At 72.3% G+C, this 113,923-nt stretch carries 103 protein-coding genes, 2 tRNA genes and 1 riboswitch (2 of these 106 running past the window's edge); of the genes, 65 read left to right on the top strand and 40 right to left on the bottom strand.

The window, feature by feature from the left end:
• On the top strand, nt 1-550 hold the final stretch of the coding sequence (locus IEZ25_RS11785) for a site-specific DNA-methyltransferase (protein WP_318152191.1). Its footprint begins 662 nt before the window's first position; only the last 550 of its 1,212 coding nucleotides appear in the window; its start codon lies off the left edge, out of view; its stop codon occupies nt 548-550.
• Between the two features lie 112 nt (nt 551-662).
• Here the strand turns inward: IEZ25_RS11785 and IEZ25_RS11780 are convergent, their stop codons facing one another.
• Both IEZ25_RS11780 and IEZ25_RS11775 read right to left on the bottom strand, forming a co-directional pair.
• Complete coding sequence (locus IEZ25_RS11780; RefSeq protein WP_224748854.1) at nt 663-2,108, bottom strand: WS/DGAT/MGAT family O-acyltransferase; 1,446 nt, start codon at nt 2,106-2,108, stop codon at nt 663-665.
• A gap of 49 nt (nt 2,109-2,157) precedes the next feature.
• Complete coding sequence (locus IEZ25_RS11775; RefSeq protein WP_191199607.1) at nt 2,158-3,291, bottom strand: glutamate--cysteine ligase; 1,134 nt, start codon at nt 3,289-3,291, stop codon at nt 2,158-2,160.
• A gap of 93 nt (nt 3,292-3,384) precedes the next feature.
• On the opposite strand from IEZ25_RS11775, the gene IEZ25_RS11770 reads away from it, so the two are divergent.
• Nucleotides 3,385-4,779 carry a threonine/serine exporter family protein gene (locus tag IEZ25_RS11770; protein ID WP_318152190.1) on the top strand — a complete coding sequence of 465 codons (1,395 nt, stop codon included), beginning with the start codon at nt 3,385-3,387 and terminating at the stop codon, nt 4,777-4,779.
• On the opposite strand, the gene IEZ25_RS11765 is transcribed toward IEZ25_RS11770, so the two are convergent.
• The 6 genes from IEZ25_RS11765 to IEZ25_RS11740 all read right to left on the bottom strand — a co-directional run bounded on the left by IEZ25_RS11765 (nt 4,757) and on the right by IEZ25_RS11740 (nt 10,076).
• Nucleotides 4,757-5,335 carry a DUF402 domain-containing protein gene (locus tag IEZ25_RS11765; protein ID WP_191199606.1) on the bottom strand — a complete coding sequence of 193 codons (579 nt, stop codon included), beginning with the start codon at nt 5,333-5,335 and terminating at the stop codon, nt 4,757-4,759. The two genes, IEZ25_RS11770 and IEZ25_RS11765, sit on opposite strands and share 23 nt — an antisense overlap.
• Nucleotides 5,336-5,401: 66 nt before the next feature.
• Nucleotides 5,402-6,235: an SDR family NAD(P)-dependent oxidoreductase gene (locus IEZ25_RS11760; protein WP_191199605.1), complete on the bottom strand. Its 834-nt coding sequence runs from the start codon at nt 6,233-6,235 to the stop codon at nt 5,402-5,404.
• Entirely contained in the window at nt 6,232-7,716 is a 1,485-nt protein-coding gene (locus IEZ25_RS11755; RefSeq protein WP_318152189.1) for a sensor histidine kinase, read from the bottom strand. The genes IEZ25_RS11760 and IEZ25_RS11755 overlap by 4 nt, the downstream gene beginning before the upstream one ends.
• Nucleotides 7,713-8,429, bottom strand: coding sequence for a response regulator transcription factor (locus IEZ25_RS11750; protein ID WP_191199604.1), 717 nt, complete (start codon nt 8,427-8,429; stop codon nt 7,713-7,715). The genes IEZ25_RS11755 and IEZ25_RS11750 overlap by 4 nt, the downstream gene beginning before the upstream one ends.
• 62 nt (nt 8,430-8,491) lie before the next feature.
• The gene (locus tag IEZ25_RS11745; RefSeq protein ID WP_191199603.1) at nt 8,492-9,661 is read right to left on the bottom strand and encodes an RNA polymerase sigma factor; all 1,170 of its coding nucleotides are present in this window, start codon (nt 9,659-9,661) and stop codon (nt 8,492-8,494) included.
• 7 nt (nt 9,662-9,668) lie between these two features.
• Nucleotides 9,669-10,076 (bottom strand): YciI family protein, encoded by a 408-nt coding sequence (locus tag IEZ25_RS11740; RefSeq protein WP_191199602.1) that lies wholly within the window; start codon nt 10,074-10,076, stop codon nt 9,669-9,671.
• Between the two features lie 165 nt (nt 10,077-10,241).
• Here IEZ25_RS11740 and IEZ25_RS11735 point away from each other — a divergent pair, with 165 nt between their 5' ends.
• From IEZ25_RS11735 to IEZ25_RS11720, 4 genes are all read left to right on the top strand, one after another.
• On the top strand, nt 10,242-10,811 hold the full coding sequence (locus tag IEZ25_RS11735) for a hypothetical protein (RefSeq protein ID WP_191199601.1): 570 nt from the start codon (nt 10,242-10,244) through the stop codon (nt 10,809-10,811).
• Nucleotides 10,812-10,997: 186 nt separating this feature from the next.
• Nucleotides 10,998-14,882, top strand: a complete 3,885-nt coding sequence (gene hrpA, locus IEZ25_RS11730) for an ATP-dependent RNA helicase HrpA (protein ID WP_224748852.1) — start codon at nt 10,998-11,000, stop codon at nt 14,880-14,882.
• 46 nt (nt 14,883-14,928) lie between these two features.
• Nucleotides 14,929-15,522 (top strand): hypothetical protein, encoded by a 594-nt coding sequence (locus tag IEZ25_RS11725; RefSeq protein ID WP_318152188.1) that lies wholly within the window; start codon nt 14,929-14,931, stop codon nt 15,520-15,522.
• Between the two features lie 201 nt (nt 15,523-15,723).
• Nucleotides 15,724-17,169: an ABC transporter substrate-binding protein gene (locus IEZ25_RS11720; RefSeq protein ID WP_191199600.1), complete on the top strand. Its 1,446-nt coding sequence runs from the start codon at nt 15,724-15,726 to the stop codon at nt 17,167-17,169.
• Nucleotides 17,170-17,178: 9 nt separating this feature from the next.
• Here IEZ25_RS11720 and IEZ25_RS11715 read toward each other — a convergent pair whose 3' ends face one another.
• The gene (locus tag IEZ25_RS11715) at nt 17,179-18,489 is read right to left on the bottom strand and encodes an HRDC domain-containing protein (RefSeq protein ID WP_191199599.1); all 1,311 of its coding nucleotides are present in this window, start codon (nt 18,487-18,489) and stop codon (nt 17,179-17,181) included.
• 3 nt (nt 18,490-18,492) lie between these two features.
• The gene (locus IEZ25_RS11710) at nt 18,493-19,113 is read right to left on the bottom strand and encodes a DUF3000 domain-containing protein (protein ID WP_191199598.1); all 621 of its coding nucleotides are present in this window, start codon (nt 19,111-19,113) and stop codon (nt 18,493-18,495) included.
• 71 nt (nt 19,114-19,184) lie between these two features.
• On the opposite strand from IEZ25_RS11710, the gene hemE reads away from it, so the two are divergent.
• Entirely contained in the window at nt 19,185-20,240 is a 1,056-nt protein-coding gene (hemE, locus tag IEZ25_RS11705) for a uroporphyrinogen decarboxylase (protein WP_318152187.1), read from the top strand.
• Here hemE and IEZ25_RS11700 read toward each other — a convergent pair.
• Nucleotides 20,197-21,216, bottom strand: coding sequence for a LysR family transcriptional regulator (locus IEZ25_RS11700; protein ID WP_191199596.1), 1,020 nt, complete (start codon nt 21,214-21,216; stop codon nt 20,197-20,199). The two genes, hemE and IEZ25_RS11700, sit on opposite strands and share 44 nt — an antisense overlap.
• A 119-nt stretch (nt 21,217-21,335) precedes the next feature.
• On the opposite strand from IEZ25_RS11700, the gene IEZ25_RS11695 reads away from it, so the two are divergent.
• From IEZ25_RS11695 to IEZ25_RS11680, 4 genes are all read left to right on the top strand, one after another.
• A complete protein-coding gene (locus IEZ25_RS11695; protein ID WP_191199595.1) occupies nt 21,336-22,646 on the top strand; it encodes an acyl-CoA dehydrogenase family protein in 1,311 nt (436 codons plus the stop codon).
• Nucleotides 22,647-22,734: 88 nt separating this feature from the next.
• Nucleotides 22,735-23,859, top strand: coding sequence for a dimethylsulfone monooxygenase SfnG (gene sfnG / locus IEZ25_RS11690; RefSeq protein WP_191199594.1), 1,125 nt, complete (start codon nt 22,735-22,737; stop codon nt 23,857-23,859).
• The gene (locus tag IEZ25_RS11685; RefSeq protein ID WP_191199593.1) at nt 23,856-25,091 is read left to right on the top strand and encodes an SfnB family sulfur acquisition oxidoreductase; all 1,236 of its coding nucleotides are present in this window, start codon (nt 23,856-23,858) and stop codon (nt 25,089-25,091) included. The genes sfnG and IEZ25_RS11685 overlap by 4 nt, the downstream gene beginning before the upstream one ends.
• 71 nt (nt 25,092-25,162) lie before the next feature.
• The gene (locus IEZ25_RS11680) at nt 25,163-26,305 is read left to right on the top strand and encodes an LLM class flavin-dependent oxidoreductase (RefSeq protein WP_191199592.1); all 1,143 of its coding nucleotides are present in this window, start codon (nt 25,163-25,165) and stop codon (nt 26,303-26,305) included.
• Nucleotides 26,306-26,640: 335 nt separating this feature from the next.
• On the opposite strand, the gene IEZ25_RS11675 is transcribed toward IEZ25_RS11680, so the two are convergent.
• Nucleotides 26,641-27,612, bottom strand: a complete 972-nt coding sequence (locus tag IEZ25_RS11675; protein ID WP_191199591.1) for a DUF4349 domain-containing protein — start codon at nt 27,610-27,612, stop codon at nt 26,641-26,643.
• A gap of 68 nt (nt 27,613-27,680) precedes the next feature.
• On the bottom strand, nt 27,681-28,490 hold the full coding sequence (locus IEZ25_RS11670) for an NYN domain-containing protein (protein ID WP_191199590.1): 810 nt from the start codon (nt 28,488-28,490) through the stop codon (nt 27,681-27,683).
• Between the two features lie 22 nt (nt 28,491-28,512).
• Between IEZ25_RS11670 and hemG the strand changes: the two genes are divergently transcribed.
• Nucleotides 28,513-29,868: a protoporphyrinogen oxidase gene (hemG, locus tag IEZ25_RS11665; RefSeq protein WP_191199589.1), complete on the top strand. Its 1,356-nt coding sequence runs from the start codon at nt 28,513-28,515 to the stop codon at nt 29,866-29,868.
• A gap of 17 nt (nt 29,869-29,885) precedes the next feature.
• Here hemG and IEZ25_RS11660 read toward each other — a convergent pair whose 3' ends face one another.
• Nucleotides 29,886-30,503, bottom strand: coding sequence for a hypothetical protein (locus IEZ25_RS11660; protein WP_191199588.1), 618 nt, complete (start codon nt 30,501-30,503; stop codon nt 29,886-29,888).
• A 99-nt stretch (nt 30,504-30,602) separates the two neighbouring features.
• Between IEZ25_RS11660 and hemQ the strand changes: the two genes are divergently transcribed.
• The 4 genes from hemQ (at nt 30,603) to IEZ25_RS11640 (ending at nt 33,241) form a co-directional block, all read left to right on the top strand.
• Nucleotides 30,603-31,322, top strand: a complete 720-nt coding sequence (gene hemQ / locus IEZ25_RS11655) for a hydrogen peroxide-dependent heme synthase (protein ID WP_191199587.1) — start codon at nt 30,603-30,605, stop codon at nt 31,320-31,322.
• A gap of 97 nt (nt 31,323-31,419) precedes the next feature.
• Entirely contained in the window at nt 31,420-31,911 is a 492-nt protein-coding gene (locus IEZ25_RS11650; protein WP_191199586.1) for a cysteine dioxygenase, read from the top strand.
• Complete coding sequence (locus tag IEZ25_RS11645) at nt 31,908-32,351, top strand: rhodanese-like domain-containing protein (RefSeq protein WP_318152186.1); 444 nt, start codon at nt 31,908-31,910, stop codon at nt 32,349-32,351. The genes IEZ25_RS11650 and IEZ25_RS11645 overlap by 4 nt, the downstream gene beginning before the upstream one ends.
• Nucleotides 32,352-32,389: 38 nt before the next feature.
• Nucleotides 32,390-33,241, top strand: a complete 852-nt coding sequence (locus IEZ25_RS11640; protein ID WP_191199585.1) for a hypothetical protein — start codon at nt 32,390-32,392, stop codon at nt 33,239-33,241.
• Between the two features lie 74 nt (nt 33,242-33,315).
• Here IEZ25_RS11640 and msrB read toward each other — a convergent pair whose 3' ends face one another.
• Nucleotides 33,316-33,714, bottom strand: coding sequence for a peptide-methionine (R)-S-oxide reductase MsrB (gene msrB / locus IEZ25_RS11635; protein WP_191199584.1), 399 nt, complete (start codon nt 33,712-33,714; stop codon nt 33,316-33,318).
• A gap of 51 nt (nt 33,715-33,765) precedes the next feature.
• Between msrB and IEZ25_RS11630 the strand changes: the two genes are divergently transcribed.
• Entirely contained in the window at nt 33,766-34,848 is a 1,083-nt protein-coding gene (locus IEZ25_RS11630) for a DNA polymerase domain-containing protein (RefSeq protein ID WP_191199583.1), read from the top strand.
• A gap of 30 nt (nt 34,849-34,878) precedes the next feature.
• On the opposite strand, the gene IEZ25_RS11625 is transcribed toward IEZ25_RS11630, so the two are convergent.
• Nucleotides 34,879-37,635, bottom strand: a complete 2,757-nt coding sequence (locus IEZ25_RS11625) for a stealth conserved region 3 domain-containing protein (RefSeq protein WP_191199582.1) — start codon at nt 37,633-37,635, stop codon at nt 34,879-34,881.
• A gap of 88 nt (nt 37,636-37,723) precedes the next feature.
• Between IEZ25_RS11625 and IEZ25_RS11620 the strand changes: the two genes are divergently transcribed.
• Nucleotides 37,724-38,812 (top strand): hypothetical protein, encoded by a 1,089-nt coding sequence (locus tag IEZ25_RS11620; protein WP_191199581.1) that lies wholly within the window; start codon nt 37,724-37,726, stop codon nt 38,810-38,812.
• A 55-nt stretch (nt 38,813-38,867) separates the two neighbouring features.
• On the opposite strand, the gene IEZ25_RS11615 is transcribed toward IEZ25_RS11620, so the two are convergent.
• Both IEZ25_RS11615 and IEZ25_RS11610 read right to left on the bottom strand, forming a co-directional pair.
• The gene (locus tag IEZ25_RS11615) at nt 38,868-39,440 is read right to left on the bottom strand and encodes a hypothetical protein (RefSeq protein WP_191199580.1); all 573 of its coding nucleotides are present in this window, start codon (nt 39,438-39,440) and stop codon (nt 38,868-38,870) included.
• The gene (locus IEZ25_RS11610) at nt 39,437-40,558 is read right to left on the bottom strand and encodes an ATP-dependent DNA ligase (protein WP_191199579.1); all 1,122 of its coding nucleotides are present in this window, start codon (nt 40,556-40,558) and stop codon (nt 39,437-39,439) included. Before IEZ25_RS11610 ends, IEZ25_RS11615 begins: the two co-directional genes overlap by 4 nt.
• 39 nt (nt 40,559-40,597) lie before the next feature.
• Here IEZ25_RS11610 and IEZ25_RS11605 point away from each other — a divergent pair, with 39 nt between their 5' ends.
• The 5 genes from IEZ25_RS11605 to IEZ25_RS11585 are packed head-to-tail and all read left to right on the top strand — an operon-like array spanning nt 40,598 to nt 43,673.
• The gene (locus tag IEZ25_RS11605; protein ID WP_191199578.1) at nt 40,598-41,377 is read left to right on the top strand and encodes a hypothetical protein; all 780 of its coding nucleotides are present in this window, start codon (nt 40,598-40,600) and stop codon (nt 41,375-41,377) included.
• A gap of 28 nt (nt 41,378-41,405) precedes the next feature.
• Nucleotides 41,406-41,735, top strand: a complete 330-nt coding sequence (locus IEZ25_RS11600) for an SAV_915 family protein (RefSeq protein WP_191199577.1) — start codon at nt 41,406-41,408, stop codon at nt 41,733-41,735.
• Entirely contained in the window at nt 41,732-42,025 is a 294-nt protein-coding gene (locus tag IEZ25_RS11595) for a hypothetical protein (protein ID WP_191199576.1), read from the top strand. The genes IEZ25_RS11600 and IEZ25_RS11595 overlap by 4 nt, the downstream gene beginning before the upstream one ends.
• The gene (locus tag IEZ25_RS11590) at nt 42,022-43,290 is read left to right on the top strand and encodes a hypothetical protein (RefSeq protein WP_191199575.1); all 1,269 of its coding nucleotides are present in this window, start codon (nt 42,022-42,024) and stop codon (nt 43,288-43,290) included. Before IEZ25_RS11595 ends, IEZ25_RS11590 begins: the two co-directional genes overlap by 4 nt.
• Nucleotides 43,278-43,673, top strand: a complete 396-nt coding sequence (locus IEZ25_RS11585; RefSeq protein ID WP_191199574.1) for a hypothetical protein — start codon at nt 43,278-43,280, stop codon at nt 43,671-43,673. Before IEZ25_RS11590 ends, IEZ25_RS11585 begins: the two co-directional genes overlap by 13 nt.
• Before the next feature lie 25 nt (nt 43,674-43,698).
• Here IEZ25_RS11585 and IEZ25_RS11580 read toward each other — a convergent pair whose 3' ends face one another.
• The 5 genes from IEZ25_RS11580 to IEZ25_RS11560 are packed head-to-tail and all read right to left on the bottom strand — an operon-like array spanning nt 43,699 to nt 48,002.
• Nucleotides 43,699-44,529 (bottom strand): glycosyl hydrolase, encoded by an 831-nt coding sequence (locus IEZ25_RS11580; protein ID WP_191199573.1) that lies wholly within the window; start codon nt 44,527-44,529, stop codon nt 43,699-43,701.
• 18 nt (nt 44,530-44,547) lie between these two features.
• A complete protein-coding gene (locus tag IEZ25_RS11575) occupies nt 44,548-45,246 on the bottom strand; it encodes an ABC transporter permease (protein ID WP_191199572.1) in 699 nt (232 codons plus the stop codon).
• On the bottom strand, nt 45,246-46,157 hold the full coding sequence (locus tag IEZ25_RS11570; RefSeq protein ID WP_191199571.1) for an ABC transporter ATP-binding protein: 912 nt from the start codon (nt 46,155-46,157) through the stop codon (nt 45,246-45,248). The genes IEZ25_RS11575 and IEZ25_RS11570 overlap by 1 nt, the downstream gene beginning before the upstream one ends.
• A complete protein-coding gene (locus tag IEZ25_RS11565; protein ID WP_191199570.1) occupies nt 46,154-47,050 on the bottom strand; it encodes an ABC transporter permease in 897 nt (298 codons plus the stop codon). The genes IEZ25_RS11570 and IEZ25_RS11565 overlap by 4 nt, the downstream gene beginning before the upstream one ends.
• Nucleotides 47,043-48,002: an ABC transporter ATP-binding protein gene (locus tag IEZ25_RS11560; protein ID WP_318152185.1), complete on the bottom strand. Its 960-nt coding sequence runs from the start codon at nt 48,000-48,002 to the stop codon at nt 47,043-47,045. Before IEZ25_RS11560 ends, IEZ25_RS11565 begins: the two co-directional genes overlap by 8 nt.
• A 198-nt stretch (nt 48,003-48,200) precedes the next feature.
• Between IEZ25_RS11560 and IEZ25_RS11555 the strand changes: the two genes are divergently transcribed.
• Nucleotides 48,201-48,279: transfer RNA gene (locus IEZ25_RS11555), tRNA-Gln, on the top strand.
• Here IEZ25_RS11555 and IEZ25_RS11550 read toward each other — a convergent pair.
• Complete coding sequence (locus tag IEZ25_RS11550; RefSeq protein ID WP_191199569.1) at nt 48,268-49,005, bottom strand: hypothetical protein; 738 nt, start codon at nt 49,003-49,005, stop codon at nt 48,268-48,270. The genes IEZ25_RS11555 and IEZ25_RS11550 overlap by 12 nt on opposite strands.
• 121 nt (nt 49,006-49,126) lie before the next feature.
• On the opposite strand from IEZ25_RS11550, the gene glmU reads away from it, so the two are divergent.
• Complete coding sequence (glmU, locus tag IEZ25_RS11545) at nt 49,127-50,563, top strand: bifunctional UDP-N-acetylglucosamine diphosphorylase/glucosamine-1-phosphate N-acetyltransferase GlmU (RefSeq protein ID WP_191199568.1); 1,437 nt, start codon at nt 49,127-49,129, stop codon at nt 50,561-50,563.
• A gap of 93 nt (nt 50,564-50,656) precedes the next feature.
• Complete coding sequence (locus tag IEZ25_RS11540; RefSeq protein WP_191199567.1) at nt 50,657-51,628, top strand: ribose-phosphate diphosphokinase; 972 nt, start codon at nt 50,657-50,659, stop codon at nt 51,626-51,628.
• A gap of 182 nt (nt 51,629-51,810) precedes the next feature.
• Here IEZ25_RS11540 and pepN read toward each other — a convergent pair whose 3' ends face one another.
• Nucleotides 51,811-54,231 carry an aminopeptidase N gene (pepN, locus tag IEZ25_RS11535; RefSeq protein WP_191199566.1) on the bottom strand — a complete coding sequence of 807 codons (2,421 nt, stop codon included), beginning with the start codon at nt 54,229-54,231 and terminating at the stop codon, nt 51,811-51,813.
• Between the two features lie 262 nt (nt 54,232-54,493).
• Here pepN and IEZ25_RS11530 point away from each other — a divergent pair, with 262 nt between their 5' ends.
• The 18 genes from IEZ25_RS11530 (at nt 54,494) to IEZ25_RS11445 (ending at nt 76,592) form a co-directional block, all read left to right on the top strand.
• Nucleotides 54,494-55,177 (top strand): 50S ribosomal protein L25/general stress protein Ctc, encoded by a 684-nt coding sequence (locus IEZ25_RS11530; protein WP_191199565.1) that lies wholly within the window; start codon nt 54,494-54,496, stop codon nt 55,175-55,177.
• Nucleotides 55,178-55,331: 154 nt separating this feature from the next.
• The gene (gene pth, locus IEZ25_RS11525; RefSeq protein WP_318152184.1) at nt 55,332-55,931 is read left to right on the top strand and encodes an aminoacyl-tRNA hydrolase; all 600 of its coding nucleotides are present in this window, start codon (nt 55,332-55,334) and stop codon (nt 55,929-55,931) included.
• 88 nt (nt 55,932-56,019) lie between these two features.
• Nucleotides 56,020-56,823 carry a hypothetical protein gene (locus IEZ25_RS11520; RefSeq protein WP_191199563.1) on the top strand — a complete coding sequence of 268 codons (804 nt, stop codon included), beginning with the start codon at nt 56,020-56,022 and terminating at the stop codon, nt 56,821-56,823.
• A 120-nt stretch (nt 56,824-56,943) separates the two neighbouring features.
• Nucleotides 56,944-57,786, top strand: a complete 843-nt coding sequence (locus tag IEZ25_RS11515) for a glycosyltransferase (RefSeq protein WP_191199562.1) — start codon at nt 56,944-56,946, stop codon at nt 57,784-57,786.
• Nucleotides 57,783-58,409, top strand: coding sequence for an acyltransferase (locus IEZ25_RS11510; protein WP_191199561.1), 627 nt, complete (start codon nt 57,783-57,785; stop codon nt 58,407-58,409). The genes IEZ25_RS11515 and IEZ25_RS11510 overlap by 4 nt, the downstream gene beginning before the upstream one ends.
• Nucleotides 58,406-59,530: a Gfo/Idh/MocA family protein gene (locus IEZ25_RS11505; protein WP_191199560.1), complete on the top strand. Its 1,125-nt coding sequence runs from the start codon at nt 58,406-58,408 to the stop codon at nt 59,528-59,530. The genes IEZ25_RS11510 and IEZ25_RS11505 overlap by 4 nt, the downstream gene beginning before the upstream one ends.
• Complete coding sequence (locus IEZ25_RS11500; RefSeq protein ID WP_191199559.1) at nt 59,527-60,537, top strand: NAD-dependent epimerase/dehydratase family protein; 1,011 nt, start codon at nt 59,527-59,529, stop codon at nt 60,535-60,537. Before IEZ25_RS11505 ends, IEZ25_RS11500 begins: the two co-directional genes overlap by 4 nt.
• A complete protein-coding gene (locus IEZ25_RS11495) occupies nt 60,534-61,685 on the top strand; it encodes a DegT/DnrJ/EryC1/StrS family aminotransferase (protein WP_191199558.1) in 1,152 nt (383 codons plus the stop codon). The genes IEZ25_RS11500 and IEZ25_RS11495 overlap by 4 nt, the downstream gene beginning before the upstream one ends.
• Nucleotides 61,682-62,326, top strand: a complete 645-nt coding sequence (locus IEZ25_RS11490; RefSeq protein WP_191199557.1) for a NeuD/PglB/VioB family sugar acetyltransferase — start codon at nt 61,682-61,684, stop codon at nt 62,324-62,326. The genes IEZ25_RS11495 and IEZ25_RS11490 overlap by 4 nt, the downstream gene beginning before the upstream one ends.
• Nucleotides 62,323-63,441, top strand: a complete 1,119-nt coding sequence (locus IEZ25_RS11485; protein WP_191199556.1) for a DegT/DnrJ/EryC1/StrS family aminotransferase — start codon at nt 62,323-62,325, stop codon at nt 63,439-63,441. Before IEZ25_RS11490 ends, IEZ25_RS11485 begins: the two co-directional genes overlap by 4 nt.
• Nucleotides 63,438-64,457, top strand: a complete 1,020-nt coding sequence (locus IEZ25_RS11480) for a glycosyltransferase (RefSeq protein ID WP_191199555.1) — start codon at nt 63,438-63,440, stop codon at nt 64,455-64,457. The genes IEZ25_RS11485 and IEZ25_RS11480 overlap by 4 nt, the downstream gene beginning before the upstream one ends.
• A gap of 118 nt (nt 64,458-64,575) precedes the next feature.
• The gene (locus IEZ25_RS11475) at nt 64,576-69,327 is read left to right on the top strand and encodes a DUF4082 domain-containing protein (protein WP_191199554.1); all 4,752 of its coding nucleotides are present in this window, start codon (nt 64,576-64,578) and stop codon (nt 69,325-69,327) included.
• 125 nt (nt 69,328-69,452) lie between these two features.
• Complete coding sequence (locus tag IEZ25_RS11470) at nt 69,453-70,505, top strand: glycosyltransferase family 2 protein (RefSeq protein WP_191199553.1); 1,053 nt, start codon at nt 69,453-69,455, stop codon at nt 70,503-70,505.
• 77 nt (nt 70,506-70,582) lie between these two features.
• A complete protein-coding gene (locus tag IEZ25_RS11465; protein WP_191199552.1) occupies nt 70,583-72,025 on the top strand; it encodes an oligosaccharide flippase family protein in 1,443 nt (480 codons plus the stop codon).
• Nucleotides 72,012-73,325 carry a rhamnosyltransferase WsaF family glycosyltransferase gene (locus IEZ25_RS11460; RefSeq protein WP_191199551.1) on the top strand — a complete coding sequence of 438 codons (1,314 nt, stop codon included), beginning with the start codon at nt 72,012-72,014 and terminating at the stop codon, nt 73,323-73,325. The genes IEZ25_RS11465 and IEZ25_RS11460 overlap by 14 nt, the downstream gene beginning before the upstream one ends.
• Nucleotides 73,316-74,209, top strand: a complete 894-nt coding sequence (locus IEZ25_RS11455; protein ID WP_191199550.1) for a YveK family protein — start codon at nt 73,316-73,318, stop codon at nt 74,207-74,209. Before IEZ25_RS11460 ends, IEZ25_RS11455 begins: the two co-directional genes overlap by 10 nt.
• On the top strand, nt 74,206-75,663 hold the full coding sequence (locus IEZ25_RS22255) for an O-antigen ligase family protein (protein WP_191199549.1): 1,458 nt from the start codon (nt 74,206-74,208) through the stop codon (nt 75,661-75,663). Before IEZ25_RS11455 ends, IEZ25_RS22255 begins: the two co-directional genes overlap by 4 nt.
• Entirely contained in the window at nt 75,660-76,592 is a 933-nt protein-coding gene (locus IEZ25_RS11445; protein ID WP_191199548.1) for a glycosyltransferase family 2 protein, read from the top strand. The genes IEZ25_RS22255 and IEZ25_RS11445 overlap by 4 nt, the downstream gene beginning before the upstream one ends.
• On the opposite strand, the gene IEZ25_RS11440 is transcribed toward IEZ25_RS11445, so the two are convergent.
• Complete coding sequence (locus IEZ25_RS11440) at nt 76,576-77,250, bottom strand: polysaccharide deacetylase family protein (RefSeq protein WP_191199547.1); 675 nt, start codon at nt 77,248-77,250, stop codon at nt 76,576-76,578. The genes IEZ25_RS11445 and IEZ25_RS11440 overlap by 17 nt on opposite strands.
• 118 nt (nt 77,251-77,368) lie before the next feature.
• On the opposite strand from IEZ25_RS11440, the gene IEZ25_RS11435 reads away from it, so the two are divergent.
• From IEZ25_RS11435 to IEZ25_RS11410, 6 genes are all read left to right on the top strand, one after another.
• Nucleotides 77,369-78,226, top strand: coding sequence for a hypothetical protein (locus IEZ25_RS11435; protein ID WP_224748851.1), 858 nt, complete (start codon nt 77,369-77,371; stop codon nt 78,224-78,226).
• A 34-nt stretch (nt 78,227-78,260) separates the two neighbouring features.
• Nucleotides 78,261-79,844 carry an acyl-CoA ligase (AMP-forming), exosortase A system-associated gene (locus IEZ25_RS11430; protein WP_191199546.1) on the top strand — a complete coding sequence of 528 codons (1,584 nt, stop codon included), beginning with the start codon at nt 78,261-78,263 and terminating at the stop codon, nt 79,842-79,844.
• The gene (locus IEZ25_RS11425) at nt 79,841-81,061 is read left to right on the top strand and encodes a pyridoxal-dependent decarboxylase, exosortase A system-associated (protein WP_191199545.1); all 1,221 of its coding nucleotides are present in this window, start codon (nt 79,841-79,843) and stop codon (nt 81,059-81,061) included. The genes IEZ25_RS11430 and IEZ25_RS11425 overlap by 4 nt, the downstream gene beginning before the upstream one ends.
• A 71-nt stretch (nt 81,062-81,132) precedes the next feature.
• On the top strand, nt 81,133-81,393 hold the full coding sequence (locus tag IEZ25_RS11420) for an acyl carrier protein (RefSeq protein WP_191199544.1): 261 nt from the start codon (nt 81,133-81,135) through the stop codon (nt 81,391-81,393).
• A 187-nt stretch (nt 81,394-81,580) separates the two neighbouring features.
• On the top strand, nt 81,581-83,062 hold the full coding sequence (locus tag IEZ25_RS11415; RefSeq protein ID WP_191199543.1) for a DUF4082 domain-containing protein: 1,482 nt from the start codon (nt 81,581-81,583) through the stop codon (nt 83,060-83,062).
• Entirely contained in the window at nt 83,059-83,997 is a 939-nt protein-coding gene (locus IEZ25_RS11410) for a hypothetical protein (protein WP_191199542.1), read from the top strand. Before IEZ25_RS11415 ends, IEZ25_RS11410 begins: the two co-directional genes overlap by 4 nt.
• A gap of 29 nt (nt 83,998-84,026) precedes the next feature.
• Here IEZ25_RS11410 and IEZ25_RS11405 read toward each other — a convergent pair whose 3' ends face one another.
• The 7 genes from IEZ25_RS11405 to IEZ25_RS11375 all read right to left on the bottom strand — a co-directional run bounded on the left by IEZ25_RS11405 (nt 84,027) and on the right by IEZ25_RS11375 (nt 93,112).
• Entirely contained in the window at nt 84,027-85,046 is a 1,020-nt protein-coding gene (locus IEZ25_RS11405) for a TolB-like translocation protein (protein WP_191199541.1), read from the bottom strand.
• Between the two features lie 7 nt (nt 85,047-85,053).
• Nucleotides 85,054-86,319 carry an MFS transporter gene (locus IEZ25_RS11400; protein ID WP_191199540.1) on the bottom strand — a complete coding sequence of 422 codons (1,266 nt, stop codon included), beginning with the start codon at nt 86,317-86,319 and terminating at the stop codon, nt 85,054-85,056.
• Nucleotides 86,320-86,324: 5 nt separating this feature from the next.
• A complete protein-coding gene (locus tag IEZ25_RS11395; protein WP_191199539.1) occupies nt 86,325-87,110 on the bottom strand; it encodes a hypothetical protein in 786 nt (261 codons plus the stop codon).
• Between the two features lie 113 nt (nt 87,111-87,223).
• Nucleotides 87,224-88,732, bottom strand: coding sequence for an exopolysaccharide biosynthesis polyprenyl glycosylphosphotransferase (locus IEZ25_RS11390; RefSeq protein ID WP_191199538.1), 1,509 nt, complete (start codon nt 88,730-88,732; stop codon nt 87,224-87,226).
• A 373-nt stretch (nt 88,733-89,105) separates the two neighbouring features.
• On the bottom strand, nt 89,106-90,932 hold the full coding sequence (gene asnB / locus IEZ25_RS11385; RefSeq protein ID WP_224748850.1) for an asparagine synthase (glutamine-hydrolyzing): 1,827 nt from the start codon (nt 90,930-90,932) through the stop codon (nt 89,106-89,108).
• A 28-nt stretch (nt 90,933-90,960) separates the two neighbouring features.
• Nucleotides 90,961-91,647 (bottom strand): response regulator transcription factor, encoded by a 687-nt coding sequence (locus IEZ25_RS11380; protein WP_191199537.1) that lies wholly within the window; start codon nt 91,645-91,647, stop codon nt 90,961-90,963.
• Nucleotides 91,622-93,112 carry a sensor histidine kinase gene (locus IEZ25_RS11375; RefSeq protein WP_191199536.1) on the bottom strand — a complete coding sequence of 497 codons (1,491 nt, stop codon included), beginning with the start codon at nt 93,110-93,112 and terminating at the stop codon, nt 91,622-91,624. Before IEZ25_RS11375 ends, IEZ25_RS11380 begins: the two co-directional genes overlap by 26 nt.
• Nucleotides 93,113-93,483: 371 nt before the next feature.
• Between IEZ25_RS11375 and IEZ25_RS11370 the strand changes: the two genes are divergently transcribed.
• Together IEZ25_RS11370 and IEZ25_RS11365 are read left to right on the top strand one after the other, a co-directional pair.
• A complete protein-coding gene (locus IEZ25_RS11370; protein WP_191199535.1) occupies nt 93,484-94,212 on the top strand; it encodes a helix-turn-helix transcriptional regulator in 729 nt (242 codons plus the stop codon).
• A 9-nt stretch (nt 94,213-94,221) separates the two neighbouring features.
• Entirely contained in the window at nt 94,222-94,992 is a 771-nt protein-coding gene (locus tag IEZ25_RS11365) for a 3'(2'),5'-bisphosphate nucleotidase CysQ (RefSeq protein ID WP_191199534.1), read from the top strand.
• Nucleotides 94,993-95,007: 15 nt separating this feature from the next.
• On the opposite strand, the gene IEZ25_RS11360 is transcribed toward IEZ25_RS11365, so the two are convergent.
• A complete protein-coding gene (locus tag IEZ25_RS11360; protein WP_191199533.1) occupies nt 95,008-95,322 on the bottom strand; it encodes a DMT family transporter in 315 nt (104 codons plus the stop codon).
• A gap of 12 nt (nt 95,323-95,334) precedes the next feature.
• Nucleotides 95,335-95,399, bottom strand: a riboswitch (guanidine-III (ykkC-III) riboswitch).
• A gap of 48 nt (nt 95,400-95,447) precedes the next feature.
• Here IEZ25_RS11360 and IEZ25_RS11355 point away from each other — a divergent pair.
• Nucleotides 95,448-95,864 (top strand): VOC family protein, encoded by a 417-nt coding sequence (locus IEZ25_RS11355; RefSeq protein ID WP_191199532.1) that lies wholly within the window; start codon nt 95,448-95,450, stop codon nt 95,862-95,864.
• A 12-nt stretch (nt 95,865-95,876) separates the two neighbouring features.
• On the opposite strand, the gene IEZ25_RS11350 is transcribed toward IEZ25_RS11355, so the two are convergent.
• From IEZ25_RS11350 to IEZ25_RS11335, 4 genes are all read right to left on the bottom strand, one after another.
• Nucleotides 95,877-97,394, bottom strand: a complete 1,518-nt coding sequence (locus IEZ25_RS11350) for a M20/M25/M40 family metallo-hydrolase (RefSeq protein WP_191199531.1) — start codon at nt 97,392-97,394, stop codon at nt 95,877-95,879.
• A gap of 65 nt (nt 97,395-97,459) precedes the next feature.
• Complete coding sequence (locus tag IEZ25_RS11345) at nt 97,460-98,410, bottom strand: lytic transglycosylase domain-containing protein (RefSeq protein WP_191199530.1); 951 nt, start codon at nt 98,408-98,410, stop codon at nt 97,460-97,462.
• A 24-nt stretch (nt 98,411-98,434) separates the two neighbouring features.
• Nucleotides 98,435-99,148, bottom strand: a complete 714-nt coding sequence (locus IEZ25_RS11340) for a hypothetical protein (RefSeq protein ID WP_191199529.1) — start codon at nt 99,146-99,148, stop codon at nt 98,435-98,437.
• 114 nt (nt 99,149-99,262) lie between these two features.
• Entirely contained in the window at nt 99,263-99,964 is a 702-nt protein-coding gene (locus IEZ25_RS11335; protein WP_191199528.1) for a hypothetical protein, read from the bottom strand.
• A gap of 226 nt (nt 99,965-100,190) precedes the next feature.
• Between IEZ25_RS11335 and mfd the strand changes: the two genes are divergently transcribed.
• The 4 genes from mfd to IEZ25_RS11315 are packed head-to-tail and all read left to right on the top strand — an operon-like array spanning nt 100,191 to nt 106,261.
• On the top strand, nt 100,191-103,772 hold the full coding sequence (mfd, locus tag IEZ25_RS11330) for a transcription-repair coupling factor (protein WP_397183734.1): 3,582 nt from the start codon (nt 100,191-100,193) through the stop codon (nt 103,770-103,772).
• Between the two features lie 2 nt (nt 103,773-103,774).
• Entirely contained in the window at nt 103,775-104,470 is a 696-nt protein-coding gene (locus IEZ25_RS11325) for a SurA N-terminal domain-containing protein (RefSeq protein WP_191199527.1), read from the top strand.
• Nucleotides 104,471-104,483: 13 nt separating this feature from the next.
• Complete coding sequence (locus IEZ25_RS11320; protein WP_191199526.1) at nt 104,484-104,900, top strand: MazG nucleotide pyrophosphohydrolase domain-containing protein; 417 nt, start codon at nt 104,484-104,486, stop codon at nt 104,898-104,900.
• 53 nt (nt 104,901-104,953) lie between these two features.
• Nucleotides 104,954-106,261 (top strand): M12 family metallo-peptidase, encoded by a 1,308-nt coding sequence (locus IEZ25_RS11315; RefSeq protein WP_191199525.1) that lies wholly within the window; start codon nt 104,954-104,956, stop codon nt 106,259-106,261.
• 6 nt (nt 106,262-106,267) lie between these two features.
• Here IEZ25_RS11315 and IEZ25_RS11310 read toward each other — a convergent pair whose 3' ends face one another.
• Complete coding sequence (locus IEZ25_RS11310; protein WP_191199524.1) at nt 106,268-106,705, bottom strand: MarR family winged helix-turn-helix transcriptional regulator; 438 nt, start codon at nt 106,703-106,705, stop codon at nt 106,268-106,270.
• A gap of 53 nt (nt 106,706-106,758) precedes the next feature.
• Here IEZ25_RS11310 and IEZ25_RS11305 point away from each other — a divergent pair, with 53 nt between their 5' ends.
• Nucleotides 106,759-107,127, top strand: a complete 369-nt coding sequence (locus IEZ25_RS11305; protein ID WP_191199523.1) for a VOC family protein — start codon at nt 106,759-106,761, stop codon at nt 107,125-107,127.
• A 19-nt stretch (nt 107,128-107,146) separates the two neighbouring features.
• Here IEZ25_RS11305 and IEZ25_RS11300 read toward each other — a convergent pair whose 3' ends face one another.
• Nucleotides 107,147-107,923, bottom strand: coding sequence for a helix-turn-helix domain-containing protein (locus IEZ25_RS11300; RefSeq protein WP_191199522.1), 777 nt, complete (start codon nt 107,921-107,923; stop codon nt 107,147-107,149).
• 137 nt (nt 107,924-108,060) lie between these two features.
• On the opposite strand from IEZ25_RS11300, the gene eno reads away from it, so the two are divergent.
• From eno to IEZ25_RS11265, 7 genes are all read left to right on the top strand, one after another.
• The gene (gene eno / locus IEZ25_RS11295; RefSeq protein ID WP_191199521.1) at nt 108,061-109,338 is read left to right on the top strand and encodes a phosphopyruvate hydratase; all 1,278 of its coding nucleotides are present in this window, start codon (nt 108,061-108,063) and stop codon (nt 109,336-109,338) included.
• A 69-nt stretch (nt 109,339-109,407) separates the two neighbouring features.
• On the top strand, nt 109,408-110,091 hold the full coding sequence (locus IEZ25_RS11290; protein ID WP_191199520.1) for an FtsB family cell division protein: 684 nt from the start codon (nt 109,408-109,410) through the stop codon (nt 110,089-110,091).
• A gap of 47 nt (nt 110,092-110,138) precedes the next feature.
• Complete coding sequence (locus IEZ25_RS11285; RefSeq protein WP_191199766.1) at nt 110,139-110,660, top strand: DUF501 domain-containing protein; 522 nt, start codon at nt 110,139-110,141, stop codon at nt 110,658-110,660.
• Nucleotides 110,661-110,670: 10 nt separating this feature from the next.
• Entirely contained in the window at nt 110,671-111,582 is a 912-nt protein-coding gene (locus IEZ25_RS11280; protein WP_191199519.1) for a Ppx/GppA phosphatase family protein, read from the top strand.
• Nucleotides 111,583-111,593: 11 nt separating this feature from the next.
• Nucleotides 111,594-112,415 (top strand): uracil-DNA glycosylase, encoded by an 822-nt coding sequence (locus IEZ25_RS11275; RefSeq protein WP_191199518.1) that lies wholly within the window; start codon nt 111,594-111,596, stop codon nt 112,413-112,415.
• Between the two features lie 24 nt (nt 112,416-112,439).
• A tRNA-Leu gene (locus IEZ25_RS11270) sits at nt 112,440-112,516 on the top strand.
• Nucleotides 112,517-112,671: 155 nt separating this feature from the next.
• A protein-coding gene (locus IEZ25_RS11265) for a lamin tail domain-containing protein (RefSeq protein ID WP_191199517.1) crosses the window boundary here: on the top strand, nt 112,672-113,923 show its 5' end (the start). It continues 1,358 nt past the right edge of the window; only the first 1,252 of its 2,610 coding nucleotides appear in the window; it begins with the start codon at nt 112,672-112,674; its stop codon lies off the right edge, out of view.

The following is a 113,923-nucleotide window of genomic DNA, read 5'->3' as shown; positions in this document are numbered from 1 at the left end:
CTTCGGCGACGGGCGGCCGGCCGTGTGGCGCTGGTCCCGGCCGCGCGTGGACGAGCGGCCCGACGACCTGGTGTGCCGGGTGATCCGTGGCCGCACCGGCGAGCGAGCCGACATCTTCCAGCGCGACTGGCTGGTCCGGGAGGGCGGGCGTCGCAAGAAGCTGCGCACGATCTGGCTGGCCGAGGAGATCGGCTCGACCGACTCGGCCGTCGCCGAGCTGAAGGCCCTCGTGGGGCACGTCTTCGAGTCGCCGAAGCCCACCGGGCTGGTCCGCCGGATCCTCGCGACCCTCCCCGACGACGTCGTCGTGCTGGACCCCTTCGCCGGCAGCGGCACGACCGGCCACGCGGTCGCCCTCGCCAACGCCGCCGACGGCGGCACCCGCCACTGCATCAGCATCAACTCCACCGAGCCGACCCGTCCGGGGTCCAACGCCCACCTCGCCGGCCTCGCCACCGTCGCCGACATCACCCGCGCCAGGCTGTCGGCGGTCGCCGACCAGGTCGGCGGCGGCCTCGAGGTGGTTCTGGAGTCTCCGGATATCCGGTGACCACCCCGCTTGTCACACCAGATCTCGGGTGCAAAGCGGGAGTCTCGCCGGATATCCGGTGACTCCAGCGCGGGCGCCCGGCGCTCCTCGCACCTCAACCAGCGGCGGGGTCTCAGAGGCCGGCGGCCCTCTCCAGCGCCGCCAGCTCGTCGTCGAGGTGCTGGAGGAGCACCTGGAGGTGGGGGACGGTGCGGCGGCAGCCGGTGAGGCCGAAGCACATCTTGCCGTCGCAGGACGTGCAGGTGATGTTGAGCGCCATGCCGTTGATCGGGATGGACAGCGGGTAGGTGCCGGTGAGGCGGGCGCCGTTCCAGTAGTGCGGGGTGCGGGGACCGGGGACGTTGCTGACGATCAGGTTGTAGGGCGGGCGCACGATGCCCTGCATCCGGAGGATCGGGCCGAGGATGGCCGGCGCCTGGCCGAGCGCGCTCATCGCGAGGATCTGGGCCGGCGTCATCGCCGAGAGGCTCTCCTTGCCGTCCTTCATCGACCGGTGGATGGCGGAGAGGCGGTCGGCGGGGTCGGCGAGGTGGGTGCCGAGCTGCACCATCACCGCGCCGACGGCGTTGCCGCCGTCGGCGGAGGCGAGGTGGGACTGCTTGGCGTTGAGGCCGACCGGCACCATCGAGATCAGCGAGGTCTCGGGCAGCGCGTCGAGGTCGGCGAGGTAGGTGCGCATCGCGCCGCTGACCATCGCCAGCACGACGTCGTTGATCGTCGTCCCGGTGGCCTTGCCGACCCCGCGCAGCCGCTCGACCGGCCAGTCCTGGGCGGCGAAGCGCCGCGAGCCGGTGATGCTCTGGTTGAGCATCGTGCGCGGGGCGTAGAGCGAGAGCGCGGAGGTCTCGTTGCGCACCGACTTGTTGAGGGTGCGGATCAGCGCGCCGGGCATCCCGGCGGCCTCGGAGGCCAGCGCGAGCGCCGTACGCACCGTGGTGGCCGACACGTCGGCCAGCGAGGCGCCGCCGTCGCTGACCGGCTCCTCGCGCCGTCTGCTCGGCTGCTTGCCCCAGAAGGCCGGCATGTCCCGCTCGTCGGGGTCGGTGGACAGCACGTCGGCGAGCAGCCGCATCGCGGAGACGCCGTCGACGAGGGCGTGGTGGGTCTTGGTGTACATCGCGACCCGCCCGTCGCGGAGGCCCTCGATGATCGTCGCCTCCCACAGGGGCCGCTCCCAGGCGAGGCGGGTGCTGTGCAGCCGCGAGCACAGCTCGAGGAGCTCGCGGACCCGCCCTGGCTTGGGCAGCGCGCTGTGCCGGACGTGGTGCTCGACGTCGAACTCCTCGTCGGGCAGCCAGACGAGCTGTCCGGCGGTGCGCGCCGAGCGGTGCGGGTGCTTGAGGAAGAGCGGCGCGATCTGCTCGACGTCGCGCATCTGCTCGTACATCTCGCGGGCGAAGCCGCGTCCCGCGCCCTCGGGCTTCTCGAAGAGCTGGAGCCCGCCGACGTGCATCGGCATGTTGCGGTTCTCGGCGAGCAGGAAGCCGGTCGCGGTCGGGTCGATCGGGTTGACCACGTCGTCCTCCTCCGGCCCCGTCGGCGAGGGCAGTTCGCGCATCCTGCCCTCCCGGTGAGGACCGCCACAAGGGCGGCGGCCGGGAAACGACTCAGGACTCCAGCGAGTCGGCCAGCTCCGCGACGAGCGCGTCGACCACCGCGACCAGGTCGCCGCCGGACTCCCGGGCGACCGCACGCTGGCGCTGGTACGACGCCCCGCGCCGCGGGATGTCGACGACGGTGCGCAGCTCGTCCTCGCACCCGAGGCGCTTGGCCACCGGGGTCAGCCGCTCCAGCAGGTCGTCGAGGTCGTCGGTGACCAGCCGCTCGCGGTTGCGGTCGTCGACGATCACGATCGCGTCGAGGCCGTAGCGCGCGGCTCGCCACTTGTTCTCCTGCACCTGCCACGGCGGCATCGTCGGGAGCTCCTCGCCGGCAGCGAGCCGGGTGTCGAGGTCGACGACGAGGCAGTGCACGAGGGCGGTCATGGCGGCGAGCTCGCGGACGTCGGACATGCCGTCGCAGACCCGGTGCTCGAGCGTGCCCAGGTGCGGGGCGGGTCGCAGGTCCCAGCGGACGTCCGACATCGAGTCGATGATCCCGGTGGTGGTCTGGTCGGCGATGCACTTCTCGAACTCGGCCCACGTGTCGAAGGCGAACGGCAGCCCGGCGGTCGGCAGCTGCTGGAACATCAGCGCCCGGTTCGAGGCGTAGCCGGTGTCCTGCCCGGCCCAGATCGGCGAGCTCGCCGAGAGGGCCAGCAGGTGGGGGTAGGTCGTCAGCATCGAGGCCAGCACCGGCATCACCCGGTCACGCTCGGGCATCCCGACGTGGACGTGCACGCCCCAGATGAGCATCTGGCGGCCCCACCACTGGGTGCGGTTGATCAGCTCGGCGTAGCGGTGGCCGTCGGTGAGCTGCTGCATCGACCAGTCGGCGAACGGGTGCGAGCCGGCGCCGAGCAGGTCGACTCCCACCTCCTGCGCCGCCGGCACGACCACCGACAGGGTGTCGCGGAGGTCGGCCACCGCCTCGCCGACGGTGTCGCAGATCCCGGTGACGACCTCGACCGTGTTGCGCAGCAGCTCCTTGTGCAACCGCTGCGGATCGTCGAGCCGACCGCCCGCGAGGTCGTGCACCTCGGAGGCGACGCTGACGAGGTCGCGGCTGACCCGGTCGACGAGAGCGAACTCCCACTCCACCCCGAGCGTCGGCTGCGGCGACGCGTGGAAGTCGATGCGCATGCGACCACTCTGTCAGCAACCCCTCCTCGGCGGCACGCCCGCAGGTGTCACCCCTTCCGACCCCGATGCCCGGTCCGGTGCCACCATGGCCCGGTGGAGGAGCGCGAGGAGCAGTCGGAGGAGCAGCGGGCGGCTGCGGAGGCGGCCCGCGAGGTCCACCTGACGATCGACCTCTGCCTGCGCATCGGCGAGATGCTGCTCTCGTCCGGGGCCGGCGCGGCCGACGTGACCGCGACGATGCGCTCGGTCGCCGACCACCTCGGCCTGCGTGCCGCCGAGCTCGACGTGACCTTCACGGCGCTGTCGATGAGCCACCAGCGCGCGCCCGACGACGTACCCGTGCTGATGATGCGTCACGTGCAGCATCGCGACATCGACTACGAGGACCTGACCGCCGTGGACCACCTGGTGCGCGACATCCTCACCGACCGGGCCGACCTCTACCTCGCCCGCTCCCGCATGGCCACCATCGTCTCCCTCGGTCACGCCCTGCCGCGGTGGGGGGTGACGGTCGCGTGGGCCGTGATGGCGGCCGCGGTCGGCGTGTTCCTCGGCGGTGGTGTGATCGTCTCGGCAGTGGCGGCCGTCGCGGCCGCGCTGATCGACCGGGTGCAGATGGTGCTGGCCCGGCGACGGCTGCCCTTCTTCTACCTCCAGGTCGCCGGCGGCGCGATCGCCACGCTCCTCGCGGCCGGCGTGGCCGCGACGCCGATCGACGTCGACCCGTCCCTGGTCGTGACGGCCAACATCATCATGCTGCTCGCCGGCATCGGGTTGATGGGAGCCGTGCAGGACGCGCTGACCGGCTTCTACCTCACCTCCAGCGCCCGCCTCATCGAGGCGATGATGGCCACGGCGGGGATCATCGCCGGGGTCGCGCTCGGCATCTCGGTGGCAGACGGGGTCGGGCTGGAGCTCGGCACGCTCGTGCCCGGCCAGGTGGGCCGCCAGTACTCCGACCTGCCCACCATCCTGCTCGGCGCCGCGGTGTCGGCCGCGGCCTTCAGCGTGGCGTCGTACGCGCCGCGACGGGCCGTGCTGCCCGTCGCCGCGACCACCGCGGCCGCCGCCCTGATCGGTCAGCTGGTGGCGTTCGCCGGCTTCGGCCGGGTCGCCGCGGCCGGTGCGGCGGCGTTCTTCATCGGCCTCGTGGCCTACGCCGTCTCCGGCCGGGTCCGTGTGCCGCCGCTCGTGGTGGCGGTGCCGGCGATCGTGCCGTTCCTGCCGGGCCTGTCGATCTATCGCGGCCTCACCTGGCTGGCCGACGGCGGCTACCTGATCTCGCAGGGCATCTTGGCGCTGATGACGGCGATGTCGGTCGCCATCGCGCTGGCCTCCGGCGTGATCCTGGGCGAGTACGTCGCCCAGCCGCTGAAGCGGGAGGCCCGCAAGCTCGAGAACCGGCTCGCCGGACCCCGGCTGGTCGGGCCCTTCCGGGCGATGACCCGCGCCGAGCGGCGGGCGATCAGGAAGCTGTCCGGCGACTGAGCTCGTCCAGCCAGCGCCGGTGGGAGGCGTCGTACGGCGCCAGGCCGGCGCGGACCGTCGCCAGGACCTCGTCGCAGCTCGACCGCGCCGCGGCGATCACGTCGGCGGGATAGCCCAGCGTCACCTGGTGCTCGGCGAACTCGTCCTCGTCGTCGACGTAGATCGCGCCGGCGACGTGGCCTCGGCGGGCCGCCTCCTCGCGCACGTCCTCGGGCAGCGGGTCGGCCAGCCGGACGACGTCGAGGTCGAGGTCGACCATCCGCAGCACGTCCCCGTCCCACACGCCCGGGGTCGTGATGTCGACGTAGACGTCCACCCACGACCCGGGGGCGTGCAGCGTGGCGGCGTACCACCCACCACGCGGCACGAGGGTCACCGCGGCGACCTGCGAGTGGAACTCCGCACCCGGGCGGTGGTGGTGGGTGCCTGCGGGTACGCCGAGCCACTCGCCGTGCTCGTCGGCGCCGAGGTGGATGCCGTCGAACTCCCAGTGCGGCCGCTCGCCCCACTTGCTCATCTCGACGCGGATCGGGGTCCCGGGCGCGTACGTGCTCACGCGTCCGACACTAGGCCGTCCTCTCGTGCCCACTACCCCGCGGGGGCGGCGGGGGTGGGTGCCCGGTCAGCGCAGGGGCATCCGGGACGTGACCCGGGCGACGACGTCCTGGTAGCGGGCGCCGGCGAGCCGGGCGAAGTGGTGGATCAGGTGGGCGTCGAGGCCGACGAGCACGCGAGGCTTCCCCTTCAGCGCGCCGTCGAGGATGACCTGCGCGGCCCGGTCGGGAGACATCTTCGCCAGCTTCTTCTCGAAGAGCGCGTCGATCGCGCCGCCGTCGAGCCCGGCGGCCTTGCGGCCGTTGCGGCTGATGCCGGTGCGGATGCCGCCCGGGTGCACGCACGTCACGGTGACCGGGTGGCCCGCGACGAGCATCTCCTCGCGGATCGCCTCGGTGAGCCCGCGCACGGCGTACTTCGTGGCGTTGTAGGCCGACTGCCCGGGCACCGACATCAGCCCGAAGAGCGAGGAGATGTTGACCAGCGCGCCGTCGCCGCTGGCGACGAGGTGGGGCAGGAACTCCTTGGAGCCGTGGACGACACCGAGGAAGTTGACGCCGACGATCCAGTCGAGGTCGTCGTAGGTGAGGTCGGTGAAGTCGCCGGTGAGCGTCACGCCGGCGTTGTTGACGACCAGGTCCACCCGGCCGAGCTCCTCCACCACGCCGGCCGCCCAGGTCGCGACGGCCGCGCGGTCGGAGACGTCGACCACGTCGTGGCGCACCTTCGCGGCGCCGGCGTGCTCCACCAGTCGTACGGTCTCGGCGAGGCCGTCAGCGTCCCAGTCGGACAGCGCGAGGAGCGCGCCTCCCCGGGCCGCGCGGAGGGCGAGGGCACGGCCGATGCCGGAACCGGCGCCGGTGATGACGACGACCTTGTCGGTGACGCTGCCGAGACTCATGCCTCGGACTGTAACTCGGAGTTGCGTACGCCGGGCGGCTCGGGCAGGCGGACGGTGATCAGGGTGTCGCCGGGCGTGCTGCGCAGCGTCACCGAGCCGCCGTGCGCGGCGACGATCGCCTCGACCATCGAGAGCCCGAGACCGGCACCGCCCGCGCGGTTGCGCGAGACGTCCCCGCGCACGAACCGCTCGAACGCGCGTGGCGCGAGGTCGGGGGAGAAGCCCGGGCCGTCGTCGTGGACGGTGAACCCCTGCGCGGCCCCGGTGACCGTGATCGTGCTCCCGACGGGGGTGTACTTCCGACCGTTGGTCAGCAGGTTGCTCACGACCTGGTGCAGGCGCACCTCGTCGCCCGCGACGATCACCGGCGCGTCAGGGAGCGCGAGGCGCCACGAGCGCTCGGGGTCGACGACCCGCGCATCGTCGACCGCCTCGATCAGCAGGCGCGAGAGGTCGACCGGCTCGCGCACCAGCGGGCGCCCGGAGTCGAGACGGGCGAGCAGCAGCAGGTCCTCGACGAGCGCGGTCATCCGCGCCGACTCGGTCTCGACCTTGTCCAGCGCGGTGCCGGTCGCCTCGGGCCGCTTGCGCGCGAGCTCGGTGTAGCCGGCGATGGTCGCCAGCGGTGTACGCAGCTCGTGCGAGGCGTCGGCGACGAACTGGCGCACCTGCTGCTCGCTGCGGTGGCGCTGGGCGAGGGAGCTCTCGACGTGGTCGAGCATGGTGTTGAGCGCCGAGCCGACCTGGCCGATCTCGGTGCGCTCGTCGGTGAGGCGCTGTGGCACCCGCTCGGCCATCTCGATCTCGCCCGAGCCCAGGGGGAGCTCGGAGACGCGGTGGGCGGTGCCCGAGACCTCGCGCAGCGGCGCCAGCTGGCGGCGTACGACCCAGGTCCCGACGCCGGCCGCGGCGAGCACGCCGAGCAGGGTGGCCAGCAGCTCCAGGCGCACCAGCTCGGCGATGGTGGCGTCCACGCCGTTGCAGGGGAGGCCCACGACGACCAGCTCGCCCGGGCTCTGGTGGGTCACGACCCGGTAGCTCCCACCTCCGGGCAGCGTGAGGTCCTTCGGCTGGTACTCGGCGGCGGGGAGCTGCTCGGAGATGCTGCGCAGCTGTGTGGTGGACAGCTCGCTCGGGGCGCTCCAGCCGCCGTCCTCGTCGTCCTCCTTGATCACCCCCCATGCCGTGCCGCTGACGGGGATCGACGCCACGAAGGCGCCCTCCTCCTGGCGCAGGATGTCGCGCGTCGGGTCGAAGCCGGGGCCGTCGTCGCGCCCACCGGGTCCGCCCGGCTGGCGGGGCGAGTCGACGGTCTTCGTCAGCGAGTCGAGCGCGCGGGCGTCGAGCTGGGCGTCGAGGTCGCGCTTCATCGCCAGCGTGATCGCGGTGCCGATGGCCGCCGCCGTCACCGCGACCAGCAGCACCGCGACCGCCACGAGGCGGGCGGTCAGGGTGCGGGGGAGGTGGCGGGCCGACCTCACGGCGCCGGCTTCAGCACGTAGCCCGCGCCACGCATGGTGTGGATCATCGGCTCCCGGCCGGCGTCGACCTTCTTGCGGAGGTAGGAGATGTAGAGCTCGACGACGTTGGCCTGCCCACCGAAGTCGTACTGCCAGACCCGGTCGAGGATCTGCGCCTTGCTGAGGACACGGCGCGGGTTGCGCATGAGGAAGCGCAGCAGCTCGAACTCGGTGGCGGTCAGGTTGAGCGCCTCGCCCGAGCGGTGCACCTCGTGGCTGTCCTCGTCGAGGGTGAGGTCGCCAACGACCAGCAGGTTGCCCGCCTCGGCCTGGGCGGCGGTGCCGCCGCGGCGGATCAGCCCGCGCAGCCGCGCCACCACCTCCTCCAGGGAGAACGGCTTGGTGACGTAGTCGTCGCCGCCCGCCGTGAGGCCCGAGATGCGGTCCTCGACGGCGTCCTTCGCGGTGAGGAAGAGCACGGGCACGTCGCTGCCGTCGGCGCGCATCCGCCGCAGCACCTCGAGGCCGTCGAAGTCCGGCAGCATGATGTCGAGCACCACCGCGTCGGGGCGGAAGTCGCGCGCCGCCGCCACCGCGTCGGTGCCCGTGTGCGCCATCCGCAGGTCCCAGCCCTCGTAGCGCAGGGCCATCGCGAGCAGCTCGGCGATGTTGACCTCGTCGTCCACGACGAGCACCCGCACGGGCGAGCCGTCGGGTCGGGCGAGCTGCTGCATGGGCAGCATCTTGCCGTGGATTCCTGTGCGGCTCCTGTGTCGGGCCTGTCCGCCCGCCGCGCTCAGCCGGAGAGCCCTTGGTTCGACCGGGCCGCCTGGCGGACGAGGTGGGTCCTCTCGGCGACGTTGGTGGCGAGCCCGGCAGCCTCGGCATAGAGGCGCGCGGCCGTCGCGAGGTCACCGTCCTTCTCGTGGAGGTACGCCGACGCGGCCCGGTGACGTGGCAGTCCGGGGTCGACCTCGGCGAGCGCGGCGAGCCCGGCCCGGGCGCCGTCGGCCTCGCCGAGCGCGACTGCCCGGTTGAGTCGGACGACCGGGCTCCCGGTCAGCGCCAGCAGCTCGTCGTACCACGCGACGATCTGCCTCCAGTCGGTCTCGCCGGCCGTCCGGGCGTCGGCGTGGAGCGCGGCGATGGCCGCCTGCAGCTGGAGCTCACCGCGCTGCTCCTTGGCCAGTGCGGCCTGGAGGACGGCGACGCCCTCGGCGATCAGGTCGGTGTCCCAGTGCGAGCGGTCCTGCTCGGCGAGGGGGACCAGCGTCCCGTCGTCCTCGGTGCGGGCAGGGCGGCGGGCGTGGTGGAGCAGCATCAGGGCCAGCAGTCCGCTCGTCTCGGGGTCGTCGGCGAGCGTGGCGAGCTGGCGGGTCAGACGGATCGCCTCGGCGGCGAGGTCGACGTCGCCGGTGTAGCCCTCGTTGAAGACGAGGTAGAGCACCCGGCGGACGGTCGCCAGGTCACCCGGCCGGTCGAGCGCCGCCGTCGACAAGGTCCTCTTCGCCCGACTGATCCGCTGCGCCATGGTGGCCTCGGGCACGAGGTAGGCCTCGGCGACCTGTCTCGTGGTGAGGCCACCGACGGCCCGGAGGGTCAGCGCGACCGCGGACGTCGGGCTGAGCGCCGGGTGCGCGCAGAGGAAGAACACGTGCAGGGTGTCGTCGACGGCCTCGGTCAGGCCCTGCTCCGGCTCGGCGTCGACGGCGACCTCCCGCCGCGACCGCGCGGACTCGGCGCGTACGACGTCGAGGAACCGCCGCCACGCCGCCGTGACCAGCCAGGCCTTGAGGTCGCGTGGCGCGTGGCCGGCGCCGTCGCCGTCGCCGAAGGTCCGCCAGGCATCGACGAGCGCCTCCTGCACGGCGTCCTCGGCCGCCGCGAAGTCGGCTCCGCGGCGGACGAGGACACCGATGACCTGCGGCACCAGCGGCCGCAGCGTGGCCTCGTCGAACCACACCATGGCCAGGTCAGTCCCCGGTGCTGGTCGGCGAGCCGTAGAAGGGGCGCACCTCGAGCCACTCGTGGATCGGCCTGCCGTCCTTGCCGGGCGCCATCGAGAGCTCGGTGGCGAGCTCGACCGCGCGGTCCCAGCCGTCGACGTCGATGACGTACCAGCCGGCGATGAGGTCCTTGGTCTCGGCGAACGGCCCGTCGGTGACCGGCGCGGTTCCGGCGTCGTCGGCCCTGACCCAGGCGCCGTCGGGGGCGAGCGCCTGGGCGTCGACGTACTCCCCGCTGGCCTCCATCCGCTTGCCGAAGTCGTCCATGAACCTCATGTGGGCGTCGATCTCCTCGGGCGTCCACCGGTCCATCGGAACGTCGTTCACCGCGGTCGGGGCGCCGCGGTAGTGCTTGAGGAGCAGGTACTTCGGCATGTCGATCTCCTTGTGTCGTGCGGCCCATTGTGGCCGCGTCCATCCCGGGGACGGAGCCGCGCGGCGCTTCTCGACAGGGTGCGTCGAGATCTCGGCCGACGAGTCTGGGCCGGCTCAGAAGTCCCGCACAGGTCCTGCACAGCCTCGCGGCGCACTGTCCGAGGCATGACCAACGACAAGCCCCAGAGCGGCCAGCCCGCCGACGAGACCCAGCCGGTGCGTCCCGGGGGCGCGCCGCTCGAGCAGCCCGCGGCCGCCACCCCGGCCACCCCGCCCGCCGGGTCCCCCTCGCGTCCGACGGGACAGGCGGCGGACGACACGACAGTGATCTCGCCCGCGTACGCCGCCTCGACGGCCGAATCGCCTGCCAGGCGTGGCTTCCGCGAGCGGTTCCGCCGCGCCCGCAGCGCCGACGGCAGCCGCGCCTTCAGCCTCGGCGCCGTGCTCGCCTCGGCCCTCGCCGGGGTCATCGTCGGCGGCCTCGGTGTGACAGCGGTGCACGCCGTCACGCACGACGGTCCGGGCGATCGGGGCGGACCGGGCTTCAGCGACGGCCGCGGTCCGATGGGCGGACCGGGTGTCGGTCCGGGCGGCGAGCAGGGTGGCCAGCGCGGCGGTCCGGGCGGCGGTCCGGGCGGCCCCGGCCTCGGACCCGGCGGCGTACCCGGCCAGGTGCAGCCCACCACGCCGCCCGAGGACGACGGCTCGGGCTCAGGCTCGGGCTCCAGCTCCTGACGTCCCTGCGGGTGGCGGCAGATCGCGCTCCGGAGCCCCCGTCCCGGGCGATCTGCCGCCACCCGCGGAGGCGGCCGCCCGAAGGTGGCGGCACCGCGCGTGCCGTGGTCGCCCGCGACGGCGATGTGCCGCCACCGGCGACAGGCGGGGCGGGCGCGGGTAATCCGGTTGCCGTCGTGGGCGAGAATGGCGCCCGTTGTGAAGATCACCTATCCGGCCGAGCTTCCGGTCTCCGCGCGCCGCGACGACATCGCCGCGGCCATCCGCGACCACCAGGTCGTGATCGTGGCGGGGGAGACGGGCTCGGGCAAGACCACCCAGCTGCCGAAGATCTGCCTCGAGCTCGGCCGGGGCCTCGGCTCGGCCGACGGCGGCAAGCTGATCGGCCACACCCAGCCGCGCCGGATCGCCGCGCGCTCGGTCGCCGAGCGGATCGCCGAGGAGCTCGACACCGAGCTCGGTGACGTCGTCGGCTACCAGGTCCGGTTCACCGACCGCACCAGCCGCGCGAGCCGGGTCAAGCTGATGACCGACGGCATCCTGCTCGCCGAGCTGCAGCGCGACCGCGACCTGCGCAAGTACGACACGATCATCATCGACGAGGCCCACGAGCGCAGCCTCAACATCGACTTCCTGCTCGGCTACCTCAAGCGCCTGCTCCCGCGCCGCCCCGACCTCAAGGTGATCATCACCAGCGCGACGATCGACGTCGACCGCTTCGCCGAGCACTTCGACGCCCCGGTGGTCGAGGTGTCGGGGCGTACGTATCCCGTCGAGGTCCGCTACCGACCCCTGCTCGAGCTGCCGGAGGACGACGAGGAGGGCGAGCCGGTCCAGCGCGACCAGACCGAGGCCATCCTCGACGCGGTCAGGGAGCTGTCGGCCGAGGGTCCCGGAGACGTCCTGGTCTTCCTGCCCGGCGAGCGGGAGATCCGCGACACCGCCGACGCGTTCGACGCCCTCAAGAGCGACCGGTTGGAGATCGTCCCGCTCTACTCCCGCCTCAGCGCGGCCGACCAGCACAGGGTCTTCTCCAGCCACTCCTCGATCGTGCGCCGGGTGGTGCTGGCCACCAACGTCGCCGAGACGTCGTTGACCGTCCCCGGCATCCGGTACGTCGTCGACACGGGCGTCGCGCGGATCAGTCGCTACTCGGTGCGCACCAAGGTGCAGCGGCTGCCCATCGAGCCGATCAGCCAGGCCTCGGCCAACCAGCGCTCCGGTCGCTGCGGGCGGGTGTCGGAGGGCATCGCGATCCGGCTCTACTCCGAGGAGGACTTCGAGGCGCGCCCGGAGTTCACCGATCCCGAGATCCTGCGGACCAACCTGGCCAGCGTCATCCTCCAGATGGCCTCGCTCCGCCTCGGCGACATCGCGCGCTTCCCGTTCGTCGAGCCGCCCGACGGGCGCAACATCAAGGCCGGCACGGACCTCCTCGAGGAGCTCGGCGCGCTCTCCACCGCCCCCGAGCCGCAGCGTCATGAGAATTCCCGGTCCGGACCGGGACGGCCCATGACGTCCCGTCCGGGCGTCCGGCTGACCGCGGTCGGCAAGCGCCTCGCCCGCCTCCCGATCGACCCGCGGCTGGGCCGGATGATCCTCGAGGCCGAGCGCCTGGGCTGCCTGCGCGACGTGCTCGTCATCGCCGCCGCGCTCTCCATCCAGGACCCGCGCGAGCGGCCGGAGGAGCAGCGCGCCCAGGCCGACCAGCTGCACGCCCGCTTCAAGCACGAGTCCAGCGACTTCCTGACCTGGCTCAACCTCTGGCGCCACCTCAAGCAGCAGCAGAAGGAGCTCTCGTCGAGCGCCTTCCGCCGGATGTGCAAGCGCGAGCACCTCAACTACCTGCGTATCCGCGAGTGGCAGGACTACGAGTCCCAGCTCCGCACGGTCGCGAAGGAGATGAAGCTCGCGGTCGGCCACCCCTCCGACACCCCGGACGAGGACGGCATCCACCAGGCGCTGCTGTCCGGCCTGCTCAGCCACATCGGCGCTCTCGAGGAGCGGGAGAAGGTCTCGCCGGGCGCGTCCGGCGGGAAGCGGGAGCGGCGCCCGATGCGGGAGTACCTCGGCGCCCGCAACGCCCGCTTCGCGATCTTCCCCGGCAGCGTGCTCAAGGGCAGCAACCCGGGCTTCCTGATGAGTGCCGAGCTCGTCGAGACCTCGCGCCTGTGGGCCCGGCAGAACGCCGCGATCAAGCCCGAGTGGGCCGAGACCCTGGGCGCGCACCTGGTCAAGCGGACCTACTCCGAGCCGCACTGGTCCCGCAAGCGTGCTGCGGTGATGGCGCGCGAGCGCGTCACGCTGTACGGCGTCCCACTGGTCGCCGACCGGCTCGTGCAGTACGGCCGGATCGACGTGGCCCTGGCCCGGGAGCTGTTCATCCGCCACGCGCTGGTGCAGCGCGAGTGGGACTCCCGCCACCGCTTCCTCGCCGAGAACACCCGCCTCCTCGAGGAGGCCGAGGAGCTCGAGCACCGCGCCCGGCGCCGCGACATCGTCGTCGACGAGGAGACGCTCTTCGAGTTCTACGACGCCCGGGTCGGCGCGGACGTGGTCAGCGGGCAGCACTTCGACCAGTGGTGGAAGCGCGCCCGGCAGAAGCGGGCCGACCTGCTCACCTTCGACCCGGAGATGCTCACCCACGACACCGCCGGCGAGGTGCGCGCCCAGGACTTCCCGACGCAGTGGCTCTCGGAAGGTCCCGACAGCGCCGAGGCCGGGCTGACCTTCCCGATCAGCTATCACTTCGAGCCCGGCGCGAGCGACGACGGCCTCACGATCGACGTCCCCGTCGCCACCCTCAACCGCATCGAGGCCGACGACTTCTCCTGGCTCGTGCCGGGCCTGCGCGAGGAGCTGGTCACCGAGCTGATCCGCTCGCTGCCCAAGAGCCTGCGGGTCGCGATGGTCCCCGCCCCCAACACCGCGCGGGAGTTCCTCGCCGCGACGCCGCCCGGCGCCGAGCCGCTGCTCGACGCGCTCGAGCGCTTCGCCCGCAGCACGCGCAGCCTGGTGATCGACCGCGAGGCGTGGGACTGGTCCAAGGTGCCCGCGCACCTGCGTCCGACCTACCGCGTGGTCACCGAGGAGGGCGCCGAGGCCGGTCGTGGCAAGGACCTCGACGCACTCAAGGAGCCGCTGCGCCCGACCTTCCAGAAGGCGATGGCCGACGTCGCCGCCGACTCCGGGATCACCGCCACCGGTCAGACCGCGTGGGTGTTCGGCACCGTCGAGGAGTCCTTCGTCCAGCGTCGCGCCGGCCACGAGGTGCGCGGCTTCCCGGCCCTGGTCGACGAGGGGAGGACCGTCGGCCTCCAGGTGCTCGCCACCGCCGAGGAGGCCGACGCCCACCACCGGCTCGGCGTACGCCGCCTCGTGCTGCTCGCGCTCGGTGCGCCCGCGCCGGTCGACGAGGTGCTCGCCGCGGCCGGCCTCGACCAGCGGGCCAAGCTCGCCCTCGTCGGGTCGCCGTACCGCTCGGTCGGCGACCTCCTCGCCGACGTGCGCGCGGGGATCGTCGGCGAGGTCGTCGACGCCCGGCCCGCGGTCCGCGACGAGGCGGCGTACGACGACCTGGTGACGGCCGCGCGCGAGGCCGTGACCGCAGGGCTCAGCGCCGCGGTGCACGACGTGATGCGGGTGCTCGAGTCGTGGCGCACGACCGACAGGGCGATCTCCGGGCGCGCCGAGCTGGTGACGCTCCCTGCGATGACCGACATGCGTGCCCAGGTCGCCCGGCTGATGACCGAGGGCTTCGTCGGCGACGCCGGCGTGCGTCGGCTCCGTGACTATCCCCGCTACCTCGCCGCGGTCACCCACCGCCGCGAACGGCTCGACCAGCAGGTCTCCCGCGACCGTCAGCAGATGGACCAGGTCTCCGGCCTGCAGGAGGCGTGGCTGCACGCCGTCGCCGCCCTGCCCGACGGCCAGCCGATGCCGCGCCACCTGCGCGAGGCCCGGTGGCTCATCGAGGAGTACCGCGTCTCGCTCTTCGCGCAGACCCTCGGCACCGGCACGAAGGTCAGCGACCAACGCATCCGCAAGGTGATGGCGAGGACCGGCGGGTGAGCAGGCGCGCCGGGGCCGTGTCGGGACCAGGACCTAACCTGTCGTGGTGAGCGACCGCATCCACCACCGCCCGATGACTCCCGGCGCCGGATTCTTCGCCGACATCGTCGGTGGTGCCGATCCCGCCCAGGTGCGGGAGGCTGGTGACCTCGCCGCGACCGTGCTGGTGCGCGGGGCGCGCGAGTCGCAGGACCCGGCGATGGCCGAGCGGATCGTCCACCTCGCCGAGACCGAGGGCCTCGAGACGCTGGCCGAGGTGTGGTCGGGCGCGCCCGCGGACACGCTGGCGGGCAGCCTGTGGCGGCTCTTCCTCCTCCGCTCCTGGGTCCACGCCGATCCCGACCGGGTCGCCGCCGAGTACGACGCCGGCCACCGCCGCGTCGACGTGGCCCGGGTCGTCGCGGGCGTCGCGGACCCGCCCGGGCCCGACGAGCTGCGCAGCATGGTCGACGACGTGCTGCGCGGGATCGGCCGGGGAGACTTCGCCGTGACGCTCTTCCGGGCGGCGGCGTTCGCCCGGATCGTCGCTGCCGGCCGCGCCAGCCTGGAGGCCTCGCACGACGACATCTCCCGGATGCTGGCGCTCTCCGAGCAGCTCGAGGCCGCCGGACACGGCGAAATCGCGGACACGCTGGCGTGACGGACTAAAATGATCGTGAGTGCGCCGGGCTGTGGCAGCCCCGGGTCCCAAAATAAGCCGCTACGAGCGGCCACGCGCCGTGAGGCGCTCCCAGCCCGGTGCACTCGCTACCCGTCCCACGCCCGGTCGGCAGGCGTGCAGCGGATCACCTCCGGCGTCGCGGGCGAGGGCGCACATGGACCGGGCCGTTAGAGTCACGCCGTGGTTCGTCGCCCTGCCCTTCGCCTGACCCTGCGCCGCAACGCGCTCGTCGCCTGTGCCCTCATGGTCACGCTGGCCACCGCCGCCTGCACCGGTGACGCCGAGCCGGAGCCGCAGCCGACGAGGTCGCCGAGCCCGTCGGGCGAGCCGACCGAGAAGCCCCGCAAGATCGTCTTCGGCGCCTACGGCACCGATGAGGAGGTCGCGGCGTTCCAGAGCGTCGTCGACTCCTTCAACGCGACCTCGACGGCCCGCAAGGTGGTCCTCAAGTCGTGGCCCGACCACGAGGCGGCGCTCCAGGACGTCCTCGCCGGCGAGGGCCCCGATGTCTTCCTGACCTCGCGCATCGACCTCGACCAGCTGGTCGACGCCGAGGCGCTGCGACCGGTGAGCCTGCTCCTCGACGAGCGGGGCGTCGACTTCGGCGACCGGTTCTCGCGCGACGCCGTCGACGCCTTCGCGATGAACGACGACCTCCAGTGCATGGCGTACTCGATCTCGCCGATGGTCATCTACTACAACACCCAGCTCGTCGACTTCGACAAGATGGAGCGCCGCGACCTCGACGTCCCGACGCCCAACTCCAGCGGCGTGCGCGACCGCTGGACGCTGGCGCAGTTCGGCGCCGCCGCCGAGTTCGCGTCGCGTCGCGGCGACCGGCGGGGCGTCTGGATCGACCCGACGCTCCAGGGGCTGGCCCCCTTCATCTACTCGGGGGGCGGCCAGGTCTTCGACGACGACCGCGAGCCCACCTCGCTCGCCTTCTCCGACGACTCGACGCGTGAGGCGCTGAGCCAGACGCTGGCGATCCTGCGCAACGCCGCGCTGACCCCGACCAACGCCCAGCTGGCCCGTGCCACCCCGGTGCAGCTCTTCAAGCGCGGCGAGCTCGCGATGATCGCCGGCTTCCGCAACCTCGTGCCCCAGCTGCGTGCCGCGGACAACCTCGAGTTCGACGTGATGCCGATGCCGGTCATCCAGGACCGCGCCACCGTCGGCGACATCGCCGGCCTGTGCCTGTCGGCGGCCTCGCAGAACGTCGGCGACGCCGCGGACTTCATCGCCTACGCCGTCTCCGACGCCGCGATCGCCACCGTCGCCTCCACCGGCTACATCGTGCCCGCCAACACCGAGGTCGCCGCGTCGGAGGAGTTCCTCGCGCCCGAGGAGATGCCGTCGGACTCGGCGGTGTTCAACGCGAGCATCCGCTACATGGTCGTGCCGCCGTTCATCGACGACCGCCTCGCCCTCGTGGAGGCGGTCACGCCGCTGCTCGAACGCCTCGTGACCGCGCCCGGCGTGCTCGACCTCGACCTGGTCACCGAGCAGATCGACACCGCGTCGCGCGCGATCCTCGCGCCCGACGAGGAGCCCGAGGACCCCAGCGACTCGCCCAGCGACGAGCCGACGGACGAGCCGACGGACGGCGAGTCCTCGAGCGAGTAGGCCTCGCGGCTAGTCGTCGGACTCGGGGTCGGTGTCGGCGCCGAGGATCGCGCCGACCAGCGCGCCGGTGACCAGCTGGGCCTGCCAGGGCCGGGCGCCGTACGACGCCAGCTGCTCGCGCACGCCCTCGGCGAGGGCGGCCGGCTCCCGGGTCGTCGGCGGCGACCACATGAGGCGTCGCAGGAAGTCGGGGGTCAGCAGGTTCTCCACCGGCAGGTGGTGCACCTCGGCGAGGTTGAGCATCGACTCGCGCGCCGCCCGGAAGCGACGGTCGGCTGCCGGCTCCCGCTCCGCCCAGGTGCGCGGGTGCGGCGGCCCGTCACCGCGGGGCGCACGGCTGGGGAGGTCGTCCTCGGACATCTCGCGCGCCCGCTGGAGAGCGTCGACCCAGGCCGCGGAGTAGCGGCTCGCGCCGCGGCCGTGGAAGCCCTGGGTGGACAGCAGTGCGCGCCGGTCGGTCGGCATCGCCGTGGCCGCCACGACGATGGCGGAGTCGGGCAGGATCCGACCGGGCGTGACGTCGCGCTCGGCGGCGATCTCGTCGCGTGCCTCCCAGAGCGCCTTGGCCGCACCCAGCGACCGGCGTCCGCGCAGCCGGTGCACCCCGGACGTGCGACGCCACGCGTCGACGCGCACCGCAGGCTCGAAGCCGAGCAGGTGGTCGAACTCCTGGCGTGCCCACTCGGTCTTCCCGGCCTCGGCGAGCTCGCCGATCATGTGCTCGCGCAGCTCGATCAGCACCTCGACGTCGAGGGCGGCGTAGTCGAGCCACGGCGTGGGCAGCGGCCGCGTGGACCAGTCGGCGGCCGAGTGCTCCTTGCGCATCCGCTGGCCCAGGATCGTCTCGACCAGGGTGGCCAGACCGACGCGGGGATAGCCGAGCAGCCGGCCGGCGAGCTCGGTGTCGAACAGGCTGGTGGGGACGAGGCCGACCTCGCGCAGGCAGGGAAGGTCCTGGGTGGCGGCGTGGAGGATCCACTCCGAGCCCTCGAGGGCCTCCTGCAGGGGCGCCAGCGTGGTCATCGGGATCGGGTCGATGAGCCAGGTGCCGGCGCCCTCGCGGCGCAGCTGGATCAGGTAGGCGCGGTTGGAGTAGCGGTAGCCGGAGGCCCGCTCCGCGTCGATCGCCACCGGCCCGGTGGCGGCGGCCAGCGCCGCGCACGCCTCGGCCAGGCCCGCGTCGGTGTCGACGATGTCGGGCAGGCCGTCACGGAGCTCCAGCAGCGGTGCCGGTGGGGCCTCGACGCCCGGCTGGGTCGCCGCCTCGGTGCCGGGCTGCTGGGCAGGCTCGGTGTCAGGGGTCTCGGGAGTCTCGGTCATGCCTCAGGTGCCGCGCTGTCCGCGTCGGCTCGGGATGGCCGTGACCCCCTCGGGGACCGGGGGCAGGCCGACGGCGGTGCACATCAGCTCGCCCCAGGCCTCCACGTGCGGGGTCATGTCGAGCGCACCGGCCTCGTCGACGCCGGGCGTCCACGACGCGCGGATCTCGACCTGCGCGGTGCCGTCCTCGTCCGCCATCCCGCCGAAGCTCTCGGTGGTCACGCAGGTCACGGTGCCCGAGGCCGCGTGGACCTCCGCGCCGTGCGCCTCCAGAGCCTCCACCAGCCACGACCAGCCGACCGCGGCGAGCATCGGGTCGGCGCCCAGCTCGGGGTCGATCTCGGCGCGGGCGTAGGCCACGCAGCGGAAGGTGCCGTCCCAGGCGTCGTTGCCGGCCGGGTCGTGCAGGAGGATCAGCCGGCCGGTGCCGAGGTCCTCCTCGTCGACGGTGACGTCACCGCTCAACGCGGCCGACCACGGGGCGATGCGCTGTGGTGCGGGCATCTCCTCGCAGAAGACCTCCGGGCGCAGCGCAGCCCGACGCATCGACTCCACAGCCGCGCGGAACTCCGCGGGTCCAGCCGCGGCAGCGCTGCCCGGGTGGGTCTCGTGACGGGCCACCATGTGGCCAGAGTAGGCCAGCCCTCGCCATCGCCGATGTGCCGCCACGCCGCCTGACCTGCGAAGATTCGCAGGTGACCGCCGCCGTTCCCACGCCCCACCCCGGGCTCGCGCAGAGCCCCTTCCTCGCCGCGGCACGCGGGGACGAGCCGTCGCACACGCCGGTCTGGTTCATGCGGCAGGCGGGCCGCTCGCTGCCGGAGTACCTGAAGGTCCGCGAGGGCGTCGGGATGCTCGAGTCCTGCATGGACCCCGACCTGGTCACCGAGATCACGCTGCAGCCCGTACGCCGCTACGGGGTCGACGCGGCGATCTTCTTCTCCGACATCGTGCTCCCGCTCAAGGCGGTCGGGGTCGACCTCGACATCAAGCCCGGCGTGGGGCCGGTCGTCGCCTCACCGGTGCGCACGCTCGCCGACGTCGAGGCCATCCCCGACCTGGTCGACGAGCACGTCCCGTTCATCTCCCGGGCGGTGCGCCAGCTGGTCGCCGAGCTCGGCGCCACTCCGCTCATCGGCTTCGCAGGTGCTCCGTTCACCGTCGCGTCCTACCTCGTCGAGGGTGGTCCGTCGAAGGAGCACGCCCTGACCAAGGCGATGATGTTCGGCGCCCCCGACGTGTGGGACGCCCTCATGCGCAAGATCGCCGGCATCGCCTCGGCCTACCTCCGCGTCCAGGTCGAGGCCGGCGCCTCTGCCGTGCAGCTCTTCGACTCGTGGGCGGGCGCGCTCACCCCGGCCGACTACCGCGCCTCGGTGATGCCGCACTCGCAGCGCGTGCTGGCCGACGCCGGCACGCTGGGCGTGCCGCGCATCCACTTCGGGGTCGGCACCTCCAACCTCCTCGGCCTGATGGGCGAGGCCGGCGCCGACGTGGTCGGCGTCGACTGGCGTACGCCGCTGGAGCACGCGATCCCGCTCGTGGGCGACCGGGCGGTGCAGGGCAACCTCGACCCCACCCTCGTCTTCGCCCCGACCGAGGTGATGACGCAGCGCGCGGCCGAGATCATCGACGCCGGGCGCGCGGCCGCGGGCCACATCTTCAACCTCGGCCACGGCGTGATCCCCTCGACGAACCCCGATCAGCTCACGGCGCTGACCGAGTTCGTGCACGGCTACCAGCCGCGCTGATCGGCGTCACGGGCGTCACCGGGCTCAGGTCCGGGGCCGGCGCCGGGCCCGAGGCGGTCGGCGGCAGCTCCAGCGACGCGAGGTAGGTCCTGGCCTGCCGCACCAGCGCGGTCTGCAGGTCGCGCAGGGGCTCGGGCACCCGCTCGGCGTGCCGACGCAGCATCACCAGCGTCACCGTCGTCCGCTCGGCCCGGATCGGGCGGGTGGTGAGCACGCCTGCGCGCACCAGCGGGTCGGCGGCGATCGAGAAGTCGGGCAGGATCGAGATGCCCAGCCCGGCTGCGACCATCGCCTTGCCCATCTCCGCGCCGTCGGTGGCGTACGTCGTCTCCGGCAGCGTCCCGGCGAAGAGCCGGTGGGCGTAGCGGTGCATCAGGAAGCCCGGCCGCATCAAGACGTGCGGCTCGCCCCGGAGGTCGTCGACGGTGAGCCGCTCCTGCGAGGCGAGCGGGTGGTCCGCGCGCAGGCAGGCGACCGGCGTGCCCTCGAGCAGGGCGTCGGCCACCAGCGTCGGTGGCACCTCGTCGCCCGGCAGCACGTTGACCAGTCCCAGGTCGAGCGATCCCTCGGCCAGGCTCTGCTGGAGGTCGGTCTTGCGACCCGTGACGACCTCGATCGCCCCGGAGCCGTGCCGGGCGCGCAGGTCGCGCAGCGCAGGGGCCAGCAGGCTCGACGAGGCGGTGTTGGCGGTGCCGATGCGCAGGTCCCGGCGACGCGTGGACTGCTGACCGGCCGCCTCGCGCAGCCGGTCGACCGCCTCGAGCACGTCGGTCATGCTCTGCAGCAGGTCAAGGCCCTGGCGGCTGATCCGCGACCCGGTGCGCCGCCGGTCCAGCAGCGTCGTGCCGAGCTCCTTCTCCAGCTTGGTGACCGCCTCGCTCAGCGCGGGCTGGGAGATGTGCATCGCCTCGCTCGCACGGCGCAGCGAGCCGTGCTCGGTGACCGCCGCGAGGTATTCCAGTTGTTCGATCCGCACCCGTTGCTCCTGCTCTCTGGCGTGGTGGTCGGCAAAACCTGCTGCCGAGGTGTCGTGGTCGGCGACGGCGACTGCCTAAAGTCTACTAAGTAACTATACAAAACGGGAGGAATCCACCCATGACCACCCTGCGTGTCCGGCCCACCCGCAGCCGCGACGGACGACCGAGCAGCCCGACGACCGACCGCACGACCGGCGGCACCGTCACCGACTGGGACGCGGTCCTCGCCTCGATCGGCGAGGGCGCGCTCCAGCGCGAGCTCGACGGAGTCCTCCCCGTCGACGCCGTGGCGCGGCTGAAGTCCGAGGGCTTCGGCGCGCTGCGCGTGCCCACTGCCTTCGGGGGCGGCGGGTTCGACGTGGTGGCGCTGGCCGGCCTGTGGATCGATCTCGCGGCCGTCGACGCCAACCTCCCGCAGGTCTTCCGCGGTCACTTCGCGCTCGTGGAGGACCGGCTGTGGCACCACGCACGCTCGAGCGACCAGCGGGTGTGGTTCGACCGGTTCGCCGCCGGCGAGATCGCCGGCAACGCCTGGTCGGAGGTCGGCTCCGACATCGACCTGCCCCGCACCGTCCTCCGGCCGCGCGCCGACGGGTCCTGGCGCCTCGACGGCACGAAGTACTACACGACGGGCACGATCTTCGCCGAGTGGGCCGACGTGCACGCCCGGCTCGCCCTGCCGGGTCACCCCGACGAGGTCGAGGACCCCACGGCGATCGCGCTGGTCGACACGCGCGACCGCGGCGTCGCGACCACCGACGACTGGTTCGGCTTCGGCCAGAGGGGCACGGGCAGCGGCACGACGACGTTCGACAACGTCGGCGTCCCGGCCGACCACGTGCTGCCCTTCGAGGACCGCTTCCCCTACCAGACCGCCTTCTACCAGCTGAACCTCCTCGCGACGCTGACCGGCATCGCCCAGGCGGCGCTGCACGACGTCGTCGACGCCGTCCAGCGCCGGACCCGCAACTTCTCCCACGCCAACGCGCCCCGGGTCCGCGACGACGCCCAGGTGCTCGCGCGCGTCGGCGAGATCGCCGCCTCTGTCTACGCCGCCGAGGCCGCGACGCTGCGCGTGGCCGCGAGCGTCCAGGCGGTCGCCGACGCGGCGCGGGCCGGCGACGAGGAGATCGGCGAGCTCGTCGAGGCCAGCGAGATCGAGGCCTCGACGGCCCAGGTCGTGGTCTCGGAGCTGGTCCTGCGTGCCACCTCGGACATCTTCGACGCCCTCGGCGCCTCCGCCACCGCGCGGCCGCTGGCCCTGGACCGCCACTGGCGCAACGCGCGGACCGTGGCGTCGCACAACCCGCGCATCCTCAAGGCCCGCGTCGTCGGCGCCCACGCCGTCAACGGGACGCCGCCGCCGTACGCCTGGTCGATCGGCGGCACCCGCCGACGCCAGGACTGGGTGAGCGACCCCACCGAGTGACCGGTCACGCACCGGGGCGCCCGCGCCCAGCACACCTGTTCCGACGAGATCCCTGGAGAAGGACGATGCACGTCCCGAGGAGACCACGATGAGCACGAGACCCGCCCGCGCGAGCGAGCCCGCTGCACCCCTCCAGTTCGCCTACTGGGTGCCCAACGTGTCCGGAGGCCTGGTGATCTCCGACATCGAGCAGCGCACCGGCTGGGACTACGACTACAACAAGCGCCTCGCGCAGACGGCCGAGAACAACGGCTTCGACTACGCGCTCACGCAGGTCCGCTACACCGCGTCCTACGGCGCCGCCCACCAGCACGAGGCGACCAGCTTCAGCCTGGCGCTGCTGCTGGCCACCGAGCGGCTCAAGGTCATCTCGGCGGTCCACCCCTACATGTGGCATCCCGGCGTGCTCGCGAAGTTCATCGCCACCGCCGACCACCTCAGCAACGGTCGCGCCGCGATCAACGTCGTCTCCGGCTGGTTCAAGGACGAGGCGACCAGCATGGGCGTGCGCTGGCTCGAGCACGGCGAGCGCTACCGGATGGCCGAGGAGTTCATCTCCTACATCCGCGAGATCTGGACCGAGGACGCTGCGGAGTTCCGCGGCGACTTCTTCCAGCTCCACGACTTCGACCTCAAGCCCAAGCCGCTCGACCTCCCGGGCCGGTCCCTGCCGGAGATCTTCCAGGGCGGCAACTCGAGCGTCGCGCAGGCGATGGCCGGGCGGGTGAGCGACTGGTACCTCGCCAACGGCAACACCCCCGAGGGCATCGCCGAGCAGGTCGAGGGCGTCAGGCACAGCGCCCGCGCCGCCGGACGTACGGTCCGGGTCGGGGTCAACGGCTTCATGGTCGCCCGCGACACCGAGGCGGAGGCCCACGCGACGCTGCAGGAGATCATCGCCAAGGCCAACCCCGAGGCGGTCAAGGGCTTCGGCGACGCCGTGAAGCAGGCCGGCCAGTCGACCGGTGACCGGACGGGCATGTGGCAGGACAGCGACTTCTCCGACCTCGTCCAGTACAACGACGGCTTCCGCACCGGCCTGGTCGGCACGCCCGAGCAGGTCGCGCACCGGATGATGGAGTTCAAGCGTCGCGGCGTCGACCTGTTCCTCCTCGGCTTCCTGCACTTCCAGGAGGAGGTCGAGCACTTCGGCCGCGAGGTCCTGCCGATCGTGCGCGAGCTCGAGGCCGCCGAGCAGGAGCGTGTGGCATGAGTGCGGCGCCGATCCTCGAGGAGCTCGAGCTCGAGCGCGTCCCCGTCCTCACCGCGGACGGGGCGATCGCGGTCGCGACCGAGCTCGCCGCCGAGCTCGCGGCGACGTCGAGCGAGCGCGACGTCGAGCGGATCCTGCCCGCCCGCGAGGTCGGGCGGCTCTCCGCCTCCGGCCTGCTCGCCGTCACCGTCCCGGCGGAGCACGGCGGCGCCGACCTTCCCGTCGCGGTCCTGGCCGAGGTCTTCCGGATCCTCGCCGCAGGCGACCCGAGCGTGGCGCAGGTGCCGCACAGCCACTTCGTCTACGTCAACGCGATGCGGCACCAGGGCACGCCCGAGCAGCAGCGCTTCTTCTTCGGCGAGGTGCTGGTCGGCAGGCGATTCGGCAACGCGCAGTCGGAGACCGGCACCCGCCACGTCCGCGACATCCGTACGACCCTCACCCCTGCCGGGCAGGGACGCTGGGTGCTCAACGGCACCAAGGGCTACAGCACCGGCGCGCTCTTCGCCGACTGGATCCCCGTGCTCGCGCACCGCGACACCCTGGCCGACCCCGGGGCCGGACCGCTGCACGTGGCCTGGGTCGAGCGGCACGCACCGGGCGTGACGGTGAGCGACGACTGGGCCGGCATGGGCCAGCGCACCACCGCCAGCGGCACCGTCGAGCTGGTGGACGTCGACGTCCACGACGACCGCATCACGCCCTACCACCTGACCTTCACCGGTCCGCAGACCTACGGTGCGTTCGCCCAGGTGCTGCACGCAGCGATCGACGTCGGCATCGCCCGCGCCGCGCTCGAGGAGTCGGCCGCCTTCGTCCGGACGACGTCACGGCCCTACCCCGACGCGCAGGTCGAGCGGGCGACCGACGACCCGCTCGTCGTCCAGGGGCTGGGGCAGATGGAGCTCGCCGTCCGGGCCTCCGAGGCGCTGCTGCGCGAGGCGGGACTCGCCGTCGACGCGGCCGACGCCGACCTGACCGCGGAGAGTGCAGCGGCCGCGAGCCTCGCGGTCGCCGCCGTACGCGCGCACTCGGCCGCCACGGCGGTCGACGTCTCCAGCCGGCTCTTCGAGGTCGCGGGCACCCGATCGGCCCTCGACCAGCTCAACCTCAACCGGCACTGGCGCAACGCGCGCACGCACACGCTGCACGACCCGGCCGCCTGGAAGGTCCAGCACCTCGGGCGGTGGGCCGTCGACGGCACGCCACCGCCCAACCACGGCCAGCTCTGATGCCTGGCCCCGGTCTCGACACGCTCGACAGCGCTCGCTGCTCCACCAGCGGGCCGGACGAAAGGACTGCGATGAAGTTCCACTGGTTCCTGCCCACCAACGGAGGCGATGGCCGCCAGGTCGTGAGCGGCGGCCACGGCGTCGAGCACGGCGTCGCCGGCCGACCGGCGAGCGTGCCCTACCTGGGGCAGATCGCGCGCAGCGCCGAGCAGCTCGGCTTCGAGGCCGCGCTCACGCCCACCGGCGCCTGGTGCGAGGACGCGTGGCTGACGACCGCGATGCTCGCGCCGCTCTCGGAGCGGCTGAAGTTCCTCGTCGCCTTCCGGCCGGGCCTGACCTCGCCGACGCTCGCCGCGCAGATGGCGGCGACCTTCCAGAACCTCTCCGGCGGCCGGCTGCTGCTCAACGTCGTCACCGGCGGGGAGTCGCACGAGCAGCGCGCCTACGGAGACTTCCTCGACAAGGACGGCCGCTACGAGCGGTGCGGGGAGTTCCTCTCGATCGTGCGGCGGCTCTGGGCGGGGGAGGAGGTGACCTACGCCGGCCAGCACCTGCGCGTCGATCGCGCCACGCTGCAGCACCTGCCCGACCCGATCCCGGAGATCTACTTCGGCGGGTCCTCGCCGGCCGCCGGACAGGTCGCCGCCGAGCACGCCGACGTCTACCTGACCTGGGGCGAGCCGCCCGCCGCGGTCGCGAGGAAGGTCGCGTGGATCCGGGAGCTCGCCGCCGAGCGGGGCCGTGAGCTGCGCTTCGGCCTCCGCGTCCACGTGATCACCCGCGACACCTCCGAGGAGGCGTGGGCCGAGGCAGACCGGCTGCTCGCCGGCATCTCCGACGAGGACATCGCCCGCGTCCAGGAGGGCCTCAAGCGCTCCGAGTCGGTCGGCCAGCAGAACATGCTGGCCCTCAACCGCGGCAGTCGCGACGCTCTCGAGATCCACCCGAACCTCTGGGCCGGCGTGGGGCTCGTCCGCGGCGGTGCCGGCACCGCCCTCGTCGGCAGCCACGAGGAGGTCGCCGACCTCATCGAGGAGTACCGCTCGGTCGGCATCGAGGAGCTCGTGCTGTCGGCGTACCCCCACCTCGAGGGCGCCTACCAGTTCGGTGAGGGCGTGCTGCCCGTGCTCGAACGGCGCGGCCTCTGGACCCACCCGGCCCCGGCCGCGACGCACGCGTCGGTCCCGTTCGGCTCCCGGGCGGCTGCTTCGTGAGGGTGGCGGCGCACGACATCGTGAGCCGCTGATCGGATGTCGCGCGCCGCCACCCCGGCGGCTCAGGCGTCGGTCGCGGGCCACAGCCGGCACACGTGTCCGAGATGTCGCCCTCGATCCGGTGGTTGAGGGGCGACAACTGGCACACGTGTCCGAGATGTCGCCCTCGATCCGGTGGTTGAGGGGCGACAGCTGGCACACGTGTCCGAGATGTCGCCCCGCGATCGTCGTACGAGCCCGTCGCGGGGCGATGGTCAGGGCGAACACCACGAGGGTGGCGGCGTACGACATCGTGGACCGCGGATCGGATGTCGTACGCCGCCACCCTGGGCGGCTCAGGCGTCGGCCGCGGGGACGGACGCAGAGGCTGCGCGGCGCCGGCGCACGACGAGCCAGGCCGGCAGGCCGAGCACGAGGGCCACCACGGCGAAGGGGAGCAGCGCCCCGAGGACGGTGGTCACGGCCACAAACGTCGCGTCCATCGCCCTCATCCCGCCGTCGAGGCCGGAGAGGAAGCCCGCGGGCTCGTCGTGGCCGCCGGGCTCGTCCTCGACCACCTCCCGGCGCGAGATGTCGACGGTGATCGTCGACAGCGAGGTCTGGTCGGCGAGCCACGACTGCTGGGACTTCAGCGAGTCGAGCTCGGCCTGCCGGCCGGTGAGCTGGGACTCGATCCAGATGACGTCCTTGAGCGACCTCGCCTCCGCGAGCAGCAGCTCGACCCGCTTGAGGCTGGCCTGCTGCGCACGCACCCGCACGCCGGTGTCGAGGACCTGGGTCGTCACGTCCTCCGAGCCGCGGGAGGACGAGCGCAGCACGCCCGCGGCCTCCAGCGCCTCCATGGTCGCCCCGAACTTCGCGCTCGGCACCCGCACCACGAGCCGGGAGTACGACGCCTCGCCGCTCGTCTCGGTCTCGGTGGACTCCTCGGCGATCTCGCCACCCTGCTCGTCGACGATCCGCTGCACGTCGCGCCGGGTCCCGGAGACGTCGTCACTGGCGAGGGACACCGTGCCGCTGGAGATCACCGACCGCTCCATCTCCGGGGTCGTCGGGCCCTTCGCGGACGAGGTGCCGGCATCTGCCGGCGCGTCGCCGAGCTCGCGTGAGGTCGCGCTGGGCGCCTCGGCCCTCCCGCCTGCCGACGAGCCGCCGGAGCCGTCGGACACACCCTCGGACTCCGACATGTCCGCCGAGGACGCCTGGTGGTCGTCGGTCCCGGCGGAGCAGGCGGCCAGGAGGGCCGTCATGGTGATCGCGGTGAGGACGCCTGCGGTGCGCAGGCGCGGCGTGCGGAGGATGCTCATGGCCCTCCGACGCCGGGCGCGACGACGCCGGTTCCGGTCGTGACGGTCCCGTGACCCAACCGTGACCGTCAGGACTTCTTGGCGGCAGCCTTTTTGGTCGGCGCCTTCTGCTGCTTGGCGTTGCCGTGGCCCTTGACCCGCACGGTCGTCCTGCCGTTCTCACCGCCGCTCTCGAGGAACGGCTGGTCGCGCAGCAGCGCCTCGAGACCGCGATGGCCGTAGGTGCGCGGGTCGAGCGAGGGGTGCGTGCGGCGCAGGTGGTTGCCGACCGCACCCGGAGTGGCCCAGCCGTCGTCGTCGGCGACCGCGTTGACCGCCTTGGTCAGCGCGCTCTGGAGATTGATCTCGGGTGCGTGGCTGGGCTCGCGGTCGGCGTTCTCTGCCGGCTCCTGACCCGCCCCGGGGTCCGACTCCGGGTCCGCCTCGCCGTCGTCGTCGCCGAGGAGCTCGAGCCGGATGAACTTGTCGCACGCGTTCTGCAGCGACGCCGGGGTCTTCGCACCGCCCAGGCCGTAGACGACCTTGCCGGACTCGCGCAGGCGCAGGGCCAGGCTGGTGAAGTCGCTGTCGCTCGTGACGAGTGCGAAGGCCTCGACGTTGCCGTCGTAGAGCAGGTCCATCGCATCGATGATCAGCGCCGAGTCGGTGGAGTTCTTGCCGCTGGTGAACGCCCCCTGGTGCATGCCGCGGATCGCTCGGGCGTTGAGCTCCTTGCTCCAGCCGCTCAGCCGCGCGTTGGTCCAGTCGCCGTAGGCCCGCTTGATGGTGGGGTTGCCGTACTTCGCGATCTCGTCCAGCAGCGCCTCGGCATAGCGGTGCGAGGTGTTGTCGGCATCGATCAGCACGGCGATCCGGTCGGCGCCACCACTCGTCTCCATGTCCGCAGCCTAGGCTGGCGACGTGAAGCGGGACGTGGTCGTGGTCGGCGGCGGGATCGCCGGCCTGGTCGCCGCCCGCGAGCTGGCCGGTGCCGGACGCGACGTGCTGCTGCTGGAGGGAGCGCCCCAGGTCGGCGGCAAGCTGCGCAGCGCGGAGGTCGCCGGGCTCACCGTCGACGTCGGTGCCGAGGCGATGTTGGCCCGCCGTCCCGAGGGGCTCGCCCTGGCTGCGCAGATCGGTGCGGACGTCGTCCACCCGACCGCAGCGACCTCGGCGGTCTGGTCGCGCGGCGCGCTGCGCGCGATGCCCCGCTCGCTGATGGGCGTGCCGTTCGACCTCGGACAGCTCGCCACGAGCGGGGTGCTCAGCGCCGAGGGCGTGGCCCGTGCCTCCGTCGAGACTGTCGACACCGACCTCGCCGACGACGTGTCGGTCGGCGACCTGGTCGCTGCGCGGCTCGGCGACGAGGTCGTCGACCGGTTGGTCGAGCCCCTGCTCGGCGGGGTCTACGCCGGCAACGCCCGACGGATCTCCGCTGCCGCAGCCGTGCCGCAGCTGCTCGCCATGGCCCGGCGGGGGAGCGTCCTCGAGCAGGCGGCCGCGCTGCCGACGTCCGCCGCACCGGTCTTCGCCTCCCTGCCCGGCGGCATGGGTCGCCTGCCCGGTCTCGTCGTGGACGGCGGTGGCTTCGAGGTGCGCACCTCGGCCACGGTGCGAGCGCTGCGTCGTACGTCGTCGGGCTGGGCGCTGACGGTCGGCCCGACCACGCACCCCGAGACCGTCGAGGCCGACGCGGTCGTGCTGGCCACCCCGGCCGCCCCCACCGCGCGCCTGCTCGGCGAGGTGGCCCCCACTGCGGCTGACGAGCTCGGGGGTGTCGAGGCGGCGAGCGTCGCGGTGGTCACGCTCGCCTTCCGCGCCGCTGACGTGCCGGACGCGATCTTCGAGCGCTCCGGCTTCCTCGTGCCTCCGCTCGAGCAGCTCGCGATCAAGGCCTCCACCTTCTCCTTCGCCAAGTGGGGCTGGGTGCGCGACCTCGACCCGGACGTCGTCGTGCTGCGCACCTCGCTCGGCCGGCACGGCGAGGTGGTGACGCTCCAGGCGAGCGACGAGGGGCTGGTGCGGGCCTCGCTCGCCGACCTCGCCGCGACGGCCGGCATCACCGCGCGTCCGGTCGACACCCAGGTGCAGCGGTGGGGCGGCGCGCTGCCTCAGTACGCCGTGGGCCACCTCGACCGAGTCGCCCGCGTCCGCGCCTCGGTCGCCGACGTGCCGGGGCTCGCGCTGTGCGGGGCGGCGTACGACGGTGTGGGCATCCCCGCGGTCATCGGTTCGGCCCGCCGGGCTGTGCAGGAGCTGGTCGAGCGCTCTCGGTGAGGGTGGCAGCGCGGGCCTCACATGTAGCCGGTGCTCCTGCTCTCCTCCACGAGGCCCCTGAGCCAGGCGACGTCGTCGCCCTCGTCACGCCAGGCCAGGACCCACTCCTCCGGCTCGACCTCGTGCTGCCCGTGCCGCGTCGTGCCGAGGATGCGGTCCACGTAGGGCGCGCTGTTCCAGGTGGCGCGGCCCCGGGCCAGAGCCGTCGCACGCGTGGGGTGCAGGCCGACCATCCGCAGGGTCGGCACGCCGGGCACCTCGCGGAAGCGCGGGTTGCGGCTGTCCTTCCAGGTGCCGTTCGAGCGGTGGTAGCCGGCCATGCGCAGCGAGGCGGGGTCGACGGAGTAGAACGGGATGATCCGCCGGGGGTAGGGCCAGGCCGACTCGCTGACGAGGCCGTGCTCGTGCACGTGGTGGCGCAGCAGCAGGAGCTCGCTCAGGATGCCGGCGACCAGCAGCCAGGTGGCGGCGAGCATCAGCAGCGGGACCCACCACCACTGGGGACCCAGTGCGAGCGCGGGCAGCGAGACCACCAGGGCCGGGAGGAGGGGCAGCCCGATCTGGACCCATCGCGGGACGGGGTGCCGGGTCGCGAGACGCGGCCCGAGCTCGGTGGGGAGCGTGCGCCTGGACATCAGACCTCCGGTGGCGGGTGAGCGTCGAGGCTATCCGCAGGGAGCCCGAGCGCTCGGCCCGCCGGGCTGTGAGCCAGCTCGCACGGGCAGAATGAACCCATGACCAGCGAGACGACGCCGGAGAAGACGAACGCCGCGCGCACCCGGGAGCTCAACGACACGATCCGCTACACGATGTGGTCGGTCTTCAGGCTCCGCGACGTCCTCGGCGACGCCGACCGGAGCGCCGAGGCGACCGACCTCGAGGCGCTCCTCGAGGTGCTCGCCGAGGAGGACGTGGTCGTCCGTGGGCTCTACGACGTCAGCGGCCTGCGTGCCGACGCCGACCTCATGGTGTGGTGGCACGCCGCCGACTCCCAGCAGCTCCAGGCGGCCTACAACGCGTTCCGGCGCACCGACTTCGGCCGGCGGCTCGACCCGGTCTGGTCACAGATGGCGCTGCACCGCCCGGCCGAGTTCAACAAGTCGCACATCCCGGCCTTCCTCGCCGACGAAGAGCCCCGCGCGCACATCTGCGTCTACCCGTTCGTCCGGTCCTACGAGTGGTACCTCCTCGACGACGGCGAGCGCCGACGCATGCTCGCCCAGCACGGCCAGCAGGCGCGCGGCTACGCGGACGTCCGTGCCAACACCGTCGCGTCGTTCGCGCTCGGCGACTACGAGTGGATGCTCGCCTTCGAGGCCGACGAGCTGCACCGCATCGTCGACCTGATGCGCGACCTGCGAGCCTCCGACGCGCGTCGCCACGTGCGCGAGGAGGTGCCGTTCTACACCGGTGCCCGGGTCACTCCGGCGGAGCTGCTCGACCGCCTGCCGTAGCCGGCGACGCGCCGCGAGGCCATCTCGTGGGACGTGAGGGGTCGTGGCGTCCTCACAATGTAGAGTAAGTCACTCAACATTGTTCCTAGGAGTAGTCATGACCCTCTTCCCCACCACGTACCGCACCCTCGCGCCCTCGGACGACGATCCTCGCGACCAGGTCGCCCGTGACGCCCTCGCCGCATATCTCGCCGAGCACGACCCGCTGGACTCGGTCGACCTGACCTTCCCCGAGCGCACCTGGGCGCGCATCGGGGCCGTCGCAGGTGCCGACATCTGGCTGATCACCTGGCCCGCCGGGTCCAGCACCGGCTGGCACGACCACGGCTCGGCGAGCGGTGCCTTCGTCACGCTGACCGGCCAGCTGACCGAGTACGTGTGGACCGGCGTCGCGACGGCGTCCACCCTCGCCGAGCAGACGGTCCGCGAGTTCGACGGCAGCCACATCCACGACGTGGTCAACCACGGCACCCGCACCGCGGTGTCGCTGCACGCCTACGCGCCGTCGCTCGCCGCGATGACGCGCTACGAGCTGGTCCGCGGCCGGCTGCAGGTGACCAGCGTCGAGCAGCGCGGGGAGGCCTGGTGAGCACCGGGGTGGCGACCACCGGGGTGGCGACCGCCGGGCTGCGCCACGGCGGGATCGAGGCGATGCTGGCCGACGCGCGCTCGCGACTCGAGCGCATCGACGTCGAGACGGCCTACCGCGAGGCGCTGGACGGTGCCGTGCTCGTCGACATCAGGCCCGCGGCCCAGCGGGCGGCCGAGGGTGAGGTGCACCCCGCCCTGGGCCCGATGGTCGTCGAGCGCAACGTGCTCGAGTGGCGGTTCGACCCGCGCTCGGACGCGCGCGTGCCCGAGGCGTCGTACGACGCCCGCATCCTGGTGCTGTGCCAGGAGGGCTTCACCTCCAGCCTGGCCGCCGACTCCCTGCGCAGCCTCGGCCTCGACGCGACCGACGTCGTCGGCGGGTTCAAGGCCTGGCGCGAGGCTCGGCTGCCGCTCGCCTGTCCCGCGGCTCCCGCCTGAGGTGGAACGGCGCGCGGCGCAGTAGCGTCGTACCCACCATGACGCACTCACGCCTCGCCTCAGCCGCCGCCCTGGTCCTGTCCGTCGCCGTGCTCTCTGCCTGTTCGTCCGGTGACGACACCACAGCCACCGACCCCGCCGGCTCCGGTGAGCCGTCCGGCCCCGCCTCGTCGTCGGGCGTGCCGACGCCCGTCCCGGACGGCGAGGTCCGCACCAGCGGCCTGGTCACGGTGCTCGACGACGGCGACGGTCCCGAGCTGTGCCTGGGTGCCGTCGCCGAGTCGTTCCCGCCGCAGTGCGGTGGCCCGAAGGTCGCCGACTTCGAGTGGGGCGACGTCGGTGCCGAGAAGGCCGCCGGCGTGACCTGGGGGTCCTACGCCCTCACCGGGACCTACGACGGCACCACCTTCACGGTGACCGACGCGATCCCGGCCGCGCTCTACGACGCCATGGCCGAGCCCGAGGACAGCCCGCTCGAGGCCGCCTGCGACGAGCCGACGTCGACCGACAACACGATGGCCAGCCCCGAGGACATGGACGCGACGCTGGCCGCCGCGTCCGCGCTCCCGGGCTACGCCACGGCGTGGCTGACCGGGAACACGATCAACGTGGCCGTCACCGAGGACGCCGCCGGCGCGGAGACCGCGCTCCGCAAGACCTGGGGTGGCTCCCTGTGCGTGACGACGGTCGAGCGCACCGACGCCGACCTCAACGAGATCAACCAGGAGCTCCAGACCACGCTCGGCGCGCAGCTGCTGACCAGCGGCTCGTTCACGCCGGACTCGCTCGACGCGACCGTGGTCTTCGACGACGGCTCGATCCAGGACTGGGCCGACCAGACCTACGGCGACGGTCTGGTGACCATCGAGTCCGCGCTCGTCCCCGCCTGAGCCACCCGTCGGTTCCTCGGTCTCGACACGCGCGTCCCTCTCTGCTCGACCGGCGGAGGAGGGCCGAACAGGCGCTACTTCTTCGCGTCGAGCGTGATGCTGATCGAGTTGATGCAGTAGCGGTCGCCGGTGGGGGTGCCGAACCCATCGGGGAAGACGTGGCCGAGGTGCGAGCCGCACGTCGCGCAGCGCACCTCGACGCGCTTCATGCCGTGCGAGCTGTCCTCGATGTACTCCACCGTGTCGGTCATCGGCTGGTAGAAGCTGGGCCAGCCACAGCCGGAGTGGAACTTGGTGTCGCTGGTGAACAGCTCCGACCCGCACGCCTTGCAGGAGTAGGTGCCTTCGGTCTCGGTGTCGGTGTACTCACCGGTGAAGGCGCGTTCGGTGCCCGCCTGCCGCAGCACGGCGTACTCCTCGGGGGTCAGCTCCTCGCGCCACTGCTCGTCGGTCTTCTGCACGTCGTAGGCCATGCCTCCAGCGTACGGCGGCGCGCCAGCGCGTCGGGCGGCTAGGTTGGGTGAATGGCAGCTGCGAAGCCGGTGATGGTGCAGGCCGGTGACCGCGAGGTCCGCGTCTCCTCGCCCGACCGCGTCATCTACGAGGCGACCGACACCACCGCCGAGGTCACCAAGCTGATGGTCGCGGAGTACTTCGCGAGCGTCGAGGACGGCCTGATGCGGGCGCTGCGCGAGCGCCCGACGGCGCTGGAGCGGTGGACGAGCGGCGTACGCCCGGGCTTCAAGCTGGCGACGGGGCCGCAGGATCGCAACGCGGACGCGTTCTACCAGAAGCGGGTGCCCAAGGGGGCTCCCGACTATCTCGAGACGGCCACGATCACCTTCCCGTCCGGTCGCACGGCCGACGAGATCTGTCCGACCGAGATCGCGGTGCCGGTGTGGTGTGCCCACATGGGCACGCTGACGTTCCACCCCTGGCCCGTGCGTCGTGCCGACGTGGACCACCCCGACGAGCTGCGCATCGACCTCGACCCCCAGCCCGGGACGACGTTCGCCGACGCCGTGCGCGTCGCCGGGGTCGCGCGCGAGCTGCTCGCCGACCTCGGCATGACCGGCTTCGCCAAGACGTCGGGCAACCGCGGCATCCACGTCTACGTCCGGATCAGGCCCGAGTGGGACTTCGCGGCCGTGCGGCACGCGGCGATCGCGTTCGGGCGGGAGCTGGAGAAGCGCGACGACGGCGTGACCACCGCGTGGTGGAAGGAGGAGCGGGGGACGAGGATCTTCGTCGACTTCAACCAGAACACCCGCGACCGCACGATCGCGTCGGCGTACTCCCTGCGTCCGATCGCCGGCGCCCCGGTCTCCACGCCGGTGACGTGGGACGAGCTGGCCTCCCTCGACTCGCCGGCCGGCTTCAACCTCTTCACCGTCCCCGGGCGCCTCGCCTCCGACGGTGACCCCTGGGCGACGATCGACGACGAGCACCACTCGCTCCAGCCGCTCCTCGACCTCTGGGAGGAGCACCCCGTCGAGCTCAACTTCCCGCCCGACCACCCCAAGATGCCCGGCGAGCCGCCCCGCGTGCAGCCGTCGAAGAAGGTCGAGTCCCACTGGGACGCCGACGGCAACCGGATCGAGGCCTGAGGACTCCGGTCACGCTGCCGACACCACCGCTCAGCCGAGCTCCCAGGGAGCGGCGATCGGGAAGTACTCCTCGAGGAAGTCGTGCAGCAGCCCGTCGGCGCGCTCCTCGTCGTAGGCGGCGACCATGTTGTCGGCGATGCAGAAGAAGTCGCGGTCGCGCTTGAGCATCTGCCGGAGCTGCACCGGCAGCTGCTGGTGGCCGAGGTCGACGTAGCCGTGGTGGGCGCCGGCGCGGAAGGCCTGGCCGGTGATCAGTCCGTAGCTCTGCGCGAAGGACGACAGCATCGAGAGGTCCGTCGAGGAGCGGAACGGCGCGTCCGTGGTGCGCGCGACCTCGTCCGGGAAGCGGGCGGCGATCTCCTCGAGCGTGGTGCGTCGCTGCGGGTGCGGGCTGTGCATCATCGTGTTGGTCAGCGCGACGCCGAAGGCCCCGGCGAGCACGCGCCGGTTGTTCTGTGCGGCAGTGAGGTAGGGCCGGTCGTCGGTCCCGGGGAGGCCGACGGCGCGGTGGTCGGCGACGAACGCGGCGTACTGCCCACCAGGGGAGAAGAAGTGCTCCGGTCGTCGCGGGCGCCCGAGGAACACGTCGTCGTTGACGTAGACGAAGTGGTCGGCGAGGTCGGGCACCGCGTGCAGGCGGGTCTCGATCGCGTGCGAGCTGAAGGTCGGCAGCGCGGAGGCCGGAAGGATCTCGCGGTGGTCGACGACCCGCACCTTCGGGTGCGACGTGTCGAGCCACGACGGCACCTGTCCGGCGGTGACCAGGTGGATCCGGCGCACCCACGGGGCGAACAGGTGCAGGCTGCGCATCGAGTAGCGCAGCTCGTCGCGGCTCCGGTAGCGCTGGGCGCCGCCGGCGCGGGCGTCCGGGGTGCCGCCGAGCGCGGTGACCCGCTCGTCGCGGGCGGTCAGCCATGCCTCGTCGTCGCCGTCGACCCAGGTGTAGACCACGTCGACGTCGAAGCGGCAGTCGTCGACGGTGGGCAGCGCCATCACCTCGAGGGTGGGCACGTCGACGCCCTCGACGCTGATCGTGGTGCGGGGCGTCCCGGCAGGGGCACGGTCGCCGTAGCGGTTGAGGCCCGGTGCGAGCAGGTCGCCCTCGGGCGACTCCTCCCAGAACTGCACGCCGACCTCGACGCCCTCGCCCAGCACCCCGTCGTGGCCGCCGCGCATGGGCCACGGCTCGAGGAAGAGGTACGCCGTCCGCGTCCGCGCCAGCTCGGCCGTCATCGCCGCGACGGTGCCGCGCCGCTCCGGCCAGCCGCGCTCGGCGGGGTCGCGCACCGAGAGCCAGTCCGGCACGTCGCCCGCGGCCAGCGCCGTCAGGAACGCCGCCCGTCGTGAGGACGGCACGACGACCACCGGGTGCGGGTCGAGCCCGCGGGCCGGCATCACGAACCAGCCGTCCCCGGCCGCCGCGGCGGCCGAGGTCAGCGCCCGCAGGGTCGTCGTACGGCACTCGGCGGGGGTGACGCCGCGCGCGCCCGTGGTCTCGGGCAGCTCGCCGAGCGGCCCCGGCCGCAGGCCGTGCAGGACGCGGCGCGGGGCGAGGGGGTCGGCCCGGCGGGCGACCGCGCGACGGAACACGTCGACCCACTGGGTGGCGAGCGTGGGCCCGTCCCACCGCCGCGACCGCTCGAGCGCGGCGGCGCCGAGGCGCGAGCGGAGGTCGTCGTCGGTGGCGATCCGCAGCATCGCGGCGGCCAGCGCGGCCTTCGAGCCGGGCGGCACGAGCAGGCCGTCGACGTCGGGGGTGATGATCTCGCGCGGGCCGGACGGGCAGTCGTACGACACGGCCGGCACACCGGCGGACATCGCCTCCTGCAGCACCAGTGGGTAGCCCTCGCCACGGGAAGCGAGCACGGCGACGCTCGTCCGCGCCCACTCGGCGGCGAGGTCGTCGGTGGAGCCGGGCAGCTCGACCCGGTCCTCGATCCCGAGCTTGCGCACCTGCGCGGCCAGGTTGTCCGCACGCGGGCCGTCGCCCCAGATCCGCAGCGTCCAGCCCGGGACCTCCTCGTGGATGCGCCAGAACGCGTCGACGACGTGCTCGAACTGCTTCTCCGGCGCGAGCCGCCCCGCGGTCACGAACGTCTTCTGGTCGAGCGGCGAGCGCCGCTGCGGGTGGGCGGGGAGCGGGTTCGGGATCACCAGCAGCTCGGGCGCCGCGCCACCGAGGCGGCCGGCGAGCCAGCGCGACATCGACTCGGTCAGCGACACCACGATGTCGGCACGCGGGGCGAACTCCAGCAGAGCACCCAGGTCGTTGACCCGGCTGGACGACGCGCGGTGCTCCTGGTGGACGAGCGCGACGTCGGCGGGTGCGAGCTGCGTGACGACGGCCAGCAGCTCGGGGGTCGTCGTGACGAGCACGTCGGCGTCGAGGCTGCCGAGCGCCTGGCGCAGGGTCGCGTCGGTGAGCCCGTTGAAGAGGGCGTCCCAGCTGCGCGGCACGATCACGGACTCGCGCTCGGCCAGCTCGGCCGGGTGGGTGCCGTCGACCGCGGCGGGACGAGGACCGCGTACGTCGACGAGGTAGGTGACCTCGACCCCGTCGGCCAGGCGGTAGTGGGTCGACGGCCCGCTCCGCGTGACGCTGAGGATGCGGACACGGTGACCCTCGCCGAGCCCGACCAGCGCGTTGGCCTGCTCGATCCCGGAGCGGGCGGTGCCGCCCATGCCGTCGGCGTTGAAGAGCACGAGCACCACGTCGAGCGGGCCGTCGCGGCGGACCCGGCGCACGGCCGAACGCACCTTGCCACCGAGCCTGTCGGAGAGTGCCACGTGGTCCCCAGTCATGTGTCGCGGAGCGGTCTCTGATCGGACCGCCACGATCCTAGGGGGAGCGAGTCTGGCCGATAGGGTGAGCGGCATGCCGACGTCCCCCACCCCGCTGGTCCTGGTCTCCGGTTCCGGCCGCAGTGGCACCAGCTCGCTGGCCGGCACGCTGAAGCGGCTCGGCCTGCACGTCCCGCAGCCCGAGGTCGAGGCGTCGGAGACCAACCCGCGCGGGTTCTACGAGCCGCAGTGGGTCATCGACTTCCACAAGCGCCACCTCAAGGAGCTCGCGCTCTTCAACATCGACAGCCGGCCCGGCGCGGTCCAGCTCGTCTCCGACTACGTCGCCCGAGGGCTGCCGGCGTCCGAGCTCCGCGAGTGGCTCGCCGGCCAGCTCACGACCGACGAGCTTGCCGGCGCGACCCAGGTCGTGGTCAAGGACCCGCACGCCTTCTGGTTCGCCCAGGTGTGGGAGGAGGTCTCCGCCGAGCTCGGCGCCGACCTGCGCTGGCTCACCGCGCTGCGGCACCCCGCCGAGGTGGTCGGCTCGCGCGACATCGCCTACCTCTCCAGCCAGTCCGACGACCTCCGCCTGACCAAGGAGACCTCCAACGTCGCGGGCTGGGTGCACGCCGCGCTGCTCACCGAGCGGGCCGGCCGTGGCGGTCGGCGCGCGTTCGTGAAGTACGGCGACCTGCTGGCCGACTGGCGTGCCGCCCTGGCGCCGGTGCAGGACCAGCTCGCGCTCGAGCTCGACACGGACCTGTCCTCTGCGGAGCACCACCCGGTCGACGACTTCATCGAGCCCTCGATGCGCAAGTCGCAGCTCACCTGGGACGACGTCCGCACCCCCGAGTGGCTCAAGGCGATGGCCGAGCAGGTCTGGCAGCTGCTCGGCACCCTGACCGCGACCCCGCACGACGAGGCCACCCTCGCCCGGCTCGACGAGATCCACGCCGACTACGTCGAGCGCTACGCCGACGCGGTGGCGCTCACCTTCGACCACACCAAGGCCGAGGCCACCCTCGCCGGACGAGAGGCCCGCGACGCCCAGCGGGCGACGGTCCAGCAGCTGCGACGCGACCTCGAGCAGGCCCGTCGTCGCCAGGCCCCCGCCGTCGGTGGGCGCGAGGCGGCCTCGATCCTGCGCCGCGCCGTCGTACGCCGCATCGCCCGCCGCTGACCCCGCTCGTCAGCGAGAGCCTGACAACCCTCGAGCCGGGCCGACCCGTCTCGGCTCAGAGGCCGCTGACGCCCTCGCCGGAGCCGGAGGCCTGCTCGTCGAAGTTCTCGTGCTCGATCAGGTGGAGCACGGGCACGCCGAGCTTGCGGCGCGCGCGCGAGGACCAGTCGACGTGGAAGAACTCCGCGACGACGTGGGGTCGCGTGAGGATGATCGCCTCGCGGGCGTCGACCCGGGCGACCAGCGCGGCGAGTGCGTCGACCGGGGGCTCGGAGGTGACCTGCCCGGTCGCCCGCCCGCCGGCGGTGTCGATCGCCCGCAGCGTCGTCTCGAGGTCGGCCGACGAGGTCTCCTCGCACTCGCGGCGGACCGCCTCGATGTCGACGTCGTTCATCGCGAGCGCCGGCGCAGCCATCAGGTCGCCGGTGCCGATGGTGCCCATCGACGCCTCGATCCGCGCCGCGGCGTCCTCGAGCGGCAGCAGCACGTGGTAGACGACCTGGTCCTCGATCTCGGTGTGCAGCGAGCGCACCTGCTGCGCGTCGGCGGCGGTGAGGGCCTGCTCGACGAGCAGGACCACGTCATAGGTGCCCACGCCGTCGTGGATGCTCTCGCTGGTCTCGGTCATGACTCGCCTCCGGTGTCGGTGCTGAGGATCCTGGTCAGGTCGTAGCCCGCGGGCTCGTCGAGCTGGGCGTAGCCGCAGCTCTCGGGGTCGCGGTCGGTGCGCCACCGCTTGAAGTGCGCGGTGTGGCGGAAGCGGCGGCCCTCCATGTGGTCGTACTTCACCTCCAGCACCCGCTCGGGGCGCAGCGCGGTGAAGCCGAGGTCCTTGCCGGCACTCCAGCGGCTCTGGGTGCCGGGGACGCGGTCGGGGTTGGCGGTGAGGAACTCGTTCCAGCGGCCCCACGGGTGGTCGGCGATGCTGCAGACGAGCGGCTGCAGCTCGTGCCACAGCTCGGCGCGCCGGGCGGCGGTGAAGCTGGCCGAGACACCGATGTGCTGCAGCTCGCCGTCGTCGTCGTACAGCCCGAGGAGGAGCGAGCCGATCAACGGCTCCTCCGGCGTCGAGGTCTTGTGCTCGCGATAGCCGGCGAGCACCACGTCGGCGGTGCGCTCGTGCTTGATCTTGAGCATCGTGCGCTTGTGGGGCTCGTAGACCGATCCGAGGGGCTTGGCGACGACGCCGTCGAGGCCGGCACCCTCGAACTCCTCGAACCACCGCTCGGCCTCGACCGGGTCCTCGGTGGTGCGGGTGAGGAAGCAGGGTCCGCTGCCGTCGAGGTGGCCGAGTGCCTCGACGAGGGCCGTACGCCGCTCGGCGAGGGGCCGGTCCATGAACGACTCGTCGCCCAGGGCGAGCAGGTCGAAGGCGACGAAGCCGGCGGGCGTCTCGACGGCCAACTTGTCGACGCGGCTGGCGGCGGGGTGGATCCGCTCCTGAAGGGTCTCGAACTCCAGGCGCCACCCGTCCGGCCCCTGCAGGCCGACGAAGATCTCGCCGTCGAGCACGATCCGATCGGGCAGCTGGGTGCGACAGGCCTCGACGACCTCGGGGAAGTAGCGGGTCAGCGGCTTGGTGTTGCGGCTGGCGAGCTCGACCTCGTCGCCGTCCTTGAAGACCAGGCAGCGAAACCCGTCCCACTTGGGCTCGAACGACAGCCCGCCGTGCTTGGCCGGGTCCGGCACGCCGCTGACGCTCTTGGCGAGCATCGGCTGCACGGGCGGCATCACGGGGAGGTCCACGATCCGAGTTTAGTGCTGTGGGGTTCCTAGACTGGCGAGGTGACGCCCCCACCTGCCGCCAGCGTCCCGCTGCGCGGGAGGCTCGCCGAGGTAATGGTGAACCTCGTGCTCGCAGCCGGCGGGGTGCTGCTGCTCGCGGTCGCGATCCCGGAGCTGTCCGGGGCACGGCCCGTGGGGCTGTTCCTGCCGGTGCTCTACACCGGTTTCGCCGTGGTCATCACGGTGGTGCTGGCCGTCGCCGTGGCCGTCACGGGGCGCATGCCGACGCTCCGGCAGGGCACCGTGGACGGCAGTCCGGCACTCGGGGTGTCCAGCTGGGCGGCCCCGTGGATCCATGCGCTGGCGCTCGACGCCGGCCTGGCCGTCCTGGGGCTGGCCCTGACCGTCGCCGGCATCGCGGCGGGCTCCGAGTGGGCCGTGGTGTCGCTGGTGCCCGGCGCGATCGGTCTCTGGTTCGGCGTGCGGGTCGGCCTGACGGCGGCGGGGCGTCGCCGGCGGCCGGCGATGTGGCTGACGGAGACCCATGTCGTCGTGGACTCGCCGGCGGGTCGCGCCCGCTCGCCGCGGAGCGACGTACGCCGGGTGCGCCCGCGCGGTCGTCGCGTGGTCGTCGAGCTGGAGCGCGATGCCGACTGGCTGTGTGCTCCCCGCCCCTGGCGGCGGGCCGGCGGACCCCGCGACACCCTCGTCCTCGACTGCTCGGAGACCGGACACCGGGCGGCGGACCTGGCCACCTGGCTCACCGAGGAGCTCGTGGCCCCGGTCACGTCGAGCGCCCGCAGAGGTTTGACCGAGCGCCGACGGGGCACCACAGGGTGACCCCGCGACCACAACGGAGGGACCGCCTGTGACCGACGATCCGACGAGCGCCGACGACGCCTCGGCAGCCGCCGCGCCGGCGCGGCCGCAGCTGCCGCCGGTCGTCTACGTGCCCACGACCGACGAGCCGGACACGGCAGCCCGACGCGTGCTGATGCATCGCGTCGAGGACGGTCGCACGGCGCTCTACACCTACTCGGCCATCGACCGCCTGCACACCTGGTACCTCCCGGACGCCTCGTGGCTGCTGGTCGACGTGGCCGCCCTGCAGCGCATCCACGACCAGACCCCCTACGACCTGCTCTTCCTCGACGTCGACCCGGGCCTGCGTGACGACGACGGCGAGAGGACGGCATGAGCGGGATCGACGTCGACCTCGGTGTGCTCGACACCATCGCGGGCGACCTCGAGACCGCGGCGAGCGGGCTCGACGCACTGGCCGGCAGCGTCCCGCGGGGCGTCGACGGCGGTCCGATGACCGCCGTCATCGCCAGCATGCTGAGCCAGGTGGTGACCAGTGCCGGAAACGTCTCCACCGCGCTGGCCGGCTCGGCGGAGTCCGTGCGTCTCGCGCGCAGCTACTACCAGCGCGCGGACGCCGACTCCTCGGCCGACATGAGCCAGATCCGCCTGGCGATGCAGCCGTGAGCATCGAGACGGAGATCCAGGGCTCGCCCAGCGGGATCGAGGGCGCCGCCTCGTGGCTGCGCAGCAGCCTGGAGCCGAAGGTCACCGACGCCGCGGACGCCGCGAACGACTCGCGTCGGAACGCGGAGATGTCGTGGGACTCGACCGCGGGGGGCGAGTTCGTCGACATGGTCAAGCAGGCTCGCGACAAGATCGACGGCCTGGCCTCCGCCACCACGACCATGGCCGGCGACCTCGACGACTTCGCCGGCAAGCTCAGGCGGTCGCAGGAGCAGATGGGCGACGTCCGCACGACTGCGCGCAACGAGGGGCTGAGCGTCGTCGGCTTCGTCGTCCAGCATCCCGGCGACGGTCCGGCGCGCCCGCCCGCGACGTTCGAGGGCACGCCCGAGGAGGTGGCCCGCTACGAGGACCGGGTCACGGCGTACAACGCCCACCAGGAGCTCCTCGACGCCTACAACGCCGCCGAGACCGAAGCCGCACGGATCGACCGCTACTACGCGACTGCGTGCCGTGACCTGCAGGGCAAGTACCAGCCGGGCACCCACGCCGCGTGGATCCTCACGTTGGGCGACATCGTGGGGGACACCGCCGCGGGCGCCATCGGTGCGAGCATCGCGGTGCGCCAGTCGAGGCTGGCACAGTCGGCACAGGACCTGGTCGACGAGGCGACTCGGGCGATCGACGACCTGCAGGCCAACCCTGACCGCTACATGAAGCGCAAGTGGTTCTTCTTCCAGACCCTCGACGAGGCCCGGCTCGAGGCGGACCGCCTCGCGATCCAGGGCCGTCTCGACGAGGCCGAGGACCTGCTGCGTCGGGCCGACGAGCTCGCCGAGTCGCGCGCGCTGCGCTACCTCGGCCGCGCCGGCAAGGTGCTCGGACCGCTCGGCTTCGGCCTCGGTGTCTACAACGACTGGCAGGAGGGCGAGACGAACACCCAGATCGCTGTCAGCCAGGGGGTGTCGACCGGGCTCGGCGCGGCGGCCGGCTTCGGTGCCAGCGTCGGCACCGCCGCCCTGATCGGAGCGACGGCCGGGTCGGTCGTCCCAGGCGTCGGCACCGCGGTCGGCGCCGTGGTGGGCACGGTCATCGGCGCGGGCGTGGCGATCTTCGCCGACGGCGCGATCGACTCGCTCTTCGAGAACGGCCCGGACGTCGGCAAGGCGTGGGACGAAGGGGTCGACGCCCTCGCCGACACGGGGGAGGCGATCGCCGACGGAGTCTCGAGCATCGGCAGCACGATCGGCGGGTGGTTCGACTGACCGCGCGCCGCAGGATCGGGAAGGTGTCCGCCGGCTTCGGCGTCGTCACGGGTGTACTGGCCTGCGCGCTCGGCGTCGGCCTGGTGCTCGAGGCGGAGAGTGCCTTCGGCCGGGTCTGGGCGTCGGCGTTCATCGTCTTCGGCGTGGTCGCCGCCTTCAGCGCCGTCGTGGCGGCCCGTCCGCTGGAGGACCGGTCGCCGGCCGCTCGGGCCGCCGGTGCGACGGTGCTGCTGCTCCTCGCCGCGTGGGCTGCCGTCGCCGCTGTGATCGGCGCGATCGAGGAGAGCTGGCTCTGGGGCGTCCTGCTCGGCGTCCCGGCTCTGTACCTGCTGTGGGCCGTGACGAGGCTCGCACGCGGACCCGGGCGCACGACCACGTCCTGAGCCCTCGGGGAGACGACGACGGGCGTCAGGGGAGAGCTGCGTACGCCTTGCCGACCGCGGTCGGTCGCGCGCCCGGGCGGTAGAGGCCGCTGCTGGGCCCCTTCGCGGGTGCGGGGAGCCCGAACCACGCCCACCGGCTGACCCACGGCCGCCTCGCGAGCGCGCGCCCGGCGAGCTTGACGAAGCGAGCCTGCACCCTCGCCGACGGCACCCGCGCCCCGCCGTCGAAGCGCATCAGCGCCACCTCGGTCAGCCACACCGGCTTCGCGTAGCGCTCGTGCACGGCATCGAGGTAGTCGGTCAGCTGCGCGACGGCCCGCCTCGGGCGCCAGTCGCCGCCGTACCAGTGGAGCGCGACCGCGTCGACCTGCAGGTCGCGCTGCTCGGCGCCGGTCATGAACCGGTCGAGCCAGCCGCCGGCGTCGGCGCCGCCGAAGGCCACCGCGGGGCTGACCAGGCGCAGGCCGGTCGACTCCAGGCGCGGCCACAGGGCGAGCGCCTCGTCGACGCTCATGTCGGCCTGCTCGGCGAGGTCGGGCTCGTTGAAGCCGAGCAGCCACGGACCGTGCTGCGCCGCCGCCGCGAGCACGTCGTCGGTGACCGAACCGGCCCCCCACACCATCGGCACGAAGGCCGCGCGGGTGCGTCCGACGTACGCCGGCGGCTCGGCCGTCCACGCGTGGTACCAGCCGGCCCGCGACTTCCGCAGCGCCTTCGTCACACCGCGCATCTCCCACACGCCGACGCCCCGCACGTCGCGCGCCTGGACGCGCTCGGGTGCCGGAGCGGCGTGCGCCGGAGTGACCAGCAGCGCTGCCAGGAGGGGGATGACGAGCAGTGCTCCGAGCCGCTTCACCCGCTCACCCTAGGGCGATCAGTCCTCGCCGCGCAGCGTGAACGACCGCAGCCGGTCACCCGCGAAGAACACGCCTGCCACCGTGACGACGACGCTGGCGGCGATCGCCCAGGGCAGGTTGGCAGGGTCGGGGAGCTCGGAGGAGATCTCGTGGCCGATCCGCAGGCCCCACTGCCCGACGCTGAGCCAGGCGACGCCGGAGAAGAGGTTGCCGAGCAGTCCCTCCCAGATCAGCACGAACATCAGCGACGCGATGACCGCGTGCCGGGTGACGGCGGAGACGGCGAGGAAGAGCGCGGAGTACGTCGTCCCCGCGACGGCAGCACCCACGAAGAGCGCGAACGCCCGGGTGGTGTCGCCGGTGACGAGGGCCGCCACGAGGATCGGCAGCGCCCCGGCCACCAGGGTCGCCCCGAGCGCCACGACCCACTTGCTGGTGGCGATGCCGTGGCGGCTGACCGGCTTGGACAGCAGGTAGACGATCGAGCCGTCGTCGACCTCGGGGCCGAGCACGGACGACGCCGCGAGGATCGCGACGAGCGGCAGCACGAGCGGGTAGCCCAGTCCGGGAAGGATCTGGAAGGCGGCGTCGCCGTCGGTGAGCGCAGCCACCAGGGCGACCAGCCCGATCAGCAGGACGGGGAAGGCCAGCAGCAGGATGAAGCGCCGGCGGCCCAGCAGGGCCTGTGCGGCGAGCTTCGCGATCGTTGCGTTCATCATCGGGCCACCAGGTAGGCGAACACGCTCTCCAGCGACTCGTCGCTGGGGGAGAGCTCGAAGAGGGTCACGTCGTGCTGTCGGGCCAGGCCGGGCAGCTCGACGGCGAAGCTGCCCAGGTCGTCGACCTGGACGTCGAGGTGGTCGCCGTTGAGGCTGACCGCGCGCACCGAGTCCTGCGACATCAGGAGCGAGGCGAGCGTGCGGTTGTCGCTGGACTGGAGGGCGTACTGCACCGGGCGGTCCGTCATGAGCCGTCGGATGGCCCCGAAGTCGCCGGACGCGGCGTGTCGCCCGGACACCACGACCTCGATGTGGCGGGCGAGCCGCTCCACCTCCTCGAGGATGTGGGAGCTGAACAGCACTGTGCGGCCCTCGTCGCCGAGGCGGCGCAGCAGGTCCATCAGGTGCATCCGCTGGCGGGGGTCGACCCCGTTGAACGGCTCGTCGAGCAGCAGCACCGACGGGCCGTGGACCAGCGCCGCGGCGATCTTCACCCGCTGGCGCATGCCCTTGGAGTAGGTGTCGAGGCGACGCTGGGCGGGCTCGACCATGTCGACCACCTCGAGGATCCGCTCGGTCGCCCCAGCGGCGTCGGGCAACCGGTGGAGGTCGGCGTTGGCGCGGACGAACTGGCGCCCGGTGAGGTAGCCGAAGCTCAGCTCGCGCTCGGGGACCAGCCCGACCTGGCGGTAGATCTCGGTGTTGCGCCACACCGGCTGGCCGTCGAGAGTGACCGTGCCCGACGACGGCGCCAGGAACCCCGACATCATCGCCATCAGGGTGGTCTTGCCGGCGCCGTTGGGGCCGAGGAGACCGGTCACGCCCGGACCGATCGTGAGCGTCACGTCGTTGACGGCGACGACGTTGCCGAACCAGCGCGACGCCGACTCGAGGACCAGGGTGCTCATCGCGAACCCACCTTCCGGAAGCGGGCGACCAGCCCCAGGACGCAGCCGGCGGCGACGAGGAGGAGGACCAGGACGTACGCCGGCACCCAGGCACCGTCGACGGACACGGGGACGCGGGTCCCGGCGTCCCAGGCGTTGCCCAGACCGCTGTAGAGCGACCACGGGGAGAACAGACCGGCACCGACCGAGACCGAGTCCGAGCCCTGGCTCTGGGCGATGTTCTGGACCGCGGTCACGACGCCCGTCAGCACGATCAGCACCATCACCGAGCCGACCACGGCGAAGCCGCGGCGGAGCGAGACCGACGAGACCAGGCCGGTGATGCCGGCGACCAGGGCGGCCAGGAAGACCTGGAGCACGACGGCCTTGTAGAGGTCGCTGAGCTGGTCGCTCTTGTCGAGCCCGGCGAGGAGCGCACCGACGAACATCAGCAGCGTCGGGATGACCATGAAGGCGAGGAGCGCGACGCTCATCGACAGCCAGCGCACGAAGCCGAAGGCCGCCGACGACAGCGGTCGGGCGGCGTAGAGGACGATCGAGCGGTGGCGCAGGTCGCGCGAGAACAGCACGGGGGCCTGGGCCGCCGCGAAGAGGCTGACCAGGAGCTGGGTCTGGCTGGTGTAGCCGGCGTACGTCACGGGCAGCGACCGCAGTCCGGTGAGGACGACGACGCCGACGATGATCGCCGCCGGCAGCAGGGACATGCCCAGCAGCAGGAACGGCATGACCTTCGACTTGCCGGAGCGCTCGAGCCCGTAGGCGTGGCGCAGTCCGGTCAGGAACAGGGTGCGCGCGATGGCGCCGGTGCCCTCGCGCGGGCCGTCGTACCTGCGGTAGCCCAGGTCGTGGATGACCCCGGAGCGCCCGGTGCCGGGTGTCGTTGACTCAGACATGTGCGCCCCCTTCGAGGAAGACGTCCTCGAGGTGTCCGCGATCGGGCTCGAGGCGCATCAGGCCGAGGCCGAGGTCGGCGGCGACGTCGCGGATCAGGTCGTGCGCGACACCCTCGGTGGCGAGCTCGGGCGCCGGCGGGTCGATCGCGACCATCGTGCCCCGCGGGCGGCACACCAGTCCCCGCTGGGCGAGCGCCTCGCCGAGCCGGTCGCGCTCGGTCTCGGTGCCCACGACCTCGACCAGCAGCCCGCCCGTGCGGCGGAGGAAGTCGCCGGTCGCGCTCGAGCGGAGCAGGCGGCCGCCGTCGAGGACGATGACGTGGTCGCTGACCTGCTCCAGCTCGCCGAGCAGGTGCGAGGTGACCAGGACGGCGATGCCGAACTCGCTGCCGATGCGGCCGACCAGCCGCAGCATGTCGTTGCGGGCGGCCGGGTCGAGACCGTTGGTCGGCTCGTCGAGGAAGACCAGGCGCGGGTCGTGGGCCAGCGCCTGGGCGAGCTTGGCGCGCTGCTTCATGCCGGTGGAGTAGCCCCCCATCGGTCGGTAGCGCTCCTCGTCGAGGCCCACGTGGCGCAGCACGTCGGCGGCGCGCTCGCGGGCCGCGGCGTGGCCGAGCCCGGACATCCGGGCCATGTGGACCACGAAGTCGCTGGCGCTGACGTCGGGCGGCAGGCAGTCGTGCTCCGGCATGTAGCCGACGAGCCGCCGGATCTCCTGGCTGGCCGCGTCGATGTCGTGTCCGAGGACCTGGGCCCGTCCGCCGGTGGGCTCGATCAGCCCGAGCAGGATCTTGATCAGCGTCGACTTCCCGGCGCCGTTCGCGCCGACGAGACCGGTCACGCCCGGACCCACGTCGACGGTGAGGTCGGTCAGCGCGTGGACGTTGCCGTAGTGCTTGGTCAGGCCCGCGGTCGAGATGACCGGCGGCGCGCCCATGAGTTCCCCCGTCACATCGCTCACGCTAGCGCTCCGGCGTACGCCCCGGCATCAGGGATCGCCCGGATGGACGTGGAGGTCTGGTGGAGGCCTGCGGACGTCATGACGCGTGGTCGCGGGGGCAGCCGCTCGCCATGACGTACGTTGACAGCGTCATGGTCTGCCGGGTCTCGGCAGCCCCGCCCGGGGCGGGCCCTAGGCTTGTCACCACATTCCCCGGTTGGTCTGCCGGCAGGGCCCGCCTGACTTTGAATCAGGACTAGCGACGTAGGTTCGACTCCTACCCGGGGAGCTCGTCGTCCTCGAGCGGCCTGTAGGCGAACCATCCGTCGCCGGGTCCGAGGCGGGGCTGGCCCGCGGCGCGCATGGCGAGAAGCGCCCGGAGCGCCCCGCTGACCGGAGGCAGCTCGCTCCGAACCGACCGCTCGAGGTGCCCCTCCCAGAAGACGAGGAAGCGGTCGTCGCGGTGCCTCGAGCCGTCGAGCTCGCTGACGTCTTCGTCGAGCCATGCGCGTCGCCCGTGGTGGCTGCGTACGACCTGTTCCCACTCATCGGGCGTCGCGACGATGCCGACGCCGGCGTGGTCGCGCTCGAGCTCACGGAGCCACGTCGCCTGCGTGGCCCGGTCGGGGAGATCGGGCTCAGGTTCAGGTGGCCGTGCACCACGCTCGATGTGTCGGCCGGCAGCGCGCTCCACCTGGGCTGCCACCTGCGGTGCGTACAGGGCGGGCGTGACGCAGCCCTGCGCCTCGCGCCACGCGGCCGCGAACGGGAGCAATGTCGAGCCCTCGGGCGGCACGTCCGTGAGGTCGGCGACGTCGAATGCGAAGCCCACCTCGATCTGGGCGCCGTGCTGCCCCGGCACGACGTCGATCGACGTCACCCAGACCTCCGTGCCGAAGCCCTGGTAGCGGTCGATGCCGTCAGGCCCCGTGCCGTAGGCGTCCACGGCCTCCCCCAGATCGAGCGGTCGCGTCAGGATCCGGAACAGCTCGCGCGCATAGGCCTCGTCGTCCACCGCCCCATGGTCTCCGACTCGACCGCTCCTCGCGATGGAATTCCACGCGCTCGGGTGGGACTTCACTGGACCGGGTGAGCACTGAGTTCGCCCCGCCACCAGGCGATGCAAGACTGCGGGCATGGAGAACCTCACCGTCATCGTCCTGGCCGCAGGTGGCGGCACCCGCATGAAGTCCAAGACCATGAAGGTGCTGCACCCCATCGCCGGACGCTCCATGATCGGGCACGTGCTGAGCGCCGTGCAGGCCGTCGAGCCGACCAGCGTCGTCGCCGTCGTCGGCCACCAGCGCGAGCAGGTCGGCCCGCACATCACCGACCTCATGCCGAGCGCGGTGCTGGCCGTCCAGGAGACGCAGGACGGCACCGGGCACGCCGTACGCATCGCGATGGAGGCCTCCGGCACCACCACCGGCACCGTGATCGTGGCAGCCGGCGACACCCCGCTGCTGGAGGGGGAGTCGCTGCGCGCGTTCGCCGCCGAGCACGAGGCGGCGCAGCGCGCGGTGAGCATCCTGAGCGGACGGGTGGCGCGACCGTTCGGCTACGGCCGCATCATCCGCAACCACGAGGGCGACGTCGAGGCCATCGTGGAGGAGAAGGACGCGACACCCGAGCAGCGCGAGATCGACGAGATCAGCTCGGGGATCCTCGCCTTCGACGCGGAGTTCCTCGTCTCGGCGCTGCCGCGGATCAGCAACGACAACGCCAAGGGCGAGTACTACCTGACCGACGCCGTCGGGCTGGCCCGCGAGGACGGCCTCACTGTCGGCGCGCACCTCATCGAGGACGTCGCGCAGACCGAGGGCGCCAACGACCGCGCCCAGCTCGCCGAGCTCGGCAAGGAGCTCAACCGCCGCATCGTCACCCGCTGGATGAAGGACGGGGTGACCGTCATGGACCCGGCCACGACCTGGATCGAGGCCGATGTCGTCATCGAGCCCGACGCGACGATCCTGCCCGGCACCCAGCTGCTCGGCGCGACCGTCGTGCGCGAGGACGCCGTGGTCGGCCCCGACACCACGCTGAAGGACTGCGAGATCGGCGCCGGCGCCCGCGTCGTACGCACGCACGGCGAGCTCGCCGTCATCGGCGACCGGGCCACCGTCGGTCCGTTCGCCTACCTCCGCCCCGGCACCCAGCTCGGCATCGCCGGCAAGATCGGCACCTTCGTGGAGACCAAGAACTCGACGATCGGCGACGGCGCCAAGGTGCCGCACCTGTCGTACGTCGGTGACGCGGAGATCGGCGAGGGCACCAACATCGGCGCCGGCACGATCTTCGCCAACTACGACGGGGTGGCCAAGCACCGCACCGTCATCGGTCGTCACGCGAAGACCGGCTCCAACAACACCTTCGTCGCACCGGTCGAGGTCGGCGACGGCGCGGGGACCGCGGGCGGCACGACCGTACGCCGCAACGTGCCCGCCGGCGCGCTCGCCGTGAGCAGCGCGCCGCAGCGCAACCTCGAGGGCTGGAGCGAGTCGAAGCGGCCCGGCACGGCGCAGGCCGAGGCCGCCCGAACGGCGCGTGAACACCAGGAGAAGACCGAGCAGTGACCCCGCCCTTGGGGATGGCCGCCACGTGGTCCAGAATCGTTCCCAGCACCTCCTGAACACCCCCCGATCGAGGAGTCGCGTCGCGTGACCGGAATGAAGCGGACCACCGAGAAGAACTTGATGGTCTTCAGCGGCCGGGCCTATCCCGACCTCTCCGAGGAGGTCGCCGACCTCCTCGAGTGCGGGCTCGTCCCGCAGGACGCTCGGGCCTTCGCCAACGGCGAGCTCTACGTCCGCTACGAGGAGTCGGTGCGCGGGTGCGACGCCTTCGTGATCCAGAGCCACACGGCTCCGATCAACGAGTGGATCATGGAGCACCTGATCATGGTCGACGCGCTCAAGCGCGCCTCGGCCAAGCGGATCACCGTCGTGATGCCGTTCTACGGCTACGCCCGCCAGGACAAGAAGCACCGCGGCCGCGAGCCCATCTCGGCCCGCCTGATGGCCGACCTCTTCAAGACGGCCGGCGCCGACCGGCTGATCACCGTCGACCTGCACGCCGACCAGATCCAGGGTTTCTTCGACGGTCCCGTCGACCACCTGATGGCGCTGCCGATCCTCACCGACTACGTCAAGCAGAAGTACGGCGACCAGCAGCTCGCCGTCGTCTCACCCGACGCCGGCCGGATCAAGGTCGCCGAGCGCTGGTCGGCTCGTCTCGGCGGGGCGCCCCTGGCGTTCATCCACAAGACCCGGCGCACCGACGTGGCCAACGAGGTCGTCGCCAACCGGGTCGTCGGTGACGTCGCCGGCAAGATCTGCATCCTGACCGACGACATGATCGACACCGGTGGCACGATCGTGAAGGCCGCGGAGGCCTGCGTGGCCGACGGGGCCGCCGGCGTGGTCATCGCCGCGACGCACCCGATCCTGTCCGACCCCGCGGTCGACCGGCTCAAGAACTCGACGGTGACCGAGGTCGTGGTCACCAACACGCTCCCGATCCCCGCCGACAAGCAGTTCGACAAGCTGACCACGCTCTCGATCGCCCCGCTCCTCGCCCGCGCGATCCGCGAGGTGTTCGAGGACGGCTCGGTCACCTCCATGTTCGACGGCCACGCCTGACCAGCCCGCCCGCCGCCCGGGACGCGCGCTGGCGCCGATCCTGAACCCCCGCTTGTCCGGGTGATCGCGAACATCTGGTGGCGTGCACACCCCGTGAGGTTCGTGATCCCCCGCGTATGCGGGGGTTCCAGTTCGGTCGAGGGGTGGCCCGCGGCGCGCCCGGACCGTGGAGACCGCCCCGCCTACAGGGTGCGGTCCAGGTCGTCGAGGGCGTCGTTCCACGACCGGGCCAGGACGGTGGGCACGTCGCCGGTCGCGAGCGCGTCGGTGACTGCGGCGCGGAGCTCACGGCGTACGTCGACGGTGAGCGGCAGTCGCGGGAACGCGCGGCCGATGACCTGCGCCATGGCCTGACCAGAGCGGTGGGCGAGGTCGAGTGCCTCGGTGACGTAGCGGGAGAGGTAGGGATGTACCAGATCGGCCTGCTCCCAGCCCCAGAAGCCGTCGGCGACGGCGGTGAACTCGTGGTTGCCGAGGTCGCCGCTCATGAGGCTGGCCCAGGCCTCGGCCTTCGCCTCCGCGGTGGGAACGGCAGCGCGCGCCGTCAACGCGGCGTGGTGGCCGGAGACCGATTGGTCGCGTTCGGACTCGGTCTGCACGTGCGAGGGATCGCCGAGCTCGGCGAGCCGGTGCACGGCCACCCAGCGCACGCCCGTGTCCACACCGTCCCGGGCCAGCCAGTCGACCAGGAAGGCACGATCGGAGCTGAGACGGGCCAGCGCGCGCGAAGCACCGGCGGCGAGCGCCGGGTCGCCGCCATCGACCGCTCCGCGAGCGATGTCGGCGACGACTCCGAGGTGGTCCGCCACCTCGTCGGGAGCCGAGTACCTGCGCACGACGAGCTGCAGCGTCGCCAGCACGCCCTCGAACACCACCGGGTGCCGCTCGGGCCGAAGGTGGCGGTCGGCGAGGGCGACGAGCTCCCCGACGTCGATCACGCGGCTCTCCGTGAGGTCGGCCGCGGTCCACCACAGCATCGCCCGCGTGAGCGACGACTCGACCGAGGAGAGGCCTGCGGTGATCGCCGACCACGACCGCTCGTCGGGGCGGATCACTGCGAAGGTCTCGTCGCCGGAGTTCGGCACCACGACCCGACCCGCCAGGTCGTCGAGGCGGACGGGTGCTTCCCCCAGGCTCACGTCCTGGGTCCCGACCAGCTGCATCTCGTCGTCGTACGCCGACACGGTGAGGCGGTGCGACCGCGAGCCCTGACGGGTGAGGACCGGCGTGTCACCGTCGCGCGTGACGACCAGGGTGTCGAAGCCGGTGGTGCGCAGCCACGCCTGCGCCCAGCCGCGCACGTCCTTGTCGGTCGCCGCATCGAGGGAGTCGAGGAAGTCAGCGAGTGTCGCGTTGCCGAAGGCGTGGGTGGTGAGGTGCCGGTTGACCCCGGCGAGGAAGTCCTCCTGGCCCAGCCAGTGGCCGAGCTGGGCGAGAGCTGCGTTTCCCTTGGCGTAGGTGATCATGTCGGCGTTCGCGAAGGCCGCATCGGCGTCGTCGACGCGCTCGGCGTCCTCGGCGACGGGATGGCTCGAGCGGCGCCGGTCGGCCCGGTAGCCCGTCGGCTTGCGGGTGATGGCGGCCGAGGTCCATGCGTCGGTGTAGCCGGCCGCGATGCCCGCGACGTCGTAGCCCATGAAGTCGGCGAACGACTCGTTGAGCCAGATGTCGTTCCACCACTCCATGGTCACGAGGTCGCCGAACCACATGTGCGCCATCTCGTGCGCGATGGTCGAGGCGATCCACTCGCGCTCGAGCTCGGTGGGTGTGCCCTGCACGAGCATCTCGTCGCGGTAGACCACGCAGCCGGGAAACTCCATCGCGCCCCAGTTGAGGCCGGGGGAGAACACCTGCTGGAAGTCGGCGTAGGGGTAGTCCGGCTCGAAGATGCTCGTGTAGTGCTGGAAGCAGGCGCTGGTGATGCGCTTGAGCTCGTCGGCGTCGCGCTGCAGCTCGCCTCCCTGGGATGCCCGCGCGTGCCAACCGAACGGCAGCGTTCCGCCGGGTGCCGGGGCGTACGGCTCGTCCCAGGTGACCGACACCCACGGCCCACCCTGCACCGTGAAGAGGTACGACGAGAAGGGCGGCGTCGTCGTGAACCGCCACGTGTCGCTGTCGACGCCCGACGTGCGCTCCTCCACGGCACCGTTGGCCAGGACCGTCCAGTGGGACGGGGCCGTGACGCTCACGGCGAAGGTGGTCTTGATGTCGGGCTGGTCGAAGCAGGGCAGCACCTTCTGCGTGATGTCCATCGAGGTGTGCCCGCAGACGTAGCGCTCGCCGTCGGCGGGGTCGATGGTGACCGTCATGCCGTCGCCGTCGGTGACGTAGGGCATCCGCGCGCTCACGCGGACGGTGTTCGTCGCGGCGAGGTCGGTCAGCGCGATCCGCCCGTCGGCGTACGGCGCCGGCTGCCCGTCGAGGGTGACGTCCGTGCCGCCGGTGAGCTCGAGGAACGACGACGCGCCGGGGGCGGTGCACCCGAAGGTGATCGTCGCCTCGACCCCGAAGTCCTCGGTCGAGGTGAGGTCGAGGTGGACTTCGGTGTGGACGTCGGACAGGAGGGTGGCGCGCTCGCGCGCCTCGGAGAGCTTCAGGGGCACCCGGCCCACCCTAGGCGACCCGCCCCCGACCGGTCGCCACGGATTCGACCTCGCGCGGGGCACCCGACTAGAGTCTCCGGGTTGCCTCGGCGAGGGAGCCCGTTGAACGACGGGGACTCCGTGATCGACTGGGCCGGCCGTCACCACTGCGCCGCGCTCACGATCCGGAGCGCGGCGTTCGTCGTCTCCGCCGAGCCGAGGCCCACGAGCACCGGGTCGCCAGGCCCGAGACAGACCCGCCCCCGAGTAGTTGGAGAGACCCATGGCTGACGCCGAGAAGATCGCCGCAGAGGCGCGCACCGAGTTCGGCAAGGGTGCGGCGCGCCGCATCCGTCGCGACAACAAGATCCCCGCCGTCATCTACGGCCACGGCAACGAGCCGGTCCACGTGATCCTGCCCGGCCACCAGACGATGATGGCGCTCAAGCACGGCGGCGCCAACGCGCTCCTCGCGCTCGACGTCGACGGCTCCGAGCAGCTCGCGCTCACCAAGGACGTCCAGATCGACCCGATCCGCCGCGTGATCGAGCACCTCGACTTCGTCGCCGTCCGCCGTGGCGAGAAGGTGACCGTCGACGTCCCCGTGCACGTGACCGGCGACGCCGCCCCCGACACCCTGGTCGTCACCGAGAACGCCGTGGTCTCCGTCGAGGCCGAGGCCACCCACATCCCCGAGTTCTTCGAGGTCTCCGTCGAGGGCGCCGCGATCGGCACCCAGATCCTCGCCAAGGACCTCGACCTCCCGTCGGGCACGACGCTGCTCGCCGACGAGGAGCTGCTCATCGTCAACGTGACCGAGCAGATCTCCGCCGAGGCCCTCGAGGCCGAGCTGGAGGAGGCAGAGGCCGAGGCCGGCATCGAGCACGACGTCTCCGACGAGGAGATCGCCGACGCGCAGGAAGAGGCCAAGGCCGAGGACGCCGCGCAGGAGTCCGACTCCGAGTGACCCCCGACGTCCCGTGGTGGTGCTCCACCACGGGACGTCGCCGAATGGGCACTTCCCTGGGTCAATCGACCAGGGGAGGTGCCCATTCGTCTGCACACCTTGATGGACAGGCGGTACGACGATGTGGCCCTGGCGCCGATGGAAGGATGAGCGCGTGAGCGAGCAGACCAGCGGGCAGGGCGAGGTGTGGCTGGTCGTCGGCCTCGGCAACCCCGGCCCGACCTATGCCGGCCACCGGCACAACATCGGCTACCTGGTCACCGACGAGCTCGCCTCCCGGATGGGGTCGCCCTTCAGGTCCCACAAGTCGGGCCGCGCCGACGTCGTCGAGGGCCGTCTGTCGCCGGGCGGCCCCCGCGTCGTCCTGGCCCGCGGTCGCGGCTACATGAACGAGTCGGGCGGGCCGGTCAAGGCGCTCGCCTCCTTCTACAAGGTCGAGCCCGACCACGTGATCGCGATCCACGACGAGCTCGACATCGCCTTCGGCACCCTGCGCATCAAGCTCGGCGGCGGCGACAACGGTCACAACGGCCTCAAGTCGATGCGCTCGTCCTTCGGCACGGGTGACTTCTACCGGGTGCGTGCCGGGATCGGCCGTCCGCCGGGTCGCCAGGACGTCGCCGACTTCGTGCTCTCCAACTACTCCACCGTCGAGCGCAAGGAGCTGCCCTTCCAGGTCTCCGACGCCGCCGACGCGGTCGAGTCGCTGGTCACCGACGGCCTCGAGAAGACCCAGCAGCGCTTCAACTCCTGAGCCAGCAGGGTCCTCCCTCGTTTGGGGCATGTGCCCACTGCCGCCGGCCCCTAGCGTCGAGGGATCGGGCCGACGGGGGAGGACCGCGATGTCGACGAGCAGCACGAACCGGGCCGGGACCACCGGACCCGGCACCGTGCACGTCCCCGCGCCCCGACGCAGCTGGGACCCGCCCGCGGCCCCCGCGCCCGTCGTACGACGCCGCCGTCCCGTGCGTCGCATCCTCGGCGTCCTGCTCGCCCTCGGGCTGCTCGTCGTGGTGCTCGGTGCCGTGACCAACGTCGTGATGGTCAGCCGCCTGGAGCGGATCGAGGGTGCCTTCACGGGGCTGAGGGACCGACCTCCGGCGTCGCCGGGCCGGACCTTCCTCATGGTCGGCACCCGGCCCGGGACGGCGGGCCAGGACGTCCCGTGGCTGGCGGGGAGGCAGTCGGTCGAGGCCGTCATGCTGGTCGACATCCCGCCGGACGGGCTGTCCGCGCGCGTGGAGACCCTCCCCCTATCCAGTGGCGTCGCGCCCGTCGCGGCGTCGATGCCGCCGAGCGCGACCGTCGCAGCCGCGGAGGCCTGGTCGGGCCGGCGCGTCGACCACCTCATCGCCATCGACTGGAACACCTTCGTCCAGCTGGCCGGTGCCAACGGCGTCGACGCCGCCTACGCCTACGGCTCGGGCCCGCGAGCCCAGCAGGACTACCTCAGGCAGGTCATGGAGGCCACCCTCCACCAGGAGATGCGCAAGCGGCCGCTCGACCTCTACCGCGCGCTCAGCACGACCGTCGACGGCACTGCGGTCGACGACGGCTGGTCGATCGTCGACCTCGACCGGCTCCTCCTCGAGCTGCGCGACCTGCGGTCCCTCGACATCACCTACGCGATGGCGCGGCCCGGCTGACGTCGTACTCCCCAATTGTGGCGAAAGCGCTCGCACGCGGTCGGCGAGCGCTCCGCGGGGTCACAGGATCAGGGTGTGCGGGGCGTGGGGCCCGGCACGCGACTTGGGGGAGTTGGGGAGATGGCCGTTGCCAGCGTCATCATTCCGGCGCACAACGAGGCGGCCACCATCGGTCGCAACCTGCGCGCGCTGCGCAAGGGCACCCGTGCCGAGGACCTCGACGTCGTCGTGGTCTGCAACGGCTGCACCGACCGCACCGCCGAGGTCGCCCGCGACGCCGACCCGCTCGCCCGCGTCATCGAGATCGGGCAGCCCTCGAAGGCCGAGGCCGTCCGGGTGGGCAACGCCGCCACCGACGTGTTCCCCCGGATCCACCTCGACGCCGACATCGAGCTCCACGGCACCGCCGCGCTCCGGCTCATCGAGCCGATCACCCGCGACGAGGTGCTCGCGACCGCGCCCGCCCGCGCCGTCCCGCGCGCCGGCTGCTCGCGCTGGGTGCGCTGGTACTACGACGTCTGGGAGTCGCTCCCGCAGGTCGAGGCCGGCCTCTTCGGGCGCGGCGTCGTCGTCCTGTCCGAGCAGGCCCAGGCCCGCGTCACCGCCCTGCCGCGGATGATGAGCGACGACCTGGGCATGTCCGACTCGTTCAGCGGTCACGAACGACGCATCGTCCCGGCCGCGGTGGCCGTGGTCCACCCGCCGCGCACCGTGCACGACCTGGTCCGTCGCCGGATCCGGATCGCCACGGGCAACGCCCAGGCCGCCCAGCTCGGCGTACGTCGACCGGCCTCGCGCACGCAGCCGCGCACCCTGATCGCCCTCGCGGTCGGCCGCCCCGGCCTGGCCCTCCGACTCCCGGTGTTCGTGGCCATCCACGTCGCCGCCCAGATCGGCGCCCGACAGGCGCTGAGAGCTGGGGACTTCACCACCTGGCAACGAGACGAAAGCTCACGCTCATGACCCTGTCCAGCGCGAGACCACAACCGCGGTCCCGCTCCGTCGTCGCCCCCACGGCCACCATCGAGGACGGCGCCCGCGTCGGTCCCGGTGTGCAGGTGTGGGATCAGGCGGTCGTCCGTGCCGGCGCCCAGGTCGGTGCCGACACGATCCTCGGCCGCGGGGTGTACGTCGGCCCCGGCGCGCGCCTCGGTGAGCGCTGCAAGGTGCAGAACCAGGCCCTCGTCTACGAGCCCGCCGTGCTCGGCGACGGCGTCTTCATCGGACCCGCCGTCGTGCTCACCAACGACACCTACCCGCGTGCGGTGACCCCGGACGGGCGCCGCAAGGGGGCCGAGGACTGGGAGGCCGTGGGAGTCACGATCGAGGAGGGAGCCTCCATCGGCGCCCGTGCCGTGTGCGTCGCACCGGTGCGGATCGGTCGCTGGGCCAGCGTCGGCGCGGGCTCCGTGGTGACGCGCGACGTGGCTGACCACGCCCTGGTCGTCGGCACGCCCGCGCGCCGGGTCGGCTGGGTCGGACGCAGCGGCGTACCGCTCGTCTCGGACACGCGCGACCGATGGATCTGCCCGGTCTCGGGTGAGGTCTACGAGGAGATCGACGGACGACTGGAGGAAGCACGATGAGCACCACCCCCACCCCGCAGCAGGGCCCGATGGGCATCGCCGTGATCGGCGCCGGCTACTGGGGACCCAACCTGGTCCGCAACTTCGCCAGCTCGCCCGACTGGGACCTGCGGGTGGTCTGCGATCTCGACCTGGAGCGTGCCCGGAAGGTCGCGGGACCGCACGTCGAGGTGACCGACGACCTCGAGCGGGTCCTCGACGACCCGACCATCCACGCCGTCGCGATCGCCACCCCGGCGCGCACCCACCACGGACTGGCGCTGCAGGCGCTGAGCGCCGGCAAGCATGTCGTCGTCGAGAAGCCGCTCGCCGACAGCGTGGCCCGTGGCCGCATGATGGTCGACCTGGCCGACGCCCAGGGCCTGGTCCTGATGACCGACCACACGTTCTGCTACACGCCGGTCGTGCAGAAGATGCGCGAGCTGGTCGTGAGCGGCGAGCTGGGCCAGATCCACTTCATCGACTCGGTGCGGATCAACCTCGGCCTCGTCCAGCCCGACATCGACGTGCTCTGGGACCTCGCGCCGCACGACCTGGCGATCCTCGACCACATCCTGCCCTCCGGGCTCCCGTCGGAGGGCATCGGCGCGACGGGTGCGGACCCGATCGGCGCCGGACGCGCGTGCGTGGGTCACCTGACGCTGCCGCTGCCCGACGACGGACTCGCGCACGTCCACGTGAACTGGCTCAGCCCCACCAAGATCCGCCAGATGGTGATCGGCGGCTCGCGCCGCACCCTCGTCTGGGACGACCTCAACCCGCAGCAGCGGCTGAGCGTCTACGACCGTGGCGTCGACCTGGCCCGGACCTCGGTCGGTGGCACCGACCGCACCGCGTCGTCGGTGTCGTACCGGCTCGGTGACACCTGGTCGCCTGCGCTGCCCGAGCGCGAGGCCCTCGGCGCGATGGTCACCGAGTTCGCCGCCGCCATCCGCGAGGGTCGGCCGGCGCTGACCGACGGCCACTCCGGGCTCCGGGTCCTCGAGGTGCTGGAGCAGGCCTCGCACCGGCTCGCCGCGCAGTCCGGCACCACGCACCAGTCCGGTCCGATGGTGCCCGCCGGCCCGCCACCGGTGCCGCAGCAGGCCACCGCCCCGTCGGTGCTGGAGGGAGTCCGATGACCGCGCTGCAGGGGGCGACCGCCCTGGTGACCGGCGGCGCCGGCACCATCGGCTCGACGCTCGTCGACCAGCTCTTCGACGCGGGGGTCTCGGAGGTCCGGGTCCTCGACAACCTGGTCCGCGGACGCGAGGCCAACCTCGAGGCCGCGATGGAGCGCACGGGCGTGGAGCTGAAGCTCGTCCGCGGCGACATCCGCGACCGCGACCTCGTGCACGACCTGACGCGCGGCTGCGACCTGGTCTTCCACCAGGCCGCCATCCGGATCACCCAGTGCGCCGAGGAGCCCCGGCTCGCGCTCGAGGTCCTCGTCGACGGCTCGTTCAACGTCATCGAGGCGGCCGCTGCGACGCCCGGGGTCGACAAGATCGTCGCTGCCTCGTCCGCGTCGGTCTACGGCCTCGCGGAGCAGTTCCCGACGCCCGAGGACCAGCACCCCTACGCCAACGACACGTTCTACGGCGCCGCGAAGACGTTCAACGAGGGCATGCTGAAGAGCTTCCGCGCCATGAACGGCCTCGACTACGTCGGCCTGCGCTACTTCAACGTCTACGGGCCGCGGATGGACGTGCACGGCCTCTACACCGAGGTGCTGGTGCGCTGGATGGAGCGGATCGACGACGGGCTGCCGCCGCTGATCTTCGGCGACGGCCGGCAGACCATGGACTTCGTCTTCACCACCGACATCGCCCGGGCCAACGTGCTGGCCGCCTCGTCGTCCGTCGTGGAGGGCGTCTACAACGTCGCTCGCGGTGAGGAGACCAGCCTGCTGGGGCTCGCGGAGACCCTGCTCAGGGTGATGGGCTCGGACCTGCCCGTGGAGCACGGCCCCGAGCGCGGGGTCAACGGCGTCGTACGCCGCCTCGCCGACACGTGCGCCGCCGAGCGCGACCTCGGCTTCGTCGCGGGCACCGGCCTCGAGGAGGGTCTGCGGGACCTGGTGGAGTGGTGGCGACCGCAGCGCGAGGAGATCGCCGCGGGCCGCACGAAGCAGGCCGTGGCGTCATGAGCATCGACCAGCAGCTCACCCGCATCAACGTGATGCAGCCGTGGCTCGGCGAGGAGGAGGTCGCCGCGGTCTCCGAGGTGCTCCGCTCCGGCTGGGTCGCCCAGGGGCCGCGCGTGGCTGCCTTCGAGGACGCGTTCGCGCAGTCCCAGCAGGCCGCCCACGCGGTCGCGGTCAGCAACTGCACCACTGCGCTGCACCTGGCTCTGGTCGTGGTCGGCGTCGGGCCGGGTGACGAGGTCGTCGTCCCCTCCTTCTCGTTCGTCGCGACCGCCAACGCCCCGACCTACGTCGGGGCCACGCCGGTCTTCGCAGACGTCGACGGCGCGACCGGCAACCTCACGGTCGACACGATCGCCACGGTGGTCACCCCGCGCACGCGCGCGGTGATCGCCGTGGACCAGGGCGGCGTGCCGCTCGACCTGCGCGCCATCCGTGAGTGGTGCGACCCGCGCGGGATCACCGTCATCGAGGACGCCGCCTGCGCCGCCGGCTCCACCGCTCACGGTCGCCCGGTCGGCACCGAGGCGGAGATCGCCGCCTGGTCCTTCCACCCGCGCAAGCTGTTGACCACCGGCGAGGGCGGCATGCTCACCACCTCGCGCGCGGACTGGGCCCAGCGCGCCCGACGGCTGCGCGAGCACGCGATGAGCGTGTCCGCCGCCGACCGGCACGCATCCGTGCTGGCGCCGCCGGAGTCCTACGCCGAGGTCGGCTTCAACTACCGGATGACCGACCTGCAGGCCGCTGTCGGCCTGGTCCAGCTGGGCCGGCTCCCGGAGATGGTCGCCCGTCGCCGCGAGCTGGCAGCGGCGTACGCCGCGGTGGTCGACGAGCTGCCCGGGCTGCGGCTGGTCGGTGACCCGGCCTGGGGAACGACCAACTTCCAGTCGTGCTGGCTCGAGGTCCTGCCCGAGCACCCGCTCGGACGCGAGGACCTGATGGTGCACCTGGCCGAGGCCGGGATCTCGGCACGGCGCGGCATCATGGCCGCGCACCGCCAGCCGGCCCACGACCAGCGCCCGCACGTGCCGCTGCCGGTCACCGAGCGGCTCAACGACCACACGCTGATCCTGCCGCTCTTCCACCAGATGACCGCGTCCGAGCACGCCCGCGTCTGCGACGCCCTGGCCGCTGCGTGGCGACCATGACCGGCCTGCTGATGGTCGGTGCGAGCGGGCTGGCCCGGGAGGCCACGGCGGTCGCGGTGCTCCTGCAGCACGACGGGCCGCTGAACATCGTGGACGACAACTCCGCGGTGTGGGGCACCCTCCACGGGCTGACCCCTGTGATCGGCTCGGTCGACCTGGTCACCGAGCTCGTCGACCACGACGTGCTGCTCACGCTGGGCAAGGGACGCCACCGCCGCCGGGTGGTCGTGCGCCTCGAGATGCTCGGCATGGACCCGGCCCGCTACATCTCGCTGATCCATCCGCGCATCGTGCTGCCCGGCAGCTGCTCCATCGGCGCCGGCTCGATCGCGCTCGACGGCGTGGTGCTGACCGCGGACGTCGAGGTCGGGCGCCACGTGGTGCTGATGCCGCAGGTGACGCTCACCCACGGCTGCACCGTGCACGACTACGCCACGCTCTGCGCCGGCGTCTCCCTCGGGGGCGACGTCGAGATCGGCGAGGGCGCCTACATCGGCATGAACGCCACCGTGCGCGAAGGCGTGCACATCGGCGCCGACGCCGTCGTCGGGATGGGGGCCGTGGTCCTCCACGACGTCCCGGCAGGAGAGACCTGGGCCGGAGTGCCCGCCCGCCCGATCCGGACAGGAGTCCACCTATGAGCAACGTCCCCTTCGTCGACCTCGCCTCGCAGCACGACGAGGTCGCGGCCGAGGTGGAGGCCGGCATCGCCGCCGTCTTCGCCGCGACGTCCTTCGTCGATGGGCCGCCGGTCGCCGACTTCGAGCGCGAGTACGCCGACTTCGTCGGGGTGGACCACTGCATCGGTGTCGGAAACGGCACCGACGCGCTCGAGCTGGCGCTGCGGGCGGCGGGTGTCGGCCCCGGGGGAGAGGTCGTGATCCCCGCCAACACCTTCATCGCCACCGCCGAGGCGGTCTCGCGGATCGGCGCCGTGCCGGTGCTCGTCGACATCGACGACGACCGGCTGCTCATCGATCCCGACGGCGTGGAGGCGGCGATCACCGACCGCACCCAGGCCGTCGTGGCCGTGCACCTCTTCGGTCAGCTGGCCCCGATGGCCCGGCTCAGGGCGATCTGCGACGCGGCCGGCGTCCCGCTGGTCGAGGACGCCGCCCAGTCCCAGGGCGCACGGCTCGACGGCAGGGGATCGGGTGGCCTCGCCACGGTCGCGGCCACCAGCTTCTACCCCGGCAAGAACCTCGGCGCGGCCGGCGACGCCGGGGCCGTGACGACCGACGACGCCACGATCGCCGCCGAGGTGCGCCGACTGCGCAACCACGGCTCGTCCGTGCGCTACGTCCACGACGTCATCGGGATGAACTCCCGGCTCGACACGATCCAGGCGGTCTACCTCCGCGCCAAGCTCGACCGGCTCGAGAAGTGGAACGAGCTGCGCGTGCGCGCCGCGGCCCGTTACGACCAGCTGCTGGCCGACGTGCCCGGCGTACGCCGACCGCTGGCCGGCGCGGAGGGCCAGCACGTCTGGCACCTCTACGTCGTCCGCGTCGCCGAGCGCGACCGGGTCCTGGGCGAGCTCAACCAGGCGGGGGTCGGTGCCGGCATCCACTACCCCTACCCGGTGCACCTCACCGGGGCCTACGCCCACCTCGGACTCGGCTCGGGCACCGCACCGGTGACGGAGAGGGCCGCCGGCGAGATCCTGTCGCTGCCGATGCACCCTCACCTGACCGAGGCCATGCAGGACCGGGTCGTCGAGGTGCTCCGCTCCGCGGTCGGAGGGGGAGTCTCGTGACCACCCTGCTCGTCGCCAACGACGGCGGCCACCTGATGCAGCTCCACACGCTGCGCCCGCGCCTCGGCGTGGGCGAGGACGTCGTGTGGGTGACGGTGAGGACACCCCAGACCGAGTCGATGCTGGCCGGCGAGCGGGTGCACTGGATGGCACCCTGCCCGCCCCGCGACCTCGCGGCGGTGGCCCGCAACGCGGTCGCGGCGCGCAAGCTCTTCCGCCTCCACGACGTACGCCTGGTGGTGAGCACCGGCGCGGCGCTCGCGCTGTCGGTGCTGCCGCAGGCCCGTCTGCGCGGCATCGAGACGGTCTACATCGAGAGTGCCACCCGCCGCGACGAGCCGTCGCTGTCGGGACGCGCGATGGCCGCGATGCCCGGCATCACGACCTTCAGCCAGTCCAGCGACCTCGACCGGGGGGCGTGGCGCTACCTGGCCTCGCCGTGGGACCTCTACGAGGTCACCCCTACCGCCCCGCGACCGGTCCGCCGGATGGTCGTCAGCCTCGGCACGCAGGAGGACTACTCCTTCCGGCGGCTGCTCGAGCGCCTCGTCCCGCTCGTCCCGGAGGGGACCGAGGTGATGTGGCAGACCGGGTGCACCGACACCACGGGCCTCGGTATCGAGGGACGTGCCCGGGTGCCCGCCGAGGAGATGCGCGCCGCGATCGCGCACGCCGACGTCGTGGTTGCCCACGCCGGCACCGGCATCGCGCTGATGGCACTCGAGAACGGCAGGTTCCCCATCCTGGTGCCGCGACGCGCCAAGCACGGTGAGCACGTCGACGACCACCAGCTGACCATCGCGCTCGACCTCGCGCTGCGCGACCTGTGCATCTCGCGCGACGCCGACAGCCTCAAGGCGCGCGACCTGGACGCGGCGGCGGGGCACCGGGTCACGAAGGTCGCCGACCCGCCGCCGCTGCACATCAGTGGGGTCCGCATCCCACGGCAACGGATCGGCAACGGTGCCGCGCCCGCCGCGACCGCCGCGGTCGTCGCGATGGTCGGCGACCGCTGAGGCGCACCGGCACCGAAAAGTGGGGATCTCTGTCCCGGACCGGCCGTCGGTCCATGGGTCATGGCGAGGATCGGCATCGTGGCGACAGCTGCGTGACGAGGTAGGTGGAGGCATGGGCATGTCGACGAGAGCGAAGTCTTTGAACTGGGGCGCGAAGGCGTTGGTCGTCGTGCTGGTCACGGCGCTCAACGCGCTGGTCGGGCCCGTGCTGACGGGTGGCCCGACGGCAGCCGACGCGGCCGATCCGTGTGCTCCGGGCGGCAACAAGATCGTCTGCGAGAACTCCAAGCCCGGCACCGACCCGGCGATCTGGGACAGCGCCTACGGCGCGGGTGCGGATTCCATCCAGGGCTTCTCGACCGACATCTCGGTCAACGTCGGCCAGCGCATCGACTTCAAGATCAAGACCGACGCCTCGGCCTACGACATCGACATCTACCGCATCGGCTACTACCAGGGCAACGGTGCCCGCAAGATCACCTCCATCACCCCCAGCGTCCCGCTGCCGCAGAGCCAGCCCAACTGCATCACCGCTGTGGCCACCGAGACGACGGACTGCGGCAACTGGGCGGTCTCGGCGTCCTGGAACGTCCCGACCACCGCGGTGTCAGGCGTCTACATCGCCCGACTCTCGCGGAGCAACGGGGACTCCAGCCACATCACCTTCGTCGTGCGCGACGACGCCAGCACCTCGGACGTGGTCTTCCAGACCTCGGACCCGACGTGGCAGGCCTACAACACCTACGGCGGGTCGAACTTCTACAGCGGGGGAGCCAACGGCCGCGCCTACAAGCTCTCCTACAACCGCCCCGTGAACACCAGAGGCGGAACCGGGGGGCGTGACTTCTTCTTCGCCAACGAGTACCCGATGGTGCGCTTCATGGAGCGCAACGGCTACGACGTGAGCTACATGTCCGGCGTCGACACCGACCGTCGCGGGGGTCTGATCAAGAACCACAAGGTCTTCCTGTCCGTCGGGCACGACGAGTACTGGAGCGGCGCCCAGCGGGCCAACGTCGAGGCGGCCCGCGACGCGAAGGTGAACCTGCAGTTCCTCAGCGGCAACGAGGTCTACTGGCGCACGCGCTACGAGCCCTCCCTCGACCCCAGCCACACGCCCTACCGCACGCTCGTGACCTACAAGGAGACCTGGGACCGAGCGAAGTCCGACCCCAGTCCCGAGTGGACCGGCACGTGGCGCGACCCGCGCTACGCCCCCGCCTCCCAGGGCGGCGGTCGACCGGAGAACGCGCTGATCGGCACCATGTACCAGGCCAACTACAGCGATCTTCCCGTGACCGTGAGCGCCGACGAGGGCAAGTACCGGCTCTGGCGCAACACCTCCCTGGCCAGCCTGGCCGCCGGCCAGACCCGGGCCCTCGCCCCCCACACGGTCGGCTACGAGTCCAACGAGGTCGTCGACAACGGCCTCGGGCCGGACGGTTTGGTGAGGCTGTCCACCACGGTCGGTCCCACCCCCGAATACCTGCGCGACTACGGCAACACCGTCACCCCGGGGACGACGACGCACAACCTCACGCTCTACAAGGCACCCAGCGGCGCGCTCGTCTTCAGTGCCGGCTCGGTGCAGTGGACCTGGGGTCTCGACAGCGAGCACGACTCTCCCTTCGCGGCGGAGCCGGCCGACGTGCGGATGCAGCAGGCCCAGGTCAACCTGTTCGCCGACATGGGCGTCCAGCCGTCCACGTTGATGACCGGTCTGGTGCAGGCGACGAAGTCGACCGACACCACCGGGCCCACCGTGACGATCACCTCTCCGGCCGCCGGCGCCAGCGTGGCCAACGGCGCCCAGCGCACGGTCTCCGGGACGGCCACCGATGCCGGCGGACGCGTCGCGGGTGTCGAGGTGTCGACCAACGGGGGTGACACCTGGCACGCGGCGACGGGCACGAGCTCGTGGAGCTACACCTACGTCCAGAAGGGGATGGGGAGCACGCCGATCCGGGTGCGCGCCACCGACGACTCCGCCAACATCGGTGCCGTCGCGACGCGCAACGTCGACGTCCAGTGCCCCTGCTCGATCTTCGGTGCCGAGGTGCCGCCCACCCCTGCCACGGACGACGCCGGCGCCGTCGAGCTCGGACTGCGGTTCGCCCCCACCAGCGACGGTTTCCTCAGCGGCATCCGGTTCTACAAGGGAACTGGCAACGGAGGCGCCCACCAGGGGTCGCTCTGGAGCTCGAGCGGGGCGCTGCTGGCGACCGGCGCGTTCACCAACGAGACCGCCACCGGATGGCAGACGATGCGGTTCACCTCCGCCGTCCCCGTGTCGGCAGGGCAGACCTACGTCGCGTCCTACACCGCACCACAGGGCCACTACGCCATCGGCAGCGATGCCTTCTACGCGGCTCCGAAGGTCTCACCGCCGCTGAAGGTCGACGGCGGATTCGGAGCCCAGCCGGCGGGCGTGTTCGCCGCTCCTGGGACGTTCCCGGCCACCAGCCACCTCAGCTCCAACTACTACGTCGACGTCGTGTTCACCGCCCTCGACGACTCGCCCCTCACCGCGACCGACCAGTGGCCCGCCGCCGGCGCGAGCAGCGTCGCGAGGTCGACCACCATCCGTGCGACGTACTCCAAGCCCGTCCAGGCAGGCACCCCCGGCCTGACGGTGAAGGACGAGCTAGGTCAGGACGTCGCCGGCACCACGGCGTACGACAGCTCCACGCGCACGGTGACCTTCACCCCGACCTCCGCGCTGGCAGGGTTCGTCCAGTACACCGCGACCGTGACCGGGACCGATGCGCTCGGTCAGCAGGTGTCCTCGGGCAAGACCTGGAGCTTCCGCACCGCGAAGCCGCCGGCCACCCCAGGTGTGTGTCCCTGCAGCCTGTTCGACGACGAGACCACCCCCACCGTCCTGGAGGACTCCGACCGCAGTGCCGTGACCCTGGGCGTGCGGTTCAGCTCGCAGGTCGACGGCACCGTCTCGGCGATCCGGTTCTACAAGGGACCCAACAACACCGGCACCCACACCGGCACGCTGTGGTCCGCGACCGGCACCCAGCTCGCCACGGGGACGTTCACCGGCGAGACCACGTCGGGGTGGCAGACGCTCACGTTCGCGCAGCCGGTGTCGATCACCAAGAACACCGAGTACGTCGCGTCCTACCGGGCGTCCGTCGGTCGCTACTCCGCCACGCCCAACGGCTTCGCGGCCGGCAACCTGTCCCGCGCTCCGCTCCAGGTGGCCACCAGCTCCGGCGCCTACACCTACGGCGCCGGCTTCCCGTCGTCCTCGTCGCCCACCAACTACCTGGTCGACGTGGTGTTCAACAAGGCGGCGGCCCCGCTGGCCGTCTCCGGCCAGTCGCCGGCACCGAACGCCACGACCGTGCGACGTGACACCACGATCGTGCTGGAGACCAGTACCCCGCTCGACTCCGGCTGGTCGATGACCGCCACCTCGGGCGGGTCCTCCGTCGCAGGCACGGCCGCGCTCGACAACGGCGGCACCCGGTTGACGTTCACGCCGTCCGGACTGCTCCCCGCGGGGGCCCAGGTCGACGTCAGCGTGACGGGTCTGAGGTCCACCGAGGGCGCCACCCTGGCGAACCAGACCTGGAGCTTCACCACGCGGTCGAGCGAACCGGCTGCGGAGCAGACCCTCTTCGGGACCCAGGTGCCCGCTCAGGCCGCCGCGGACGACAGCTCACCGGTCGAGGTCGGCGTGTCGTTCGTGCCCGCCAAGGCAGGGCAGGTGACTGGCATCCGCTTCTTCAAGGGAGCCGGCAACACGGGTGTCCACAAGGGCTCCCTGTGGTCCGCGACCGGCACGAAGCTGGCCGAGGTGACGTTCGTCGGCGAGACCGCGACGGGGTGGCAGACCGCGATGCTGTCCACCCCGCTGCAGCTGACGGCCGGGACGACCTACGTCGTGTCCTACTACGCTCCCAACGGGCACTACGCCACGTCGGGCGGCTTCTTCAACAATGCCTTCACGTCGGGCGACCTGACGGTGCCGGCCGGCGTCAACGGCAAGTACCTCTACGGCGCCGGTGGCTTCCCGACCTACTCCTACAACGCGACCAACTACTGGGTCGACGTGGTCTTCGAGAAGGACCCGTCGGGAGTGACGGTCGCCTCGCGTTCGCCCGCTCCGGACGCCACGGGGATCGCCGCCGACGTGGCGCCTCGGGCGACCTTCTCCGATGCGATCGCGACGAGTGGCTGGTCGATGACCCTGCGCCAGGGCACCACGAGCGTGCCCGGCACGGCGGCCCTGTCGTCCGACGGGACCCGGCTGACCTTCACCCCGACCTCGGCGCTGGCCGCCAGCACGACCTACACCGTCGAGGTCACGGGGGTGAGGTCCACCGACGGGGTCGCTCTGGCCGCGCAGTCGTGGTCGTTCACCACCGCCGCCTCGACGGCCCCGGTGTCGCGGCTGCTCGACGGTGAGGTCCCGTCGATCCACGCCCAGGACACGGACCCGCTCGAGCTCGGGATGGCGTTCACGCCCTCGACGAACGGCTCGGTCACCGGCGTGAGGTTCTGGAAGGGCGCTGGCAACACCGGCACCCACACGGGGTCGGTGTGGGACTCTGCCGGCACCAGGCTCGGGACGGTGACCTTCACCAACGAGACCACCGACGGGTGGCAGGTGGCCGAGCTCGCCACGCCGGTCCCTGTCGTCGCCGGACAGACCTACGTCGTGTCCTACTACTCGCCCAGCGGGCGGTACTCGGTGACGGGCGGCTACTTCGCCCAGCCGCGCACGGTCGGACCACTCACCGCGCCCGGCGGCAGCAACGGGCTGTTCCGCTACGGCACCGGGGGCGGCTTCCCGACGGGTTCGTGGAACTCGACGAACTACTTCGTGGACGTCCTCTTCCGCTCCGGTGGCTGATCGTCCGACAACCCAATTTGAGGGATAAGCGCCCCTCCCGGGTCGCGCGCCGTCCACGCCGCATGACGATGGGTGAGAACGGCGGGACGTGGGGTCTCGTCGAGGGGGAGGGGGCTCGCGAAGCCATGCGATTCCACAGGCCCGCGCCGATCACGAGCCGGCCGCGCGTCTCGGTGGTGATCCCGTGCTATCGCTACGGTCACTACCTGCCGGGCGCCGTGGCGAGCGCGCTCGACCAGGACATGCTGGACGTCGACGTGCTGGTGGTCGACGACGCGTCGCCGGACGACAGCGCGCTCGTCGCCCGCGAGCTGGCAGCGCGCGACCCTCGCGTGGACGTGCTGGTCCACGAGCAGAACGCCGGTCACATCCAGACCTACAACGACGGCCTCGCCAAGGCGAGCGGCGACTACGTCGTGCTCCTCTCGGCCGACGACCTGCTCCCTCCCAACTCGCTCACCCGAGCGGTCGCCCTCATGGAGGCGCACCCACGGGTGGGCCTCGTCTACGGCTTCGCGCGGTCGTTCACCGACGCCCCCGAGCCGGTCGACGACGTGACCCGCAGCTGGACGGTGTGGCAGGGCCACGACTGGCTGAGCCGGTCCGCACGGGCCGGGCGGTGCTTCCTGTCCAGCCCGGAGGCGGTGATGCGGCGCGAGGCACTCTTCGAGACCGACCTCTACGACCCGCGGCTGCCGCACTCCGGTGACTTCGACATGTGGCTGCGGACCGCTGCCAGGTGGGACGTGGGCCGGGTCAACGGGCCGATCCAGGCCCATTACCGCGTGCACGACGCCAACATGCACCTGACCACGTACGCCGGGTGGCTCACCGATCTCGAAGCCCGGCGGCTGACCTTCGACATCCTCTTCGACGAACGAGCGCCGGGCGACCCGAGGGTCGCCGCACTGCGACCGACGGCCAAGCGGGCGCTCGCCCGGGAGGCACTGCGTCGTGCCCGGCACGTCGCTCGTGACGAAGCCGCGATGGACGTCGCGGACGACTACGTGCGGTTCGCGCTGGAGACGTGGCCGTCGATCACCGGCTCGTCGGCTTGGCACGCCACCCGGGTGTCCCTGGCCGGGGGCAACCACCGGAGGGCGGGGACCGTGCGCCGGCAGGCGAGCAGGGTCCGCGACCACCTGGTGTGGCGCCGCGAGCGGCGGTGGGGGGTGTGACGACGCTGGAGAGCCGGACGGGCCCGGACCGAACGCCGGATCGCGGTCGGGTGCCTGGGTCGGACAAGGCGCGACAGGTGAGCCGCGGGCTGGGCTGGAGCCTGGGCAGCAGCGTCGTGCTGCGGGTCGGCAACCTGCTGCTCAGCATCGTGATCGCTCGCCTCGTCGCGCCCGAGGCCTACGGCGTCTTCGCCGTGGCCCTCACCGTGTGGACGGTCGTCAGCGCGCTGTCCGAGTTCGGGCTCGGGTCCGACGTGGTTCGATCACGAGACCCCGAGCGGCGTGCTCCCACGGTAGCCACGCTCGGCGCTGGCCTCGGTCTGCTCGCTGCGGCCGTGATGGCGCTCGCCGCACCCTTCGTCGCCGAGGCCTTTCGCAGCCCCGGGTCGACCCGGGTGCTGGTCGTGATGGCACTGGCCCCCGCGTTGTTCGGCCTGACGATCGTGCCTGCTGCGTTCTTGCAGCGGGCCTACCGCCAACGCACGCTGTTCGTCGTCAACGGTGCGGCGCTGCTCGCCTCGGCGGTGACCATCGTCTGGCTCACGCTCCTCGACGTCGGTCCGGTCGCGCTTGCCTGGGGTCAGGTCGCGAGCCAGGCGACGCTGGTGCTCGGACTCCACGTCGCGGCTCGCAGGCCACCGCGCTTCGGCTTCGATCGTGCGACGGCGTGGGACTCGCTGGCCTTCTCCTCGCCGCTCGCGGTGGCCAACCTGGTGTCGTGGTTGTTGATCACCCTCGACAACGTGATCGTCTCCCGTGAGCTCTCGCCGATCGTCCTCGGCTTCTACGTCCTCGCCTTCAACGTCTCGTCGTGGCCGATGTCCGCCGTCGGCCAGGCCGTTCGGGTCGTGGCCCTCCCCGCCTTCTCCGACACCGACTCGGCTGCGCAGCGCAACGATGGTCTGGTCCGCAGCATCGGGCCGGTGGTGCTCGCTGCTGCGTTCATGGGTCTCGGACTCGCGACGCTCGCGTCGCCCGTGGTCGCGGTCCTCTACGGAGCCCGTTGGGCCCCTGCCTCAGCAGCGCTGGTCGGCCTCGCGGTCTTCGGCGCCACCAGGGTGGTGCTCGACCTGCTCGCGACGTTCCTGGTCGCCGCGGGACGCACACGCGACGTCCTCGTCGTCCAGCTGGTGTGGCTGGCTGCCATGGTCCCGGTGATGGTGCTGTCCGTGCGCGAGTGGGGACTCGCCGGAGCCGGTTGGGCGCACGTCGTGGTCGTGGTCGTGGTCGTGCTGCCGGCCTACGCCTTCTTCCTCGGCCGCTCGGGTGTCGACACCGTCCGCCTGGTGGGCGCGAGCATCGTGCCGCTCGCGGCCGTCGTCCCGGCGGCTGCCGCCTGCTGGTGGATCGTCAGTGCCACCGCGCTGTCGCCATGGTTGACGGTGCTGCTCGGCGGCACGTGCGCCACCGCCCTCTACCTGGGGCCACTGATCCCGTGGTTCCGCAACCGCCTGGACGAGCTGCGCAACCCACGCCCGGCGGCGACACATCGGAGAGGACGACACCATGAGCGTTCGTGATCAGTCACGCCGAGCCCGAGCGCTCGGCACCAGCGTGGCCACCAAGCTGCGAGCCGAGGGGACGGCCGGGCTCGCACGTCGAGCCGTGCGGCGTGCCTACCAGAGGCTCGACGCGGGTGAGCTGGACTTCGGGCTACTGCCCGGCGACATCGCCGACTCCGCAACCCTCGACCTGCTGGCGGCCGTGCCCGTCCCCACGCCTCGGTCCCTGCGGGTGGGGTGGCTGTGCACGCCGCCTGCTGTGGGGTCGGGTGGGCACACCACGATGTTCCGCATGGTGCAGGCACTGCAGGCCGCCGGTCACGTGTGCGAGGTCGTCCTCCACGACCGTCACAACGGCAGCCTCAGCGAGGCCGCGGCGAACATCGGCCGTGGTTGGCCGCACCTGTCAGTGGGCGTGCGAGACCTGTCGCAAGGGTTCGAGGGCCTGGATGTGGTGGTCGCGACCGGTTGGGAGAGCGCCCACGTGCTGGCGTCGCGTGGACGAGACCCGGTGCACCGCGCGTACTTCATCCAGGACTACGAGCCGATGTTCTACCCGCACGGCTCCGACCATGCACTGGCCGCAGACACCTATCACTTCGGGTTCGCCAACATCGCCCTGGGCCGGATGGTCCATGACCGCCTCACCGCCGCAGGTGCGCCGTCGGTCGAGGTCCTCTTCGGCCGCGACACCTCGACCTACTCGTTCGAGAACGCCGGACCGCGGTCCGGCGTCGCCTTCTACGCCCGTCCACCAGTGGCCAGACGCGGCTACCGGCTCGCGACGCTGGCGCTGGCAGAGTTCCACCGGCGACGACCCGACCAGGAGATCCACGTCTACGGCGCCACCGTCCACGACGTCGACTTCCCCGTCGTCCAGCACGGACGTCCGACACCCGCCGAGCTCAACGAGCTCTACAACCAATGTGCGGCCGGCTTGGCGATGTCGTTCACCAACATCTCGCTGGTCGCCTACGAGATGCTTGCGGCGGGCTGCATCCCGGTGGTCAACGACTCGCCGGACGCCCGTGCCGACTTCCGGACGCCCCACGCGGTGTGGGCCGCCGCGACACCGGCCTCGATCGCCTCGGCCCTCGAAGCGGCGGTCGGTCAGACCACGCCCGCGACCGCCCGTCGGGCGGCGAGCGACACCGCCGGCGACACCTGGGGCATCACCGGAGCACAGGTGGTCGCCGCGATCGAGGCACTCGCCGCAGGGCGCATGGACGTCGCCGCGGTCAAGCCGCTCAACCTCCCAGACGTCGAGCCACCCGACGTGGCGGACCACGGAACCCAAGGAGATCTGCTGTGTACCTGATCGATGCCCTCTCGGTGCTCGTCCGGAGGTGGTATGTCGTGCTCGCCGGCATGGTCGTGCTCGCTGCCGGTGCCGCCGCCGTCATCACCTACGTCCCGACGACCTACCAGTCCACGGGTCAGATGCTGTTCCTCCTCCCGCCGACCGCGTCCGGCACGGAGCGGCCTGTCAACCCCTACCTGAACCTGCAGGACGGCCTCACGACAGCAGCCTCGCTCGTCGCCGGCGCCGCCTCCACCAAGGACGTCGAGAAGGAGATGAAGGCCGAGGGACTCGACGCCGAGTACGCGATCGCCGTCGTGCCCGGCACCGGTCCGCTGATCACCGTGACGGCGAAGGACAGCAATGCCGAGCTCGCCACGGAGACGCGCGACGCGATGATGACGTGGATCGACAGGGAGCTGCGTCGCATCCAGGACGAGGTCGACGTGCCCCAGACGCAGTACATCAGCGCGATCAGGTCGAGCGTCAGCAGGTCCGCGGAGGCGCTGCCGGGCAGCAAGCTCAGGGCCCTTGCCGCGTTGCTGGCCGTGGTCGGGTTGCTCACGCTGATCGCGACCTTCGGCCTGGACCGACTGCTGCTGAGGCGTGCGGCACGTCGCGCGGGTCGACGCGATGCCCTGGGAGAGGACGATCTGGACGACGTCGACCCGACCGGGGCCGAGCACGACGACGCCGTGACGCACGCGGGCTCGCACAGTGCGACACCGGCCGCATCCCCGGGCGCGGAGGTCGGCCACGGGCACGAGCGACCCGGTGCGGTGGGACCGGATGGACTGGTGCTCGACTTCCACCCGAGGCGCCAGCCAGCCCCTGCCGAGCGCACGGGCAAGAGGAACCGGCCGCGTCCGGGCCGAGGCCCGAGAGTGGGTAGCGGCCGGTGATCTCGCGGCGAGCCCGCACGGCCGGACCGACATCGCGTGCGTCCTCGGTCCCCGCGGGGTCGAGCGCACTGCGGCTGCCTGCCGTCGGGTTCGTCGTCCTCTACGTCGTCCTGCTCCTCTGTGTTCCCTCCCAGCTGATCTTCCGACCGCTGGGTGCGCCCGGCACGCCGGCCAACATGGTGGGGATCTGCGCCCTGGCATGGTGGGTGGCCGCGACCGTGGGCGGCACGAACCCGGTCAAGAGGTTCACGCCGACGCGCATCACGGTGGCGCTGCTCACTGCTGCGGTCCTGGGGAGCTACGCGAGCGGGATGCTGCAGGGCTGGTACGCCCCGCCCGACATCCGGCAGGTCACCGACGAGTTCTGGACGCTGGTCCCACCGACGGTCACCCAGACGACGGACGCGATGGTCAGCGCGGCCGACAGAGGACTGCTGTCGTTTGCCGGCTGGATGGGCATCGTGCTGATGACCGCCGAGGGGCTGCGGTCGTGGGCGGACCTGGAGAAGGTCGTCGACTGGCTGGTCTGGGTCGGTGCGTTCGTCGGGGCGATCGGCATCCTCCAGTTCGCCACCGGGCTCAACATCGCCGTGTTCTTCGACCTCCCGGGCCTCAGCGCGAACTCGGACTTCGGCGCGGTCGACTCGCGCTCGATCCTGAACCGCGTGTCAGCGACCGCAGTCCACCCGATCGAGTACGGAGTCGTCCTGGGTGGGATCCTTCCTCTGGCGGTCCACCGCATGATCCGCCTTCGCTGCCGCCCGCTCGCTGTCCTTCCCGCCGTGGTGATCTTCGTCGGCTGCAACATGTCGGTGTCGAGGTCGGCGGTGCTGGTGATCGGGTTTGCCTTCACGATGCTGCTCATCGGGTGGCCTGCGAAGTGGCGCGTCCGGGCGCTGCTGCTTCTCCCCGTCGCGGTGGTGGGACTGCGCATGGCTGTCCCGGGCCTCGTAGGGACCCTGATCTCCCTGTTCCGCAACCTCTTCGACGACCCCAGCATCAGTGGCCGCACGAGCGACTACGACGTCCTCTTCGACGTCATCGGTGACAACCCGCTCCTCGGTCGGGGGCTGTTCACATTCGTCCCTCGCTACTACCGCATCGTCGACAACCAGTACCTGATCTTCACCGTCGAGCTGGGCCTGATCGGGCTGCTGGTGGCGACGACGTTCCTGGTGGTGGCCTTCCTGCAGGCCAACGCTGCACGACGGCGAGCGTTCGAGCCCGCCTCGCGAGACCTGAGCCTGGCCATCGCCGCCTCGACGCTGGGCGTCATGGTCAGCTTCGCCACCTTCGACGCCCTGGGCTTCCCGATGGCAGCCGGCATGATGATGCTCCTGGTCGGGCTCGCCGGGGCCTGCTGGCGCCTGTCGACGACGGAGGATCCGAGAAGTCCCTACCGGCCGCACGACCACCGACGTGCCCCGGCACGACCCGAGGAGCTGGTTCGATGACGGAGCGTGTGGCAGTGGTGGTGGTCACCTACAACAGTGCCGACGTGGTGCCGGGCCTCGTGGCCTCGCTCGACGCGGGTCTGGGGGAGGTGCCGTGGGACCTCGTCGTCGCGGACAACGCGTCCGCGGATCACACGCTCGCCGTCCTGGCCAGGACGGCGCCCGACGCCACGCTGCTGGCGCTCGCGGACAACCGGGGATACGCGGCCGGGATCAACGCAGCAGTTGCCGCGGCGCCACCACATTCGGCGGTGCTCGTGCTCAACCCCGATGTCCGGCTCGAGCCCGGGTGCGTCGCCGAGCTGCTCGCGGTGATGCGACGCACCGGGGCGGGTGTCGTCGTACCTCGCCTGCAGGACGCGACGGGGGAGTTGATCCACTCGATGCGGCGCACGCCCACCGTGCTGCGAGGGCTGGGCGACGCAGTCCTCGGCGCGGTCCGCGCGGGTCGGTACCCCCTGCTCGGCGAGCTGGTGACGGATCCGGGTGCGTACGCGCTCGAGCAGGACGTCGACTGGGCCGAAGGATCGACCCAGCTGGTCGATGCCGGGTGCTGGCTAGCCTGCGGTGAGTGGGACGAGGGCTACTTCCTCTACTCGGAGGAGACCGAGTTCCACCTGCGGGCCGGCGACCGCGGCTTCGCGGTGCGTTACGTCCCCTCGGCCGCGGCCGTGCACCTCGAGGGCGGTTCTGCCACGTCCACGCGTCTGTGGCCGCTGCTGGTCGCGAACCGCTGGCGCCTCTACCGCGCCCGGCACGGTGCGGTGCGCAGCGCTGCGTTCTGGACCGCTCTGCTCGCTCGCGAGTCGAGTCGTGCCCTGCTCGGTCGCGAAACGTGTCGCCTCGCCACGAGGGTGCTGCTCCGGCCGGACCTGTTGCGGGGACCGCGAGGGCCCGAGTGGCTCGACGCGGTCAGCGCAGGCGCTTGACCGTGCCGACGAGGACCCGCTCGGCCAGACGGGCGGGCGACTGACGCCCCAGCATCGTCGTGCGGACCGTCTCGGCGGTGTCGCCGTCGCGGACCGAGAACCGGGGCTGGAGCCAGGATCCTTCTCGAGCCCAACGGCGATCGCTGGTGTGCACGGCGGTGTAGCCGAGCGCGCGCAGGTGCCCGAGCAGCTCGCGGTCGTACCTCCCGAGCGGCAGCGCCGCCTCGGTCACGGGCGTGCCGGCGATCCTGGCGAGGACCTGCCGGGCCTCCTCGAGCTCGCGGCGGCGGTGGCCCGCGTCGAGGCCGCGCCACGGTCGGTGGTCCATCCCGTGCGTGCCGATGGTCATCCCGGCCTGCCGGAGGGCCTGGACGTCCGAGGTCCCGAGGCTCCCGGGCCGGTCCAGCCGACCGGCGAGCACGAAGAACGTCGCGGTCAGCCCACGCTCGAGCAGCCCCGGCAGACCCAGCTCGATGTCGGAGGAGTTCCCGTCGTCGAAGCTGATCCGGACGCGAGGGTCCTCGGCCACGGCGTCCAGCACGTCCAGGTAGGTCCTGTGGTCGATCCAGTACGGCGCCTCACCCGTCTCGAGCACCCGCGCCGGCGTGCCGATGCCGTGGAAGCAGACGTTGATGCGAGTCCGGGCCCCCATGCTCATGCCGCGACGCTAGGCGGCAGACGTCGAGCTGGGCGGTCCTCGCGCGGCGATACCCCATTTGTGGGTAATGCCCCTGCGGCCGCCCGCAGTGCCGTCGCGGCGCCGGATGCTTGCTGCCATGGGGGGTACGGCTGTTGCGCTGGTGCCGATCACCGGGGCCGATGTACCCGAGGTGGCGGCCTACCTCAACCGCGCCCTGAATCCCCGGCTCAGTCCCGACCAGTGGGCCCGGGCGATGGTGCCGACGTGGTCGGTCGACGCGCCCAACCACGGGTTCCACCTGCGCGACGAGGGAGAGGTGGTCGGGGTCGCGTTGGCGTTCTACGCCGACCGCACCGTCGCGGGCCGCACCCGTCGCGTGTGCAACCTCGGCGCGTGGTGCGTCGACGAGGCGTACCAGGCGCAAGGTCTGCGGTTGCTGCGCGCGCTGCTGGGACAGCGTGACCACCACTTCACCGACCTCTCGCCCAGCGGCAACGTCGTCGCGCTCAACGAGCGGCTCAAGTTCCGCCACCTCGACACGACGACCGCGCTGGTGCCGAACTTCGCGGTGCCCTCACGCGGCGTCCGGGTGGTCACCGACCCCGACCAGATCGCCGGTCGCCTGGTCGGTAAGCAGCGCCGGATCTTCGACGACCACCGCGGTGCCGCTGCTGCGCGGCACGTCGTCCTGGACGTCGGCGGTCGGTCGCTCTACGTGATCCATCGCAAGGACCGTCGCAAGGGCCTGCCGGTCTTCGCCTCGCTGCTGCACGTCTCCGAGCCCGAGCTGCTGCCGCGGGCGTGGCCTCGGCTCTCGAGCCACCTCCTGCGGCAGGGCGCCCTCGTGACGCTCGTCGAGGAGCGCGTGGCGGGCTGGACGCCGCCGGGCGCACGCGTCCTGGCTCGGCCACGACCCAAGATGTTCCGAGGCGACGACCTGGTGGCCGAGGACGTCGACTACCTCTACAGCGAGCTCACCTGCGTGGCCTGGTGACCGGCATGCGTGAGCGGAAGAAGGAGCACCGACGATGAGGACGCGCGTCCACCACCTGCTGGAGGAGGCCGCCGAGCGGCATCCGCAGCGTCCGGCGCTGACCGCCGGACGGACGACCCGCACCTACGACGAGGTGTGGCAGGAGGTCCGTGCCGTCGCCGGTGGCCTCGTCGACCTCGGGGTGCGGCCCGGCGACCGGGTCGCGGTGTTCCTCGACAAGCGGATCGAGACGGTCGTCGCCCTCCTCGCCGCCTCGGCCGCGGGCGCCACGTTCGTCCCGGTCAACCCGGTGCTCAAGCCGCGTCAGGTGAGCCACGTGGTCAACGACAGCGGCGCGGTCGCGCTGCTGACGACGGCGCGTCGCTGGGCGTCGCTGGAGGGCTCGATGGACGGCGGCGACCTGCGCCACGTCATCGTCGTCGACGACCGGGGCGATGCGGCGCAGTCGGTGGTCACCACGCACGCGTACGCCGACCTGGCAGGCACGGCCGCCGTGACCGTCCCCACGCCGCGGCCGCCGGACGGCGACCGGGCAGCGATCCTCTACACGTCCGGGAGCACCGGCTCGCCGAAGGGTGTCGTGCTCAGCCACCGCAACCTCCTGGTCGGCGCCGAGAGCGTCAGCAGCTATCTGGGCAACACCGCGGACGACGTGATCCTGTCCGCGCTGCCGCTGAGCTTCGACGCCGGGCTGAGCCAGGTGACGACGGCCATGGCGGTCGGCGCGCACGTGGTGCTCGCCAACTACCTCGCGGCCCGAGACCTCGTCACCCTGTGCGCGCGCCACCAGGTCACCGGCCTCACCTGCGTCCCGCCGTTGTGGATCCAGCTGATGGACGCGACCTGGCCCGAGGACGCCACCCGGTCGCTGCGCTACTTCGCCAACACCGGGGGCAAGATGCCGGCCGCGACGCTCAAGCAGCTGCGCGACACCTTCCCCGGCGCGGCGCCCTACCTGATGTACGGCCTGACCGAGGCCTTCCGCTCGACCTACCTCGACCCCGCCGAGGTCGACCGCAGGGGCGACTCCATCGGCAAGGCGATCCCCGACGCCGAGATCCTGGTCCTGCGCCCCGACGGCACCACGTGCGCGCCGGGGGAGGAGGGAGAGCTGGTCCACCGCGGCCCGCTGGTCGCTCTGGGCTACTGGAACGACCCCGAGCGCACCGCGCAACGCTTCCGTCCGCTCGCGGGGGTCGCCGACTGGCAGGCACCCGAGCTGGCCGTGTGGTCCGGCGACACGGTGGTCGCCGACGAGGAGGGGTTCCTCTACTTCGTGGGACGCACCGACGAGATGATCAAGACCTCCGGATACCGGGTCAGCCCCACCGAGATCGAGGAGGCGGCCTACCAGACCGGGATGGTGCGCGACGCCGTCGCGCTCGGCGTCCCGGAGGAGGGGCTGGGGCACCGGGTGGTGCTCGCCGTCGCCGGCGCCGACCTCGACCCGGCAGAGCTGCTCCAGGCGCTGCGGCGCGACCTGCCCCTGTTCATGGTGCCCGCCGAGGTGGTCGTGCGCGAGGAGCTGCCGCGCTCGCCCAACGGGAAGTTCGACCGCGTGGCCCTGGCGCTCGAGGTCGAGCGGGCGACGGCCGACCGGGCAGGGGTTGCGTCGTGATCGCCGACGAGCACTCGCGGCCCTTCCGCGACGCAGACGGACGGCTCGAGGTCGGTGGCGTGCCACTCGACCGGCTGGCCGCGCGGGTGGGCTCCACGCCGTTCTTCGCCTACGACCGGGAGCTGGTCTCGCGCCGCGTCGCCGAGGTCAGGGCGGCGCTGCCCGATGACCTCGACCTGGGCTACGCCGTCAAGGCCAACCCGATGCCGGCCGTCGTGCAGCACCTCGCCACCCAGGTCGACACCCTCGACGTCGCGTCCGCCGGGGAGATGGCGATCGCCCTCGACACCGGCACACCGGCCGAGCGCGTCACGTTCGCCGGACCCGGCAAGACCGACGACGAGCTGCGCCGCGCCGTCGCTGCCGGCGTGCTGGTCGAGGTCGAGTCGGAGGGTGAGGTCCGCCGCCTGCTGGCGGCCGGTCGCGACCTCGGGCTCGTCCCGCGCGCCGCGGTGCGGGTCAACCCCGACTTCGCCGTCAAGGGCTCGGGCATGCGGATGGGCGGTGGCCCCCAGCAGTTCGGGGTGGACGCCGAGGCGGTGCCCGACCTGATGGCACTGATGGCGGACCTCGGTCTTCCCCTCGAGGGTTTCCACGTCTTCGCCGGCTCGCAGAACCTGCACGCCGCGATCCTCGCCGAGGCGCAGGACCGCACCGTCGACCTGCTGCTCGAGCTCGCGAAGCAGGCGCCGGCCCCGATCTCCTACGTCAACCTCGGCGGTGGGTTCGGCATCCCGTACTTCGAGAAGGACGAGCGGCTCGACCTCGGCGCGGTCGGCGACAACCTCGAGCGGCTGTGCTCCGAGCGGCTCCGCCCGGTGCTCGGCGACATCCGGATCGGGATCGAGCTCGGTCGCTACCTCGTCGGCGAGGCCGGTGTCTACGTCACCCGAGTCGTCGACCGGAAGATGTCGCGTGGCACGACGTACGTCGTCGTCGACGGCGGCATGCACCACCAGCTCGCCGCCTCCGGAAACTTCGGGCAGGTGATCCGACGCAACTACCCGATCGCGACCGACGGTGCCGCAAGGGAGCCCGAGGAGGTCACGGTGGTGGGCTCGCTGTGCACGCCGCTCGACCTGCTCGGCGACCGGGTACGGCTGCCGCGCGTCGAGGTGGGTGACCTGGTGGTCGTCCACCAGGCGGGCGCCTACGGACTCACCGCGAGCCCCACCGCGTTCCTCGGTCATCCCGCTCCTGCGGAGGTGCTCGTGTGAGCGATCCAGCCGGCCCCGAGCCAGCAGGCGGCGGGACACCAGACCATCACGATCCAGCACCGGAGGTAGCCGTGCAGAGCACGCAGCAGGACGTCAGCGCCGTCATCGAGGTGCTCGTGAGCACCCTGGGCATCGAGGACCAGGCGGCATCCCTCGAGGCGTCCACCCCGCTGTTCGGCGAGCTGCCCGAGCTCGACTCGCTCGGCGTCGTGGAGCTCACCGTCGCCCTGGAGGGTCGCTTCGACATCCAGATCGACGACGAGGACATCACCGGCGACGTCTTCGAGACCGTCGGCAGCCTGGCCGACTTCGTGGCGTCCAAGCAGACGTAGGGCACCTCGGAGGCGCTCAGGTGGCTGTTTTCCCCAGATTGGGGGAGAGCAGGGCCCTGACCTGCGACGATGGAGGGCATCGCACACTCGGAGACGGTGGCCGGGGTCGCACGTGCTTTGCCGCACCTCGACGCGCGCCTCCATAGTGGCGGTGCTGGACACCCCCCTACGCCAGAGGTACACCCGCATGCCCCCCACCCCCGCTCATGTCATCCCGGCTGCCGCCACCCGCGACCCGCGACGGGGGCTGACGTCCCTCGTCGCGCTCGTCGTCGTGCTGCTCGGCCTCGGTGCCGTGTCAGCCCCACCGAGTGCGGCGCGGCCCGACGCCTCCGGCTCCCCTCGTGCCAAGGCCGACGAGATCAGCCTGTTCCCCGAGCGCGCCCCACGTCGGGTGACCAAGGACCGCGACCGCCGACCGGTCGAGGTCGGCACCCGGTTCCAGTCCTCGACCGCTGGCTCCGTGACGGGCGTGCAGGTCTACAAGATCGCCGATGCCAAGGGCGCGACGCCTCGTCGAGCCAGCCTGTGGAGCCCTCGCGGCACCCGACTGGCCAAGGCACGCATCACGCCGCTCGAGGGCCGCGGATGGGTGTCGGTGCGCTTCGACGCACCCGTCACCATCCAGGCAGATCGGACCTACACCGTCTCGGTCTTCGCGCCCAGGGGTCGCCCTGCAGTGACGAAGCGAGGACTGCGCAAGGCGAAGACCTCAGGCTCACTCAGCACCGGCGGCAAGCACGTCGGCGTGTATCGCCACGGCAGCAAGCCGAAGGCGCCCACCCGCAGCCGGCACAAGTCGAACTACTGGGTCGACGTGACGTTCGCCCCGGGCGAGCAGACGGAGCTGCCGCCTCCTCCTCCGCCGCCGCCGTCCGAGGACGCCTTCCCCACCCAGGCCACCACCGGGGTTCCCGTCGGCTGGACCCCGGCGCGGGTCGTCAACGGGACCTACCGGATCAGCACGCCGGGCGCAGTGGTGGAGGACCTCCAGGTCAACGGCAGCATCGAGGTCGCTGCACCGAACGTGACCCTGCGTCGGGTCGAGGTCGTCGGTGGCAGCATCGACAACTTCGCGGGCCCGACCTGCCAGCCGGGCCTGCTGGTGGAGAACAGCACGATCCGCAAGGGCGGAGCCACCAGCGCGTCCGACTCGCCCGCGCTCCAGGCCGGCGGGTACACCGCGCGCGGGGTGCAGATCGACGGACTCGCGGAGGGTTTCCGCGTCGGCGGCCGGACCTCGGGGTGCGGGCCGGTGACCATCGAGGGATCGTGGGCGAGGGTCGTGCGACCAGACACCTGCGGTGACTGGCACGGTGACGGGATCCAGGGTTACGGCGGTCCGGCCCTCACCGTTCGCCGCACCACCCTCATCCTCGAGGAAGACGGATGTGGGGGAACGGCCCCCTTCTTCTATCCGCTCGGCCAGGACAACACCAGCGTCGACATCGACGGGCTGCTCGTCAGCGGAGGCGGGTACCCGTTCCGACTGGGAACTCCCGGCACGGTCAAGAACCTGGCGGTCCTCGACAACAGCTGGCACTACGGTCCGATCAACGTCAAGTGCTCGGTCCTCACCTCCTGGCAGGCAAGCGTCGTCACCGTCGCGGACAACGGTGTCGCGACTCCGGTCCGTCCACTGCCGTGCACGATGGAGCAGGGCCAGTGAAGCGGTTCTCCACGGCCGTCTGCAGCGCGGCCGCCGTCCTGGTGCTCGGTGCTCCGGCGACCGCCGCGGCCCCGGCGCAGCACGCTCCCGGCGCAACGACGAGGAACGCGAGCGACGTCACCGTGGTGCGCGCACGGGCACAGGCGTCGTTCCCCACCGCACGAGACACCGGTGTCCCCCGTGGGTGGGCACCGCGCCGCGAGATCCAGGGCGACCACGTGGTGCGTCGGGCCGGAGCCGTCGTGCAGGACCTGCGCATCTACGGGAACCTGGTGATCGCGGCCCCCGACGTCACGGTCAAGCGCGTGGACGTCGTCGGCGGCCGCATCGACAACTGGGCGGGCTCGACGTGCCAGTCGCGTCTGGACGTGCGTCGTACGACGATCCGCAACGCCCCCGGCCAGCGCACGTCGGGCGACGAGCCCGCGCTCAACGCCGGCGGCTACCGGGCGCATCGAGTCCGCATCGACGGGCTCCCCGAAGGGTTCCGCGTCGGCGGCAAGGACGAGTGCGGTCCGGTCCGGATCATCCGGTCCTACGCCACCGTGGTCGCTCCCGAGGAGTGCGGCGACTGGCACGGCGACGCGCTGCAAGGATACGGCGGCGGGGCCCTGAAGGTCCGGATGAGCCGCCTCGAGCTCGTCGAGGGCGAGGACTGCGCGGGCACGGCGGCGTTCTTCTACCCCAGCGGTCAAGGCAACACGGCCGTCGACATCGACGGTCTGTTGGTCGAGGGCGGGGGTTACCCGTTCCGCCTCGGTACGCCGGGCCGGGTCCACAACCTGAAGGTGGTCCGGCAGGGCGACTACTACGGTCCGATCGACGTCAAGTGCTCGGCCCTCACGGCGTGGGAGGCCCACGTCGTGAGGCTCGACGGCGCCGGTCAGCCGGTCCACCTGCGCCGACAGCGGTGCAACACCGAGCGCGGTTCCTAGTCCGGTCGCCCGGGCGGTCGGTGCGTGACCTAGTCGCGCACCACGGTGGGCGACCACGCCTGCTCGATGAGCAGCTGCGGCTCGGCATCGGCCGTCGTGTCGACCGACCAGACGTCGGTTACGCCCGCGTCGTCTGCGCGGGGCATGCCGTAGAGCAGCGTGTCGTCGTCGAGCCACTCGACCTGGTCGTCGAGCCCGCGCGGTCCCTTCGCCAACAGGGTGCGCTCACCCGTGGCCAGGTCGAGGACCGCGATCTGCCAGACGATCCTGCGACTGGGGTCGACGTCGACCTTGAAGGCCACCTTCGAGCCGTCGGGCGACAGGGACGGGCACTCCGCGTGCTCCGAGACCGAGGTCAGCGTGCGCGCGGCGAGGTCACCCTCGACCAGCCACGTCGTGCCGCCGGTCCCGACTGTCGCGTAGAAGGTCCGGTCGTCGACGAAGGTCACGCCCCAGATGTTGCGATCGACGGGGTTGACCGCCTCGCCGTCGATGACCAGCTGGAACTTCTCGAGGTTGCCCCACCGCTTGCCTCCGCCGAACTCGTGCACCTCGGTCGCCGTCGAGAAGCCGGTGGACATGTAGGAGTGCCCGCTCACGAAGACCGTGGTCGCCACGAGCGAGCCGTCAGGAGACAGGCGCGTCCGGCTCGGGATCCCGGGCAGGCCCGAGGTGTCGACGGGCTCCCAGTCGGGTCCGAGCTCGTCGGCCTCGTACGTCGTCGCGATGCCCGTGTCGGTGACCAGGCACGACGCACCGGTGCTCCGGGCCGCGACCCGGTCGCACGAGACGCCGGTGAAGGCGCGCGGCCCGCCGGGGTCGTCGAGCGGCACCATGGCGACGACGCCGTACTCGTTGTCGAGGCCGGTGTGCCGGAACACGATCCGGGGACCGTCCTCGATCGCCGCGACCGGCGCCTGCGGCGCCGCGGGATCGGCGGCCCGCTCGGCGCGGACCTCGGTGCCCTCCCGCAGGACGTAGACCCCGGCGGAGACGACCAGGACCACCACGATCGCCACGAAGGAGACGACGCGCGCGCGAGTGCTCACGAGCGCATCACGGCGTGACCTCGGCCCCGTCGAGGCGGGAGATGCGGGTGGCCGCGACGAGCACGGCCACGACCAGCAGCGCGGCGACGGTGCCCATCGCGGCCGCGGGACCGAGGAGGAACCAGAGCAGGCCGAAGCCTGCGGAGGCGAGCATCCGGGCGACCGCGACGACGGTCTGGGCGGCCGCGATGCCGCTGGTGCGGGCCTGGACCGGCACGAGCCGCCCGGCGATCGCCGCGATCACACCGTCGGTCGCGGCGTAGAAGGTGCCGAGCAGGAGCAGGGTGCCCGCCGTGGCCGCGGCGGTCGAGGTGGGCAGGACCGAGCAGAGGTAGGCGCCCACCAGGGCGAGGTGGCCCACCACAAGGATGCGGGCGCGGCCGATCCGGTCGGCGAGCTGGCCGATCGGCACCGCGAGCAGCAGGTAGGCGAGGTTGGTGCCGACGTAGAACAGCGGGAACCACGACACGTTGACGCCACCGTGGTCGAGCAGCGCGAGGTAGATGAAGCCGTCGCCGACCGTGAGCAGGCCGAGCACGCCGGAGATCACGAGCAGGGGACGCAGCCGGCGGTCGGTGAGGTCGCGCCAGCGGAAGGGCGGCGGGGTCGGGCCCGCCTGTGGGGATCGGTCACGCCGGGACCGCACGTCGGGACCGAGGAGTCCGAGGAGCGCGACACCGGCCAGGGCGAAGGCGAGCGAGACGACCAGGACGACCGAGTAGCCGTCGGGCACCAGCAGGAGCAGGCCGAACGCGATCAGGGGACCGAGCGCTGCCCCGATCGTGTCGAGCATCCTGTGCACGCCGAAGGCGCGGCCGAGGTGCTCGCTGGGCGTCGCGGTGCTGATCATCGCGTCGCGCGGTGCGGTGCGGATCCCCTTGCCGATGCGGTCGGCGGTCACGACCGCGGCGATGCCGGCGGCGCCGGTCGCGAAGAGCAGGAACACCCGGGCGATCGCGGAGAGCCCGTAGCCCAGGAAGGCGACCCACTTGGGCCGGTCGGAGGCGTCGGACAGCCAACCGCCACCGAGGCGGACCAGGGCGCTGACTCCCTGGTAGAGGCCGTCGATGAGGCCGTACGCCACGGGGGAGAGCCCGACGACGACGGTGAGGTAGAGCGGCAGGATCGCCGAGACGGACTCCGAGGAGACGTCGGTGAGGAGCGAGACCAGGCCGAGGAGGATGACGACGCGACCGACGGGTGGGCGCGCGGTGGTCCCCGAGGCCGACGGCTCCTGGTCGGAGCCGGGCCGATCACGAACGGTGATGTACATGCGGCTCACGCGCTCCCGGTGTGCAGGGAGGCGTGCACGGAGTACGTCGTCCGGGAGCCGTCCTCGGTCGCGGTGACGGTGATCGTGCTGCGCCCCCGTCGGAAGGCAGCTGCGACCGATCCCGGGGTGGTGGGCGGGGTGGCGATCTCGCCCAGCCCGCTCCGGGCGAGGCGACTGCGGTAGGCGAGGAGGAGGTCGTCGGGTGAGAGCGCGGTCGTCGCGACGAGCCCCACCTGCAGCCGGCTGCCCGACGGCGAGATGCTGCTCGAGGTCACCCGGCTGGCCCGCGAGGGCCGGAGGAGCGTCGGGAAGTCGGACACGAGCCGACCGGTCGCGCTCGCGGCCCGGGGCAGGGGAGCGGAGACCAGCGGCGCCTTGCTGGTCGTGCCGAGGAGCTCGGACAGGCTGGTGACCGTCTGCTCGGGGGCCTCCGGCATCTCGAGGCCGTTGCCGCCGTCGTCCTGTGCGTTGCCGTTGCCGGGCGAGGTGTCGCCCGGCGAGGTGTCGGTGCTGGCCGTGCCGCTCGGGTCGGCACCGGTGGTGGACCCCGTGCCGGGGGTCGCCGACGCGCTGTCGGGCTCGTCCGTCGGACTGCTCGTGCGGGTGCCGTTCCCGGCGCCGCTCGCACCGTCGCTCGACGGGTCCGCAGGCGCAGAAGCGCCGCCGGTCGTCGTCCGACCGGCAGCGTCAGGGGGTGTCGGGTCGTTGCTGCACCCGGCAAGGACCAGGCTCGCGGCTGCCCCCAACAGCGCGAGCCTCAGGATCCCCGCCTTCGCGGGCTTGTTCGTCATGGTGTGCCGCCCCCACGGCCGGTGTGCCAGTTGGTCTGCAGTTGTCTTCGGTGGTTCCCCGGAGTGCTTTCCGGGAAGCGTGGTGGAGCTGTTCGGGAGTTGCGGGGTGCTGCTCAGTAGGCGCCGCGGTGGCCGAGGACGGCCCGGACGGTGCGGGCGAGGATGGCGAGGTCGAGGCGCAGCGACCAGTTGTCGACGTACCTCAGGTCCAGCCGCACCGACTGGGCCCAGGTCAGGTCCGAGCGCCCGGAGACCTGCCACAGGCCGGTGACACCGGGCTTGACGACCAGGCGCCGCCGCGGGTCCACGTCGTAGCGGGCGACCTCGCTGGGGAGCGCCGGCCGCGGGCCGACCAGGGACATGTCGCCGCGCACGACGTTCCACAGCTGCGGGAGCTCGTCGAGGGAGTAGCGGCGCAGCTTCGCGCCGAGCCGGGTGATCCGCGGGTCGAGCTTGATCTTGAACAGGATGCCGTCGCCCTCGTTGTGCGCGACGAGCCCGGACTTCTCGTCCTCTGCCTCGACCCCCATCGAGCGCAGCTTGAGCATCGTGAACGGCACGCCGTCGCGGCCGATCCGCTGCTGCCGGAACAGCGCCGGCCCGGGCGTCTCACGACGGATCGCCACGCACAGGACGGCGAGCAGCGGCAGGGCGAGGACGAAGGCGACCAGTGCGACCGACCGCTCGATGACGTCCTTCAGCAGCCGACGAGGACCGTCCAGGACCGGGTGCGTGACGTGCAGGACGTCGAGCCCGGCCGAGGAGACCACGCGGGTGCGCTGCGGCTCCACGTCGAGGAGACCGGTGCCGAGGTAGAGCTCGGTGCCCACGCCTTCCAGCGACCAGTGCAGCCGGCGAACCTCGGCCGGCTCGAGGCGTGCGCCCGGGAGCACGACGAGGGCGTCCGCACGGTGGTGGTGCGCCACGGCAGGTGAGCCCTCGAAGCCGACGTAGGTGGGCAGCTCGCCCATCGGCTCCTTCGACGTCCGGGTGAGGCAGGCGGCGACGACCTCGTGGCCCATGTCCGGCGAGAGCGCGGCGAGCGCGTCGCGGACGTCGCGGGGGCGGCCGGCGAGCACGAGGCGCAACCCGCGACGACGTACGCCGACGAGTGCGGGCACGGCGCTGGCCACGGCGAGCGCGCCCAGGAGCGCCGCGAGACCGATCAGGTGGGTGGTCATCATCCCGGTCGACACGGCCAGGGCGACGATCGCGGCCCGACCACCCGTGCGGAGGACGAGCCCGGGTCGCGCCAGTCGACCCTGCCCCAGCGAGGGCGGGGCGTAGCGTCCGGCGACGAGCAGGAGCAGCGGCCAGCCGGCTGCCGCCACGCAGGCGAGGGCCAGCGGGACGAGCTCCATGATGACCGCGGTGCCGCTGAGTGCGAGCGCGAGTGCGAGGTCGATCGCCACGAAGGGCCAGGTCGGTCGTGCGGGCGACGGCAGCGGAGTGAACGGGACCGCCGCGACGGGTGCGGCCTCGACCGGCGGCACCAGCGGCGGTGCGGGCGGGAGGAGCGGCGCCGAGTGCCGGGCTCCTCGTGGGTGCGGGACCGGCGTCCGCAGCAGTGTGCTGTCGGGCGCGATCACCTCGGCCATTCCCCTGGCCACGACCTGCGTCATGCTTCTCGACCCCCCGTTCGAGGCACCGCCCAAGGTGCCCCGTTGCTGACCTGTCGCGAGCCTAGGAACAGCGACGGGAACGGGCATGCCGCAAATGAGCGAAAGTCGTGCAGGGCGGGGAGATACCCAGTCAGAGGGATGGGCACCGACCAGGGCCGGACCTACGCTCGGAGGAGTGCACCATCGCTGGTTCGCCACGCAAGGCCAGTCCAGCACTGGCCGCCGTGCTTGGTGGCCGCTTGCGTGACGAGAACCCCCACGACTCGTCACTCGGACCTACGCGGACCAGCAGCGACGGTCGAGGTTCCCCCGCCTCGGCCGTCGTGCCGCGCCCGCAACCGCCGGACGCGTTGCCCCCGCGGGATCGGCGCGATCACGTGTGCGGGGCCGGCACCGGCACCACCTGGGCGTCGCGGCGCGGGTGCGGCAGGCTCGGCGGGGTGCCGAAGAAGCAGTCGTGCCACTCCTCGAGGGCCAGGAGCGTCCACAGCCGGACATCGACGTCGGCGGACCCGTCGCCGCGCTCGTGCCGCTCGACCAGGTGGTCCACCATGGAGGGGTTCAGGGTCTGACCCACCCACGAGCCGCGGCCGGACAGCCGCTCGCGCACCGTGTCGCTCAGACCGGCGCGCAGCCAGGCGCCCAGATGCGGTCGCGGCGCCTGGCGCCGGGGGTCGATGACGTCGTCGGGCAGCAGCCCACGTGCGACCTCGCGGAGCACCCACTGCGTCGAGCCCGCCCGGAGCTTGACCGAGGTCGGCAGCCGCAGCGCCAGCTCGACGAGGCGATGGTCCAGGAGTGCGGGGCGGACCTCCAGCGAGGCGGCCTTCGACATCCGGTCGGCGCGCTCGAGGAGGTGGTCGGGCAGGTCGTGGCCCAGGTCGTGGCGCAGCATCCGGTCCACCGGGTCGCTGCCCAGCGTGGGTGCCGTACGCCGCTCGGCCGGGGCCGAGGCCCCGAGCAGGCGCGCGCGCTCGGCGGTGGAGAACGCCGCGCCGAGGCGACGCTCGACGGTGGGGGCCAGTCGGCTGCGCATCGGCGCCGGCAGGACGTGGGATCGCTCGGCGAGACGGGCGTAGCGGTAGCGGGCGTGACCGCCGAACAGCGCGTCGCCACCGAGGCCGGTGAGCACCACGCCGACGTGCTCGCGCGCGGTGCGTGCGAGGCCGAACGCCGCCACGTCGACGAGGTCGGAGATGGGCGCGTCGCGATGCCAGGTGAGGCGGGCCCAGAGGTCCCCCAGCTCGTCGGGGTGCACCTGCACCTCGTGGTGGCGCGTCCCGAGCAGGCCACTGACCCGTCGTGCGGGCGACAGCTCGTCGTCGGCGTGCTCTCCCAGGCCGACCGAGAAGGTGTGCACGGCGTCGTCGCCGCGCAGCTGCCGCATCTGGGCCACGACCAGGCTGCTGCCCAGGTCGCCGGGCAGGTGGGCGCCCACCGACACGTCGGCCACCAGCGCCGAGCGCACCGCCTCGCGGACGCCGTCGCCGACAGCCTCGATGGCGTCGGCCGGGGTCCACGCGCCGTCGGCGTCGCACTCCGGTGGCGTCCACCACTGCGTCTCCTCGACGTGGCCGCCGGGCATCACCGAGACGCGGTGTGCCGGCCGGACCTTCTTCACGCCCTCGAACAGGGTGTCCGGAGCGGGCACCGCGCGGGTGGCGAGATAGGCGTCGAGGCTGCGGTGGTCGACCCGAGGGGCCGGGCCGGAGGTCAGCAGTGCCTTCACCTCCGAGGCGAAGGCCATGCCCCCGGGGACGTGGCGGTAGTGGAGCGGCATGATCCCGAGCCGGTCGCGGACCAGGTGGGTGGTGCCGGTGCGCAGGTCATGGGCGACGAACGCGAACTGGCCCTGCATCCGTTCGACGAAGCTGATGCCCTCGAGGGCGAGCCCCGCCACGACGACCTCCGTGTCGCCGCCGGTGCGGAACGGGTAGTCGAGGTGGCCGCGCAGGCTCGCGTGGTTCAGGACCTCGCCGTCGAGCACGAGCACCCAGCGTCCGTCCGCGGAGTGCATCGGCTGTCGCGGGTGCTCGCTGTCGAGGATGGCGAGGCGGGTGTGGGTGAGGCCGACGTCGGGGCCGACCCAGCTCCCCGACCCGTCCGGGCCGCGGTGGCGCAGCCGGTCGGCCATGTCCCGCAGCGTGCCCGCTGCGACCTCGCCGCCGTCGAAGACGCGGATCCCCCCGATGCCACCCATCAGCAGACCCCGTCCTGTCGTCTCGTCGTCATACGCCGACCTTCCAGCCGACCTGGTTGGCCATGCCGACCGCGGCGAGCTGCGAGGAGACCTCCAGCTTGCCGAGGATGGACTTGACCTGCGTGCGCACGGTCGCCTCGGAGACCACGCTCTCCTGGGAGATCGCGCGCACGGTCCGGCCTTCGATCAGGGAGCCGAGCACCTGCCGCTCGCGTGGCGTGAGCAGGTCGAGCCGGCGCCGGATGTCGTCGTTGACCTGCCGGTCGCGGGCCCACACCTCGAGCAGCGACTCCAGCTCCTCACGGGTGACGACCGGCAGCCCCTGGTGCAGGCGGCGCACCGTGGAGAGGGCTTGCTGGAGCGCCCCGGTCTTGGGAAGCACCTTGCGAGCGCCCATCCGCATGCACGCACCCCAGCGACCCATGTCCTCCGACGCGGTCAGCACCACCACGTTGGCGTTGGCGCGTGCGAGTGGGGTGATGAGGTTCATGCCGTCGCCGAAGCGGCCGAGGTCGAGGTCGAGGAGCACCGTGCGCGCGTTGGCCCGCAGCGCCAGCGACCGCACCGTGGCCATCGATCCTCCCTCGCTGGGGAGCTCCAGGCGGCGTACGTCGTATCCCTCCAGGGAGAGGGCGAGCTCGAGCGACTCCGCGAACAGCATGTGGTCGTCGATGATGAGGACGCGGTGGTCAGCCCGCGCGGTGCCCTGCGACATGGTCGACCTCCCCTCGCGTGCGGTTCTCCGCGGACTGCCGGGTCGCCGGCAGCGAGATCACGAACGACGAGCCCGCGCCGCCCGGCGGCTCGGCGAGGCGGAGGGACCCGCCCTCCTGCGCGACCAGGCGCTGCGCGAGGTTGAGGCCGATGCCCTCACCCGGCGAATCCGCGCCCCGGTCGCCCCAGCCGAAGATGCGCTCGCGCTCGTGCTCGGGGATGCCGCGCCCCTCGTCGGTGACCGTGATGTCCACCGTGTCGTCGCGACGGACGACCTCGACCCGACTGGTGTCCGTGCCGCCGTGGGTGGCGGCGTTGTCCACGAGGATGTTGACGACCTCGGCGAGCGAGTCGTACCTCGCGGTGACCTGGGCCCCGCTGGTCTGCAGCTCGACCTTGCGGCCCTTGAGGTGCTGGAGGTCCACCATCAGTCCGAGCGCCTCGTCGAGGTCGAGGTCGGTCGGTGGCTCCTCCTCGCCCGAGAGCAGCCGCACCATGCGATCGAGCTCGCGGCGGACCGAGCCGAGCAGGCGCTGGCGGGTCTCGAGCGGCAGGTCGGAGCTGTCGAGGAGCGAGGAGCCCTGGACCAGGCCGGCGAGGGTGCTGCGCAGCTCGTGCATCCGCTCGCGGCGGTCGCGCTCGGTGGCCTGGACGGCGAACTCGATCTCTTCCTCGATCTCCGCGCGACGACGGGTGTCGGTGCGCTCGGCGCCCTGTTGGATGCCGCTCCAGGCGGCTCCGAGCCAGGCGGCGCCCACGGCGGCGAGGCCGAGAGATGCCAGCACGTCCCAGATGCTGCCCTGCAGGTGGCCGACCATCACCCCGAGTCCGGCGGCGACCACCAGGACGGTCGCGACGACGAGGCCGGCGGTGGCCGGTGACAGCACCCGTTGCCGCACGACCAGTGCCGCTGCGGTGGCGTGCGTGCCGACCAGCACCCCGACCAGCACCAGCATCGGGGGTGCGACGGGCGTGGCCACCGGCACCAGGAGCAGCAGGTGCCCCGCTGCCATGAGACCGAGGCCCAGGCCGATGCCGAACAGGTCGTCGGCCACGTGGCGCTCCTCGCGCAGGCTGCGCAGCGCTCCCAGCAGGCACCCGAGACCCGCCACGCCGACGGTCAGCAGCACGACGAAGTCGGTCGCCATCCGCGGCGGCGGGTGCGCGACGGCCGGCAGGGCGACGAGCAGTGCCTGCAGCGCGACCAGGGCGCCGACGGCGAACAGCCAGCCGGACGACCGCGAACGGTGCCGGCGCCAGCTGGCGACGGCGGTGAAGCCGGCACCCGCCACGAACAGGCCGCTGACCAGGCCGTCGGAGACCGAGCCGGTCGAGGTGCCTGATGCCGACGGGGGCAGCATGCCGCCCCAGCCGGTCCACACCAGGACCATGAATGACAAGACACCCACGGCCCGCGCCCCCACGCGCTGGTGCAGTCCCTCGTTGCGATGCGCTGATTCGCGCATGGAAATCCCCCCACAGGATGATGGATCGAACAAGCCGAGAACTGAATGGTCGTGCCGGGCTCCGGTGCAGCTGGTGGAGCTCGTGGTGGGGGGCAGGGACGAGTCTGCGTGGCCTACCCACAATGCGGCAAACGTGGTCTAAGCCGCTTTCCGACAGGCCATCATCAGTATGGGTCAAGCGACTCTCAAGGCCACCGCAAGGACGGCGTCGGGGCACGCTCGGCGACGCTCGTGGCGCGGTTCTCGAGACCTGCGAGGAGAATGTTGGCCTTCCCCAATTCTGTGCACGTTGCGCGAGGGGTCGACGCCGACACTCCCTCGGCCTGGACGCTTGGACGCAGGGTCCGTCGAGCAGCGCTGAGGGAGGTGTGATGGGCGATCAGCAGCCTGCCTGGGTCGTGTCGCCGCACCTCCTGGTCGCCCAGGCCGTGGCCGCGGCACTCACGTCCGTCGGCACTCCCGCCGAGGCGCGCACCTGGGAGTCCGCGGTGCGTGACCGCGAGGCCGACGATGCCGACCCCGGCCGCCAGCGCCACCTCGTCGCGATCCTCGACGGCGTCGAGACCGACGAGGTGGTCGACCAGGTCACCCGGCTCGTCCAGTTCGGTGACGTGCGCGTGGTCGTGGTGACCACGGAGGACGGGGCGGTCCAGTGGGGCGGGCTCCTGGAGAGCGACGCGGTCGACGTCGTCACGGTGACCACGTCGGTCGTCCAGCTGGCCGAGGTGGTGGAGCGGCTGATCACGGGCGCCTCGTCGATGGCCCCGGAGGAACGTCTCGAGCTGCAGGCCTCCTGGTCGCGGGCGCTGGCCCGTCGTCGAGAGCTCGCGGCCGTGATGGCCACCCTCTCACCGCAGCAACGACGGGTGCTCGAGCTCCTCGCCGCGGGGCAGCGGGTCAGCGAGGTCGGTGCCGTGATGGGTGTCGCCCAGGGCACCGTGCGCAGCCACGTCAAGGCACTGCGGGCCAAGCTCGGTGCGAGGAACCAGCTGGAGGCCGTCGCCATGTACCACCAGGTCTCCTCGCCTCCCGACGGCGGCGGGCTGGTGCCGCGACCCAGGAGGTCGAGCGACGGCAGCGACGTGAGGGAGCGTCGCTAGGCTGCGCGCATGATCGATCCCACCACGCTCGACGACCACGCCTTCGCCGTCTGGGCGGCCGAACGGGCCGGTGCCGTGCTGCTCGACGTACGCGCCGGTGCCGAGGCCGACGGGCTGGAGGGCAAGGCGCTCAAGGACGCCGGCGACGCGGCCGCCCAGGCCGAGCTCGACCGGATCCTCACCGAGCACCGCCCCGGCGACTCGGTGCTCTCCGAGGAGGCCGCCGACGACAAGTCGCGGCTGCGCGCGAGCCGGGTCTGGATCATCGACCCCCTCGACGGCACCCGGGAGTTCTCCGAGCCGCCACGGGACGACTGGGCGGTGCACGTCGCACTCTGGCAGGACGGCGACCTGGTCGCCGGCGCCGTCGCGCAGCCCGCGCTCGGCGAGACCTTCAGCACCGGCCGGCCCAGCGTCGTGCCCCCGCGCACCTCCGAGCGCCCCCGCATCGCGGTGTCCCGCAGCCGCCCGCCGGCCTTCGTCGAGGCGCTCGCCGCCGAGCTCGACGCCGAGCTCGTGCCGATGGGCAGCGCGGGTGTGAAGGTGATGAGCGTGGTCCGCGACGTCGCCGACGCCTACGTCCACGCCGGCGGCCAGTACCAGTGGGACAACGCAGCCCCGGTCGCCGTCGCCCGCGCCGCCGGCCTGCACTGCAGCCGTGTCGACGGATCGCCGATCGTCTACAACGAGGACGACACGTCGCTTCCCGACCTCATCGTCTGCCGACCCGAGCTGGCCGAGCAGATCGTGGACTTCGTGCGCCGCCACGGCACCGCGTGAGCACCGTCGTGGGCCTCAGTGGACGAGCTTGAGGCCCACGATGCAGCCGACGAGGCCGGCGAGCAGCAGCGCCTTGACCAGCGAGAACGCCTCCGCGCCAGTCACCATCGCGACCACCACCGTCAAGACGGCGCCGATCCCCACCCAGACGGCGTACGACGTGCCGACCGGCAGCGTGCGCATCGCGTAGCCCAGTCCGCCCATGCTCAGCGCCAGGGCGACGACGAACGTGGCCGTGGGGGCGAGGCGGGTGAGGCCGTCGGACCTGCTCAGGGCGGTGGCCCACACGGCCTCCAGCAATCCGGACAGGACGAGCACGAACCACGACATGGCCATCTCCTCGACGGCCGTCTTGTCGCGTTCCCGGTACGGCTCCCTCGTCGGGTCGCCCGGTGGTCGGGCGGGTCCGACCATATCCGGTTGCGGGTCGACGCACACCTTGCCAGCGTGGGTCCATGACCTCCTTCGTCTCCCACACGACCATCGACTGCCACGACGCCTACGCGCTCTCCGAGTGGTGGAAGGAGCTGCTCGGCTACGTCGACATCGAGGACGACCCCAACGAGCCGGGGCACGAGGAGTGCGAGATCCGCGACCCCGACACCGGCCACCGCCTGCTCTTCCTCCAAGTGCCCGACGCCGACCTGCCGGCGAAGCGGATCCACTTCGACCTGCGCCCCCGTGCGGGGAGCCGCGACGAGGAGATCGAGCGCGTGCGTGGCCTGGGCGCGACCGAGGTCGCCGATCATCGCGGGCAGTACGGACCCGGTACCGGATGGGTCGTCTTCGCCGACCCGGAGGGCAACCAGCTCTGCATCCTGCGCTCGCAGGCGGAGGTGGACGCCGGCCCCACCCCGCCTGAGCAGGGCTGACCCCCTCCGAGGTCAGTTGGCCAGGTCGTAGGCCGCGCAGCCGATCATCTCCATGCTCACCGTGAGCCGGTCCATGCTGATGTTGCGCGCGATGGTGTCCTCGGGGGAGTGGTACGGCGGCTCGAGCAGCGCCGGGGTCGCCTCTCCGCGCCAGGAGAAGTTCGCCGAGGCGATGCCGACCTCCTGGAAGGACTGGTGGTCGCTGGCGCCGCGCTCGGTCACGGGGGAGATCCGCGGCTCGTAGCCCAGCCGCGAGGCAGCCGCCTGGATGCGGTCGGTCGTGGCGTTGCCCGTGCCGGAGAACGACAGCAGCCAGTAGCGGCTGGCGGGGCTCCAGCTGGTGCCGACCATGTCGTTCTGGAAGACCCCGCGGACCCGGTCGCGCTGCGCCTGCGGGAGCTGCGCGACGTGGTGGCGCGAGCCGATGAGGCCCTGCTCCTCCGAGCCCCACAGTGCCAGCCGGATCGTGGCGTCGGCCTTCGGCATCGTCTTCAGCACCCGCGCCAGCTCGAGGGTCAGCACCGTGCCCGAGCCGTCGTCGTTGGCCCCGGGCGCGCCGATCACGGAGTCGTAGTGGCCGGAGATGTAGACGACCGAGCCGTTCGGGCCCTGCCGGCCCGGGGTGTCGGCGAACACGTTGTTGCTGGTGAGGCCGCGGTGCGACGTGGTGGCGATGGTGAGCCGCAGTGGCCGGACCGAGAGGTCCTCGCGCAGCAGTCGCTTCTGCACCTGTGCGACGCCGAGCACCGGGATGGTCGCGACGGCGGCCCAGGGAGGGGGCGTCGACCCGGTCGTGGGGACCAGTCGGGGCGAGGCCGCCGAGGCGCGGCGGGGGAACTCCAGGTCTGCCGGCAGCAGCACGACGGCGGCCGCACCACGGGCCTGCGCGTCGAGGACGAAGGCCGCCCGCTGGTTGACGCGGGCCACCGGGTCGGTTCCCTGCACGTCGTCGGCGAGCAGCACGGCGCCCGTGACGGCCGCGGGATCCTCGGGCCACACCGGCGCGGCCGCTCCCTTCACGTCGACCACGCGACCGGTGACGCTGGCGTCCAGACCGGCGTCGGGCGAGGCGCCGGCCTGCCAGCAGACGTCGTCGTCGAGCTGCCCGTCCGGGTCGCCGATGTCGGCGAGGAACTTGTCGGCCACCGCGAACGGCTCGAGGCGTACGTCGCTGCACCCGGCCTTGCGGAAGGAGGTCAGGGCGAACTCCGCGGCTGCCTTCTCCGACGCGGTGCCGCCGATGCGGGGGCCGATCTGCTCGGAGAGCACGCGGAGGTCGGCGAGCGCCCGCGCGGGCCGGATCTTGCGCACGACCTGGTTGTCGCGCGGGCGCAGGGCGGGCGCGCGGACGGCACCCGGTCGGGTGGCACCGGCGGCCCAGGCGGGCTGGCCGGCAGCGACGAGGGCGACGCCTCCGGCGGCCCCGCCGATGAGCCCGCGACGGCTGAGAGCGCCCCGTGCGGCCCGGTCGGGAGAGCGGTCGTCAGAGGGGTGGACGGTGGTCTGGTCTGTTCCCGAGATGTGGTTCATGGCATCCGAACCTATGTCGGGCGCGACGCGCGGTCATCCGACCTTGGGACCACTCAGGGCAGTCGCTACGGATGTCGCTCGACGTAGGTCTGCACCGGCACCGGCGCCGTCCGGGCGTAGCCCTCGGGCAGCCACACGCTCCCGATCCGGGTCAGGTAGTAGACCTGCCGGGCGAGGTAGCCGCGGAGCTGGCGTGGGTCTCTCCGCATGGTCTCGGCGTGGTGCGTGACGGCGCGGACGTAGGCCCAGGAGTTGTTGTAGCGCCAGAGCGCGGCTGCCTTGTCGCGGGCGAAGCCGTTGGCACGCAGCAACCGTCCCGCGGCCAGGATCGCGTCGTGCGCGTCATCGATGTCCCCGCCCGCACCGTAGATGTCCCAGGTCGTGGGGATGAACTGCATCGGCCCCTGGGCGCCGGCCACCGAGGTGCCACGGATCCGGCCGAACGCGGTCTCGACCAGGTTGATCGCGGCGAGGTACTCCCAGTCGACGCCGAAGCGACGCTGTGCCCCCCGATAGCTGCGCATCAGGGTGCGCTCGGACGCGGGGGCGACGATGCGCCACGCCGGAAGCTCGGCGGCGAGGTCGGCGTCGGCGCTCGGGTGCATCGAGCGGAACTCGCGTCGCGCCGCCACGTTGGCCCGCAACCACCGCCGGTCGGCGGGGCGGAGCCGGTCGAGCACACGCGGCAACCACGAACGGCGTACGGCGACCTCGCGGACCGCGAGCTGGGCGGTGTGACCGGCCGCGGTGAGCAGGCCGGCCTCGGGCTGCTCGGAGCGGATCACCCGCTGGGCGGCCTCCACCATCGCAGCCGCGTCTGCGGGTGAGCCCGGGCGGCGCGGCGTGCCGGCGAGGGCGGGCTCGAGCTCGGGAGGGACGTCGTCGGGCGCGGCCGTCCGGGACACGACCACGTCGGCCGGGCGAGGATCCTCACCGGGGTCCGATGCCGGCCGGGACGCCCCCGTGCACGCGGTCGTGGCCACCAGGACGGCGGCGATCAGCGTGGTCCGGGTCATGCCCCACTGTCACATGCCGCGCCGTCAGGCGCCGACGCCTGCACGGGTGGCGGAGCGGTGGAAGACCTCGGTCTTCCAGACGTAGCCGTTGCCGCGGAAGCGGGAGTCGCCGCGCACGGACACCTTCCAGTACCAGGTGCCGTCCCGGGCCGGCAGTCGGGTGCGATAGCTCCCTGTCCTGGTGGTCTTGATGGTCCGGAACGGCTTGAAGCCGCGCTTGCGCGACTTGCTGGCCCGGATGGTGATCTTCTTCTTGCCGAACTCCGGGGCCACCGTGCCCTTGAGCACGAAGCCGCTCGTGGGGTGGGTGATGGTGCGGGCCACGCCGATGACGAAGGTGTCGGACTCGCTGGGGGAGTAGGTGTCCTCGGTCGAGCTCGAGCCCGTGGGGGTGTAGCCGGCGTAGGCGACCTTGTACGTCGTGTTGAGCGCCGGAGTCACGCCCAGGAAGTCTCCGCCCGTCGAGGTGGCCGTCGCGACCGGCACCCACGTGCGGCCACCGGCCGGCAGGGCGAGCAGCGTGGTGACGCCCTTGGTCGGGGTGGTGCCGCTCGCGCTGTCGAGGTCGACGTCGATGTCGAAGGTGGAGCCGTACTCGACCACGGTCGCGCTCGGCGCGGCGATCGTGAAGGTCTCCACGGTCGCCGCGGCCCGGGAAGGCGGAGCGAGGGCGATCGGCGTGAGGCCGAGGAGCGCGACGGTCGTCAGGTTCGCGGCGAGGCGCCTGGTGGTGCTCACGTCCGGGTCCTCTCTGAGGGGGTGATGGCGGCACTGTGTCAGACGTACGACGACGGCGCACCGCTCAAAGTTGTGAGCGATGCGCCGTCGCGCGTGGAACAGCAGGTCGGGTGGTCAGCCCAGGGTGACCCGCGGCGATGCCGAGCGGTAGCTGATCGTCGAGCCCTCAGCGACCGTGTCGATGTACTTCGCGTTGCCCTTGACGATGAACCGGAAGAAGGTGCGCTTCTTCGAGGCCGGCAGCGTGGTCTGGAACGCGCTCTTCTTGTTGGTCTTCAGCGTGCGGAACTTCTTCCACTTCTTGCCGACCTTCTTCTGGATCACGATCTTCTTCTTCGCGTACTTGGGCTTGACCTTGCCCTTGATGAAGGTGCCGCGCGGGTTCTTGATGACGAGCTTGCGCGCGACGCCCACGGTGAACGGCGCGGACTCCGCCACCGCGTAGTTGTTCTGGTAGGTCGAGGTGGCGGTGTAGCCGCTGTAGACGACCTTGTAGGTGGTGTTGGTCTTCGGCTTGACGTCGAAGAACGAGCTCGAGGCCGAGGTGCCGGTGGCGACCGGGGCGTACTCGGCGGCGCCGGGTGCGAGCGCGTAGAGGGTCGAGGTGCCGTTGTAGACGCTGGAGCCGTCGGCGGTGTCGGTCACGGTGACGCTGACGCTGAAGTCGTCACCGAGGGTGAGCGCCGGCGCACTGGGCGTCGCCACGACCGCGGCGGTGCGGTTCTCGGTGGCGTGGCTGGGTGCGGCGATGGCGATCGGCGCGAGGCCGAGCAGGCCGGCACTGACGGTGCCGGCGACGAGACGGTTGATACGCATGTGTCCCCGTGTTCCTCTCAGGTGAACTTCTCTGGGTGGTCCCGCTGCCCACGCAACGGGTGCTGAGGTGAGTGATACCCGTGTGACGCCCGGTGCAAACACCCCCGCTTCCGGGTAGTGGTGGACGCACTCGGCGCGCCGCTGTCGGGCACCGGTCGTAGACTCTCAGCACCCCCCGTTCCTCGCGGATCCGGGGGTCGTTCTGTTGCTCTCGAAGGGACCCCCGGTGTCGTCCACCCCCCTCCTCGCCGTCGCCGGCCGCCTCGTGTCCGCGCCCACGCTCGGCGGCGCGCTGGCCGATGCCGCGCTGCAGTCCGCGCTCGACCTGACGGGTCCGGGCGCGGTCCGGCCGTTCGTGGTGCACGGCCTGGTCGAGCGCGGCCGCACCGTGCTCGCGGTGACCGCGACCTCGCGGGAGGCGGAGGACCTCGTCGAGGAGCTGGCCGACCTCGTCGACCCCGACACGGTCGCCTACTACCCGAGCTGGGAGACGCTCCCGCACGAGCGGCTCAGCCCGCGCAGCGACACCGTCGGTCGGCGGCTCGCCGTGCTGCGGCGGCTGCGCCACCCCGGCACCGACGCCAGCAACGGACCGCTCCGGGTCGTCGTCGCGCCGATCCGCAGCCTGCTCCAGCCGCAGGTCCCCGGCCTGGCCGACATCGCGCCGGTCGAGCTGGCGCCGGGCGAGTCGCGACCGCTCGAGGAGGTCGTGCGCGGCCTGGCCGAGGCGGCGTACTCCCGCGTCGACATGGTCGAGCGCCGTGGAGAGTTCGCGGTGCGCGGTGGCATCGTCGACGTCTTCCCGCCCACCGAGGAGCACCCGCTGCGCGTGGAGTTCTGGGGTGACGACGTCGAGGAGATCCGTGCCTTCTCCGTCGCCGACCAGCGCACGCTCGAGACGGTGGAGCGCCTGTGGGCGCCGCCGTGCCGCGAGCTGCTGCTCACCGACGACGTGCGCCGTCGCGCTGCCGAGCTCGGCGAGGCGCACCCGCAGCTGCTCGAGCTCACCGACAAGATGGCGGCCGGCATCGCGGTCGAGGGCATGGAGTCCCTGGCACCGGTGCTCGTGGACTCGATGGAGCTGCTCGTCGACCTGATGCCGGGCGACACCACGGTGCTGGTCCTCGACCCCGAGCGCGCCCGCACCCGCGCCCACGACCTCGTCGCGACGAGCGAGGAGTTCCTCGGGGCGTCGTGGGCTGCTGCGGCCGGTGGTGGCACCGCGCCGATCGACCTCGGCGCCGCGTCGTACCGCGAGATCGCCGACGTGCGGCTGCACGCGCTGGGCCTCGGCCATGCCTGGTGGTCGGTGTCGCCCTTCGGCATCGACACCGACGAGCCGGGCGACGCGGTCGCCGACGCGGAGACTGCCGGTGTGCCGGCGCGCGCGCTGCCCACGCACCCCGCCGAGGCCTACCGCGGCGACCTGCAGAAGGCCGTCGACGACATCCGCGGCTGGGTCACCGAGGGCCTCGAGGTCGTCGTGGTCCACGCCGGCCACGGCCCGGCCCAGCGCTTCGTCGAGCTGCTCGGGGAGAACGACATCGCCGCCCGCCTCGTCGAGGAGGGCGACACCGCCGACCCGGGTGTCGTCACGGTGACCTGCGGAGCCGTCGTCAACGGTCTCGTCGACGACGAGGCCCGGCTCGCGATCGTCACCGGCGACGACCTCTCGGGCCAGAAGACGTCCACGCGCGACATGCGCAAGATGCCCACGCGTCGCAAGAAGCAGATCGACCCGCTCGAGCTCAAGGCCGGCGACTACGTCGTGCACGAGCAGCACGGAGTGGGTCGCTTCGTCGAGATGAAGCAGCGCGAGATCGGTGGCGCGGTGCGCGAGTACCTCGTGCTGGAGTACGGCGCCAGCAAGCGCGGCGGCCCCAACGACATGCTCTACGTCCCGGCCGACACGCTCGACCAGGTCACCCGCTACGTCGGCGGCGAGAACCCGAGCCTGGACCGCCTCGGCGGCGGCGACTGGACCAAGCGCAAGAACAAGGCACGCCGGGCGGTCCGCGAGATCGCCGCCGAGCTCATCAAGCTCTACGCCGCTCGGCAGGCCACGAAGGGCTACGCCTACGGGCCCGACACCCCGTGGCAGCGTGAGCTCGAGGACGCCTTCCCCTTCACCGAGACCGTCGACCAGCTGACCACGGTCGACGAGGTGAAGGCCGACATGCGACAGGTCGTGCCGATGGACCGGCTCGTGTGCGGCGACGTCGGCTACGGCAAGACCGAGATCGCGGTGCGGGCGGCGTTCAAGGCCGTGCAGGACGGCAAGCAGGTCGCCGTGCTGGTGCCGACGACGCTGCTGGTGACCCAGCACATGTCGACCTTCTCGGAGCGGATGACGGGCTTCCCGGTCGTCATCAAGGGCCTGTCGCGCTTCCAGACCGACAAGGAGGCCAAGGAGGTCATCGCCGGACTGACCGACGGCTCGGTCGACATCGTGGTCGGCACCCACCGCCTGCTCAACCCCGAGATCAAGATGAAGGACCTCGGTCTGATCATCGTCGACGAGGAGCAGCGCTTCGGCGTCGAGCACAAGGAGCAGATGAAGCGGATGCGCACGTCCGTCGACGTGCTGTCGATGAGCGCGACGCCGATCCCGCGCACCCTCGAGATGGCGGTGACGGGCATCCGTGAGATGTCGACGATCACCACGCCGCCGGAGGAGCGGCACCCGGTCCTCACCTACGTGGGCGCCTACGAGGACCGCCAGGTCGTCGCGGCCGTGCGCCGCGAGCTGCTGCGCGAGGGCCAGGTCTTCTACATCCACAACCGGGTGCAGTCGATCGAGAAGGCGGCCGCCCGGATCCGCGAGCTGGTGCCCGAGGCGCGGGTCGCGACGGCGCACGGACAGATGGGCGAGCACGCCCTCGAGCAGGTCATGCTCGACTTCTGGGAGAAGAGCTTCGACGTGCTGGTCTGCACGACCATCGTGGAGAGCGGTCTCGACGTGTCCAACGCCAACACGATGATCATCGAGCGCTCGGACACGCTCGGCCTTTCCCAGCTCCACCAGCTGCGCGGCCGGGTCGGTCGGTCCCGCGAGCGCGCCTACGCCTACTTCCTCTACCCGGCCGAGAAGCCGATGACCGAGACCGCCCACGAGCGCCTCGCGACCCTCGCCCAGCACTCCGACCTCGGCGGCGGCATGGCCATCGCGATGAAGGACCTGGAGATCCGCGGGGCCGGCAACCTGCTCGGCGGCGAGCAGTCCGGCCACATCGCCGACGTCGGGTTCGACCTCTACGTCCGGCTCGTCGGGGAGGCCGTGGCCGACTTCAAGGGAGGCGGTGGCGAGGAGGAGCTGGGCGAGGTGCGCATCGAGCTGCCGGTCGACGCCCACCTGCCGCACGACTACATCCCCAGCGAGCGGTTGCGCCTGGAGATCTACAAGCGCCTCGCCGAGGTGCGCACCGACGCCGACGTCGACGAGGTCCGTGCCGAGCTGGTCGACCGCTACGGCGCTCCCCCCGAGGTCGTGGAGTCGCTGCTGTTCGTCGCCCGCTTCCGGGCGCGCTGCCGCCAGGCCGGCGTGAAGGAGGTGACGGTGGCGGGCAAGTACGTCCGGTTCGCGCCGGTCGACCTGCCCGAGTCCCGCGTCGTACGCCTCCAGCGGCTGCACCCGCGCAGCGTCGTCAAGGCGCCGGTCAGCACCATCCTCGTGCCGCGACCCCAGAGCAGCGGCTTCCCCGTGCAACCGGTGTCGGGAGTGGCCCTGCTTGAATGGGCCCGCGGTGTGATCGACGACATCATCGACGTCCCGGCGCCCGGGACACCCGCCACCTCGAGCAAGGAGTGACCGTGAGGCAGCACAGCAAGGTCGGGCCCCGCCTGATGACGGCCGCGACGACGGTGGTCGTCGGACTGCTCCTGACCGGGTGCGGGAGCGCGTCGCCGGGGGTCGCGGTCAAGGTCGGCGACGACGAGATCACCGTCCGGCAGGTCGACCAGGCGGCGGGCGAGATGTGCACGGCCCTCGGCGACCAGTTCGCCGCCAGCGGCACGGTGCTGCCGATGGGCTTCGTGCGGCAGGGCACCGTCCAGCTGCTGACGCTGCGCGCGCAGGCGCTGCAGGTCGCCGCCGACTACGACGTCGAGCCGGGATCGACCTACCAGAACGCCGTCTCCCAGAGCCGCGGCAGCGTCGCCGCGCTGCCCGAGGACGTGCAGGACACCTACCTGGAGCTCACCACCGCCAACGCGCTGGCCAACGACGTCGTCGGCCAGGTCGGCAAGATCGTCCTCGCGGACCAGGGCAACCCCGACCCCACCGAGGAGCAGATCACCCAGGCCGGCGCCGAGGTGTTCAACACGTGGCCGGCAGCCAACGGCATCGACATCGACCCGCGCTACGGCCTCGAGAGTGTCGACGGGGTGCTCTCGCCGATCGACACGAACACCTCCGTGGCCGTCAGCAAGACGGCGAAGGACGGGCTCAACGAGGAGCCCGACGCGGCGTACGCCGCCACGCTGCCCCTCGAGCACCGCTGCGGCTGAGCGGCCGGTCCCGATGACGACGCCCGCACCGCGACCGGGTGAGGGCTCGTCCCTCGAGGCCTTCGCCGACCAGATGCGGCGACTGCAGCGTGAGTGTCCCTGGAAGCGCGAGCAGACGCACACCTCGCTCATCCCCTACGTGCGGGAGGAGGCCGAGGAGGTGGTCGAGGCGATCGAGTCCGGCGACCCCGCCGCGCTGTGCGACGAGCTCGGTGACCTCCTGCTCCAGGTCGTGATCCACGCGGTGATCGCGGAGGAGGCGGGACAGTTCACGCTCGACGACGTGGCCCGCGGCGTCATCGCCAAGATGGAGCGACGCAACCCCCACGTCTTCGGTGACGCGGTCGCCACCACCGTCGACGAGGTGATGGTGCTCTACGACGCGGCGAAGGCAGCCGAGCGGACGACGGAGAAGACGACCGACGGCTGAGCCCCGCCGCCCGCGGTACGGTCCTCGTCATCCACACGCACCGGGGGTCCCTGATGTCCATGCTCATGTCCGCTCCACGGCTCGCCGGCATCCTGGCCGCGGCACTGTCGCTCGCCGTGGCAGCGCCCGCGTCCTCGATGACCGGTGTGCCGACGGCTGCGGGGAAGGCCGGCGCCTCGGCCGCCTCCGCGACCGCGCGGGCGCTGCTCACCGAGGTGGCAGGCACCGGGCTGGGCCAGACCCGGCCCCGGGGCATCGTCGGTGACCACGTGCGGGTGAGGCTGCACGCGGGCGCACTTCCCTCGCGGGCCCAGGGACAGCGCCTCACGCTGCCGCTGGCCGGACGCGTCGGTCACGTCAGGATCGACACGGTCGACCACGACGGCGACCAGATCGCGTGGGCCGGAGCCCTGGACGGCGACCGGCTGAGCTCTTTCTCGCTGGTGCGTGCCGGCGGCGTGTATCGCGGGTCGCTGATCTCCCCGGCGGGCATCTACTCCCTGACACAGACCGACGACGGCGGCTACTGGTGGTCCGAGGTGGAACCGCGCCGCGGCGCCGAGGGAGCCGACACGATCACCGCGTCGCACCTCGGTCACGACGAGCGTCCGGCGGCACGCCGTGATGCGGCGCCACGTGAGCGGCGAGCCGCCCGCAAGGCGAAGATCAACGTGCTGTTCGCCTACACCAGGGCTGCTCGTGCCGAGGCGGGCGGCAAGGCGCAGCTCAAGGCGGCGGCCGCCCTCGTCGTCTCGCAGACCAACGAGACCTTCCGCAACTCCGGTCTCCGGGTCACCGTGCGCTACCAGGGCCTGGTCAAGGCCGCGGGCAAGGAGAGTGCCGACGCGATCACCAACCTCAACCGGCTGTTCAAGCCGCGCGACGGGCGCTTCGACAACCTCCACCGGGCGCGGGGCAAGCATCGTGCGGACCTGGTGCACCTGTTCACCACCGGCTCGCAGTACGACGTGTGCGGAGCGGGCAACCTGCCGCTGTCGGTGCGGCAGACCCATCCGGCTCTTGCGTTCTCGACGAGCTTCTACAGCTGCATGCCCTACCTCGTCGCCACGCACGAGATCGGCCACAACCTCGGTGCGGACCACATCGGCTACGAGGGCGTCAGCCACGACTCGAAGATCCCCTACTCCTATGCCTTCTACAACGTGGCGGGCGGCTACCTCACGGTGATGGGCTACTACGCCCCGTGCGAGGACGCGCAGGTCTACACCTGCGTCCGGCTGCCGTGGTTCTCCAGTCCCACCACCACCTACAACGGACAGCCGCTCGGCGTCGGCGCGGTCACCGACAACGCCAAGGTCGTGCGCAAGATCGCGCCCAGGGTCGCGCGCTACCGGCGCTGAGGCCGGTCACTGCTGCAGGTTGCGGACCATGGTCCGCAGGAGCCGGAACGCGTCGGCCCGCTCCGCGTCCGTCATGCCGGCGGTCATCCGCACCTCGACGCCGCGAACCGCAGCGGTGGCCTGCGCCAGTCGTGCGTGCCCGCGTGCGGTGAGGCGTGCCGGCAGGACCTTGCCGACCCGGGCCTCGTCGGGCCGGGCGACGTGGCCCTCGCGCTCGAGGTGCTGCAGCAGCACGTGCATCGACTGACGGGTGACGAACGCACCGCGCGCGAGCTCCGAGCTGGACAGCCCGGGGCGCTGCGACAGCAGCTCGAGGCACGAGTAGTGCGTGATGGTCATGCCGAGCGGGCGCAGCACCTCCTCCATCGCGGTGCGGAGACCGCTCGACGCTTCCTTCAGCGCGTACCCCAGTGACGTCTCGAGGTCGATCGCGTCTTGACCCATGTCAGTATTCTGACATAGCCTCCGTGTCAGATAACTGACACAAGGAGAACGACATGGCGGTCACCGGACCCGACTTCATCTCGCTGCAGGTGCGCGACCTCGACGCGTCGCAGCGGTTCTACGAGCACTACCTCGGGCTCGTCCGCTCGCCGGCGGGCCCGCCGCACGCGGTCGTCTTCGCGACCGAGCCCATCGCCTTCGCGGTGCGCGACCTCGTCCCCGGCACCGACCTCGACGCCGTCGCCCAGCCGGGTCTGGGCGTGGCCCTCTGGTTCCACGCGAGCGGCGTCCAGGACATCCACGACGCGCTGGCCGCCGACGGCCACCCGATCGTCGCCGCGCCCATCGACGGCCCCTTCGGCCGCACCTTCACCTTCGCCGACCCCGACGGCTACCACGTGACGCTCCACGACCGGGCCTGATCGCTCCGGGCCGGCTCGCTCACGCGCCCGGCCGGCACTGTGCCAGCCGGGCGCGCGCGGCGCGCAGCAGACCGCCCGCGTCGGTGACCACGTCGCTCACCATGTCGCCGAGCGTCATCAGCGTCGGCGCGGGGGAGAAGGAGTCGACGAGCGCCTCGTCGAAGCGCCCCGCGGCCCCGAGCAGCCCGACCGTGGCGACGTAGTCGGGGCCGATCCGGTCGAGCCTCGCCCGCAGCGGCTCCGCGTCGAGGTCGACCGGCACGTCGTGCGCCGTCTCGTGCACGAGCGCGGTGAGCCGCTCCAGCCGGCCGACGAGCTGCGTGAGCAGAGACCGCAGCGCGGGGTCGTCCCCCGCGGCGTCGACGAGGTCGCCGAGGGTGCGCACGTGCTGCTCGACCAGGTCGACGACCAGGTCCGTGCCGTCCATCCTGGATCTCGCCGGGAGCCGGAGCCCGTCGGGCGGCTGGAAGTGGACCTCGCCGGGTGCGTCGATGGCCCCCGACGTCGGGTCGGCACGCCACTGCGACGGCGAGGCGCCGAGCTCGCGGCGGAAGGCGCGGACGAACACGTCGTAGCCTCGGAAGCCGCAGTCGGCCGCGATGTCCTGGAGGGTGCGACAGGTGGCGCGGGTGAGGTGGGCCGCGCGCTCGAGCAGCAGCCGGTCGCGGAACCGTGCGGGTGACTCCCCGGCCATCGCGGTGCGCAGTCGCGTCGAGACCGGGTCGTCGTCGGTGGCCGCCCGCTCGACCAGGGCGCGCAGGTGGTCGGCGGTGCTGCCGGGCACGGATCGGGGCACGTGCCGCACGCTAGTGCCGTCCACCGACGGCGGGGTGCGGTGCGAAGGCGGCGGCCGGCGGACACCCCGGCGACGTACGGGCCCCACGTGACTAGGCTGGCCGCTGTCCCACGACGTCCCCCTCAGGAGCTCTCCCCATGTCGATCATCGCTGCAGTCGGCGCCCGCGAAATCCTCGATTCGCGCGGCAACCCCACCGTCGAGGTGGAGGTACTCCTCGAGGACGGCGCGTTCGGTCGCGCGGCGGTCCCGAGCGGCGCCTCGACCGGTGCCTTCGAGGCCGTGGAGCTGCGCGACGGCGGCAAGCGCTACCTCGGCAAGGGTGTCCAGAAGGCCGTCTCCGGCATCATCGACACCATCTCCGAGGTGGTGGTCGGCCTCGACGCCGACGACCAGCGCCTCGTCGACCAGGCGATGCTCGACCTCGACGGCACCGCCAACAAGGCCAAGCTCGGCGCCAACGCCATCCTCGGCGTCTCGCTCGCCACCGCCAAGGCGGCTGCGGAGTCCTCGGGCCTGCCGCTGTTCCGCTACGTCGGCGGCCCCAACGCCCACCTGCTGCCCGTGCCGATGATGAACATCCTCAACGGTGGCTCGCACGCCGACTCCAACGTCGACGTGCAGGAGTTCATGATCGCCCCGATCGGTGCGCCGACCTTCCGCGAGGCGCTGCAGCAGGGCGCCGAGGTCTACCACGCACTCAAGTCGGTGCTGAAGAAGAAGGGCCTCTCGACGGGGCTCGGCGACGAGGGCGGTTTCGCCCCCAACCTCGAGAGCAACCGCGCCGCGCTCGACCTGATCGCCGAGGCCGTCAAGGCCGCCGGCTTCAAGCTCGGCACGGACATCGCGCTGGCGATGGACGTCGCGGCCAGCGAGTTCCACGACAAGGGCAAGTACACGTTCGAGGGCAAGAAGCTCAAGACCGACGACATGGTCGCCTACTACGCCGACCTCGTCGCCTCCTACCCGATCGTCTCCATCGAGGACCCGCTCGACGAGGAGGACTGGGCCGGCTGGAAGGCCATCACCGACGCCCTCGGCGACAAGACCCAGATCGTCGGCGACGACCTGTTCGTCACCAACGTCGAGCGCCTCCAGCGCGGCATCGACGGTGGCCAGGCCAACGCGATGCTCGTCAAGGTCAACCAGATCGGCTCGCTCTCGGAGACCCTCGACGCCGTCGAGCTCGCCCACCGCAACGGCTTCCGCAACATGATGAGCCACCGCTCGGGCGAGACCGAGGACACCACCATCGCCGACCTCGCCGTCGCCACCAACTGCGGCCAGATCAAGACCGGCGCCCCGGCCCGATCCGACCGCGTCGCGAAGTACAACCAGCTGCTCCGCATCGAGGACGAGCTCGGTGACGCGGCTCGCTACGCCGGTCGGGCCGCCTTCCCGCGGTTCGGCGCCTGAGGCAGGCAGGCTCGATCTGCGCGCCGCGCCTGACCGAATTCGTCAGGTGGACGAGGCAGACTGGCCCGCATGCCTTCCCAGCGTCGTACGCCCCGGGGTGGGCCCGGCGGCAACGGTTCTCGCGGACCGAGGCAGGGCAGCACCACGCGTCCGGGCGACCGCGCACCACGTGCGCGGGGCGCCTCGACGCGCACGCCGCCCGCCTCGGCCGGCGACACCGGGTCGACGGCCGCCGCCGGCACCTCGTCCGGCACCGGCCTGGTGCCGCGCGCACGTCCCGGTGAGGTGCGACCGGTGCCGAGGAGCGCCGCGCGCCGACCGCGGTTCACCGGTCGGGCCGCCGTGCTCGTGCTGGTGCTCGCCGTGCTGACGGTGTCCTACGCCTCCTCGCTGCGCGCCTATCTCCAGCAGCGCGCGCACATCGGTGACCTGCGCGCGCAGATCGTCGAGCGCGAGGCCAGCATCACCGACCTCGAGCGCGAGAAGAGCCGCTGGGACGACCCGGCCTACGTCAAGGCGCAGGCGCGCGCCCGCTTCGGCTACCTCATGCCCGGCGAGTCGGGCTTCGAGGTGATCGGTCCCGACGGCAAGCCGCTCGAGGCGCAGGCCAGCCTCAACGACCCCGACGACGTGATCAAGACCGTGCCGACGGCGTGGTGGACCTCCGCCTGGGAGTCCATGGAGCTCGCCGGCAACCCACCCCCACCCGAGGAGAAGCCCGCCGACCTCGTCGACGGCACGAAGAAGCAGTGAAAGAGAAGCCCGACACCCGTCCCGACGCGCCCCGCGACAACCCGCGGATCGACGCCGCCGACGAGGCCGCGATCCGCGCGCAGCTCAAGCGCCGACCTCGCGGCATCGACTCGATCGGCCACCGGTGCCCGTGCGGCAACCCCGACGTCGTGACCACCGAGCCGCGGCTGCCCAACGGCACCCCGTTCCCGACGACCTTCTACCTCACCTGCCCCCGGGCGGCCTCGCGCATCGGCACGCTCGAGGGCGACCACGTGATGAAGGAGATGCAGGACCGGCTCGGCACCGACGAGGAGCTCGCCGCCGCCTACCGCGCCGCCCACGAGCGCTACCTCGAGCTCCGCGCCGAGGTCGGCGAGCGCGCGGGGCTCGACGTGCCCGAGATCGAGGGCATCAGCGCCGGGGGCATGCCCGACCGGGTCAAGTGCCTCCACGTCCTGGCCGGCCAGTCGCTGGCGATGGGCCGCGGCGTCAACCCGCTCGGCGACGAGGTGCTCGACCGCATCGGGGACTGGTGGGCGAAGGGTCCGTGCGTGTCCGTCGACGACGCCTCGCAGCCGGACGCATGAGCCCGAGCGCATGAGCACCGTCGCCGCGATCGACTGCGGGACCAACTCGATCAAGATCCTCATCGGCAGGTTCGGCGAGTCGGGCGCCGAGGTCCTGCTCCGCGACTCGCGGGTCGTGCGGCTCGGTCAGGGCGTCGACCGGACGGGGATGCTGGCCGACGAGGCACTGGCGCGGACCTTCGCGGCGATCGACGAGTTCGCCGAGACCATCCGCCGGCACGCGGTCTCGCCGCAGCGGGTCCGCTTCTGTGCGACCTCGGCCACCCGCGACGCTCGCAACGCCGACGTCTTCCGCGAGGGCGTACGCCGCCGGCTCGGCATCGAGCCCGAGGTGCTCTCCGGCGACGAGGAGGCTGCCCTGGTCTACGCCGGCGCGATGGCCGCCCAGGCCCCGGTGCCGCCCGAGCCGGTGCTCGTCGTCGACATCGGCGGCGGGTCGACCGAGCTGGTGCTGGGGGAGGGGGACACCCGTCAGGCCGTCTCGATGGACATCGGGTCGGTCCGCCTGCACGAGCGGCACCTCCCGAGCGACCCGCCGACCGCGGCCGAGGTCGCCGCCTGCGTGGCCGACATCGACCAGCACCTCGACGCCTCCGGGATCCCGCTCGATCGCACGCGGACGGTGATCGGCACCTCCGGGACGATCAAGACGCTGGCCTGCGGCGTGCTCGACCTCGCGGCCTACGACCGCGACGCCTTCGACCGTGCGGTGCTGTCGAACGCCACGACGACCGCCTTCGTCGACCGGCTGGTCGCGATGACAGTCGACGAGCGGCGCGCGCTGCCCTACCTGCACCCCGGACGCGCCGACGTGATCGGGGCCGGAGCGCTGATCTGGAGCCGGATCCTGTCCCGGGTGCCGGTCCCCGAGCACCTCGTCTCCGAGGCCGACATCCTGCACGGCATCGCCGCCGCGATCTAGGGCATGGCTCGATGACCCTGCTGCCCCACCCCGTCGTCGGCGGTGCCTTCACCAGTCCGGTGGCGCCGGGGAGCGGGTGGCCCGACGACCCGGCAGCCGCGGACACGCCCGTGGCGCGCGACCCCGACGACGTACGCCGTCTCGCCCGGGCCGACACGCTCGCCGAGCTGACCGCCCGGGTCAGCGTGTGCGCGGCGTGCGACCGGCTCGTCACCTGGCGGGAGGACGTCGCGCGCGACAAGCGTGCGTCGTTCGCCGACCAGCCCTACTGGGGCCGGCCGATCGCCGGCTGGGGCGACCCCGACCCGTCCCTGCTCATCGTCGGCCTCGCGCCCGCCGCCAACGGCGGCAACCGGACCGGGAGGATCTTCACCGGCGACCCCAGCGCCGACTGGCTCTTCGCCAGCCTGCACCGCACCGGGTGGGCGTCGCAGGCGAGCAGCGAGCACGCCGGTGACGGGCAGAATCTCGTCGACGCCCGGATGGTCGCGACCGTGCGGTGCGCGCCGCCGGACAACAAGCCCACGCCGGCCGAGCGCGACACCTGCGCCCCCTGGATCGCGGCCGAGCTCACCCTGCTGCCCTCGGTGCGCGCTGTGGTCGCGCTCGGAGCCTTCGGCTGGGACGGCGCCGTCCGCTCACTCGTCGCCGCAGGTGCACCCGCGCCGCCGCGGAAGCCGAAGTTCGCCCACGCCGCCGAGGTCACGCTGGGCGACGTCACCCTGATCGGCTGCTTCCACCCGTCGCCGCACAACACCTACACCGGCCGGCTCACCGCCGAGATGACGGACGCCGTCTTCGAGCGTGCCCGCTCGTTGACGGACAGGCGCTGACAGACTGGCCTCTCCCACCAGAGAGCCCCGGTATCCCAACCGGTAGAGGAAGCGGTCTTAAAAACCGCGCAGTCTGGGTTCGAACCCCAGCCGGGGCACCAGCCTCTTCGCCGTGGCGCACCGCCACGGTGCCGTCGCGTGTCGTTCGCGTGGCGTTCGCCTGCGAGGGCCCCGCTGTTCCGCCGCCTCCGCCAGCATCCGCTCGGCTGGTCAGCCACCCTGTCCCTCCTGCGGAAGCGCGCCCATGCACCGATTGATGAGTCTGACCCTGACCGGAGTCCTCGCCGCCGGCGTCCTCGCCACCACTGCGGCCACGAGCCCGGCCGCCGCGGCGCCGTCGTCGTACGCCGGCACGGTGGTCCTCAACGAGGTGAGGTCGAATCCCAACCCGGACGTCGTCGAGCTCTTCAACGCCGGCACGCTGCCGGTCGACATCCAGGGATGGACCGTCCTCGACGACGACCCGCTCCACACCCCGGCCGCGATCACGACCACCTCCACCGTCATCCAGCCCGGGGGCTACCACGTCTTCGACCCGGCGACGCTGACCGGCGGGTTCGGCCTCGGCGCCAACGACGAGGTCACGATCGCCGACGCCACCGGCAAGCGCGTCGGGAACTTCTCCTGGGAGGGCATCGGCGCCCCGGGCAACCACGCCAACCCGTCCTACGGCCGTTGCCCCCACGGCACCGGTGAGATGGTGCTGCAGGCTGCGGCGACACCGGGTGCGACCAACAGCTGCCCGCCCGCCTTCGACCCGCTCGACGTGAGGCTCAACGAGGTCGAGTCCAACGGCGACACCGTCGCCGACTGGGTCGAGCTGACCAACATCGGCGCCGCCCCGGCCGACGTCTCCGGCTGGAAGCTGAAGGACGCCGGCGCGAACAACCCGTTCGTCACCATCCCCTCCGGCACGGTGATCCAGCCGGGTGGCTTCTTCGCGATCTACACCGAGACCCCGCCGCCCGGCTTCGGCCTCGGGGTCGACGACACCGTCACGCTCTACCAGGCCGACGGCACCTCGAAGGTCGACGAGCACAGCTGGTCCGGCGGCCACGCCGCGACGACGTACGGCCGGTGTCCCGACGGCACCGGCACCTGGCAGGTGACCACGGTGCCGACCCGCGGCGCGGCCAACGCCTGCAGCTCGATCCGGCTCAACGAGATCAGCTCCAGCCCGACCGACTGGGTCGAGCTGGTCAACCTCTCCGACGCCCCGGTGGACGTCACCGGCTGGGTCGTCAAGGACTCCACCGACGTCGCCCCCGCCACCCTCTCCGGCATGGTCCCCGCCCGCGGTCACCTCGTGGTCGAGGGCAACCTGCCCGGACTGGGCGGAGCGGACTCGGCGCGCCTCTACGACCCCGCGGCCAAGCTGATCGACTCCTTCAGCTGGACGACGCACGGGGTGCCGACGTACGCCCGTTGTGCGGACGGCGTCGGCTCGTTCGTCGCGAGCGCCGCGGCGACCAAGGGCACGACCAACGACTGCCCCGGCCTCGAGACGA

This window comes from Nocardioides hwasunensis (assembly GCF_014779665.1).
GTDB classification, from domain to species: Bacteria; Actinomycetota; Actinomycetes; order Propionibacteriales; family Nocardioidaceae; genus Nocardioides; species Nocardioides hwasunensis.
Note: the sequence above shows the minus strand (reverse complement) of the source record. Positions and strands in the feature narration are given on the sequence as shown.

Excerpts from the sequence above, each read along its gene's own strand:
- IEZ25_RS11780 (WP_224748854.1), bottom strand. The coding sequence starts at position 2,108 with ATGCGCGAACTGCCCTCGCCGACGGGGCCGGAGGAGGACGACGTGGTC.
- IEZ25_RS11775 (WP_191199607.1), bottom strand. The coding sequence starts at position 3,291 with ATGCGCATCGACTTCCACGCGTCGCCGCAGCCGACGCTCGGGGTGGAG.
- IEZ25_RS11760 (WP_191199605.1), bottom strand. The coding sequence starts at position 6,235 with ATGAGTCTCGGCAGCGTCACCGACAAGGTCGTCGTCATCACCGGCGCC.
- IEZ25_RS11750 (WP_191199604.1), bottom strand. The coding sequence starts at position 8,429 with ATGCAGCAGCTCGCCCGACCCGACGGCTCGCCCGTGCGGGTGCTCGTC.
- IEZ25_RS11745 (WP_191199603.1), bottom strand. The coding sequence starts at position 9,661 with ATGGTGTGGTTCGACGAGGCCACGCTGCGGCCGCTGGTGCCGCAGGTC.
- IEZ25_RS11740 (WP_191199602.1), bottom strand. The coding sequence starts at position 10,076 with ATGCCGAAGTACCTGCTCCTCAAGCACTACCGCGGCGCCCCGACCGCG.
- IEZ25_RS11735 (WP_191199601.1), top strand. The coding sequence starts at position 10,242 with ATGACCAACGACAAGCCCCAGAGCGGCCAGCCCGCCGACGAGACCCAG.
- hrpA (WP_224748852.1), top strand. The coding sequence starts at position 10,998 with ATGGCGCCCGTTGTGAAGATCACCTATCCGGCCGAGCTTCCGGTCTCC.
- IEZ25_RS11715 (WP_191199599.1), bottom strand. The coding sequence starts at position 18,489 with ATGACCGAGACTCCCGAGACCCCTGACACCGAGCCTGCCCAGCAGCCC.
- IEZ25_RS11710 (WP_191199598.1), bottom strand. The coding sequence starts at position 19,113 with ATGGTGGCCCGTCACGAGACCCACCCGGGCAGCGCTGCCGCGGCTGGA.
- IEZ25_RS11695 (WP_191199595.1), top strand. The coding sequence starts at position 21,336 with ATGACCACCCTGCGTGTCCGGCCCACCCGCAGCCGCGACGGACGACCG.
- sfnG (WP_191199594.1), top strand. The coding sequence starts at position 22,735 with ATGAGCACGAGACCCGCCCGCGCGAGCGAGCCCGCTGCACCCCTCCAG.
- IEZ25_RS11685 (WP_191199593.1), top strand. The coding sequence starts at position 23,856 with ATGAGTGCGGCGCCGATCCTCGAGGAGCTCGAGCTCGAGCGCGTCCCC.
- IEZ25_RS11680 (WP_191199592.1), top strand. The coding sequence starts at position 25,163 with ATGAAGTTCCACTGGTTCCTGCCCACCAACGGAGGCGATGGCCGCCAG.
- IEZ25_RS11675 (WP_191199591.1), bottom strand. The coding sequence starts at position 27,612 with ATGAGCATCCTCCGCACGCCGCGCCTGCGCACCGCAGGCGTCCTCACC.
- IEZ25_RS11670 (WP_191199590.1), bottom strand. The coding sequence starts at position 28,490 with ATGGAGACGAGTGGTGGCGCCGACCGGATCGCCGTGCTGATCGATGCC.
- IEZ25_RS11660 (WP_191199588.1), bottom strand. The coding sequence starts at position 30,503 with ATGTCCAGGCGCACGCTCCCCACCGAGCTCGGGCCGCGTCTCGCGACC.
- hemQ (WP_191199587.1), top strand. The coding sequence starts at position 30,603 with ATGACCAGCGAGACGACGCCGGAGAAGACGAACGCCGCGCGCACCCGG.
- IEZ25_RS11650 (WP_191199586.1), top strand. The coding sequence starts at position 31,420 with ATGACCCTCTTCCCCACCACGTACCGCACCCTCGCGCCCTCGGACGAC.
- IEZ25_RS11640 (WP_191199585.1), top strand. The coding sequence starts at position 32,390 with ATGACGCACTCACGCCTCGCCTCAGCCGCCGCCCTGGTCCTGTCCGTC.
- msrB (WP_191199584.1), bottom strand. The coding sequence starts at position 33,714 with ATGGCCTACGACGTGCAGAAGACCGACGAGCAGTGGCGCGAGGAGCTG.
- IEZ25_RS11630 (WP_191199583.1), top strand. The coding sequence starts at position 33,766 with ATGGCAGCTGCGAAGCCGGTGATGGTGCAGGCCGGTGACCGCGAGGTC.
- IEZ25_RS11620 (WP_191199581.1), top strand. The coding sequence starts at position 37,724 with ATGCCGACGTCCCCCACCCCGCTGGTCCTGGTCTCCGGTTCCGGCCGC.
- IEZ25_RS11615 (WP_191199580.1), bottom strand. The coding sequence starts at position 39,440 with ATGACCGAGACCAGCGAGAGCATCCACGACGGCGTGGGCACCTATGAC.
- IEZ25_RS11595 (WP_191199576.1), top strand. The coding sequence starts at position 41,732 with ATGAGCGGGATCGACGTCGACCTCGGTGTGCTCGACACCATCGCGGGC.
- IEZ25_RS11575 (WP_191199572.1), bottom strand. The coding sequence starts at position 45,246 with ATGAACGCAACGATCGCGAAGCTCGCCGCACAGGCCCTGCTGGGCCGC.
- IEZ25_RS11570 (WP_191199571.1), bottom strand. The coding sequence starts at position 46,157 with ATGAGCACCCTGGTCCTCGAGTCGGCGTCGCGCTGGTTCGGCAACGTC.
- IEZ25_RS11565 (WP_191199570.1), bottom strand. The coding sequence starts at position 47,050 with ATGTCTGAGTCAACGACACCCGGCACCGGGCGCTCCGGGGTCATCCAC.
- glmU (WP_191199568.1), top strand. The coding sequence starts at position 49,127 with ATGGAGAACCTCACCGTCATCGTCCTGGCCGCAGGTGGCGGCACCCGC.
- IEZ25_RS11540 (WP_191199567.1), top strand. The coding sequence starts at position 50,657 with ATGAAGCGGACCACCGAGAAGAACTTGATGGTCTTCAGCGGCCGGGCC.
- IEZ25_RS11530 (WP_191199565.1), top strand. The coding sequence starts at position 54,494 with ATGGCTGACGCCGAGAAGATCGCCGCAGAGGCGCGCACCGAGTTCGGC.
- IEZ25_RS11520 (WP_191199563.1), top strand. The coding sequence starts at position 56,020 with ATGTCGACGAGCAGCACGAACCGGGCCGGGACCACCGGACCCGGCACC.
- IEZ25_RS11515 (WP_191199562.1), top strand. The coding sequence starts at position 56,944 with ATGGCCGTTGCCAGCGTCATCATTCCGGCGCACAACGAGGCGGCCACC.
- IEZ25_RS11510 (WP_191199561.1), top strand. The coding sequence starts at position 57,783 with ATGACCCTGTCCAGCGCGAGACCACAACCGCGGTCCCGCTCCGTCGTC.
- IEZ25_RS11505 (WP_191199560.1), top strand. The coding sequence starts at position 58,406 with ATGAGCACCACCCCCACCCCGCAGCAGGGCCCGATGGGCATCGCCGTG.
- IEZ25_RS11500 (WP_191199559.1), top strand. The coding sequence starts at position 59,527 with ATGACCGCGCTGCAGGGGGCGACCGCCCTGGTGACCGGCGGCGCCGGC.
- IEZ25_RS11495 (WP_191199558.1), top strand. The coding sequence starts at position 60,534 with ATGAGCATCGACCAGCAGCTCACCCGCATCAACGTGATGCAGCCGTGG.
- IEZ25_RS11490 (WP_191199557.1), top strand. The coding sequence starts at position 61,682 with ATGACCGGCCTGCTGATGGTCGGTGCGAGCGGGCTGGCCCGGGAGGCC.
- IEZ25_RS11485 (WP_191199556.1), top strand. The coding sequence starts at position 62,323 with ATGAGCAACGTCCCCTTCGTCGACCTCGCCTCGCAGCACGACGAGGTC.
- IEZ25_RS11475 (WP_191199554.1), top strand. The coding sequence starts at position 64,576 with ATGTCGACGAGAGCGAAGTCTTTGAACTGGGGCGCGAAGGCGTTGGTC.
- IEZ25_RS11470 (WP_191199553.1), top strand. The coding sequence starts at position 69,453 with ATGCGATTCCACAGGCCCGCGCCGATCACGAGCCGGCCGCGCGTCTCG.
- IEZ25_RS11460 (WP_191199551.1), top strand. The coding sequence starts at position 72,012 with ATGAGCGTTCGTGATCAGTCACGCCGAGCCCGAGCGCTCGGCACCAGC.
- IEZ25_RS11445 (WP_191199548.1), top strand. The coding sequence starts at position 75,660 with ATGACGGAGCGTGTGGCAGTGGTGGTGGTCACCTACAACAGTGCCGAC.
- IEZ25_RS11440 (WP_191199547.1), bottom strand. The coding sequence starts at position 77,250 with ATGAGCATGGGGGCCCGGACTCGCATCAACGTCTGCTTCCACGGCATC.
- IEZ25_RS11435 (WP_224748851.1), top strand. The coding sequence starts at position 77,369 with ATGGGGGGTACGGCTGTTGCGCTGGTGCCGATCACCGGGGCCGATGTA.
- IEZ25_RS11430 (WP_191199546.1), top strand. The coding sequence starts at position 78,261 with ATGAGGACGCGCGTCCACCACCTGCTGGAGGAGGCCGCCGAGCGGCAT.
- IEZ25_RS11415 (WP_191199543.1), top strand. The coding sequence starts at position 81,581 with ATGCCCCCCACCCCCGCTCATGTCATCCCGGCTGCCGCCACCCGCGAC.
- IEZ25_RS11400 (WP_191199540.1), bottom strand. The coding sequence starts at position 86,319 with ATGTACATCACCGTTCGTGATCGGCCCGGCTCCGACCAGGAGCCGTCG.
- IEZ25_RS11395 (WP_191199539.1), bottom strand. The coding sequence starts at position 87,110 with ATGACGAACAAGCCCGCGAAGGCGGGGATCCTGAGGCTCGCGCTGTTG.
- IEZ25_RS11390 (WP_191199538.1), bottom strand. The coding sequence starts at position 88,732 with ATGACGCAGGTCGTGGCCAGGGGAATGGCCGAGGTGATCGCGCCCGAC.
- asnB (WP_224748850.1), bottom strand. The coding sequence starts at position 90,932 with ATGGGTGGCATCGGGGGGATCCGCGTCTTCGACGGCGGCGAGGTCGCA.
- IEZ25_RS11380 (WP_191199537.1), bottom strand. The coding sequence starts at position 91,647 with ATGTCGCAGGGCACCGCGCGGGCTGACCACCGCGTCCTCATCATCGAC.
- IEZ25_RS11375 (WP_191199536.1), bottom strand. The coding sequence starts at position 93,112 with ATGCGCGAATCAGCGCATCGCAACGAGGGACTGCACCAGCGCGTGGGG.
- IEZ25_RS11370 (WP_191199535.1), top strand. The coding sequence starts at position 93,484 with ATGGGCGATCAGCAGCCTGCCTGGGTCGTGTCGCCGCACCTCCTGGTC.
- IEZ25_RS11365 (WP_191199534.1), top strand. The coding sequence starts at position 94,222 with ATGATCGATCCCACCACGCTCGACGACCACGCCTTCGCCGTCTGGGCG.
- IEZ25_RS11360 (WP_191199533.1), bottom strand. The coding sequence starts at position 95,322 with ATGTCGTGGTTCGTGCTCGTCCTGTCCGGATTGCTGGAGGCCGTGTGG.
- IEZ25_RS11355 (WP_191199532.1), top strand. The coding sequence starts at position 95,448 with ATGACCTCCTTCGTCTCCCACACGACCATCGACTGCCACGACGCCTAC.
- IEZ25_RS11350 (WP_191199531.1), bottom strand. The coding sequence starts at position 97,394 with ATGAACCACATCTCGGGAACAGACCAGACCACCGTCCACCCCTCTGAC.
- IEZ25_RS11345 (WP_191199530.1), bottom strand. The coding sequence starts at position 98,410 with ATGACCCGGACCACGCTGATCGCCGCCGTCCTGGTGGCCACGACCGCG.
- IEZ25_RS11335 (WP_191199528.1), bottom strand. The coding sequence starts at position 99,964 with ATGCGTATCAACCGTCTCGTCGCCGGCACCGTCAGTGCCGGCCTGCTC.
- IEZ25_RS11320 (WP_191199526.1), top strand. The coding sequence starts at position 104,484 with ATGACGACGCCCGCACCGCGACCGGGTGAGGGCTCGTCCCTCGAGGCC.
- IEZ25_RS11315 (WP_191199525.1), top strand. The coding sequence starts at position 104,954 with ATGTCCATGCTCATGTCCGCTCCACGGCTCGCCGGCATCCTGGCCGCG.
- IEZ25_RS11310 (WP_191199524.1), bottom strand. The coding sequence starts at position 106,705 with ATGGGTCAAGACGCGATCGACCTCGAGACGTCACTGGGGTACGCGCTG.
- IEZ25_RS11305 (WP_191199523.1), top strand. The coding sequence starts at position 106,759 with ATGGCGGTCACCGGACCCGACTTCATCTCGCTGCAGGTGCGCGACCTC.
- eno (WP_191199521.1), top strand. The coding sequence starts at position 108,061 with ATGTCGATCATCGCTGCAGTCGGCGCCCGCGAAATCCTCGATTCGCGC.
- IEZ25_RS11290 (WP_191199520.1), top strand. The coding sequence starts at position 109,408 with ATGCCTTCCCAGCGTCGTACGCCCCGGGGTGGGCCCGGCGGCAACGGT.
- IEZ25_RS11280 (WP_191199519.1), top strand. The coding sequence starts at position 110,671 with ATGAGCACCGTCGCCGCGATCGACTGCGGGACCAACTCGATCAAGATC.
- IEZ25_RS11275 (WP_191199518.1), top strand. The coding sequence starts at position 111,594 with ATGACCCTGCTGCCCCACCCCGTCGTCGGCGGTGCCTTCACCAGTCCG.